Origin of the sequence: Rufibacter psychrotolerans, from assembly GCF_016924645.1 — a bacterium.
GTDB classification, from domain to species: Bacteria; Bacteroidota; Bacteroidia; order Cytophagales; family Hymenobacteraceae; genus Nibribacter; species Nibribacter psychrotolerans.
This window is the reverse complement of the sequence record NZ_JAFFJV010000022.1, coordinates 1-115,343: the sequence shown is the minus strand read 5'-3', so window position 1 is coordinate 115,343 and position 115,343 is coordinate 1. Positions and strand designations below refer to the sequence as shown.

Below are 115,343 nucleotides of genomic sequence, written 5' to 3'. Positions count from 1 at the left end.
TTTTCCACGGGCAGGACTGGGCCACTTTGCCCAGGGAAGAACTCAGGAAGCAGCGGAAAAACCTGCAGATGATCTTTCAGGACCCGTATGCCTCGCTCAACCCGCACCAGAAAATCGGCGAAGCCATTATGGAACCCATGCTGGTGCACCAGGTGTTACCTACCCAGCGGGAAAGGAAAAAACGCGCGTTGGAACTGCTGGAAACAGTAGGCCTCTTTCCCGACCAATTCGAACGCTATCCCCATGAATTTTCCGGCGGCCAGCAACAGCGGATCTGCATTGCCCGCGCCCTGGCCCTGGAACCCACGTGTATCATCTGTGACGAAATAGTTTCGTCACTGGACGTATCTGTGCAGGCACAGGTACTCAACCTGCTCAATCGCCTTAAACGCGAGTTCAACCTCACGCTGCTTTTCATTACCCATGACCTGGCGGTTGCCCGCTTCATGGCCGACCGCTTGCTGGTCATGGACCAAGGCCGGGTAGTGGAGGAAGGAACCGTGCAGCAAATTTTCTCCCATCCGCAACAGGCGTATACCAAAGCCCTGCTGCAGGCGGTGCCCGCCGCAGATATATCTGACATTTTAGCGGCGCAAGAGAAACGAAAAGCGTATAATGCAAGTATAGGCGAATAGGTATATTTGCGCGGCCTCCCAAAATTCCCGTTTTTACCCTTGTTTCATAGAAACAGGCCTGAAACAGGAGTAACCTCTTGCGGGAGGAGGCATAGATCAAAAAATTACAAAGGCGGCAAGGTAGCTGCCCTACTGTCTCTGCGGTAAACCCAGCCAGAGGCAGCTTATTTGAAAAGAATCAATGGAAAAAAACAGAAGAGGCCGGAAAACAGACAACAGTGCTGCGCCCCGGCCCGATAGTAGAAAAAAAGAAAAAGGCGGTCCGCGTCGCGACAAAGGCTTTTCCCGGCGTAACGGCGGAGGCGCCCGCAGCCAGGGGAACCAGGATGTAGGCGAGATCTCCTCGGCTATCTTGCTGAACATCTTCAGCCAGAGCCCAGACAAGGTATTTACGTACCGCCAGCTGCACCGCCGCCTGGGCGTAAACGACAAGGAAGGTCGCGAGGAAGTGTTGGCGCACCTGAAACGGATGCGCAAGAACGGCGAAATCATTCACCTGCAAAATGACTCTTACCTTTTAAATCCTGAGTTCAGAGGCAAACGCAGCGGCCATGACCGTGAAGAACGTGGTAGCCGCCGAGAAGGTGGCCGGGGAGGCGTGGTTTCCAGAAGAGGAGGACCTATCCTGACCGGGATTGTGGATCTGGCCAACGCCCGTCATGCCTACGTCATTAGTGATGAATCTGAGCAGGACGTGCGCGTTCCCGTGGAACGTCTTATGTTCGCCATGGACGGCGACACCGTGCGCGTGCAGCTACGCAAAAGCCGCCGGGCCAATGAGCGCCCTGAGGGAGAAGTAGTAGAAGTACTCAAGCGCGAGCGCGAAGAAGTAGTAGGCCGTCTGGAGATGTCCAAAGGCTTCGGGTTTGTGGTGCCAGATATGAAGCGCATGTACTTTGACGTGTTTGTGAATGAGCGCGGCCTAGCCGATGCCAAACACGGCGACAAAGTGCTGGTGAAAATCACCGAATGGCCCGAAGACCCGGAGAGAAGCCCAACCGGCGAGATCACCCGCGTATTTGGTCCGGCCGGAGAGCACAACGCCGAGATCCACGCCATCATGGCCGAGTTCGGGTTGCCGTTTGAGTTCCCTGAATCAGTGGAGCGCGAGGCGGAGGAAATCCCCGAAGGTATCACCCCAGAGGAAATTGCCAAACGCCGCGACTTCCGTGACGTGACTACGTTTACCATTGACCCCGCCGATGCCAAAGACTTTGACGATGCGCTGAGCGTTCGGCAACTGGAGAACGGCCACTGGGAGATTGGCGTGCACATTGCAGACGTAACGCATTACGTGCAGCCCAACACCAGACTGGAGAAAGAAGCGTACCGCCGGGCTACCTCGGTGTACCTGGTAGACCGTACCATTCCCATGCTGCCGGAGCGCCTGTCTAACGGCCTGTGCTCGTTACGGCCCGAGGAAGACAAACTCACGTTCTCGGTGGTGTTTGAGATTGACCACAACGCCAAAATCCATGATTACTGGATTGGCCGCACCGTCATCCACTCAGACCGTAGGTTTGCCTATGAAGAGGCCCAGCAGGTGATTGAGACCGGTGAGGGAGACTTCGTAACGGAGATTACCCTGCTGAATGACTTAGCCAAGAAGTTCAAAGCCAAACGCTTCAAGAACGGAGCGGTGAACTTTGAAACCATTGAGGTGAAGTTCAAACTGGATGAGAACGGCAAGCCGCTGCACCTGTACGTGAAAGAGCGGAAAGACGCGCACAAACTCATTGAGGAGTTCATGCTGCTGGCCAACAAATACGTGGCCGAGCATGTCTACAAACTGAAGAAAGGCAAAAACAAACTCACCATGGTGTACCGTACGCACGGCGCGCCAGACCCTGAGAAACTCATGAACTTCTCTGTGTTCGCGCGTAAGTTTGGCTACCAGGTGAATCTGGACGAAGGCGCCGATGTCTCCAAAGAACTGAACAAACTCGCTGACCAGACCGAGGGTAAACCAGAGCAGAGCGTGCTGCAGAACCTGGCCATCAGAACCATGGCCAAGGCCAAGTACAGCACCGAGCCGGAAGGACACTTCGGGTTGGCGTTCGCGCACTACTCGCACTTTACCTCACCCATTCGCCGTTATCCAGACATGATGGCCCACCGCCTCATTGACCAGTACAACCACGCCAATTATACCGCTGAGAAAGAAGAGTACGAAGAACGCTGCGAGCATTCCTCAGACATGGAGAAGCGCGCCGCCGATGCCGAGCGGGCTTCCATCAAGTTCAAGCAGGTAGAGTACATCAGTGGTTTCATTGGCCAGCAGTTCAAAGGCATTGTCTCTGGGTTGACCGAGTGGGGCATGTACGTGGAGATTGAAGAGAACAAGTGCGAAGGCATGGTTCGCCTGGCCGATCTGCAGGACGATTTCTACGAGCTGGATGCCGCTAACTACCGTCTCATTGGGCAGAACAACAAGCGCATTATCTCGTTCGGCGATGAGGTGATCGTGGAGGTGAAAGCCGCCAACGTGCTGGAGCGCACCATTGACTTAGCCCTGATTGATACCGTCAAAAAGTAAGATCAAACAGTAAATACGTAAAGCGTTTTTGGTCTCTTTCTTGCAAAGGGCACCAGAAACGCTTTTTAAATAAAATAAAAAAACGAAAAGCGCTTTCTTTATTTTGCTGTAGCTTTGGCAACAGGCAAAGAGGCCTTTAACTGTTCATTAAAAGGTATTTTTACCTATTCGCTTAAAATTCATAGCTGTGGATATCTCACATTTCTCGGAACGCATCAACCAAACCCTGTCCACATTAGAGTATGGGCAGAAGCCGGATGAGCTGTATGCGCCAATCCGTTATATGATGGAACTGGGCGGCAAAAGAGTGCGTCCGCTGCTTACCTTACTGGGGGCTTACCTCTTCCATGACGACGTGGAGAAGGCCCTTATGCCGGCCATTGGCGTAGAGGTTTTCCACAACTTCACGCTCATGCATGATGACATCATGGACAACGCGCCGTTGCGCCGGGGCAAGGAAACCGTGCACGAAAAATGGAATACCAGCACTGCTATTCTGAGCGGCGACGTAATGCTGGTGCGTGCCTATGAGTTCTTCCTGGGCATTGAACCCGCTAAACTCCCTACAGCGCTGCAACTGTTCAGTACCTGCGCCGCCGAGGTCTGCGAAGGCCAGCAGCTGGACATGAACTTTGAGAGCCGCAACAACGTGCAGATTGAAGAATACCTGCACATGATTAAACTGAAGACGGCGGTGCTGCTGGGCTTCAGCCTGGAGCTTGGGGCCCTGTTGAACAACGCCGCCCCCGAAGACGCTCGCCATCTGAAGGAGTTCGGGATCAACATGGGCATTGCGTTCCAGTTGCGCGATGATTTGCTGGACGTTTACGGCGACCAAGCCAAGTTTGGCAAACGCGTGGGTGGCGATATTGTCTCAGACAAGAAAACCTACCTGCTCCTCATGGCGTTGGAACGCTCTTCCAGCACGCAGCGCAAAGAACTGGAGAAATGGCAAGGTCCCGTGGAGAATGGCCAGGAACTGGAGAAAGTAAAGGCAGTAAAGGAGATCTACGATGAGCTGAACATCCAGAACCTCACCCAGAACCAGATCAACCATTACTTCCAGAAAGGCCTGCACCACCTGAATGAGGTAAACGCGCTCAACAGCAAAAAAGAACTGCTCCGGCAATTAGCTATACAGTTGATAGAGCGTGATAACTAGGCGCAGTTCACGGGCGACCACAGATATTCCCTTTGGCTGTTTCGGGCTTGTTTTACTCTAAACGGCCGGGAAACGCCTGAAGCGGTTTATCGTTCTTTCATGGTCAGTTGTCTTTAGCTGACGTGAGCAAGAACATGGTTTAGAATTACCTTCTGGTAAGTAAGCGGCACTCCTACAGCAGTGGACAGTTTTTACCAGATTTAACAATATTGAGGTCAAAATCGCCCAGGCTTTCGTAAGCTCTGGGACCACTTCCTTCCGAAACACAGCATGGTCATCAGCATTACAATCATCCTTATTGCCATCACAGTTTTAGTTTCTCTCTATGCCTGGCAAAACCAGAACCTCATGGAGAACTGGGTGCACCATCCGCAGTCGGTGGTGCGGGACAAGGAGTGGTGGCGGCTCTTAACCTCAGGGTTCCTGCACGCCGACTTCATGCACCTTTTCTTCAACATGTTCTCGTTCTACATCTTTGGCGGGGTGGTAGAGCAGCAGTTCATGGCCATCTATGGGTTTACCACGGGTGCGGTCATCTATGTGGCTCTTTACCTGGTGGCCATTGTGGTCTCTGACTTGCCCACCATGATCAAGCACAAGAACGATAGCCGGTACTATTCGTTGGGCGCTTCCGGAGGCGTGGCAGCCATCATCTTCGCCAGCATCTACTTCAATCCGCTCACCGAGCTGATCATTTTCCCCATCCCGATTCCCATCAAAGGATACATTTTTGGGGTGCTGTACCTGTTCTACTCCTATTACCTGAGCAAAAGAGGCAACGACGGCATTAACCACAGCGCGCACTTTTACGGGGCCGCCTTTGGGTTTGTGCTGAGCGTGATCCTGGTACCGGGCCAGGTGCAGAATTTCATCCAGTCTATCCTGGGTTAACAGATATTGTACTTCTTAAAGGAGTAGCCCATCATCTTACTCGGCTTAAATTACGTATACTCTTGTATCAGAGTAATTTTAAGAGAGGGGGAGAGTAAGATGATGTATAACTTTGTAAAGATAGCGCTGGTACTTTGCTTGTGTTGGGCCAGTCAGGGCCGCGTAGGGGCCCAGTCTTTCATGGCCGAAGCGCTTGCCAGCAGCAAGGTGGCCCGGTTAAGCCTGGCCGAGGGCATTGCCCAAAAAGACCGCCTGTTGTTAGATCTGGTTACCAAGGCGGGTCTGATGCCGGTGCTGTCCAGCGGCGAGGAGCTCACGTTCTTTGCCCCGTCAGCCCAGGCTTTGGCCTTGCACCAGAACGATTCACCAGACCAGTTAAGGAGCTTCCTGGAACAGCATATTGTCAAGGGCACCTTCACCAAAGAGGCCCTGCGCGATGGGGCCGACCTCAAGACCCTAAGCGGAACAAACCTGCGGATCTGCAAGAAGAAGGGAGCAGTACTTGTATCGGGGGTGCGGTTGAAGGAAACCGACCAGCTGTACGCCAACGGGGTATGGCACCGGTTGAACGGTGCTTTCCAGCCCGAAACCCCAACTTTATAGTTCCTCCTGACGTGAATGTGAAAAGGGCTGCCCACCAGAGGCAGCCCTTTTCATTTCATAGTATTTGCAAGACCTAGGTTTTTTAGGCCTGTTTCACGTAAAACAGACGTAAAACGTCATCGTTACCTTATGTTGGTTGCCTCTACCTTCCGCTCAATTGTAGATACCGCCGAGGCCCCAAAATACCCGATGGCCCCGTTGCTGATGTTGCCGGGCGCGTTGGCCGGTGGGGCATCAAACGGGCCGCCGGTGTAGTACTGCATGCGCGAGAGCACCCGGAAGAACTCATACCCGGGTCGGTCCAGCGAGAGCATTTCCACCTTCATCACGTCGCCTTCTTTCAGTTCAATGCCAATCTCGGGGTCGCCGTAGTTGCCGTCGTAGAGGTCATCGTTGATGGCTACAATTTCTTTGTCACGTTTGCCGTTCACGTAAATGTTGAACTTGTAAAGGTCGCCTTTGCCAGCGGGTTCCCGAAAGAAGAAAGTGCCGTAATAGCCTTCTTTTACTTGGGCATTGCCTTTCTTGAAGTGATATAACAAGGAGTCTATGGTGCTCACGGGTTTCAGGAAGCTGCTGGCGGTGTATTCCTGTCCGTTCAGCTGCACGTTGAGGTGGTACGTGTTGCCGCGTTTGCCTTGCAGTTGACTGGTTTGGTACAGGCCGTTGCCCTTGGCTTGCAGGATTTCCTCAAAACCCTCGCTGTCTTTGATACGCACCACGGCGTTTTCCAGCCCGGCGGCCGGACCTTGGTTCAGGTAGCCTTTTGTGGTGGAGATGCGCACGGTGTAAGGGCCCGGCTGATCGGTCACCAAGCCTTCTATGACCACTTTGGCAGCGTCTTCGGGTAAATCGTAGTCAATGACTTCCTCACAGCTGCTGAACAAAAGCAGAGAGGAAAGCAGGGAAAACAAATATTTTTTCATGATCTATTCTGGGTAATTCACTTAAAAGTTGAAGTTGTAAGTAATTGCCGGGATGATCCCGAACATGTAGGTTTTCACGGCCTCGGTTTTGCTGGCATCGTCTTCGTTCTCCCGGAAGGCGATAGAGAAAGCGTTCTTACGGTTGTAGGCATTGTAGAGCGAAAGACTCCAGCTGCTGTCATGCTTCTTGCCGGTAAGGCTTCTGGGGCGGTCATAGGTCACGGCCAGGTCCAGCCGGTGGTATGCGGGAAGGCGGAACCCATTGCGCGAGGAGTAGATAGGATAGGAGTGCCCCTCGTACTCGAAGCGGCCCACGGGCATGGTGGTGGCCCCGCCGGTGGCGTACGTCCAGTTAGCCCCGAAGCTCCAGCGCTGGTTCAGTTGGTAAGTAGTGACCACGTTCACCGAATGGCGACGATCATAGCGTACCGGATAAGCTTTGCCGCCGTTGATGCCGGGCACCGTACGATCGGTTTTAGACCAGGTGTAGCCAATCCAGCCGGTGAAATCGCCTTTCTGCTTGCGCAGCATAAACTCCGCGCCGTAAGAGGTGCCGGACCCGCGCAGTAGCACTGTGTCAATGCGGTTGTTCAGGAACACATCAGAGTTGTCTTTGTAGTCAATCTGGTTCTGCATCCACTTGTAATACATTTCTACTGATGCCTCAAACATGTTGTCCTGGAAGTTGCGGAAGTACCCGGCGGCCACCTGATCTGCGATCTGCGGTTTGGTGTAGTGGTTACTGGGCACCCACACGTCAAAAGGCAGCGAGGCGGTGGAGTTAGACAGCAAATGCAGGTACTGACGCATGCGGTTGTAGGAAGCTTTCACCGAGCTTTTCTCGTCTACCTGGTACTTGGCCGAGAAGCGCGGCTCAAAGCCCGTATAGTCTTTGATCACCTCCAGGGAACCGTAGTCTTTGCGCCCGATTTTGGTGAAACCATCCTCGGCATACTCATACACGGTGCCTTTGCCCACGTTCGCGAAATAGGAGAAGCGCAAACCGTACTCCATGGAAAGGCGCGGCGTAATCTCATATTGGTGGCTCAGGTACGCGGCGGCTTCAATAGCGTTTGAACCATCCAGCCTGATCTCGTTGAAGTAAGACTCGGGGCCTGGTTTCACTACACCCGGCTGGAACCGGTGGAACGTGCCTACCCACCCAAATTTGAACTGGTGCTGCGGATTCAGGTAGTAGGTGTAATCGTTTTTGAGGCTGTAGTCAATGATGTGCGAGGTCCAGGTGAACTCAGAGGATTTCTCTTTGGAGCCCAGCGAGTAGTCAAAGTCTGAGAAGATGAGCGTAGTGTTGGTGAACAGCTTGTCGTTGAAGAGGTGGTTCCAACGCAGGGTGGCCGTGGCGTTGCCCCAGTCAAACGCGCCCGAGTTGTTGCCTGCCACATCGCGCCCGAAGTACCCGCTCACGAACAGCCTATCCTTCGGGCCCAGTATGTAGTTGGCTTTCAGGTTCAGGTCATAGAAGTAAAGCTGATTGTCTTTGATGCCTTCGTCTGAGCTGAGCTTGAAGAACACATCGGCGTAGGTTCTGCGGCCCGAGAGGATAAACGAGCCCTTGTCTTTCACGATAGGCGCTTCCACGGTTAAACGGCTGCTGAGTGTCCCGATTCCGCCGGAGGCGGCAAAACGCTTGCTGTTACCTTCTTTCATCCGGATATCCAGCAAAGAGGATAACCTGCCGCCGTGCTCCGCCGGGATGCCGCCTTTGTAGAGCTGCACGTCTTTGATGGCATCGGCGTTGAAGACCGAGAAGAAACCCATGAGGTGGGAGGCGTTGTACACGGGAGCCTCGTCCAGCAAAATCAGGTTCTGGTCCACGCCGCCGCCGCGTACGTAGAAGCCGCTGGTGCCCTCGCCGGCGGTCTGCACGCCCGGCGTCATCTGGATGGCCTTGATCACGTCTACCTCGCCCATGAGCGCCGGCATTTTCTTGAGTTCGGCCACCTGCATCTTCATGGTGCTCATTTCCATGCTGCGCACGTTCTCGTCCTTTATATCGGTGCTGGTGACCACTACTTCCTGCAGGGTGGTCTGGTCGCTTCTAAGCTCAATATTTAGTTTCTGCGAAGAGGAAAGGTTTACGGTTTGGGTGTGCGTGGCAAAGCCCAGGTAGCTTACCGCTACCGTGTAGGTGCCCTGCGGGAGGGTGAGGGAAAAGAAGCCGTACTCGTTCGTGGCCGCGCCCACGCCGGAGAGTTCGCGCACGCCCACGGTGGCGCCAATAAGGCCCTCGCCGGAGGACTGGTCTTTCACGTAGCCGCTGAGCGTGAGTTTCTGTTGGGCATTACCAGAAAAGGGGAGAGCGAAGAGAAAGGTGCAGAAGAAAAGCAGGAGCAGTCTTCTGCGGGTGTTGTAAGAATGTGGTTGCATGATACTGGTTAAGCATGTATTCCTTTCTTGACCAGCAAGGCCCCACCTACCCCTATATAGGTTTAGATTAATATTGTGTTAAGCTGACCAAGCCGGTAAATCTGCCTATGAACTGGTACAGAGCCTGGATGAACTGCCTTCCTGTTTTGGAGGAGTTTTCAGGAAAACAGGGCTGAAACGGATTTCCGGAAAAAGAAGGTAGGGGAAGCAACCCTTTTCCCTGTCCTGCATCTTTAGGATGTACCGTAAACCAACTCCCATGAAAAAGCAGAACTTCTATTCAATGGTGGCTATTCTGGCCTTTTTAGTTTCGTTAACTTCTTTCCGGGCTGCAGAGAGTGCTTCTCGCCCAGACGAGCAAACCCGTAACGTGGGTCCTTTCAAGAAGATTGGCTTGGCCTATCCGGCCGATGTGGTCCTGCGCCAAGGCAATACCCACAGCGTGAAAGTGGAGGGCGACGCCGACCAGTTGGAGCAATTAATCACCGAGGTGGAGAATGACCGCTTGTCTATCAGGAGAAAAGACCGGGACAAGGAAATTAACTGGAACAACGGTAAAAAGCGGGTCACCATTTACATTACCGCCCCCACCATTGAGGGGCTGGCCGTGAGCGGCTCGGGCAAGATCAAAGGCGAGGGCACGTTCAAAGCTTCTTCCCTGGACTTGGCCGTGAGCGGCTCGGGTAGCATCCAGCTGAACGCCCGGGTAGACGAGGTTTCCAGCCGCATCTCGGGCTCGGGCAGCATTGAGCTGGAGGGCGAAGGCAAGCAAAGCACCGTGTCCATCAGCGGGTCTGGCTCGCTCAAGGGCTACAACTTCAAGACCAGCGCGTCGCAGGTGAGCATCAGCGGCTCGGGCACGTCTGAGGTAAACGCCACCACTAGCCTCAAAACCAGCATCAGCGGCAGCGGGCGGGTGTTCTATGAGGGCACGCCCAGCGTAGACAGCCGCGTGAGCGGAAGCGGCTCGGTGAAAAAACGCGGCTAGTACCAGCGCCGCGCTCCGCGCTGAACGGGCGGTTGTTTTCTGCCTGTTTTACAGAAATCATCTCTTAAACGCCGGCATCGCTTAGAAGTGCCGCTCTTCCCACATGCCCATTTAGCGCCGGTCTACTTGCGCTAAGTGGGCTTTTCTTTTTACCTTACCTGGCAGCAAGCACTCTTCAGCCGTGGTAACCAGCCCGTAGGGGAACCTTCGGGGTTTGTTGTCAGAAGAAGAGTGGCTCCAACCTTTAGCGTATGTCCCCCATGAAGTACCTTTTCTACTCCTCGTTGCTGGCCCTTGGGCTGGCTGGTACCGGCTGCATGCAGAAGTACCTGCCCACCGAAAACCGTTTGTCGCTCCTTCCAACGCCCTACCACGACAAAGAGGTGGAGGTGTATTTTCCGGGGGAGTACCCCCAGGACAGCTCATACGTGAAGGTGGCCATTCTGGAGCAGAGGGCCGAAGGCGCGGTGGCTTACGGTACCCTGGTAGAGGCGGTGAAAAAGAAAGCCAAACAGCAAGGCATGGACGCGGTGCTCTTGCTCAACAAGAACCAAAGCACCCGCCTGCAGAAGGAAGGCTTGCTGGCCGAGCTGATCGCCGAAACCATTGCCGGGAGAGAACTGGAGGATGAGTACACCTCCGTGACCACGCACGAACTGGCCGGGGTGGGCATCAAGTTCCGGAAAAACCTGCACTACCTGCCAGAGTATCTCCAGAAGAAACAGGTGTACGCGGTAGAGGGCGAGACCGAGGCCCTGCTGGCCTCCGTGGAGATAGACCACCAGGGCATTGCCCGCAAGGTAACGGCCGCCACGGCCACAGATGAGCAAACGTATGAGCGCTACGTGCACCAGTATGACCTTCAGCACCTCCTGCAGGAGACCGGCCCGCAGTGGCGCTACCGGCAGGTAGTGGGGCAGATCAGGAAAAGGAAACTGCGGGGCCCGGCCGGAGCGCCGCCTTTGAAAAAGGTGAAAATCCAGTACAATGAGCTGCTGTTGCCCCACAGGCTGGAACTCACCACCAGCCCAGACCCGCAACCCGAAACCATTGAGATCACCTACAATGAGCAGCGGCAGGTCATGAGCAAGGCCATCAGGAAAGACGGTCAGGTAGTGCTCAAAGAAGTAAACAGCTTTGGCCCGGGCGGCAAACTGCAGGCTACCCTCCACTACAAAGTGGAAGACGGCAAAGACCAGCCCTTTCTCAAAACCGTGTACCACTACTATCCGTCAGCGGCCCTGTAATTGGCTCAAGCGGCTGATTTGGGGCTGTTTCTCTAAAAATAGCCCCAAAATGGTACTGGCTTGCGCCTTGGCTACGCCGCTGCCTGGTTACTGCAACACCCGGGGCCGGTACAGCAGAAAGCCCACGTGCCCGAACACGCCCCAGCGGTTCTCGTCATTGTCATAGTGGATGAAGTGCAGCGCGGCGGGGCCGATGGGCAGTTGCAGGATAACGCCTGTGCTGGCCGTTACCCGGGGCCGGCCAAAGCCGCTGGCCCTGATGGCCTCCTGCAGCGGACCTTCTTTCAGCGGCCGGTGAATGACGTGGACAAACGCCTCGGTACGCCATTCAAACTTGGTCAGGAACGTGGTGGAGTACCGCAGGCCCGCCGCCCCGTACCGGGTTGCCCGGTATTCGTCCAGGAACAAGGTGCGGGAGTCTGGCAGCGGCGAGAACACGGGGGCGCTGGTCAGGGAGGAACGGTAGTTGGAGAACACTCCCTGGGTGCTCACCATGCCCTCCACAAAGTAGCCCCAGGTGCTTCGGTCTTTGTTGAACGGGAAATACTCCTCCAGGGTGCCCGAGATCTGCAGCCACTGGTGGTCCACGGTGCGGGCTTCGGGCCGCAGGGCCGTGGTGCCGGGCTTGTACGCCTCCTGGGCCTTCACTCCCCTAATGCCCATCACCGCCCGGCGGCCACGGGTAGAGTACATCTTGCGGTTAAGCGAGTTCCGCTCAAAGCGCAGGGCAAGCGTAAGCCCGGTCAGATCGGTTTCGTCCAGCTTGTCTTCTGAGGAAACGTTGCTGATGTTGGCGTACTCGTCTTCGTTGGAGAAATAGGAAAAGTCCAGCACCTCGCGGCTCCGGAAGTTATGGCTGAAACCCGTCTGCAGCCCCACTTTGAAGTCACGCTGCCGTACCTGGGTGCTGGCCGCGTCGCGGTTCAGGAAATCGTTCACGTCACGGTAGTTGAGCGAGCTGTACATGACCGAGGGTTCCACGTAAAACGGCAGTTTGGCCGGCACGTTCACCCTGAAACCAAACTGGCCCGCGGCGTAGAACCGCCCTATGTTGGCGTTGGCACCCACCGTGTACAGCAGCCGGTTCAGGTAGCGGTACTCCAGGCCCAGGTACAGGTTGTCTACCGGGCGGGTACTGAACACGGCGCCCACCTCGGCGGTGGCGTTGTTGCTTTGCTGCACGTCAATGCTGAGCTCGTACCCGCCCGCCAGGCTGTCATACCTAATGCGGGGATAGATTCCCTTGAAGAAATCATTGGCGGCCAGGCGGTAGTAGCCTTCCTCAATGCCGTCAATCTCGTACTGGTTGTCTTCGCTCCGCCGGAAGAAGTTGCGCACGTAGTTGTGCTGGTTTTCCTTAAGCCCGTGAATCCTGACGCTGGTGAACCGGGGCGGCGGGGCCTTTTTCTGGAACGCCTGCCTTCTTTGCTGCAAACTCACGGAGTCTACCTGGCGCGGGATGCGCTGCTTCATGAGCGTCAACTTCTCCTCGGCCGCCTTCTTGCCAATGTCAATCAACTCGCGCACGCGGTCAAACGCGGTGGTGCTGTAGCCCTCCAGGTCGGGTTGGATCAGGATGCCGTTGGGCCCCACGGCCAGCGTATCGGCCACGTCAAACCCCAGGAAAACCAGGGACGAACTCAGCAGTTCATCGTCTTTGTCATGGGGGTATTTCTTGAACGAGACATCGCCCACGTTCACGCCAATGATGATGTCTGGCCTGAACTCTGCGCGCATCACGTCGGTGGGGAAGTTGTTGAACAGGCCGCCGTCAAACAGGTAGCGGCCATCGGCCTGCCGGATGGGCCTGAACGCCAGCGGCACGGCCATGGAGTTACGCACGGCATCGGCCAGGGAGCCGCCGCGCTGCACAATCTGCTGGCGGGTGAAGACCTCGGCGGTAAGGCTGCGGTAAGGCACAAACAGCCTGTTGAAGTCGTACTTGGAGATGGCGCCGCCCGCCGCCAGGGTGGAGGCCAGGGCGTAATTGAGGTTCACGTCGCTCACCAGGCCACTGGTGGTTTGCACCTTGATGCTTCTTTGCGTGGAGATGGGCAGGCGCAGAGCCGCCGGCGAGGGGTCCAGGCTGAAGTAGTTGAAGGCGTGCTCTTCCAGGGGCCGGCCAGACACCCAGTACTGGAACTTGGGCGACAGCACCAAGTCTTCAATGTCCTGCGGCGAGTAACCGGCCGCGTACAGTGCCCCGATCACCGAGCCCATGCTGGTACCCACGATGTAGTCAATGGGAATGTTGTTCTGCTCCAGCACCTTGAGCACGCCCACGTGCGCCAGGCCCTTGGCTCCGCCGCCGCTGAGCACCAACCCCACTTTCTGGCCCCAGGCTAGCCCCGGCAGGAAAAACAGCAGGAACAGAAATACCCTTAAATAAGGTAAACGTTTAGACATATAAAATCCACTAGAAAGTAAGTCTGAAAGAATAGGCTTTGGGTCACTGCTCTGTTCTCCTTGTAAGCAGAAATGGGGGCGTTTCTGTTGGCCGAAGGAACCGCTGAGAAGGCACTTAATTCAAAGGCAAAGCCGCTTAGGAGCACTTACTTGTATAGGCCGCAAAAGGTTAGTACAAGGGGCCAAAACTGGTCTGGCTATTCTCCATCCTGCAAGGGCACTATCCAGGGAGAAGGGTGGTGGGGCAGCCACGGCACGGCGGCCAGGTTCACGGTGGAGTCTGCCAGCGGCTGAGTGGGGCGTCGGTTGAGGCTTACGTGGGTGTGGGCATAGACTTCTACCTCTTGGTGGCCCTGTTGGCGGTACTTACGGGCCAGAAACTGGCTGTATTGCCAGAGGAGGTCGGGGCGGGTGGCCACGGTGCGGGCCTGCTTGGGGGTAAGGTGGTTCTGCGGCACTTCCCAGTGCACCTGGCCATCGGCCACTACCTTGAACTGAGCGTACCCGCTCTTGGAGCGCAGCATCATGTGCCACGACATGCGGTGGCCTTCCTCGGTCCAGTTAGGGTTGCCCGGAAACCACCAATGCCGCAGCGGCAGGGCTATCTGCACCAGAAAATGCACCGCCAGCAGCGCAAACAGCATTCGTTGGCCGGTGGTTACCTCGCCTGGCGGTTGGAGGGAGGGCGCCAGGGCCGGTTTCCGGCGCAGGAACCGGCGGCGGATGGTTTCGGGCGGGAAGAAGAACACGCACAGCGCCAGGGCCAGGTACGGGAAGATGCCAATGTGAAAGACCGCCGAGTTGAAGGCGTGGAAGAAGATAGCTAGGACAAAGGCCCATTTTCTGGTACGGTGCCACAGCAGCAGCGGCACAATGAGCAGGTCAAAGAACAGGCCGCCAAACACCACCAGCTGCTGGAACCAGGCCTGCTGCAGAAGCCCGCCGATGAGAACGTAATGGCTTTTGTTGGCAAACCAGATGTTCACCGGAATGCCCGCCAGCCAATCTGAGTCCAGTTTGGCCAGGGCAGCGTAAGTGTACACAATGCCCATCTGGGCCACAAACACCAGCAGGCACCAGCGCGGGCAGGAAAGCAACCGCAACTCCGGCTTGCGTCTGGCATCCAGGGAGGCGTACGTGTGGGCCGGCACCAGCAGCATGAGAAAGCAGAGCACCAGCAGCAGGTAGTAGTGGTTGTTGTAGCTGGTTTTCTGCATGAGGTACGCACCCCACCACAGCACCGTAAAAAGAGCAATGCTTGCCCGGTAGAACAAACCAACCATCACCAACAAGCCCAGAAAGGCCATGGCCGCATAGTAATAGTACATGCCGTTGCCGGGCAGCGGCCTGAGCCACTCAAACCCGATGAACGGGAAAAAGACCGTGGGCTCCACCAGGTTCTGCTTTACCCAACCGGTTAGAATGGCGCCTGCCGTTTCCAGGAACAGGAGCAGCCCAAACAACCACCGGAAGACTATGAGCGGAGCATTGTCTACGGGCTGGCTGAGCCAGGTCAGGAGCCGGGGTCTGGAAGTTTGGGCGGTGGCAGTGAGCATAGTACTACTCTTACTGGGAAAGAGCGGTTGAACCTACACGTCTTACGGTTCTTACGCAAGCGGGGTGCGCTAAAACCGAAACAGCCCGGCTCATGAGGGGCCGGGCTGTTTTAAAGGAGTTTTCAGGAAAACAGGTCTTAAGCGGGACTTACCTGATAGGTCTGGGCACCACGGGCAAGCTCTCGTGCCCTTGGGCGTCTACCGCCTGCACCGCGAAGAAGTAGTTGTCTTTGGAGTAGGGCAGGGTAGTGGTGGTGCCTTCCACGTAAATTTTCTTTTCCCACATAGGCGAAGAAGTCTCGCGCATGAGCACGTAGTAGCCGGCGGGGCGTTCGCCTTTGGCGGGGGCCTCCCACTTCAGCTCGGTCTGGTTGGTGAGGTTGCTGGTGAGCACGCCCACGTTCTCAGGGGCGTGAGGCGCCAGCGCCAGGTTGGCCAGCGTAGCCAGGTTCATGGCGGTGTTCTTGCGCACGTATTCAAAGTCTACGTGCTCCGGGAAATCGCCGTAGGCAATGCCGTTTTCGGTGCGCACGTTCTGGTGCTGGTAGCGGTAGTTCTCGTTCATTTCACATACCCTGATGGCGGTGAAACCCGCTTGGCTGAAGGGGGTGTGGTCGCCGCCGCGCAGGAAACGATCGGTGCGGTAGTTCAGGACCACTTCCAGCTGAGGCACGTAGCGGGCGGTGATCTCTTTCATGTAGCGGGCCAGCTGCCGGCTACGGCTGTCGTTCTCGCCGCCAATGCTCTTGCGCAAGGCGGTCATCTCGGGGGTCTCAAACGCGGGCACGCCCTCAGAGAAAATGCGCACGCGGGTATTGTCTTTGAGGTTGGTCTCGTCTGAGAACGAGTTGCCAATCATGTCATTGTTGAGCATGGCCACCAGGTTCCAGTTCTCTTTTTTGGCGCGCTCGGCTAAGTGCCGGGCCCCATACAGGCCTTGCTCTTCGCCCTGCACGCACACAAAGATGATGGTGGCCGGAAAGGGCTGCTTGGCCATGACACGGGCCAGTTCTATGACGGCGGCGGTGCCGGAACCATCGTCATTGGCGCCGGGGGCTTTGCCTTTGGCGTCCATCACGTCGGTGTTGCGGGAGTCTATGTGGCCGCTCACAATAAACACGCGGTCATCGGTGGGGTCGGTGCCTTTGAGGGTGGCCATCACGTTGGCCATCTCCACGTCTTCCTTGATGCGGCGTCCGTCGGCCTTCACCAGGTATTTGTCCTGGGTTACGGTCATGCGGCCGTTAGAAAGGGCGGCGGCTTTCTCCAGCTCGGTCTGGGCCCAGTTGCGGGCGGCGCCAATGCCTTTCTTCTTGTCTTTGACGGTGCTGAGCGAGTGGCGGGTCTCAAAGCTTACCAAGCCGCGCACCAGGCGCTCCAACTCCTGGGCAGAAACCTGCTCGGTCATCGTCTTGATCACGGGGTCTTGCTTGAGGATGGCCTGGGCCCAGGTAAGCTGCGGTAGAAGTAAGATACCCAGGGCCGCGGCACCCGCCCGGGCAAATTGAGAAACAGAATGAAACATAAAGAGGTTGTTGGGTAGTTTGTGTAATCTGTCCTGTAATTTCCGTAATATTCCGCAGAAACCAACACGCGGAGGCTTAAAAACGGTTTTAGGCCCGTTTTCAGGAAACCAGGCAGAAAAAGAGCGCGGGAAGTGTTCTCCGTGGAACATCTTGCCCGAAGCAACGCGGGTTGCGGTTACTACGTTCAATCCAAATCCACCAATCCAGAATAACTATGAGCCAAAACATTTCCCCTGGCAAAGAATTCCTGAATAGTGTGCATTACTATTTTGACCAAGCGGCGCAGCACTCCAAGCTCCACCCGGGCATCCTGGAGCAGATCAAAGTGTGCAACAGCGTGTACAAGGTCAATTTCCCGGTAGAGGTAGACGGCAAGGTGCACGTTTTTGAGGGAATCAGGGCCCAGCACAGCCAGCACAAACTGCCCACCAAGGGCGGTATCCGGTACAGCATGCACGTTGACGAAGACGAGGTGGTGGCCCTGGCCAGCCTCATGACCTTTAAATGTGCCGTGGTGGACGTACCGTTTGGCGGGGCCAAGGGTGGGGTGAAAATCAATCCGCGTACCTCCTCGGTAGAGTTGCTGGAGAAAGTGACGCGCCGCTTTGCCACGGAACTGATCAAGAAAAACCTGATAGGCCCCGCTGTTGACGTGCCCGCGCCCGACTACGGCACCAGCAGCCGCGAAATGGCCTGGATTGCCGATACCTACCACACCTTCAAGTTTGGCGAAACCAACGCGCTGGGCAGCGTAACCGGCAAGCCGGTGGGCCAGGGCGGTATCCGGGGCCGCAACGAGGCCACAGGGCTGGGAATCTTCTACGGCCTGCGCGAGGCGTTTGAAGACACCGTGGTGCTCAAGCAACTGGGCGTAACCTCAGGGCTGGCCGGCAAGCGGGTCATCATCCAGGGCATCGGGAACGTGGGGTACCACGCGGGCGTGTTCCTGCAGCGCGAGGGCGCCATTATCACGGGCGTGGCCGAGCGTGAGGGCGGTATCTTCAACCCAGACGGTCTGGACATTGACAGCCTGTTCAACTACCGCAAGCAGACCGGCAGCTTTGAGGGGCACCCGGGCGGGGCCTTCATTGAGAACTCGGTGGAAATGCTGGAGTACGAGTGCGACGTTCTGCTGCCCGCCGCCCTGGAGAACCAGATCCACAGCGGCAACGCCGAGCGCATCAAAGCCAAGCTCATTGCCGAAGGGGCCAACGGACCAATCACGCAGGAAGCCGAGCGCATTCTGCACGCCCGCGGCGTGGTCATCTTGCCAGACCTGTACCTGAACGCCGGCGGGGTAACGGTATCTTACTTTGAGTGGCTGAAGAACCTGTCTAACGTGCGTTTCGGGCGCATGGGCAAGCGGGCCGAGGAAGCCAGCCTCAAGCGCCTGGTGAACACCATTGAGAAAACCACCGGCAAAAGCCTCTCGGCCGAGGAGAAGAAACTCATCATCCACGGGGCCGATGAGCGGGACCTGGTGTACTCGGGCCTGGAAGACACCATGATCACCGCCTACCAGGAAATGCGGGAGGTAACGCACCAGGTAAAAGCCATCACCGACCTGCGCACCGCCGGGTTCTACGCCGCCATTGAGAAGATTGGCGTGAGCTACCAGTCATTGGGTATCTTCCCGTGATGCAGGTGCATCTGTTGTAAATGGATAAGATTCCGTTTAGGAGCTGTTTTTGGGAAAACGGCTCCTAAACGGAATTTTTGTGTTTAGGGGTTTGTAGTTGCCTTGGCCTTTCTGATTGTCTATGGTTTCATGGGCTGTGGTGTTCCATCTCTTCTGGTAAGCGCTCACAGCCGCGAGACCCGTCTTTGCCCCTCGCACTGCCCTTGCGGCCCACGCTTGCAGTCTGCTCTTAGCTTCTGTTCCTCAGGGGCCACAAGCGAGGCGCTCGAGCCAAAGACTGGAATAGGTGCGAATAGCAAAGCCTATTGCTGGCTGGTGACGGAAGCTTTGCTGGTAGTAACGAAAGTTCTGCAGAAGTAGACCCACCCCTGCCCCTCCCGGGAGGGGAGTTTTGGTTCATGGCGGATGCTGGGGCAGGGTTGCTGTTCACATGGTTATTTAGCCGGCTGAAATTTTGCTGCATGAATGGATTGCCAATGCAGTTTTCTTACTCGTGCAGATAACTCCCCTCCCAGGAGGGGTAGGGGGTGGGTCTACTCCACCTGCCGCCGCAATACCGCCAACTTCAAAGACCTGCGGGCGTCCGAAGGACGCTGCGAGCGTCTGCGCCAATTCCCGTTAAACGGCCTTTTTCCCAAAATTAGCCTAAAACCAGAAGACCCGGCTGATTCTCAGACAGCGGTGCATTGGGTAACAACGTTTTACATGTAAGGGCTGTTTTTCCAAAAAGAGGCTGCAAACAGCAATTACGGGTAGAATGCGGGTGCTTTTAGAGGGCGTAGTGTAATTTACCCGATCTTTCGGCTACTAATACCCCAAACCTTTACCTATTACGGTGGAAAATCCGGCCTTACGTGCAGAATTTGTGAAGCTCATCGCCCAGGATCAGGCCCTGATCCATAAGGTGTGCAGCATGTACTGCCGGGACCCCGAGGAGCGGAAAGACTTGTTTCAGGAGATCGTGCTGCAACTCTGGAGGTCCTTTCCCTCGTTTAAGCACGAGTCTAAGGTAAGTACCTGGATGTACCGCGTGGCCCTGAACACGGCCGTCTCCAGCTTCCGGAAAGAAAGCCGCCGTCCCCACCACGGTTCTCTCTCAGACATGGATTTGCAGATCCCGGCCTCGCCGGACACCTCTGCCGAGTACGAGTTGAAAATCAAGTATCTCTATGCCGCTATTGACCAGCTCTCCCAGGTAGAGAAGGCGATTGTGATGCTGTACCTGGAAGACAAGTCCTATGAGGAGATGGCCGATATCATTGGTATCACCAAGTCTAACGTAGGCGTAAAGTTGAACCGCATCAAAGCGAAATTAGAGAAGTTGCTAACCCCGGTGTATGATGAAATTAGATAGCCTGAAGGATACCTGGAAAGCGTATGCCGCCCAAACAGCGGCGGCCAACCAGGTCACAGAGCACCAGATTGCGGGTTTTCTCAAAGCCCGTACCGAGAATGCGGTTACCAAACTCAAGCGGAACATCTACTTTGAGCTGGCGGTACAGGCGTCTACCGTGCTGCTGTTTGGGGCAGGGGCCATCTGGATAAAAGGAGATACCGCGTTCCAGGCGCTTTGCGTGGTGGTGATGATGGTCTGCCTGCCGTTTTTGGGCTATTTCTGGGCGCGCCTGTCCTATGTGAAATCCCTGAACGTGACCACTGAGAACCTGCGCGCCACCCTGCGCAACCTCATTGAGATGCTCACCGGCCTTACCAGACTCTATTTCTGGACCAACATGCTGCTGGCCCCCCTTGGCCTGGCTGTTGGCCAGTTGGCCTACCTGAAACTGGCCAAGGGCATCAATATCTCGCACCTGCCCTGGGACCAGATGTACCCGCGCCTGACCTTAGGTTTTGTCATAGGGGCCGTGCTGGGCTATCTCTTCCTGAAGTGGTACATCCGGAAGATGTTCGGCAATCATCTGAAGTCGCTCAAAGCGGCGTATTGTGAACTGGAGAGTCTGGAGGCAGCGGCATAATCTTCTTCTAAGTCTTTTGGGAAGTGGTTGAGATAGCCTTTGCTGGCGAAGTGCCTCGTGCCCATGGCTGGGGTGATGACAGCTGTTGCTGGATTGGCTATTGCTGGCGTAGCGGCGGTTTGTCTATGATCTTATAAGCTGGATTGTTGCATAGTTTGCTTGGTGCGCTCACGGCCGCGGGGCCCCGTCTTTGCCCTCGCACTGCCCTTGCGGCCCACCCTTGTAGTTTATGCTTAGCTTCTGTTCTTCAGGGGCCACAAGCGAGGCGCTCGAGCCAAAGACTGGAATCGGGATCTTCCGGCTGTGGACTTTCATAGCAGCGATATAGCTGCGATGCGGCTCCAGAACGTAAGACCTCACAGGTTTTCGAAACCTGTGAGGTCTTTCCGCTTCACCCACACCTTTGCCTACTCTCAACAACCCACTTTCTATGGCGCGGAAGTTTCTTCCGTGCCTTTCTACTCTAGAGGAGCAGGTTAGGCACAGGAGTAAATCCGCGCCATAGTTAGGCTCAACCCACAGCCTTGCACGCTCCAAAGACCTCGCAGTGTCTTCCAGACCTGCGAGTGCCTACCCGTAATTCCTGCAGCCTCCCATGGTTCAAGTCTGTGACTTGGACCTATTTTGAAGGCAGTTTGCAACTGCCGTGAGCCACAAGTTCCAAATTGGTTTCTCCGGTAATCTAAGCCATACACAGCGGGTAAAGCTACAAGGAGCTGGCACCCTCAACAATCCCAAAACTCCGCTTTCAACCAAGAACTACAAGTGAATGTGCTTGATAGACAGTAGGTAGTAAACTGGCTGGTTAACCTTTCTGCCACCAACTGCGCAGAAAAACATCCTGGAACCTGTAAGAATTTGGTCATTACGCAGACTAACTAGGTAAACAGCCATTCTTAACAAGCCTACCCTTATGATCAGACTACTACTTGCCCATCAATGGAAAGAAGCCACCCGTTCCAGCGTGTGGCAAAAGAACCTGGCGATAAACTTAGTGCTGGGTTTTTTCATGCTGATCATGCTGCTGTACGTGGTGCTGATTGGCTTTTTCATGAACGAGATAGTGCAGGCCGTTAAGCCCGAGGCCAACGTCGTGGACGTGGTGAACCGCAGTTTGCTCTATTACTTCCTGGTAGACCTGAGCCTGAGGTTCTTTATGCAGGAACTGCCCGTGCTGGGGGTACAGCCGTACCTGCATTTACCCATCGGCAAGGGCCGGCTGGTGCACTTTGTCCTCTGGAAATCCATTACCAGCCTGTTCAATTTCCTGCCGCTGCTGCTGTTTATTCCGTTTGCGCTCAGAATGCTGCCCGAGGTCTACGGAACGGGCGGCGCTTGGATGTGGGTAGCCGGCATGTTCCTGATCACGCTCATCAACAACTTCCTTACTCTGTATTTTAAGCGCCAGCTGGTAGAGAAACCCTTGGTTACCGTGGGCTTTCTGCTGGCGGTAGTGGGGCTGGCCACGCTAGATTACCTGGGGTACATCTCGGTGGGGACGGCCTCAGCGGTGTTCTTCAGGGCCTTGGGCAACAACCCAATATTGGTGCTGGTGCCGTTGGCCGCGCTGGTAGCGGTGTACCTGCTCAACTACCGTTTCTTAATGGCGCATACCTACCCAGAGGAAATGCGCGTGGGCAAGCCGGCCAAGGTAGGTGACTCCACCGAAATTGGGCTCCTGCAACGGTTTGGCGAAATGGGTACCCTCATTGGTCTGGAGGTAAAACTGATCCTGCGCCACAAGCGGCCCAAGTCTACCACCACCATGTCGGTGTTCTTTCTGGCGTACGGGTTCCTTTTCTACACCAACAAAGTCTACACCGATGGCTTTGCCATGCTCATCTTCCCGGGTATTTTCATGACAGGCTTTATGATGATGAGCTACGGGCAGTTTGTGCCGGGCTGGCAAAGCGCGCACTTTGATGCCCTGCTCACCAAGCGCCTGAGCCCCTACACGTTTTACATGGGCAAGTTCTGGATGTTTGTGGTGGCCTGTACCGCGGCTTACCTGGTAACGCTGCTCTACGGCTTCATGCCCGGCGTGGGTATCAAGATCATGGCCATCAACACGGCCTGTTTCCTGTACAACATAGGCGTGAACACGTTTGTGATCCTGTTCATGAGCACCTACAACAAGAAGCGCATAGACCTTAGCAAGAGCGCCTCGTTCAACTGGCAGGGCGTGGGGGCCTCCCAGTTCATCATGATGCTGCCCGCCCTCCTTATCCCCATCCTGGTGTACCTGCCGTTCGGGCTTATGGACAAGCCGTGGTGGGGCATCGCGGCCGTGGGCGTGTTAGGCATCCTGGGCTTTCTCTTCCATAGGCAGCTCATGGGCGTGGTGGTGCAGCGCTTCCAGCGCGAGAAGTACGCCATTGCCGCCGGTTTCCGCCAGGTCTAAGTACCGGTTTGTCCTAGAATTTACCTTCTAAAGAAAGAGTAACCCATTTAGCTAACCACACAAAAGTCTTGTGTCCTGATACTTGATACTTGTGTCTAAAAAATAAAAAACATGATAGAAGTACGCGACCTTCAAAAGAACTACAACGGCGTGACCGTGGTGAACATTCCCTCCCTAGTGGTGCAGAAAGGCGAAACCATTGGCTTGGTAGGAAACAACGGCGCCGGCAAAACCACGTTTTTCCGCATGATCCTGGACCTGATCCGCCCTAGCCAGGGGCAGGTGTTCAGCAAGGGCGAGAACGTACGCGCTACCGAAGACTGGAAGCGCTACACCGGCTCCCACCTGGACGAAGGCTTCCTGATCGATTTCCTCACGCCCGAGGAGTACTTCAATTTCATCGGGAAACTGAACGGCTTAACCCCCGGCGACGTGCAGGCGTTTATGGACCGTTTCCGTGATTTCTTCAACGGCGAGATCCTGGAGCAGCGCAAGTACATCAGGGATTTCTCCAAGGGGAACCAGAAGAAGGTGGGCGTGGCCGCCGCCGTGATGTCAGACCCCGAGCTGCTGATCCTGGATGAGCCGTTCGCCAACCTGGACCCCAGCTCGCAGATCAGGCTCAAGAACCTGCTGAAAGACCTCAAGCGCCAAGGCATGACCATGCTCATCTCCAGCCACGACCTCAGCCACGTCATAGAAGTGTGTGACCGCATTGTGCTGCTGGAAAAAGGCAAGGTGATGGAAGACATGAAGACCAACGAAACCACCCTCCAGCAGCTGGAAAGCTACTTTACGGTATAGTTGTCCACAAGGAATTGGGTGGATAAGCGTCTGCCGCGCGGTGGGTTATCCACAAGCTAGAAGTGCCTTGGAAGCCTGCTGTTTTTGAGCCATTTTCCAAAAGGAAGCTCAAAAACAGCAGGCTTTTTGGTGCGCCTTTGGGTGGCAAGAAATATATTCTGAATGATATATTTGCTGCTGATTCAAGGGTACCCGTACCAGTCAGTTTCAGGGCCGTTTTTAGGGAAAGGCCTTAAAAACGCTACCTGCCTGGGTGCGTATAGAAAAGCCACACAAGAACCAAATGGATTCACTGACCCATGCTGCCTTAGGCGCTTGCCTGGGGGAAATCATGCTTTCTAAAAAGTTAGGCAAGCGGGCCTTACTCTGGGGAGCCATGGCCCAGAACTTCCCCGACGTGGACACGGTGGCCGCGCTCTGGCTAACTCCTCATGAGAACCTGTTGGTGCACCGGGGCTTCACCCATTCCTTCCTGTTTGCTTTTCTGGGGGCGCTGGGGCTGGCCTGGGTCGCCCGGCGGTGGCACAAAGATAAACCAGTGCCCTGGCGGCAGTTCTTCCTTTTTTTCCTGCTACAACTGGGACTGCATGACCTGCTGGACACGTGCAACGCCTACACCACCGGCTTGCTGGAGCCTTTCTCAGCGGAGCGTTTCTCCGTTCACCTGCTGTACGTGGCAGATCCACTCTTTACCATGTGGCCCCTCCTTGCCTTTGTAGCTCTGCTACTGCTCAAAACCTCCCATACAAGCCGGGGGCGGTGGGCCGTAGCCGGTCTGGCTTTAGCGGGCGTTTACCTGGGTTACGCGGTTTACAACAAGGTGAGCGTACGGGCGCAGATAGCCGCTTCGCTGGCCACGCAGCAACTGCCCGCAGACAGGTTCTTCGTGACGCCTACGCCGTTTAACAGTTGGCTGTGGCTGGCCGTGGCCCAGGCAGATTCTGGGTATTACGTGGGGCACCGCTCGGTTTTCTGGCCCAATACCTCCCCAACCCAGTTCACCTTTTTCCCCAGAAACCAGCAGCTCCTGGCAGCGGCCACCAACCCGAAGGAAGAAATAGAGGACCTGAAGCAGTTCGCCGCCGGGTATTATACCGTAGAGCAATGGCAGGATACGCTGGTCTTCAGCATACCGCGGTTTGGGCAGATGCAGGGGTGGCAAAACCCCAGGGGCCGTTTCACCTTCCATTATTTCCTGCAACCGCCGGGCATAGACAACAAACTGGTCATGCAGCGCGGCCGGGCCAAGGGCTGGAGCTGGGAGGCGTTCAAGGCCATGTGGCGGTATATTTTCAATCCGCCGGAGGCAAAACGGCAGGAAACCGCCGGAGCTATTTACCGCCAGCGGCAAGAGCATGTAACCGAACTATAATCGAACAGAAATAGCGCGGGCGTCTTATTTGCATCAATAGGAAGCCCGGCAGAAAAGAGACACACGCGTGGCAGAGCTGCTCAAGAGCATAGACTGGCTGTTGATCTGGAACACCCTGTACCTGGTGGTGCTGGTAGCGGTGTGCCTGCGCATTATCTATGACACGGGCTCCACGTCTAAAACCCTGGCGTATCTGCTGCTGGCCATCTTTGTGCCCGTGGGCGGAATTATCATTTACTTCTCCTTCGGGATCAACTACAAGAAGCGCCGCATCTACACCAAGAAACTGGTAGAGGACGAGATTTTCCTGCAGCGGCTGGAAGAACGGGTGCACGCCTCCACAGAGGAGACCCTGGCCACCAGCAGCCCCACCGTGCAGAACTACCGCGAACTGATAAAGCTGTTGCTCAACGACGGCCTGAGCCCGCTCACCAGCGGCAACCGCGTGAAGCTGTTGCTGAATGGGGAGCAGAAGTTCCCCGAGGTGCTGCAGGCGCTCCAGTCGGCCCGGCACCACATCCACATAGAGTACTACATCATTGACAATGACCACATCGGCAACCAGATCAAGGAAGTCCTGATCCAAAAGGCGCGCGAAGGCGTGAAGGTGCGGCTGATCTATGATGATTACGGCAGCCGGTCCATCCGCCGGAAGTACGTGCAGGAGCTGCGCGCGGCGGGGGTAGAGGCCTGTCCGTTCCACAAGGTGTATTTCTGGCTCCTGGCCAACCGGCTCAACTACCGCAACCACCGCAAGATCATTATTGTAGATGCCCAGACGGCGTTTGTGGGCGGCATTAACGTAGCCGACCGCTACATCAATAAGCCCGAGGACCGCACCCGCCTGTACTGGCGCGACACCCACCTGCGCATTGACGGCCCCGGCATCTACTACCTGCAGTACATCTTCTTCTGCGACTGGAACTTCTCCTCTGGCCAGCAACTGCACCCGCACCGAGGGTACTTTCTGAGCAGGAAACGCTATGCAGAGAACTCCCTGGTGCAGATGGCCGCTAGCGGGCCGGACTCGCCCATGCCTACCATCCTGTTCTCGCTCTTGCAGGCCATCTACCTGGCGCAAAAGGAAGTGCTCATCACCACGCCGTACTTTATTCCCGGCGAGGGCATTTTGCAGGCGCTCACCGTGGCCGCGTTGGGGGGCGTAAAGGTGAAATTGCTGGTGCCGGGCATCTCAGACTCGGCGCTGGTGAACGCCGCGGCCTGGTCGTATTATGATGACATGCTCCACGCCGGGGTAGAGATTTACCTGTACCAGAAAGGCTTCATCCACTCTAAAACCGTGGTGATTGACGGCACCATTAGCATGGTGGGCACGGCCAACATGGACAACCGCAGCTTTGAGCTGAACTTTGAGGTAAATGCTGTGGTGTACGATGAGGCCATCTCGCAACAACTCCGCGACACCTTCTATCAGGACCTGGCACACGCCCAGAAGATTGACCCGGAAGCCTGGCGCAAGCGGCCGCACTTGAAACAGTTCTTCGAGAAGCTGGCGCGGCTGCTGTCTCCGTTGCTGTAACCAGCCTTTTGGGTGGGAGGGGGGCGTCGTTTAAGGGCTGTTTTCCAGAAAATGGGCCAGAAACCGGCTACAGCGCAAAGCCCAGGGTGCACCGTTGCCCCACCAGCGCCGAGATGTTCTGCCGAAGTTCCAGGTTGGTCTTGATGGCTTTGAATTCCTGCTCAGAGCGGGCCTTTATCTCCTTGCGCTGCAGGGCCTCCATGAAGCGGCGCACATCATCGGGCGTTTCCAGCAGCAGGCCGGGCACTTGGGTGGGTTTGTCGTCCTCGCCCTTGGCCACCATGGTGAAGTACGAGGTGTTGGTGTGCTTCACGTAACCAGACTTCACGTTCTCGGCAATCACCTTAATGCCAATCACCAGCGAGGTACGGCCCACGTAGTTCACTGAGGCCATCAAACTCACCAGCTCGCCCACTTCCACCGGCTGCAGAAAGTTCACGCCGTCTACCGTTACCGTCACGCAGTAATTGCCGGCGTGCTTGGCGGCGCAGGCGTACGCCACCTTGTCCATGAGCGAGAGCAGAATGCCCCCGTGGATCTTGCCCCCGAAGTTGGCGTAACTGGGAATCATGAGCTCAGTAAGCGTGGTGCGCGAGTACGAAACCGGGCGGAAGAAATCTGGTTCTGGAACGGGGTTTTGCATGGCCGTATTGGGGCTGTTTTCTGAAAAGTACGGCAAAAACGGAGACAATGCCTACCTGCAATAGACACATTCTGCAAGGCCTGTTGTTGAGAATACCCAATAGCTGAGGGTTGTGCTTCCTTAACGCCACAGGTTATCTCCAAGCGCAATTAGCAGCAGCATGAGCATTAGGTGCACAGACACTATTCCCCAAAGAGTTCTCTTGAACCAAGGCGTGTTTTGGGTGAAATCTATGAGAAAACCATAGATGGGATACTGTACAAAAGCCAGTACTATCATCAGTGTCGTAAGAGATTCCGCGCTCGGGAACAAGGTGCCTATCAAAGGCCAGGGGAACAAGAGAACAGCTGGGCCATACCAGCCATGACCTCCGCCCGCCGGGTAAACAGCAACCAGGAGCAGGAGAGGGGGAAGCAGTGCAAAGATCAGCGCCCACTTGTGCTGTAAGTACATGAGCAGAATTGCAGTTCCGGTTTATGGGAGGTAGCAGCGCTCCTTACAGGAACACCACATCGTCAATCACCTTCTCGCCCATCTCGGTGTTGATGAGCGTGATGACTTTGCTTTTGGCCATGTTGAGCTCGTGCTTGAGCGGGGCCGAGGTGAGGCGCACGAACAGTTTGCGGTTGCGCACGAACACTTCCTGGGTTTTGAGGGAAATGGCCTTGCCCATGATCTTCTCCCAGGAGCTCACCAGCTGTACCTCGCTCAGTTTCCCGTTGAGTTTATACGCCCGCAGCATGGCTTCAATGCTGTCTTTCAGGGAGATAGTATCGGCTTTGCGCATAAACGGACTTCTGGGATTCAACGGACGCAGGGACATACAGGTGGAGTTTTTTGGTGGTGCTACGGCGCTAAATTACTGCATTTGCGCACGCCCAACAGGGGTTTGGGCAGATGAATTTACCAACTCAGTTATCCCCAGGATTACCCCAGTTATGCACGTTCTGTTTACGGGCTGGTTCTCAAAAAGTAAGACGAAAACAGATAATTCCTTAACTCCGTAGCGGCATTGCCCTATAACGCCGTGCCCGAGGACCCAAAGAACGGCTGCCCAGGGCCAAGGCTTTCCAAGACCAAAGTTTCTGATATTTTCATGGGAGGGAGGCGGGTTGCCATTGGCCAGCGGCCCAGCAACGGCGTTACAGGGTAACGCCGCTACAGTTCTTCGTCCTCAATGGTGACGGCGGTGCCGGCGGCTATTCTGAACCGGCGGATGTTCTCTGAGAGGGGCTTGAGAATGGCGTCGGTGCGCTCCAGGTGGGTGTCGGTGAGGAAGATCTGCCCGAAGGTATTGTCGGCGACCAGTTGCATGAGGTGCTCAATGCGCTTCTGGTCCAGCCGGTCAAAGATATCGTCCAGGAGCAGGAGCGGTTTCTGGCCGTTTTTCTGGGAAAGTACCTCAAACTGGGCCAGCTTGAGCGCAATCACGTAGCTTTTCTGCTGCCCCTGCGAGCCGTAGTTTTTTACGCTGCGCTGGTCCATCAAGAACACAAAGTCGTCTTTGTGGGGCCCCACGGTGGTGCGCTGCAGCATAAGGTCTTTGCGCTGGCTCTGGTCCAGCAGGTAGGCGTAGTTCTGCTGCAGCAACTGGCTCTGGTACCCCAGCGAGACCACCTCAGAAGAGCCCGACAGGTGCCGGTAGTGCTGCTGAAACACCGGTTCAAACTGCTCCAGGAATGCGGCCCTTCTTATGCTCAGCTCGGTGCCCAGCGGCATCAGCTGCTCGTCCAGTATCTGCAGGTACTCTTTGTCTACGTAGTTCTTCTCATAGAACTGCTTCAGGAGCGAGTTGCGCTGCTTGAGCACGTAGGTGTACCTGATGAGCAAGTCCAGGTAGGAGTGGTCCAGCTGGGCCATGAGGCTGTCAAAGAACTTGCGGCGCTCCTCGCTGCCCTCCCTGATCAGATCCGTGTCGTACGGCGAGATCAAGACCACCGGAAACTTGCCCACGTGCTCGCTCACCCGCTCATAGGGCGTTTTGTTGAGGGTAATGATCTTCTTCTGCCCGGTCTTGAGGTAGCATTGCACGGCGCTCAGTTTGTCGCCGGTTTTAAACCGGCCGCGTACAATAAAGTAGTCTTCGCCCTCCTTAATGTTCTGCTGATCGGTGGCGGTGAAGGCGCTTTTGGTGAGCGAGAGGTAGTAGATGGCATCCAGCAGATTGGTCTTGCCGCTGCCGTTGTCGCCAATGAAACAGTTGATGTGCGAAGAAAAAGGCAAGGTGGCCTCCTCGTAATTCTTGAAGTGCAGTACGTGTAGATTTTCGAGGAGCATGAACTTGTTTCCAGATTTTTACTTAATTTCGCATGTTTAGAATACCTTACAGAACCAACTGCAGGCTTTCTTCCCCCGGAAAAGGCGCTCAGGGAAGTTCTGAATCTTTGACTTAACCCTTACGAACAAAACATACAGTATGGCGGAGACTAAAGCAGCGAAGACGAAAGATGCGAACAAGGCAAAGGTAAACGCTGCCCCAGCATTTTCAAAAGAGACCTACTTACGCTGGTATGAGATGATGCAACTCATACGCAAGTTTGAGGAAAAGACCGGTCAGTTGTATGGCCAGCAGAAAATCAAAGGCTTCTGCCACTTGTACATAGGACAGGAAGCCTGTGCGGCCGGTGCCGTTACCGCGCTTACCAAAGACGATAAATGGATCACCGCGTACCGTGACCACGCGCACCCCCTGGCGCTGGGAACCTCTCCTAATGCCGTGATGGCCGAGATGTTCGCCAAAGCGACCGGTTGCTCCAAAGGCAAGGGTGGTTCTATGCACATCTTTGACAAGGAAGTAAACTTTGTGGGTGGCCACGGGATTGTAGGTGGTCAGATTCCGCTGGGCGCTGGTCTGGCGTTTGCCGAGAAATACAACAAAACCGGCAACCTGTGCATCTGCTACATGGGTGACGGTGCCGTGCGCCAGGGTGCCCTGCACGAGGCCTTCAACATGGCCATGCTGTGGAAACTGCCCGTGATCTTTGTGATTGAGAACAACGGGTACGCCATGGGTACCTCTGTACAGCGTACCTCCAACGTAACCGAGCTGTATAAAATTGGCTTGAGCTATGACATGCCGTCTGAGCCGGTAAACGCCATGCGCTGCGAAGACGTGCACGAGGCCGTGGCCCGCGCCGCTGAGCGTGCCCGCGCCGGCGAAGGCCCAACCCTGCTGGAGTTCCGCACTTACCGGTTCAAAGGCCACTCTATGTCAGATCCCGCCAAGTACCGCACCAAAGAAGAGTTGGAGAATTACCGTAACCAGGATCCCATTGAGGGCGTGCGCTTCACCATTCTGGAGAACAACTTCGCCACTGAGCAGGACCTGGAGGAAATTGACAACAAGATCAAGGCGCGGGTGCAGGAAGCAGTGGAGTTCGCTGAGAAGTCTCCGTTCCCAGAGCCAGAGGAGTTGTACACCGATATCTACGTAGAGCCTAACTATCCGTACGTGATGGTCTAAAAAACCGGGTCTGAGGGAACCAGTGGTCATGTTTTAGGGTTCAGCGGACAAGGCTTTTTACAAGAGTAGCATCTAATCATATTTTATACTTACTGATGTCTAATAACACAATGAAGCGAGAGAGCGAATTCGAGCTAGTGGAGAATCCAGATGCGCTGGCCGAACGCCTTGTGCAGTCAGAGGAATTTGTGGTGCGCCATAAAAACTTGCTGATCGGTATCTTTGTGGCCATTGCCGCCGCAGTAGTGGGTGGGTTCCTGTACTACCAGAACCAGCAAACCAAGAACCAGGAAGCATTGGCCGCCATGTTCCAGGCGGAGTATTACCTAGAAGCTGACTCTCTGAACAAAGCCCTGAATGGTGATGGCCAGAACGCTGGTTTCAAAGCCGTGGCCGAAGAATACGGCAGCACCAAAGCCGGTAACCTGGCTAACTTCTACGCCGGGGTAGCCTCCTTGAAGCAAGGCAAATACCAGGAAGCCCTCAACTACCTGGAAGAGTTCAAGTCTGATGACCTGCTGCTACAGGCCCGCGCCTACAGCCTGCAAGGCGACGCCAACCTGGAACTGGGCAAAAGAGCTGAGGCCGCTGAGCTGTACAAGAAAGCCGCTGAGCACAAAGCCAATGACTTCTTCTCGCCGCAGTACCTCATGAAGGCCGCCGTAGCCTACGAAGCCGCCAACCAGTACACAGAGGCCATTGAAGTGTATGACCGCATCATCACCGACTACCCGCTGAGCCCAGAGGTAAACGACGCCAAGAAATACAAGGCGCGTGCCGAAGGATTAACCAAGAAATAACCCTCTCTAGAGTGGAATTGCACGGAGCGGCTGCTGAAATAAAATTCGGCAGCCGCTCCGTTTTTTTATGCATTTTTGCGTACAACGGTTTCCGGGCCGTTTTCAGGAAAACAGGCTGAAAACAGCACCGAGAGCAATCTCCTTAACCTCAAGAAAATGGCAAGTGCCTTAAAGAACCTCAGCGAGTATAATTCTGATAACCTCCCCGATATCTCTGGCAAGAAGTTTGGCCTGGTGGTAGCGGAGTGGAACAAAGCTATCACCGATACCCTCTGCAAGGGCGCTTATGAAACGCTACTGCAGCACGGCGCCAAACCAGAGAACATCTACCGCAACACCGTGCCCGGCAGCTTTGAACTGACCCTGGGGGCGCAGTACCTAGCCCAGAGCAACGAGATAGACGCCGTGATTGCGCTGGGCGTGGTCATCAAAGGCGAAACCAAGCATGATGACTATATCTGCCATGCCGTGGCGCAGGGGCTCACCCACGTAGGCCTTAAATACAACAAGCCCGTGATCTTTGGGCTGGTCACCACCAATGACGAGCAGCAGGCCTGGGACAGGGCCGGGGGCAAGCACGGCAACAAAGGGGTAGAGGCCGCCGCTACCGCCATCCAGATGTTGAGCTGGGTAAACTAGCCCGTAAGTGATACTCCCCACAAAACAAGAAGGCCATCTGCAACAACAGATGGCCTTCTTGTTTAAACGCAGGGCTGGTGAGCGCTAGAACTTAAGACCCAGGCTAATGCCTCCGCGGGCAATGAAGCCGCCCAAGCCAGCATCAGAAATCTGGTCTTCGTTCCCTACTTCTACTTTCACGCTGCCCCCGGTGTACTCAGGACCAACGAAGATATCAAAAGAGACCCTGTCTTTAAAAATCCATTGCCGGCCGGCTACCAAGCCTCCGCCAAAGTTGGTCATAGATCCTTTGTAACTGCTGTAACTATTGTAACCGTCAAAGTATTCCTCGTCTCCTTCAACGGTAAAGCGCATGAATGATAGGAAGGGAGCCACGTAGAAGCCATTAGGGGCAGGTGTTTCAGAAAGATAGAACCTGTACTCAGGCGTTACCCCATATCCAGAAAGCTCATCAAACTTGGTGAAGAAAACGCCCAGCTGGGCACTTCTGGAGTCATTGATAACGCGTTCATAATAGAAAGAGCCGGTAGCCAGAAGGGGTGTGACCAGGTTAAGTTTAACCAGGTTGTTCTGGGCCTGGGCAGGCTTGCTGAGGCACGCAAAGGCGGCCAGCAGGGCAACAAAGAAAAGTTTTTTCATAAAGGGGTTTAGGTTTAGTGCTGTGGTATGACAGCAAAGGCCGTCCATACCCCTATGCCCCTTTCATCAAAAAGTGAAACCTTTCTACGTGCTAAAACGCAATGCCCAGAGCTAAACCGGCCCTGGGGCTGAAGCCCCCAAAAGTGCCAAGGTCAAAGTTGTTTTCGCCACCGTCGCCTTTCACGGTAGCCGCATTGAAGCCCGGGCCGGCAAACACATCTGCCACAAAATGCTTGCCTATGATTAACTGATAACCCAGGAGCGCGCCGCCGCCAAAAGAGGTGAGCGCTCCTTGGGCCTGGGTGTCCTGTCGGGTAAGATCAAAGTCCTGGTAGCGGAGGTAACCAGCCCCGTACAGCCCCGAGGGAGCGTTGGCGGCAAAGAAGTAGCGCACTTCCGGTGTTACCCCAAACCCGTTAAATTGCGTATCTTTCACGCTTATACCCGTGGTAAAAAAGCCCAGTTGAGCGCTCATTTGCGGGGAAAAAGCCACCTCGCCAAAGAAAGAGCCTGTTTTCACAAGAGGGCTCAGAATGTTGGCCTTGAGAGTTACCTGCTGAGCTTTGGACACTTGCGGCAAGAACAGAATTACGCTGGCAAGCAGCACAAGAGATAGCTTCTTCATGGAGTTAGAAAGTAGATGCAGCAGCGCCTGTTCACAAATAATGCCAACTTTATTGCGCTGCACCGGTAAGAGCAATTGTATAGTAAAGGGGTTGAGAATTGTAAAATTCGCTTACCAATTTGATATTCTGCGTAGTTTAACTAAATATTAGCTGTATTTTTGCGCAAAAAATAAGCCGTAGGTGCTTTGTTAGACTGCAGAATGGCCTACTTTTATCGTATTTAGGTAAAATCAAGCTGGTTTTAACAGGCACTATTCTTGAATACTAACAAACTATTCCACAACCGTTTCGAACAAACAAAGCCATGAGTGAAGAAAAACAACGGTATTCCCAAGAGGAGTTGAACGAATTTCAGGAAATTATCATTGAAAAGTTAAACAACGCCCGCAAGGAGGTTGCCTTTATCAAAGAGACCCTGAGCCGCCGCAATGATTCCGGTACTGATAATACCGCCTCTACTTCCAAAGTACTGGAAGACGGAGCAGACACTGCGGAGAAAGAAAGCTTAAACCAGTTGGCCTCGCGGCAGCTGAAGTTTATTCAGCAGCTGGAGAACGCACTCATCCGCATCAAGAACGGAAGTTACGGGGTGTGCATTAAAACGGGCAAGTTGATCCCGAAGGAGCGTTTAAAGGCCGTGCCGCATACGCAGCACACCATTGAGGCTAAAATGAGCCGCAACGACTAAACCAGATACAATTTGAACCTGCTACTGAATCATCTTCAGGCGCTGATATTCTGCGCCACCTCGCCGGTGTCTATTGAAGACCTGCAGAAATGCCTTTCTGAGGCATTGGTCACCGAGGTGAGCGTAAGTGATGTATTGGAGGGAATTGAGCAGCTTAATGCTCAATTCTCTACCGATGCCTTCGCGTTTCAGATTTACGCCATTGGCGGTGGGTACCAGTTCCTGACCAAACCGGCTTACCAGGACTCGGTGAGCATCTTATTGAAACACAAGTCCAAGAAGAAGCTGTCGGCCTCAGCCTTGGAGACCTTGGCCATCATCGCGTACAAACAACCCATTACCCGCTCGCAGGTAGAGCAAATAAGAGGCGTAAGCTGTGACTACGCTATCCAGCGTCTGCTGGAGAAAGGCTTGCTGGAGATCAAAGGCAAAGCCAACACCATTGGCCGTCCGGTACTGTTTGGCACCAGCCAGAAATTCATGGACTACTTCGGCCTGAACCACCTCAAGGACCTTCCGCAACTCAGAGACCTGGCCCCGGAAGAGAACACCATTGGCGAGTCTGCCGCGCTCTAATTTTAGAACACATCTTTTTTATACAGTAGCGATACTGCAATTTTTCACAACAACATGGCTAGAAACGAAGATACGCCTCAAGAGGGCAACAACCGCCCCCGTGGTAACTCATGGGCGCAGGGCAAGAAAGTATTTGGCAGAGGCACCCGCTTTGACCGCCCAGAAGGCGGCGACAGAGAAGGGGGCTTCCGCAACAGAGACAGAAATTCAGACAATTCAGACAGACCTTACGGAAACCGCGACCGCGCCGATAGACCGCGACGCGATGACCGTGACGGCGATATAAACACCAACCGCGAGAACCGTGAACGGGCTCCCAGAAGAGAAAGCGACCGCAGAGGCGGCGATTTCCGTCCGGCCCGGGGCTTTGACCGTCCAGACCGCGGCAACAATGACCGCCCTGACTTCCGCCCCCATGGGGAGAACGACCGTTCTGACCGTCGCTCTAGCCGCGAAGGTGGCTTCAACCGCTCAGAAGGTCGTGGCAACCGCAACGGAGGCTTCTCTCAGGATAACTGGGAAAGCGGAAGCGGTGCTGCTCGCGGCGGAGAGAGAGGCGAACGCCGTTCCTTTGGGAACCGTGATGACCGTGGTGCTTCCAGAGGAGGTGACCGTCCGGCCTTTGGCGCAAACAGAGAAGACAGAGGTGCTCGCGGCGGAGATCGCCGGGAGGGAGGCTTCCGCAAGCCGGGTTTCTCTTCAGACCGCAATGAGCAGGGTGGTTTCAACCGCAACGATGACAGACGGGAAAGAGGCGCAGACCGTGAAGACCGGGGCTTCAGCCGGAACGGTGACCGCCGTGAGGACAGAGGCTTCAATCGGGCCAACGACCGCGAGAACCGCGCTCCGCGTGAAAACGGCCAGTTTTCCAGAAATGAGGGCGAAAACAACTTTGAGCGCCCAGCGCGCAGAGAAGGCGAAAGAAGCTTTGACCGTGCTCCACGTGAAAACCGGGGCCGCGACGAGCGTTCTTCTTTCCAGAGACGTGACGGCAAGTTTGACCGCAACAGCCGTCCGGAGCGTAATGACCGCGCAGACAGAGGCACCAGAGAGGGACGCTTTGGCCGCACCGATGAGGAAACGCAGGAAGCACCTGCGTACAACCTGAAACGCTACGAAGAGCGCAAGAAACGCAAGAACCCAGAGTACGGTACCGAAGACCTGCGCCTGAACCGCTACATCGCCAACGCCGGCATCTGCTCCCGCCGCGAGGCCGATGAACTCATTGCCGCCGGTGAAATCAAAGTGAACGGGCAGGTAGTCACTGAAATGGGCTATAAAGTGGGCCCTAACGACACCGTGCAATATGGCCGCAAAGTCCTGAACCGCGAGAAAACAGTATACGTGCTGTTGAACAAACCCAAAGATTTCCTCACGACCACCGAAGACCCGGAAGGCCGCAAAACCGTGATGGAACTGGTGAAGAACGCCTCTAAAGAGCGTTTGTTTCCAGTAGGCCGTCTGGACAGAAACACCACCGGTCTGCTGCTTTTCACCAACGACGGGGAACTGGCGCAGAAACTGACGCACCCTTCTAACAAAGTATCTAAGATCTACCAGGTAGAGTTGGATAAGCCAATCACGCAAGAGCACGTGAAGCAAATTCAGGCGGGCTTGGAACTGGAAGACGGCAAAGCCGAAGTAGATGACCTGGCGCTGCTGGGCGAAAGCAACAAGTTCCTGGGAATTGAGATCCACATTGGCCGTAACCGCATTGTGCGCCGGATTTTCGAACACCTGGGCTACGAAGTAGTGACCCTTGATCGCGTTCAGTATGCGGGTTTGACCAAAAAAGACCTGCCCAGAGGCAACTGGCGCTACCTGTCAGAAAAAGAAGTAGTGCGCTTGAAATACTTTATGTAATCTGTCGTTCCTAAGATGCTGAATCTGGCGATAGACAGGGGCAATACCCGTATCAAAGCCGGTCTCTTCAGAGACCGGCTTTTGGTGCAACAATACACCTGTACAGACTTCCCCGAACTAGGGGAAAAACTGGCGGGAGTGCCCCTGCAAAATGCCATCATGTCTTCGGTAAGCCTGGAGCCTGCGGAGCTGGTGCAGCACATTCCGGTTACGGGAAAGCACGTGCTGTTCAACGCCCAGACACCCACGCCGGTGCAGAACAACTACGGCACACCCCATACCTTGGGGGTAGACCGGTTGGCCGCCGCCGCAGGAGCGCAGTACCTGTTCCAGAACCGGAACTGCCTTATCATAGATGCCGGTACGTGTATCACCTATGATCTGCTGGAGGCCGACGGCACGTTTCAGGGCGGAAGCATTTCGCCCGGCGTGACCATGCGGTACCAGGCGGTGCATACGTTTACCGGTAAGCTGCCCCTGCTGGAGGGATATGCGTTACCGCCCCGGCCGGGTAAAACCACGGCTGAGGCTATTCAGGGCGGAATTCTCTACGGGGCCGTGGCAGAGGCAGAGGGCATGATTCAACATTATGAGCGTCAATACAAACCGCTAAAGGTCATAATGTGCGGCGGCGACGCCCCGTTTTTTGAAAGTACAGTAAAAGCACGCATCTTTGTCATTCCCGAATTGGTTTTAATCGGGTTAAACCGAATACTTGAGTATAATGTATAAACCTTTCCGCGCCCTGTTATTGATCTCTGGTTTAGCCATTGGGTCGCAGCAGGTACAGGCGCAACAGCTCTCCAACTCTCCTTATTCCCGCTTTGGCGTAGGTGATATTGTGCACGGCACCGGTTCTATCCGGAACGCCGGTATGGGACAGGCAGGAGTGGCTAGCCCTAACGGTGCACTCATCAACGACCAAAACCCGGCGCTGCTTTACTATAACAACCTGGTTACCTTTGAGGCCGCCGTGGCCACAGAGCTGAAACGGTTGTCTGACAGAAACACCTCGCAGGTAGACGGTACCGCTAACCTGGGCTATCTGTCGCTGTCAATTCCGCTCTCCCGCCGCTGGACTACGGCCATCGGGTTAAAGCCGTACAGCCGCGTCAACTACAACACCGTGGTGTCTACTTCCGTGGCCGGGGCCGAGAACACAGTGACCGCGCATACCCAGTACACCGGAACCGGCGGTCTTAATGAAGTTTTCTTTGGGCACGGCCTGCGCATTGCCAACGGCTTAACCGCGGGCGTCTCTGGTTCTTATCTCTTTGGCACCATTGACCGCCAGGGCTCCACCATTCTGGTAGACACCCAGGATGAGACCAGCGCCTTGCAGAAGACCTTGATCCACTCTACGTCCAGGTACTCTGGGCTTATGTTCAAGGGAGGGCTGCACTACCGCAAAAAGCTGGGTGAAAAGGCAAACCTTGGCGTGGGCGCCAGCTACACCGCCAAAGCAACTATTGACGCTGACCGGCAAGTGGCCCAGGAACGCCGCTACCTGGATGAATCGCTTATTTCCAGCCTGCTGTCTGACAGCCTGGAGGGGCATACCACGCTTCCGCAGATGATCCAGATGGGGTTGAGCTATGACAATAACCGCAACTGGTCGGTGGCCGCCGATTATTCCATCATCAAAGGTTCAGACTTTAGAGGCTTCAGCCTGGGCAAAGAGCAGGGCCGCCAGGAACTGGGCGATGGTTACCGCGTTGGGGTAGGCACAGAATTCACGCCCGATGCCGGGTCCGTAAGCTCCTACTTCAAACGGGTGGCCTACCGCTTTGGCGCCTACCTGGGCAACACGCAGATCAACGCGGTAGCGGCCGGGAGCAACGCCGTTGCCGGGCATGACCTGCAGGACCTGGGCCTTAGCTGGGGCTTCACCTTTCCCCTGGGAAGAGGCGTGCGTCCGCCAGATTACACGCAGGCCTTGCTGAACACCAGCTTCACGGTTGGGCAACTGAAAGGACAAGACACGGGCCTGAAGGAGCAGTACTTCCGGGTGAGCGTGGGGGTAACCTTCAACAACCGGTGGTTCATTAAGCGTAAGTTTGACTAACCACGTCTTTCCCTAACTTAGGATACACACTTAGACAGATACCAGGCTCAGAAATCTTGTAACGGTTTTTGGGTCTGGTATCTGAAGCGTTTTAAGGAATGAGTAATTTAATGCAGGTTCTGCTTAAAAGACGTTCATGGGCGAAACTTCCGGTTTGCCTGGCCTTCCTTTTGGGGGTGTTTGGCTGGGGCTGCCAGCAGGCCGATGAGAACATTAAGCCGGTAGAGTACAAGGGCCCCGCCTCAGAGACCTACAACCAGGTGACCATCTACAGTGACTCGGCTATGATGAAGCTGAAGCTGACGGCCCCGGTAGAGCAGCAGTTGCAAAACGGCGACGTGGTGTACCCCAAAGGCATGTACATCACCTTCTATGAGGAAAATAAGCCCACTACCATCATCACCGCCAAGTTCGGCAAGTATGACAAAGCCAAAGACCAGTACTTCGCCAGGAATGATGTGGTGGTGAAGAACATCGTGAAGAAGGAGCAACTCAACACTGAGGAGCTCTTCTGGGAGCGGCAAAAACAAACCATCTTCACAGATAAATTCGTGCGGATCACTAGCGTAGATGAGGTGGTGACCGGCGTGGGGCTCACGGCCAAGCAGGACTTCTCTGACTACACCCTCAAACAGTTTTCCGGCTCTTTTGTGTTAAAACAATGAATCTAAAGCAAACCATCTACATGGCCCTGGCCGTGGCCTTCCTGGTCATTGGGGTGCACCAGTCCATTGTAGCGGGCGTGGCAGAAAGTTATTGGATCTTCATGCTATCTGTTATCTTTCTCATGCTTTTCCGTATGAACAAGGCAAAGCCTTGACCTATCTTTTATTCCATGGACCTTGTCTCCTTGTACATAGCTGCTGCGGCAGGGCTGCTGTTGCTCGCGTTCTTTGGCGTGGCAGAGATTGCCCTTCGCCACCTTGGCAGGTCCTTCATCCGGCTCCAGGCCGATGAAACCCAACACTCCCTAACCAGCTTTCTGCTGCGCCGCGAGCGGCAAACGCTGCTTACCCTACAGGTGGGCACGGCAGTGGGCCTGCTCCTGCTGGGGGTTGGCGTGTTTGGCGTTTTGTCTTACTATGTACAGCCCCATGCTGGCCGGGAAATCGCCTATGGGCTGGCCGGGGTAGGAACCTTGCTGCTGCTGTGGCTCCTGTACGGCGTGCTGGGCGTCATGGGCAATCTGACCAGTCCGGTAAGGTTATTCAATGCCTTGGCGGCGCCCATCGCTTTTTTCCTGGTGCTGCTCTATCCCCTCACATTCCTGATGGGGGCCGTTTTGGGCCTGTTTCCTGAAAAAGACGCTGAAAACGAGACCGAGGTCACGGCCAATGCCCTGGCGTTTCAGCCGTTCTCGGTGAGACTGCATGCCCCTGAAGAAGCGGTGTTTACGCCCACCAGCGAGGTAGACAGCAAAATCTTCCACAATGCCCTGGAGTTCAAGACCGTGAAGGTGCGCGAGTGCATGGTACCCCGCACCGAGATTGACGCCATTGAGCTGGACGAAGGGGTGGAGGTGCTTCGGCAGGCCTTCATTGAAACCGGCCACTCCAAGATCCTCATCTACCAGGATTCGCTGGACCACATTCTGGGGTATTGCCACCAATTCTCGCTCTTCACCAATCCTTCCACCATTGAAGAGATTCTCACGCCCATGGAGGCCGTGCCCGGTAACATGCTGGCCCGTGAGCTCTTTGTGAAATTCATTACAGAACACCGCAGCATTGTGCTGGTCCTGGATGAGTTTGGCGGTACCTCGGGCCTGGTGACCCTGGAAGACATTATGGAAGAGATTCTGGGCGATATCAACGATGAGTACGATGAGGAAGACCTGCTGGAGCAAGCCCTGCCCGAGCCGGGTTCTTACCTGTTCAGCGCCCGCCAGGAAATAGACTACCTCAACGAGAAGTACAACCTGCACCTGCCCGAGGGAGACTATGAAACTTTAGGCGGCTTTATCTTGTCTGTACTGGAGGAAATACCCACGGCAGGCGATGTGGTGGTGGTGCCGCCCTTTGAAATCCGCATCCTTTCCATGGACGAGCACCGCATAAATACGGTACATCTTTCCGTAAGGTTGCCCCAAACAGAAGAATAACCTGCACGATAGACACTTATATTTTGATTTTATCACTTATTGCAATTATTTTGCATAACGCTTAAAATACGTCAAAAACTTAGATGGCATTAATTAACAAGATTCGGGAGAAGTCAGGCTTCGCCATTGGCGCCATAGCCATTGGCTTGCTCATTTTCATTGTGTTGGGAGACCTGCTGGGGCCTAATTCCCGGCTGTTCGGAGACAAGATGGTGGTAGGGGAAGTTGCAGGGCATGAAGTGTCTGTGCAGGAGTTTGAGGCCATGTTTGAAGAGGCCAGAAACAACTACGCCAGCCAGTACGGCCGCCAGCCTTCTGAGGCTGAGATGGCTTCTTTGCGTGAGCAGACCTGGAATCAGTTAGTGTTCAGATACGCTTTTGAGGAAGAATTTGAAAAAGTAGGTGTGGGCATTTCTGAGGAAGAGCAGGTAGACATGGTACAGGGCCGTAACGTGCACCCCGCCCTGAAGCAGATGTTCACCGACCCGCAAACCGGCCAGTTCAACGTGGAGCAGGTAAAGCAAACCCTGCGCAACCTGGGCAGCATGCCGCCAGAGCAACAGGCTGCCTGGCGTAAATATGAGCAGGACCTGGCCACCGACCGTCTGCGCAACAAGTACTACAACCTGTTCACGCTTTCTAACTACGTGACCACCGAGGAGGCCAAGCGGTTCAATGCCGAGCAAAACAGCCGTGCCAACCTGAAATACCTGTTTGTGCCGTACTTCAGCATTGCTGATTCTACCATCAAGATAACCGATGATCAGCTGAGCGAATACCTGAACAAGAACAAAAAGAAATACGAAGTAGAGGAAGGCCGCTCCATTGCGTACGTGACCGTACCGGTGACCGCCTCTAAAGAAGACAGCGCAGAGTACAGCCAGGAGACGGCTGAACTGGCGGCCCGTTTCGCGGCTACTGACAACGACTCCCTGTTTGTGCGAGCAGAGTCTGAAACCCCGTTCAACGGCGCCTATGTAGCCGCGAACGAACTGCCCGAGGAACTGAAGAACCAGACCCTGGAGAAAGGCAAGATGTACGGTCCGTTCAACCAGAATGGTTCTTTCAGCCTGTACAAGATAATGGACGTGAAAGACGGCGGCAAAGCCTCTGTACGGGCTAGCCACATCCTGATCAAGCCTGAGAGCGACACCCCAGAAGCCAAAGCTGCCGCTAAAGCCAAAGCCCAAGGCATCTTAAACCAAATCAAGGCAGGCGCTAACTTCGCGCAGCTGGCGCAGCAGCACGGCACCGACGGTACTGCCTCTGTGGGCGGTGACCTGGGCTGGTTCACCGAGGGCCGCATGGTTCCTTCGTTTGAGAAAGCGGTATTTGGGGCTAGTGGCCCAGGCCTGTTGCCAAACCTGGTAGAGACAGACTATGGTTACCACATTGTAAAGATTACCGAGCCTAAGACTACCAGAACCTACCAGATTGCGCAGGTAACCCGTGCCATGACCCCAAGCGACAATTCCCGCGAGTTTGCCTTCAGCAGAGCCGGTGAAATTGCCGCCAACAGCTCAGACCTGGAAGACTTCAAAGCCGCCGTGGGCAAGGAGAAAGGCCTAGCCATTGCCGAAGCCAAAAACATCAGCACCTCAGACCGGGCGGTGAACAACTTGCAGAACGCCCGTGAATTGGTGCGCTGGGCGTACTCAGAAGACACCAAGGTAGGCAGCGTATCGCCGGTGATCACCATGGATGACCAGTACGTAGTTGCTGTATTAACCGGCAAGCGGGAGAAAGGCACCGCCAAAATTGAAGACGTACGCGAAGAGTTAACCGCTGCCGTACGCAATGAACTGAAAGCGAAGAAGATCAAAGAAAAGTTAGGTGCTGCCTCTGGTACCTTGGAGCAAATTGCTGCTAAATACGGTCCAGACGCCATCGTTCGTCCGGCTGCCGATGTGACTTTGGGAGCAGCCAACGCTCCGGGCTTAGGCTATGAGCCAGTGGCCATTGGTAGAGCCTTCGGTCTGAAGCCAGGCCAGCGTACTGCCCCAGTAGAGGGTGAAGGTGGCGTAGTGGTAGTAGAGCTGACCAGCGTGACACCTGCCACTCCAATTGCTGATGTTACTTCAGTGAAGCAGCAGTTGCAAGGCCAGCGTGCCGGACGTGTACAAGGCGCTCTCTACGAGGCCGTGCGCAAGAACGCCAACATTGAAGACAACCGCGTTAGATTCTTTTAATCTAACCTAGTCCTAAGCATCAGAAGAGCCGCGCCCACCAGCGCGGCTCTTCTGTTTATAAGCCAGTTTGCTAAAAAGGTGCTGAAAGCCTGGGCACCAGCGGTCAAGCGTTTTTAGGTTGTTTTTAGAAAAAAGAGCCTAAAAATGGTATATTGAACAAAGGCAGAATACGTTAAGAGAGAATAGCGTAGCAGAGACCAACATGAAGAAGAGGTTATTGTTAATTTGGCTGCTGGCCGTGGGGAGCCTGGCCCTGGGGGTACCGGAAAGTCAGGCCCAGGGAACCGCCGAGCAGATGGCTTTGGCCAGGGAATACCTGCGGCAGAACGACTATGCCAAAGCCGAAGCGCTGTACAGCAAACTCATTGAGCATGACGTTCAGTTCGGGCTGGTGTACCCAGACTACCTGAAGACCCTGTTGGCCCTGCGCAACTACAAAGAAGCCGAGAAGCTGGTAAAACGGGCCCAGAAGAAATACCCGGGCGTACCCGCCTATGCGGTGGATGAGGGCCGGGTGCTGCAAGCCGCCGGCAATACCGCTGCCGCTGAAAAGGAGTGGGCGCAGGTGGTGCAGGCAACCACGCCAGAGAACGTGTACGGAGTGGCCAGTGCCTTCCAGCAAGCCGATATGCTGGACTACGCCGAGCAGGTGTACCTGCGGGCCCGCCAACTGAGCGGCACCGAGAAAACCTTTGCTGCCCAACTCTTACAACTGTATGCTTACCAGCGCAAGACAGACAAGCTGGTGGAGGAGGTGCTGCGGCAAGTGAAGAATGACGCCGTACCGCTGACGTACGCCCAGAATATGCTGCAGAACGCCCTGCGCGACGATGAATCCCTGGCCCTGCTGGAGCAGCGCCTCATGACCGCCGTACAGGTAGAGCCAGACGCCACCCCCGTGCAGGAACTCCTCATCTGGACCTTGCTGCAGCGCAAAGACTTTGGCCCGGCCCTGCTGCAAACCCGGGCGCTGGACCGCCGCACCCAGGGCGGGGGCGGGCGGGTGCTTTCCCTGGCCGACATCAGCCTGCGCAACAAAGACTACGCCACCGCCATTGAGGGCTACACCTACATCATGCAGCAGTACCGCACGGGCGAGTTGTACCCCATCGCCCGGCAGCGCATCATTCAGGCCCGGGAAGAGCAGGTGAAAAACACGTTCCCCATTGACCGGGAGAAGATCAAGCTGCTGGCGCAGGAGTACGAGAACCTCCTGCAGGAACTGGGCCGCCACGACCGTACCGCCGAAGTGATCAAAGAACTGGGCGAGCTGCAGGCCTTTTACCTGGATGCCCAGGAAGCGGCCATCAAGAACCTGCAGGAAGTGATTGACATGCCTCGGGCGCGGCCCAACGTAGTGGCAGAGGCCAAACTGGTGCTGGCCGATGTGTACCTGCTGCGCGGCGAGCCCTGGGAAAGCACCCTGCTGTATAGCCAGGTAGAGAAATCGCACAAAGAACAGCCGCTGGGCTATGAGGCCAAACTGCGCAACGCGCGCCTCAGCTACTACAAAGGCGATTTCGTGTTGGCCCAAAGCCACCTGGATATCCTGAAGCTGGCCACCAGCCGCGAGATCGCCAACGATGCCCTGGACCTGAGCCTGCTCATCATTGACAACACCGGCCTGGATACCTCGGCGGCGGCGCTCAAGGAGTACGCGGCCATTGATTTCCTGGTGTTCCAGCACAAATACCCCGAGGCCCTGGCAGCCTTGGACAAGCTGCTGACCAAATATCCCGGGCACAGCCTCACCGACGAAATCTATTTCCAGAAAGCCGAACTGCTCCAGCAGATGGGCCAGTTCACCGAGGCCGCCCAGAATTTGCAGCTGATCATTGACAACCCCAAGTACGACATCCTCTCAGACGATGCGCTGTTCCTCTTGGCCAAGCTGAACGAGGAAAACCTAAGCCAGCCCGTCAAGGCGCAGGAGTTGTTCAACCAACTGCTGGTGAAGCACCCCGGCAGCGTGTTCGTGGCCGAAGCCCGGAAAAGGCTCCGCAAACTACGCGGGGACAAGGTGTAACCCATTCGGGTAAGCTGCTGTTTTGGGGCCGTTTTAAGAGAAACAGTCCTGAAACAGCAGCTTGTTCAGGTGCAGGGTAAAGTTGAGCTTATTCCACCACAATGGCAGGATTTACCTGCCGAAGTGCTTCCAGGAAGGGCTCTTTGTCGGCTGGCGAGAGGTAAATCTCATCCCATTTGTTGTATTGGATAACCATGCCGCGCAAATCCAGCGCCGGCCTTATGCCAGACCACAGGTGATGGTTCAGCTTCACGGCTTTTATCTGTTGAATGGGAATGCTCCCGTGAATGGGTCCGCTCCTGAAATAAAGCACTCCTTCCGCAATGCGGTAAAAGGTAGCAAACCAGATCCAAGCCAACAGCCCACACACCAAAAAGGTGAACAGCCCCAAGCCCAGCTTGCCCAGGAGCGGCATAGGGCCTTGCACCTCCACCATCAGAATCCCCACCACCAAAACGATAGTACCCCAAATGGCCAGGGCACTCACCCAGCCTTTGGAAGAAGGAAATATAGTAACAGCCATACGCGTCATCAGGTCTTACTCAAGATAAGAGTTTCTTTTTGGCTTAGGAGCAAGAACTCAGGAAATCAGAAGGGCCATTATAAAAGCTAATCAGGACAAAAAAGGGAATATCATTTGTATTGGCACCGCAAAGCCATTGTGCCGGCCACACGGCAGTTACAAACTGCCGGCCATGGTAGGTCCAAGTCACAGACTTGAACCAAGGAAAATATTTAGTTAGAAGATTATCTATGGCGCGGATTTACTTCCGTGCCTTGCTGCTTTCTACAGGAGCATGTTAGTCACGGAAGTAAATCCGTGCCATAGAAAGAAAAGTTCTAGCACAATGATTAGCGATACCGCTGCTATGCAACGCACCAGCTGAAAGATCCCGATTCCAGTCTTTGGCTCGAGCGCCTCGCTTGTGGCCCCTGAAGAGCAGAAGCTGAGCACAGACTGCAAGGGTGGGCCGCAAGGGCAGTGCGAGGGGCAAAGACGGGGCCCCGCGGCCGTGAGCGCTTATCAGAAACTATGGAAAAAGTAGCCCATAAATCCATAGACAAACGGAACCCCGCCCGCATCAGCCAAATCATAAATCAACTACTTGGATATCAGCGATCCACCGCTACGCCAGCAAAGAACAACCTACAACGCCACAGCAGTTGCCAGTGCCCACTACCCACAGCAATCCATCGCGTAGGCAAAACCATAAATGCGTTTTAGCCCCACTTTACCCAAAACAGCCCTAAAACGCTAATCCCTGAAAAAGATAAACAGAATGGCCAGGAACAGGAAAAAAGACAAATACATGAGAATGTCTACCAAGCCATAATCTTTGTATTTGCGGTAAATCTCTTTTAATCTTTTCACAACAGCGGGGTTAAATAGCAGAACTGTTCTTTTAATTACCGGAAGAGACCCGTGGGAGTGCCCGGTTCTTTGCGCAGATTTCGTATTTTTGCAGGCTCACATCACAGACCAAGCCGCAGCAACAACCGATGCAGAAACGATGGGTAGTTAAGGAAGCGCCGGACGCCGCAAAAGTACAGAATATTGTCGATAGCCTGAACATTAGCCGTCCTTTGGCCGGTATTCTGTGCCAACGCGACATCTGTACCTTTGACGAGGCCAAGGCTTTTTTCCGGCCCTCGCTGCAGGACCTGCACGACCCCTTCCTGCTCAAGGACATGGACCGGGCCGTCAACCGGCTGGTAGAGGCGCTGCACCGGCAGGAACGCATTGTCATCTACGGCGATTATGACGTAGACGGCACCACCTCGGTGGCCCTGGTGTACAGCTTCCTGCAACCCTACTTCCAGGACCGCATTGAGTACTACATCCCAGACCGCTACGCCGAAGGCTACGGCGTTTCGTTCAAGGGCATTGACTGGGCCCAGGAGAATGGCTTCAGCCTGATTATCTCCCTGGACTGCGGCGTGAAATCCATTGACAAGATTGCGTACGCCAACCAGAAAGGCATTGACTTCATCATCTGCGATCACCACCTACCCGATGACGAGTTGCCCCAGGCCGTAGCCGTGCTGGACGCTAAGCGCCCCGATTGCCCGTACCCATACAAAGAGCTGTCGGGTTGCGGGGTAGGTTTCAAGTTCATGCAGGCGTTCTGTCAGCAGCAGGGCATAGACGAGGAACCCCTTTTCCAGTTGCTGGACCTGGTGGTGGTAAGCATCGCCGCCGACATTGTGCCCATCACGGGCGAAAACCGGATTCTGGCCTACCACGGGCTGCAGCGCATGAACAGCGGGGACCTGCTCCGCCCGGGTTTGCAAGCCCTCAAGGAACTGGCCGAGCTGCGCAGCGAACTGGACATCACGCAGATTGTCTTCGGGTTTGCGCCCCGCATCAACGCCGCCGGCCGCATGGGCGATGCCAAACGGTCGGTTGCCATGTTGCTGGCCAAAACCAAGGAAGAGGCAACGGAGATGGTGAAGAACATCAATGTCTCCAACTCAGAGCGCCGGGGGCATGACACCAGCATCACCAAGGAGGCCCTGCAGATGATTGAGGAAGACGATTTCCTGCGCAGCGCCCGCTCCACGGTCTTGTTCAAAGAAAACTGGCACAAAGGCGTGGTGGGCATTGTGGCTTCCCGCTGCATTGAGAAATACTACCGGCCCACCATCATCTTAACGGAGTCTAACGGCAAGGCCACCGGCTCGGCCCGCTCGGTGCACGGGTTTGACGTGCACCAAGCAATTTTAGCCTGTGCCGACCTGCTGGACCAATTTGGCGGGCACATGTACGCGGCGGGCCTTACCCTGCCCATAGAAAACGTGCCTGCGTTCAGGGAGCGGTTTGAGCAGATTGTGTCCAGCACCATCCAGGAAGAGCAGCTGGTGCCCATGGTGGAGATTGACATGCCGCTGGACTTCTACCAGATCAACCCTAAGTTCTTCAACATCCTCAAACAGATGGAGCCGTTCGGGCCGGGCAACATGGCCCCGGTGTTCATGAGCACCTGCGTGTATGACACCGGTTCGGCCCGGATTGTGGGCGATGCGCACCTGAAGCTGCGCCTCACCCAAGATGGCGATGTTTCCTTTGACGCTATCGCGTTCGGCATGGCCGAGTACTACCCGCGCATCCAGAAAGGAATTCCGTTTGACGTGTGCTACTGCATTGAAGAGAACGTTTTCCGGGGCAACGTAACGCTGCAGCTGCGCGTCAAAGACATCCGGTTTGCCCAGTAACCAACATTGATTTAAGGCTTAAAACCAGAACTCTGTTTTGGGGCTGTTTTCTGAAAAACACCTTCTTTTCAGGAACTAGGGTGCAATCAAACCCCAGGGCTGCTTAGTCTGGCCGCCTCGGTCCGGTTTCTTGCACAGGCTTTTGACCGCAGGAAAAAAGCCCTTGTTTTAGGGGCCAATGTATTTCTCTGCGCTAAAAGCTGTACCTTACAGACTGCTACATTCTTACAAACAACCTACTTCCATTTCTACCATGAACTCAAAATTTCTTCTGGTGGGGCTCCTGTTAGGGGCCGGCGCGCTGACGGCGCAGGCGCAGGCGCCCACCAAGAAAGTCCTGACCCATGAGGTGTACGACTCCTGGAAGAGCATTGAGGCAGACTCGCTCTCCCATGACGGGAAATACCTGCTGTATGCCGTAAACCCGCAGGAGGGCGACGGCGTTCTGCACCTCCGGGACCTGACCAAGAACACCAACCAGCTCTTCCCTAGGGGCTACCGCAGCGCCTTTACCGCCGACAGCCGCTTCGCCATCTTTCAGGTAAAGCCTGCGTTTGCCGCCACGCGGCAGGCTAAACTTAAAAAGAAGAAGCCCGAGGAAATGCCCAAAGACTCCCTGGCCATTCATGACTTGGGCAAGGGAACCACGCAGTACGTGGCGCGGGTGAAAGCCTACAAACTGCCCAAGAGCAACGGTGAATGGGTGGCCTACCACCTGGAGGCTCCGTTGGCTGCTAAGGCCGCCAAAGACACCACCAAAGCCAAAACCCCGGCTCCAGCCCCCAGTAAACCCGCGGGCCGAGGCGCCGGCACTTCTAAAAAGGATGAGGGAACTGCCTTGGTGGTGCGCCACTTGCCCTCTGGGCAGGAATACACGTTTGACCGCGTCACTGACTTCCTGTTCACCGAGAAAGGCAACATGCTGTTCTTTGTGAAAGCCGAGAAAGACTCCCTGCACAAAGCCGGGGTGTTTGCCTTTAACACGGCCTCGCGCAAGGCCATGCCCGTAGATACTGGCCGCGTGACGTACAAGAATCTGGCACCAGACAAGGCCGGCGAGCAACTGGCGTTTGTGGCCAGCAAAGACAGTACGGGCAAAGACCTGCGCTATTTCCAGCTGCTGCACTGGGCCGCCAAAGACAACAAAGCCAAAGTAGTGGCCGATACCGCTTACAAAGGCATGCCCGCGAAGTGGATGGTGAGTGAGCACGCGCAACTGGGCTTCTCAGACAAAGGCGACCGTCTGTTCTTCGGCACGTTCCCGCGTCCTACCCAGTACGAGAAAGACACCACCAAGCTGGACGAGGAGAAAGTAAGCCTGGACGTGTGGACCTACCGTGACCCCTTGATCCAGCCCATGCAGCTGAAGCAGCTGGAGCGCGAGCAGAAGCGGTCGTTTTTGGCCGTTTATGACTTAAAAGGCAAGAAAATGGTGCAGCTGGCTACGCCCGAAATCCCGGATGTGGCCCTGAACCCGGGCCGTACCGCTGATGTGGCGGTGGGCACCAGCAACGTCAATTACCTCATGAGCGTAGGCTATGACTCGCCCTCCAGACAGGATGCGTGGCTCATCAACCTGAAAGACGGCAGCCGCAAACTGGCCGTGAAAGACACCCGCGGCACGCCCCGGCTTTCGCCCGCCGGCAAGTTCCTGTACTGGTACGAGCCGCAGGACAGCTCCTGGAAAGCCATGTCCGTGAAGGCCAGCACACCAGTGAACCTCACCAAAAAGCTGAAAGTGGCCTTCTACGATGAGCAGAACGACATGCCCATGCTCCCAGACGATTACGGCCTCACCGGCTGGACCAAAGATGATGCCTATCTGCTGGTAAACGACCGTTACGACATCTGGCGCCTGGACCCCACCGGCAAAGCCCAGGCCGTGAACCTCACCGATGGCTATGGCCGCCAGAACAACCTGCAGTTCCGCTACCTGAGCCTGGACCCCAGCCAGCGCGTGGTGCCCCTGGAAGAAAAACTGCTGCTGCGCACCCTTGACCTGAAAACCAAAGACGCCGGCTTCTACACCGACCATGTGACCAAGGCCGGCGCTCCGCAGAGGGTGCTCATGCAGCCGTACAGCTTCAGCAGTGTGCGCAAAGCCAGAAACAGCGACCGCCTGACCTTTAGAAAAGCCAGCTTTCAGGAGTACTCAGACGTGTGGGTGACCAACACCAGCTTTAGCGCGCCGCAGAAGGTCAGCAATGCCAACCCGCAGCAAAGCGAGTACCTGTGGGGCAGCGTGGAACTGGTTGACTGGAAGTCAGACAACGGGGTTCCGCTGGAAGGCCTGCTGTTCAAACCAGAGAACTTTGACCCCAACAAGAAGTACCCCATGCTGGTCTACTTCTACGAGCGCAACGCCGAGACCCTGCACAACTACCGCACCCCAGCACCCAGTGCCTCTACCATCAACATTCCGTTGTTCGTGAGCCAGGGCTACCTGGTGTTTGTGCCCGACATTGTCTACAAAGACGGCTACCCCGGCGAGAGCGCCTACCACAGCATTATCCCGGGTGTGCAGCGCCTGGTGGCCAAGGGCTTCGTGGACGAGAAGAACATGGCCTTGCAGGGGCAAAGCTGGGGCGGCTACCAGGTGGCCTATCTGGTCACGCGCACCAACATGTTCAAGGCCGCCATGGCCGGGGCCCCGGTGACCAACATGACCAGCGCCTACGGCGGAATCAGGTGGGAGAGTGGCATGAGCCGCCAGTTCCAGTATGAGCGCACCCAGAGCCGCATTGGCGGTACCCTGTGGGAGAAGCCCATGCAGTACATTGAGAACTCGCCCCTGTTCTTCGCGCCCAAGATTGAAACCCCGCTCATGATGATGGCTAATGATAATGACGGAGCCGTTCCGTGGTACCAGGGCATTGAGATGTTCATGGCCCTGCGCCGCCTCAACAAACCGGTGTGGCTGCTGGTGTACAACGGCGAGGCGCACAACCTCATGCAACGCAAGAACCGCAAAGACCTTTCGGTGCGCATGTCGCAGTTCTTTGACCATTACCTGAAAGGGGCCCCGGAGCCGGTCTGGATGAAGAAAGGCGTGCCAACCCTGGTGAAAGGCAAGGAGTACGGCTTAGAACTGATTGAGCAACCTGCCACCGCTACCCCAACGCCGGGGCAGCAGCCTGCGGCAAACCCAACGGCCCAACCCTCAGCCAGCAAATAGCGGTTTTTCGCGCCGCTTTCCTGAAAACACCCCCAAAACGCCCGGCTTCTGGAAAGAGGTCGGGCGTTTTTGCGCTGTTAAGGGCAGCAACTTTCTATACAAGAGGTGGGTAGAAGCGGAACAACAAGAATCAGAACACCATGTCAGAAACTACCCCACAGGACAGAAACATAGGCGCCACGGTGGCCAGCAGTCTTAATCAGAACGCCTCCCTTCAGAACATATTTGGCAGTCCTATAGAAACTCAGGGCAAGACCATTATCCCGGTGGCGCAGGTGGCCATGGGGCTGGGCGGCGGCTACGGGCGGGGCAAGAAGCTAGCGGAGGAAACCGATAACGCCCAAGGCGAGGGAGCCGGGGCCGGCGGAGGGCTGTACACCATTCCCAGGGGAGTATTTGAGATCACGGCCAAAAGGACCCGGTTTGTTCCGATGTACTCGCCTGGTCATTTCCTGCTGGGCACTGCCGTAGGGCTGCTGCTGGGCTGGTGGTTGGCGAGGAGAAAGGAGTGAAAGGAAGTCTATGCCTGGTACTTCTGACGAGAAGGGACAAATCTTTCGGTTTTAGGCCTGTTTTGCGGAAATAAGCCCAGAAACAGGCTATTCGTTCTGCGCCATGGTGCCGGTAGACACGGGCAGGGCAGGCACGCAGAAGGTGTTCAGCGCCTGTACATCGCCGTAAAACCAGTTTACGTCTACCGGGGTGGCAATGCCGTCTACCACGCCTTTCTCTGAGTACTGCCAGAACGCCATTTTATCCTTGGTGTGCGTGGTGGGCTCGGCGTTCTGGTAGCGGGCAATCCAGAAAGGATACTCCGGGAAGTAGCCCCGCAGCTTGCTGTTGTAGTACATCTGGTGCGTGTAGAGAATGGGACGCACGCCATAGTGGGCCTCAATGGCGGTCAGCCACCGCCGGATGTCGCTGCGCAACTGGGCATCCGGAATGTCGGGCGCGAATGTCTCTATGTCCAGCACCGGGGCCAGGTCGCCGGGCTCTAGTGTAACGGCGCTTTTGAAATGCTCCAGCTGCTTCTCCACGTCTACCCAGGGCAAGTAAAAGTGGTACGCCCCGCGCTTCACGCCCTGCTGGCGGGCCTGCTCCCAGTTACGGTCAAAATACGGGTCTTTGTGAAAATCACCCTCGGTGGCCTTGATGAACGCGAAATGCACGTTTGAGTCTTTCACCTGCTCCCAGTTGACCTCTTTCTGGTAGCGCGATACATCAATCCCGTGCAGGAACGAAGGGCCCGAATTGGCACTCCCCAGCAGCAGGCAGCAACTCAGTACCACTGCCATTTTACCAACCCGGCCAATTGCTTTCTTTGCGTGTGCGAACATGAATAGACTACCTGAAGAAAAGAGTAGTAAAAGGTACGAGGAACCGGGCATTTCTGCAACAAATAGGGCTCTCTTACAGCAGTTTATTTGATAAATGCAACTAGGCAGGCAAACCTTCTAACCCAGGCACACGTAGGGCAAGCTCTTACGCGTTACCTTACCACATCTGAGGTTTATTCCTTAATTTTAGGCAATGATCTTACGTTCCGAACACCTATTCAAAAAATATAAGTCTCGCACGGTTGTCAACGATGTGAGTGTGGAAGTAAACCAAGGGGAGATTGTAGGGCTGCTGGGACCCAACGGGGCCGGTAAAACCACTTCTTTCTACATGATTGTGGGGCTGGTGAAACCCAACTCCGGGCGTATTTTCCTGGACCAGGAAGACATCACCGAGCTGCCCATGTACCGCCGCGCCAAGAAAGGCGTAGGGTACCTGGCCCAGGAGGCATCGGTGTTCCGCGACCTCACGGTAGAGGAGAACATCATGTCGGTGCTGGAGATGACCGATAAAACCAAGCAGGAACGCCGCGACAAGGTGGAGGAACTCCTGGAGGAATTCTCGCTCACGCACGTGCGCAAGAACAAAGGGGTAGTGCTCTCCGGGGGCGAGCGCCGTCGCACCGAGATTGCCCGCGCCCTGGCCGTAGACCCGTCGTTTGTGCTCCTGGACGAACCTTTTGCCGGGGTAGACCCCATTGCCGTGGAGGAGATCCAGACCATTGTGGCCAAACTGAAGACCAAGAACATCGGCATTCTCATTACCGACCACAACGTGAACGAGACCCTTTCCATCGTAGACCGCGCGTACCTGCTGTTTGAGGGCAAAATCCTGAAAGCCGGCACCGCCGAGGACCTGGCCGCCGATGAACAGGTACGCCGCGTGTACCTGGGCAAGCACTTTGAGCTGAAGCGGAAAGTCTAGAAAATTGCTGATTGTTGCTCTTAAATGGAACCCTTCTTTTATCATCCTGGAAGGATCTTGTGGGCCAACTAGAAAGGCTTTTTTTCAGCGCAATTACCGTTTGCAACCAAGATCCTTCCAGGTTGACAAACAGGGGAGGGGTGGTGTCCTGGCTTACATTGTTGGTTAGAAACTTAATTTCTGAAGAGCAGTACAAGCACATATTCCAGCGCTTACAGCGGTTGCCTCTCTTGATCAACAGCCTCATCAAAGTGACTACTGACAACCTGAAAATGTAAGCAGGTTCAAGACAACCAACAACCAACAACTAACAATCAGATAGTGGAGATAATCAATTCGCTGGTAACGTGGGTCATGAAGAAGAGGATTCATCAGATTGATCTCTTCCGGAAGTACCCGCATGATGTTCAAAACGAGTTGTTTACGAACCTCATCACTACCGCCCGCAACACCGAATGGGGCCAGAAATACGGCTATTCAGATAAGCTGAGCGTGCGCGAGTTTCAGGAGCGGGTGCCTGTCTGCGCCTATGAAGACCTGTACCCGTACATTGAGCGCGTCTTGCGCGGCGAGCAGAATGTGCTGTGGCCCAGCAAGGTAGAGTGGTTCGCCAAATCATCGGGCACCACCAACGCGCGCAGCAAATTTATTCCCGTTACCCCCGAGGCGCTGGAAGACTGTCACTACAAAGGCGGCAAAGACATGCTGTCTATCTACGTGAACAACTACCCAGACACCAAGGTCTTCACCGGCAAAGGACTCTCCATCGGCGGGAGCCATCACCCCAACGATTTCAACAGCAACACCCGCTGCGGCGACGTTTCGGCAGTGATCATGCAGAACCTGCCCATCTGGGCCGAAGCCATGCGCACGCCGCCGCTCAAAGTGGCGCTCATGGACAAGTGGGAGGAGAAGATTGAGAAGATGGTGGAGATTACCGTCAAAGAAAACGTGACCAGCCTCTCGGGCGTGCCTACCTGGACCTACGTGCTCCTGAACCGTATTCTGGAGACAACCGGGGCCAAAGACATTACAGAGGTGTGGCCTAACCTGGAGGTGTTCACCCACGGAGCCGTGGCCTTTGGGCCGTACCGGGAGTTGTTCAAGCAGTTGATTCCCTCAGAGAAGATGAACTACCTGGAGGTGTACAACGCCTCGGAAGGCTTCTTCGGGATACAGGACGAGCCCAGCCTCAAAGACGAGATGCTCCTGATGCTGGATTACGGCGTGTTCTACGAGTTTATTCCGGTAGACCAGATGGACGAGCCCAACCCCAAAGTACTCACCCTGGACCAGGTAGAACTGGGCAAGAACTACGCCCTAATCATCTCTACCAACGCTGGGCTGTGGCGCTACAAAATTGGCGATACCGTTAAGTTCACCTCGCTGGACCCCTACCGCATCAAAATATCAGGAAGAACCAAGCATTTCATCAATGCCTTCGGCGAGGAAGTGGTGGTAGAGAACGCAGAGACGGCCATTACCAAGGCCTGCGAAGCTACTGGTGCCACCATCACTAACTTCACCGCCGCGCCTATCTATTTTGAAGGCAAAAGCAAAGGCGGCCACCAGTGGGTGATTGAGTTCTCCCAGCCACCGTCCAGCCTGGAGCGCTTTACCGAGGTGCTGGACCAGACCCTGCGCAGCATTAACTCAGATTATGATGCCAAACGGCACAAGGATCTGGCCCTGCAGGCTCCTTTGATCACCGTGGCCCCGTCGGGCGCCTTCCTGAACTGGTTGCAGCACAAAGGCAAACTGGGCGGCCAGCACAAAGTACCCCGCCTGTCTAACAACCGCGAGTACCTGGAGGAGATTCTGGCGGTGAATCATCTGGGGTAAAAGTCACGCCACCCTTTGACTGTGTTCATTTGGCAACGTGTTCCTGATAGCCTAATCAGATTTCATTTCCTCAGGTAGGCAGATTCTCCCCTTGAGGGGAGTTAGAGGGGTGTTTATATGGAGCGCCTGCCTCTGCGTCTCCTCGGTCTGCCCCCTGACAGACCGAAACAGGTAGCTGCACTGTGGTTGGCCTGTCAGGGGACAGTCCAAGGAGGCGGGAGATTTTGGAGGTAAATCACCTGAAGCAGGTTGTCATGGAGTCATTTCCCTAAATGTACAGGCAGTGGGTAGAGACAGGGTACTGCTTTGTCTCTACCGTATCTGAACTGCATTTCAAGCGTGCTTTCCCAAAAACAGGCCTAAAACTCAAAACACCGCTTTTAGCGGTGTTTTGGTAAAACTGTATTAAAAAAGCCTTCTACTCCAGGAAGCTGCTCAGCAAACCGCCTTCTTTGTTGGCGTTTCCGCCGTGCGGCATCAAGGCCTGGATTAGTTTTTTGATAGGCATGGACTGAATCCAGACGCGGCCGGTGCCTCTGAGGGTGGCCAGGAACAGCCCCTCGCCGCCGAATACCATAGAGCGCAGGCCACCGGCCCGCTCAATGTCAAAATCAATTCCGTTCTCAAAGGCGACCACGCAGCCGGTGTCAATGCGCAGGGTCTCGTTGTGCAGGTGACGCTCAATGATGGTGCCGCCCGCGTGGATGAAGGCCAGGCCATCGCCGGTGAGGCGCTGCATGATAAAGCCCTCGCCCCCGAAGAAGCCGGCCCCCAGCCGTTGGTTGAAATGCAGGGCAATCTTGGTGCCCAAAGCCGCCGCCAGGAAACCGTCTTTCTGCACAATGAGTCCGTTGGGGAACTCCGCCAGATTGATGGGCATGATGGTGCCCGGGTAAGGTGCCGAGAAGCCTACTTTGGCTTTGCCGTACCCGCGGTGGGTGAAGTGCGTCATGAACAGAGACTCACCGGTGATCATGCGGCTCCCCGCTTGCATCAGCTTCCCGAAGAAGCCGGAGCTGGGGTTGGAGCCATCGCCCATTTTGGTTTCAAACTGAATGCCGTCTTCCATGAACACCATGGCGCCGGCCTCGGCGATCACGGTTTCCTGCGGGTCCAGTTCTACTTCCAGTACCTGAATGTCTGCGCCGTAAATGCGGTAGTCTACTTCGTGGGATCTCATATGGGAGGTTAGGTTTATTTTTTCTTGCCTCGGGGGGCCGACGGCTCCTCTCCCTTGCCGGGGAGGTCGTCGTCCTCGTCATCGTCTAAAGATGTCCCGCTCTTGAAGAAATCCTCCTCGTTCTCCTCCTCATCCACGGTTTCCTCAATGGGAAATTCCTCGTCTTCTTCCTGCGGCCGTTTCTTGCCCTGGTCGCCCACCAGTTTCTTGTCGGTGACGTTGCGGTCCAGGAAGGCGTTCAACTGGTCAATGTTGAAGTTAGAGGTAATATCGCCCAGGGGATTGATCTTGATCTCAAAGCCTTCCAGCTCGGGGTGTACCTTCGCTTTCTTTTCGGGCTTGTTTTCTTTTTTGTCTTTATCTGCCTTTTTCTTCGCCATGGTAGTAACCGTTGCACCAGGCCCAGCCAAGAAAGCGGCCCGGTTTGTTCTTTTTTACTACAAACGGGAAATGCGGCAGAAGGATAAACGAATTAAAAAGAAACCGCCGTCTTAAGCAAGCAACAAGGGCTTATTTAAAACGGCGGTTTTACTATGAAGTGCTGGAAAAGCGTTTCAGGGCTGTTTTGCCTAAATCAGCCTTGAAACGTGCTCTGTGGAAAGCGGAGCTTAGGCGGCGTACTGGGCCAGTCTGCTCAGGGCGGCGTCAATGCGCTGCTCGGTTTCCTCTCTGCCGATGATCTCAATGATAGCCATCAAGTCCGGACCGGCTTCTACACCGGTCAACGCAATACGCAAGGCTTGCATCACCTGACCTATTTTGAGGCCGTTTCTTTCCAGAACCTGTAAAAGCAGGGCTTTCACGGTATCGGCGTTGAAATCAGATAAAGAGCCCAGCTCGTTTCTGAATTGCTCAAACGCACCAGCGGCGGCGGCTGACCATTTCTTGGCGGCTACCTGCTCATTGTACTGCGTAGGGGCCACGAAGAAGTAAGAAGCTTCTTTCCAGAAATCCTGCGGGAAGGTCACGCGCTCTTTCATGAGGCTCACAATCTTCTCGGCGCGCTCTTCAGAGCAGGCAATGCCTTGCTCGGGCAGGGCGGCCAGCAGGTACTGGGCCAGCTCGGCGTCTGGTTTAGCGCGCAGGTACTGCTCATTGTACCAACGGGCTTTCTGGATATCGAAACGGGTACCGGACTTACCGATGCGCTCAATGCTGAAGGCCTCAATCAGTTCCTCCATGGTGAAGAGTTCCTGCTGCGTGCCCGGGTTCCAGCCCAGGAAAGCCAGGAAGTTGATGAAGGCCTCTGGTAAATAACCGCTTTCACGGTAGCCGCTGGAAACCTCCTGGGTCACCGGGTCTACCCAACGCAGCGGGAACACCGGGAAGCCCAGTTTATCGCCGTCGCGCTTGCTCAGTTTGCCGTTACCGTCTGGCTTCAGAAGCAAAGGCAAGTGCGCGAACTCCGGCATGGTGTCTTCCCAACCCAAATAGCGGTACAGGAGCACGTGCAGCGGCGCGCTAGGCAACCACTCCTCGCCTCTGATCACGTGGGTGATGCCCATGAGGTGGTCATCCACAATGTTGGCCAGGTGGTAGGTTGGCATGCCGTCTGATTTCATCAGAACTTTATCGTCCAGGGCAGAAGAGTGCACCATCACCCAACCACGGATCATGTCTTTCAGGCGTACTTCCTCCTTGCGGGGCACTTTCAGGCGGATGACGTAGGGTTCGCCGCTTTCCAGTCTGCGTTTCACCTCGTCCTCGGGCAGGGTGAGGGAGTTCTTCATGGTGGCGCGGGTGATGGCGTTGTATTGCGGGGTAGCTACTTTGGCGGCCTTGAGGCGGTCGCGCATGGCGTCCAGCTCCTCGGCGGTGTCAAAGGCATAATAGGCGTGGCCGGCTTCTACCAATTGCAGCGCGTACTGCATGTACATGGGCTTGCGCTCAGACTGGCGGTAAGGCGCATGGGGGCCGCCGTGCACCGGGCTTTCATCCAGCTGAATGCCGCACCAGGCCAGGCTGTCAAAGATGTATTGCTCTGCGCCGGGCACAAAGCGGGTTTGGTCAGTATCTTCAATGCGCAGCAACATTTTGCCGCCCATCTTCTTCGCGAACAGATAATTATACAGCGCCGTGCGCACCCCGCCAATGTGCAAAGGCCCGGTTGGGCTAGGGGCAAAGCGTACTCGTACTTCTCTTTCCATGGTATATAGGTATTTCAATAGCGGTGCAAAAGTACGGTATTTCAGGCCTTTCCTGAAATTTTACCCTTAAAACCTTGCCGCGCCGCCGGGTGCATTTCTAAACGCGGGGGCTTCCTCTGGTTTTGGGGCTGTTTTGCAGAAAGTAGCTGCTTTTCAGGGTGTTTGTAAACCTCTTGGGTGGTGTACGTATGAAGAGGAAAATTTAGCGAAGATGCTGCGAGAGAAGTTCAAAGAGGGCTGGGGTATCACAAAGGAGGTCTTCGGGGATTTCCTGGACAATAACTCTTTTCAGAAAGGGGCCGCCCTGGCTTACTACACCATCTTCGCGTTGCCGCCCATCCTCATCATCATCATCAATACCGCCGGGGCTATCTTTGGCCGCGAGGCTGTGCGGGGGCAGGTGTACAGCCAACTGCGCGAACTCCTGGGCCGCAAGGGTGCCTCAGACATTCAGGAGATGGTGGAGAACATCAACCACGCCGCCGACTTTACCTTTGCTACCGTGATTGGGGTGATTACCTTGCTCATTGGGGCCACCGGAGTGTTTGTGTCTCTGCAGGAGTCTCTGAACCAGATCTGGGGCGTGAAGCCCAAACCCCGCAATGAGTACCTCAAACTGCTCTGGGACCGGTTGCTGTCCTTCGCCATGATCCTAGCCATTGTGTTCCTGCTCTTGGTGAGTTTGGTGATCCATACCGCCGTGGTGGCCATCACCTCTTACCTGACCAACAGAATTGACGAGTCTATCCTGCAGCTCACGCAACTAGCCAATCTGGTAGGCTCTACCGGCGTGGTGATGTTCCTTTTCGCGCTCATCTACAAGTTCCTCCCCGATGCCAAGATCCGGTGGGGCGATGTATGGGTGGGCTCGCTGGTGACGGCGCTGCTGTTCACGCTGGGCAAGTCCATCATTGGGTTTTACTTGGGCAACAGCAATTTCGCCAGCATCTACGGGGCGGCCGGCTCAGTGATTGTGGTGCTCACGTGGGTGTTCTATACCTCGCAGATCGTGTTTCTGGGGGCGCAGTTTACCCTGGTGTACGCCCGCCGCTACGGCACCGATATCTATCCTTCAGACTACGCCGTGCGCGTGATCAACAAAGAGGTAGAGGTAGGCCATACCCCCGTGAACGAAGACGTGGGCCCTAACAAACCAGTGAATGAATAATGTGCTAATGAAGTAATGTGCTGATGTGCTAATAAGGGAATGTGCAAAGGTGGCAATGTGCTGATGCGCCAATTTTGGGATAAAGGGAAGGGGCTTTCATCCAATGTTCAAAGGCTTTTGGGGCCTGTTCATCAGAAAACACGTTTTAGGGCTACTTTCTCAAAACCAGCTTAAAAGCAGTGAACCGTAAGTAACTGCCCCATTAAAAATTGGCACATCAGCACATTGACACCTTTGCACATTAAAACTTCACCGCAATGCAGGAGATTTCCACGTTTACGTCTTTGGGCAGGCGGCTCACCTCCACGGTTTCGCGGGCCGGCGGGTTGCTGGTGAAATAGCTGCCGTAGGTCTCGTTAATGGCCCCGAAGTTGCCCAGGTCTTTCACGAAGATGCTGCATTTCACCACGTTGCTGAAGTCCATGCCAGCTTCCTGAAGGATGAATTGCAGGTTTTTCATAACCTGGTGTGTCTCGGTCTGGATGTCGCCTTGCACCAGTTGCCCGGATTCCTGGTCCAGCGCGATTTGGCCGGAAACATACAGGGTATTGCCGGCTAGTACCGCCTGGCTGTAAGGCCCAATGGGGGCGGGGGCAGATTTGCTTTCTATGATGTTGGTTGCCATAAAAGGAGTGGTTTATCAGTATCTTTACGGGCCTAAAGGTACAGAAATATGAATACATTGCTTTTGGCCACCCCCGAACAGGAAGAAGAGTACAGCCTGAAATTCCGGAACCGAGCCTTCCTGCACATACAAGACCCCGCCGAGCTGAAAGCCTGGCTCCCGCAAGCCGATATTGTGTTTGACTTGTTTCTGCACGAGCAACCCGAACGGGTAGAGCAGTATAACCAGCAAGGCAAAGGCGAAAAGCTTACGGTGTTTTTTGACGCCAACGGAGTAGACCTGGCGGGTTTGGCCGCCGCCTACGCCCCCCTGAACTTCCATCTGGTGGGACTGAAAGGCTCCCCCTTGTTCAACCGCGAAACCATAGAAGTCCGCATCCTGAGCGATGCTTCCAAACGCGCGGTAGACAAATCATTTGTATTCCTGGCTTCTCTGTACAAGCTGGTGTAAAGTTGTTTTAGGCCTGATTTCCCTATAAAGGCTCTAAAACGAGGAAAAGCAGCAAAAAAAAGTTTGAATGAACCTCTCTCTCGCTGGCGCGAGCGTCCCGCTCGTGTCCGCACGCATTGCGGAACATCCCTTTTTATCCTCCTGAAAGGATTTTCCAAGCTTCAACCTTGGTCTGTCCCCTGACAGACCAAACCAGTGCCGCCTACACTTCTAATGTCGTTGGTCTGTCAGGGGACAAACCAAGGGGAGGCATTCCCGAGAATATTTGATTCACACACTCCTTTCATCTTGGAAAGATCTTGTGGGCGTACTAGACAAGCACTGGAGAAACGACTTTGCCGTTTGCGCACAAGATCCTTTCAGGATGACAAAATAGAGAGAATGGGATTGCCATTCGGTATGCGTGCGGACACGAGCGGGACGCTCGCGCCAGCGAAAAGCAAAGGATAGTTCAAATCTGCTCGCAATCTAGCTGTGCAAGTTGGATAAACGGTAGGGCTTGTTTTAGGGGTGTTTTCCTCAAAGGGAGCCCTAAACAGAAAAGGGAGGCGCCAAAACGCTTCCCTCTTCTGTTTAGGGCTGGTATCGGCCAACCAAATCAGCTTTGGCGCATCACGCCAATTTTGGGTCCATCCCATTCAGGGAAGAGCACGTGTTCTTTCTGGATGTGGAGGTGTTTTCCGGCTACTTCGCTGAAAATGCTTCGGAAATCGGTGGTGACGGGAAGGTCGCGGCCATCTTCCAGGTTTTCCTTGGCTAAGACCGGAACGGTGCCGTGCACCAGGCCACCTTGTACGTTATTGCCCAGGATGAACATGCAGGAGGCCCGGCCGTGGTCGGTGCCGTGGCTGCCGTTCTGGTGCACGGTACGGCCGAACTCGGTCATGGTCATCACGTCTACCTCGTCCTGGTACGCGTCCAGATCGGTCCAGAAAGCGGTAATGCTTTGGCTGAGGTCGTTCACGTGGCGGGCGAAGGTGCCGTTGGCAGTGCCTTGGTTGTAGTGCGTGTCCCACCCCCCCGATTCGGCAAAGGCAATCTCCAGGCCCACGTCCATTTTAATGAGCTGCGCAATCTGCTTCAGGGCTTTGCCCAGGGAGCTGTTGGGGTACACGGCATTGTTGGCCGGCACGTACTTCTGGGAATCTATTTTCTGGAGCATTTTCACCGCCTCAAAGCTTTCCTTGCCGGCCTTGTTCAGCAGCGAGGAAGACGTCTGGTCATAAAGGTCCTCAAAGTTCTGGGAGGCTAACTTGGCGCCCTGCTGGTTGCCCCGCATCTGAATCCCGAAGTCCTGGATGCTGCTGATGGCAATGGCCGCGTGGTCGCCGTAGAAAGAACGGGGCAGGGAAGAGGTAAGGCTCACCGCCTGAAACGGAGTGGCGGCCTCATGGCCCAGCAGTCCCACGGCCCGGTTGAGCCAGCCGCTGGGCGTGCCCTTGTGAAAGGGCGTGCCGGCCTCCATGAAATCCTGGGCATCAAAGTGCGACCGGGTAGGGTTGGGGGAGCCCATGCCGTGCACAATGGCCAGCCTATTCTCCCGGAACAACGGCTCAAACGCCCGCATGGACGGGTGCAGTCCAAACCGACCATCCAGGTCTATGAGCGGATTACTGGCCGTCTGGGCCGCCGACATGAACAGACTGGGCCGGGCTTGTTTCAGGTACTCATCAGTGAACGGAGACACGGCCATGAGTCCGTCCATGGCGCCGCGCTGGAAGATGCACACCAGGACCTTGTTCTTCTTGTAGGGCCGCACCAGTTTGCTGCTGCGGGCGGCCTCTGCTAGAAAGTTGGGGATTCCTCCCAGGCTGGCCGCAAAGAGCGCCAAAGCCCCCGATTTCAAAAATCCTCTTCTGGTAGTCATGCTTGCTTGGCGTTAAAGAAGTTATCTGCGCTGGAACTCCGGTGACCCGATGATGATGCCCACCACCTGGGCGAGCATAGGCGCGTTGTCTTTGCCGGATGGTGCCGCCGTGGGCTTCGCGGCCGAAGCCGTGCGCTGGGGCTTGCTTGGTTTGGCGGGTTTTGCCTCCTGTTGCCCCATCATCATGGTCTCCTCCTCCGGTTCACTGGTTTCTGCCTGGGCTGGCTGCTGAACCTTGCTGGCGGCAACGCCTACCTTTTGGCTGAAGCCGGGATCGTAGAGCGTAGGGGTAAGCCGCCTAATGGTCTGCTCCAGGTCCCGCTCAGGGAGTAAGTGCTGGCTGTACGTGAGCAAGGCCGCCTCGGCGCTTTCGGGTTCCCGGTGCTGGTTGAGCGCCATCAGATCAAACGAAATGCCCTTTATCTTCTGGGCCGCTAGGGCCAACCCGAAGTTCATGCGGTTGAGCAGGGAGCCGGTGTTGATCCAGTAGGTGCCCCGGTCCGGGAAACCCGTGGGGGCCTGGTACCTGTACATCTGCTCACCCATCTTGGCAATCCAGTTATAGAGTTGGTACGGCTCCTGCACCTCGGCATTGAGGCTGCGCACCGAGCTGATGGCCAACTCAAACGGCGACTTGGTTTTTTCGCGCAGGGCTTCCTTGCTCCAGAACTCCGGCGCGGAGACCATGGTCACCAGCACCTGCTGAATGTCGCCCTCTTTTTCTTTGAAGGTTTTGGCCATCTTGTCAACCAGGGATTGGGGCGGCGTGTCATGCACAAACCTGGTGGCCAGTTTAGTGGAGATAAACCTGGCGGTGGAAGGATGCTGGGCCAGCAGCTTGATCAGGCGCAGGCCTTCCTCATAGCCTCCGCCCGCTGGAAAGGTAGTGCCCAGTACCACTTTCTCGCCCTGGTCATGGCGGTTGGCCGCAAACAGGAAGTCCCCGTCCAACACAAAGCCTTGGTACGCAAGCGCCCGGGCTCTGGCAGGTGAGGCGGGCTGAAACCTGGTCACTTTGTACTGGTCCAGCGTGGGATTGATGGTCCAGCCGGTTAAGATGCGGGCTGCCTGGGTCACGTCTTGCTGGGTGTACCCGCCGTCTACGCCCAGGGTGTGCAGCTCCATGATCTCACGGGCATAGTTCTCGTTCAGGCCCTGGTTTTTCCTGACATTTTTGATCTTCTCCACCACTTGCCTCCAAGTGGAGTCTTGTCCCTCCTGGGCATTCAGGGCCTGAAGCTGCCGTTTCTGGGCCTCTTTCTGGGCGGGCGTTAGTGCGGTAGGGGCGGCGGCGCTTTTGTAATTGTCAAGGTAGGCCAGCATAGCCGGCGATTTGGCGGTGGCCAGTAAAATAGCCTCGAACTTGCCCAGCACGTTGGGCCTGATCACATCGCGCTCGTAGGAAAGAATGTAGCGGGCGCAGTTGCGGTTGTATAGCGACACGTTGAAATGATTGAACCAAAAGCTGGTGAGTACTTCCTGCAACTGGTTCTGGGTGTAGGTTGCCCTCAGGATCTTTTGGTTGATGAGTTCTTTTGTCAACTGACCCTCGGCATGAAAGCCTTTTTCCTTCATGAAAGCACTTAGACGGGCTTTGTAGGCCAGCCTGCTTTCCTTGTCGGGAATGTTGTTTCTGGCTTCTTCTTTGGTAATGATTCCCTCATCAATGGCCAGCCTCAGGATTTGGCTGTTGGAGGCGTACGCGTGGGCTATCTGCTCATTGGTCATCTGCAGCGAGGCGAAGCCTGCAAGCTTCTGCTCCAATTCCTGGTCGGGCAGGGTAGTCTGAAGCTGCTGCATAAACCACTTTTCCAGCCCCATCTTTACTACTTCGTCTACCTGGCCCGGCCTGGCACCGAAGGTGAAACGGCTCAGCAAATGCGCTGCCGCCTGCCTTTCGGTGAGGCCCGCCTTTTTGTGGGGGAACTGGAGGGCTTTGGAAGCTGCCTTTTCCCTTTCCCCGGAAGAAGACAAGCAAATGCCCACCAGCAGAACCAACAACACAAAAAAGGAATGTCTGAGGGTGCTTTTCATAGGCTCCGTAGTTAAATGGCTGACAGATAGCGGGCGCGCGGTTTTATTCCTTGCGGTTATTTACAGCTATAGCTGCCTTGTTCTCAATAGAGTAAGTTTATCCGTTTTGGTTTAATTTACTTAAAAAAATAATTTTTGGTACTAAACAGCTCTGATCTCTTTGGTTTGGGCTTAACCAAGTGATAGGAAGCTGGGCAGGGAAAGTAACCTAGCTGACTGAGAAATCTGGCAAGTGTTTTAAAGCCGTTTTCATGAAAACAGGCCTAAAACAAAGAGGAAGTGCATAGAAAGCAGAGGCACACTTAGGTGATTAGATGCTGTAGGTGATTAGAAACAGCTACAAGTAATCAAGCTGTTTTTACAAAATAGATGCAAAAAGAAAAGGGAAGCCGTTGGGCCTCCCTTTTCTTTTTATCATGTAAGCAGCAACTTATTCTACCGTCACTGACTTTGCCAGGTTACGAGGCTGGTCTACGTTACAGCCGCGCATAACGGCAATGTGGTAGCTCAACAGCTGCAACGGAATCACCGAAAGAAGGGGCATTAACGCCTCATGGGTGCTGGGCACCTCAATCACGAACTCTGCCATCTGTGGGATAACAGTATCGCCTTCGGTTACCACCGCAATCACTCTGCCTTTACGGGCTCTTACCTCCTGCACGTTAGAGACAATTTTCTCATAAGAGCTGTCTTTGGTGGCAATAACCACCACCGGCATGTTCTCGTCAATCAGGGCAATAGGGCCATGCTTCATCTCGGCGGCCGGATATCCTTCTGCGTGGATGTAAGAGATCTCCTTCAGCTTGAGCGCTCCTTCCAACGCTACCGGGAAGTTGTATCCACGACCCAGGTAGATAAAGTTGCTGGCATCTTTGAAGATCTCAGAGATGGCCTGGATTTCCTTGTCCAGCTGAAGGGCCTGCTCTACTTTAGCCGGAATCTTTTCCATTTCCAGCATCAACTGACGCAGCGCCGACAGTTCCAGGGTGCCGCGCATCTCGGCCAGCATCATGGCAATCAGCGACAGCACGGTTACCTGGGCGGTGAACGCCTTGGTGCTGGCTACCCCAATCTCAGGACCCGCGTGGGTGTAGGCACCCGCATCAGTAGCCCGGGCAATAGAAGAACCTACCACGTTGCACACCCCAAAGATCATGGCGCCTTTTGACTTGGCCAGCTCCAGAGCAGCCAGCGTATCAGCGGTTTCGCCCGACTGCGAGATAGCAATCACGATATCGCCTTCGCGGATGATGGGGTTACGGTAACGGAACTCAGACGCGTACTCCACTTCCACCGGGATGCGGGCAAACTCCTCAATCATGTACTCGGCTACCAAGCCGGCGTGCCAGGAAGTACCGCAAGCCACAATGATGATGCGGTCTGCGTTCTTAAAGCGTGTAGCGTACTCTCTGATGCTGGACATGGTCAGCTGCGTGTTCTCGGCCACCAGACGGCCGCGCATGCTGTCCATGATGGAACGGGGCTGCTCAAAAATCTCTTTCAGCATGAAGTGCGGATAACCGCCTTTCTCAATGGCTTCCAACTCCAGCTCCAGCTTCTGGATGTACGGCGTCTGTACCACATCTTCCTTGGTACGAATGTCCAGCACACCATCTTTGATCACGGCAACCTCATAGTCGTTGACATACACCACTTCGTTGGTGTACTCAATGATAGGCGTGGCATCAGAGGCCAGGAAGTACTCGCCTTTGCCTACGCCAATCACCAGCGGGCTCCCTTTACGGGCAGCCACCAGTTGGGTAGGAGAGTCGTGAGAGATAACCACAATGGCATACGCGCCTACCACCTCATGCAAGGCCAGGCGTACCGCTTCCGCTAAGGAAACGTTGTTGTTCTTCTGGATGTCCTCAATCAGGTTCACGAACACCTCAGAGTCAGTGTCGCTGTGGAACTCGTAGCCCTTGTTCATCAAGTGCTTCTTCAAGGAAGCGTAGTTCTCAATGATACCATTGTGAATGATAGCAATCTTCTTGGAGCTTGAATAGTGCGGGTGTGCGTTCGCATCGTTCGGCTCACCGTGGGTAGCCCAACGGGTGTGGCCAATACCAATGGTGCTGCTGGTATCCTGGTCACCAATGTATGCCTCTAAGTCAGCAACCTTTCCTTTTTTCTTGAAAACGTTCAGGTTGCCGTTGTTTAATAAGGCAACTCCGGCGCTGTCATACCCCCGATACTCCAGGCGCTTTAATCCTTTTAAAATAATTGGGCAGGCTTCTCTCTGTCCCACGTACGCTACAATTCCACACATGGTGCCGTAATCTTCTGTTTAGCTAAAATATAGATAAGTGATACTATTGAGCGGTTGAATAGAATAACCGGAGCTTGATCCGGCGGTCAGCACCAAGGCTTTGGTTTGCCTCCAGGATGGCGCGATTTACCGTCTGAGCCATGTTGGTGGGGGTAGAAACATCATTGTTGATGCCTGAAGGCAAAAGGATAATTCCGTTGTTGGCCATTCTATTGTACAGCAGGTTCTGAAGGTAGCTGGTGATATTTACCACATACACGTACCCGCCGTTCTTGCCCCTATACTGCAACGTGGCCCGTTGGGTTGTGCCCTCGCCCACCAGGGAGTTGGGGATACCTTGGGTCATGGCCATTCTGTTGGAAGGCGTAGCCTCTACCACAGAGATAATAGGCGGCAGAAGGGTAGAATCTTTGCCTGCCATCACCGTAGACTGTACCACCGGGATAATCAACTCTGCTTTGTTGATAGCCAAGTGCTGGCTCGCGCCGGAAAGGGTCTTCCGGAAATTGGCCAGGTGCGGCATAGTTATCTTGGTGACCAGACCGGCGCCTGCCTGTAAGTAGGTTCTGTTGCCGGCTGCCGAGGAAGAAAGAGTGTTGCCGTTAGCCGTTAAAGAGGCCAATGGAGTTCCTGTTCTGTCTGCCTCTATCTGGTTGTAATACCGATCTGTTAGCACCAACCCGGTCACCTTGGCTATGTTCTTCTTAGACTTATAGTGCAAGGTCATGTTGGTGTAGGTAGACAAAGGCAAAAAGCCAATGATGCTGCTGGCGGCACCGTCTTCAGGGGTAAACGCCAGGCCTTTGAGGGCGGTGGCAAAGGTTGCAGGGCTAGACGTTTGGGCCAGGGTCTGTAGCACCTCAGTGGCATAATCCCCGGTGATCTTGATCTTGATCAGGACCGGAAGCGTGCGGGTGGTGTCACTGGGGCTCTTGTAGGTGGCGTCTGGTTGCGGTAAGAACGTGACAGAGCCAACGGGGGTATTGTTGTACGCCAGCTTGCGGGAGGTAAAATACGTGTCATCGTCCCGGAAGCCTTCGGTTAACCGATGCACGTTAATGGTCATTGGCTGGGCCGTGTTGCCAAAAGCATAGTCATAATCCAGGTTGATGATCAGGGAGTCGGCTCCTTTGGTAACATCAATAGAGTCTGGGTGCGCCGGGAAGGTCAAGGGGGCGAACTCTGCAAATGTTCTGGCGGTAACTTTTCCCAGGTCTCCCTCATCAATGGCACCTACCTGCACCCGGGTGGCACCCAGGGCAAAGATAGAGTCTTTCAGCAGCACGGTAGAGGCAGTAACGGTGGCCGTATCTGTGTAGCTGGTACCAATAAGGGTGCCGGGTTCCTGCAGTTCTAATCCAATGGCAGTGGGGTCTTCACAAGCGGAAAAAAAGAAAGAGGAAAGGAATAGTAGGGCTGCTGCTTTACTAATTCGCCAGTTCATTATACAAGTCAAAGTAAGAGTCTAAGGTGTTTTCGTCTGCGCTAATGGTGTTGATCTGCTTGGTGCTGTTGTACTCCTGGAACAGGGCGTTTAAGTTATCACTGAAATCTTCGTTAGACTTAATGACGGTGTCTGCGTACTGAAGCCCCATCTTGATGAATGCCCCAAAATCGCCTGAGCTAAGGTTGGCCAGCATTTCGTCCTCAATGTCCAGCATCTTGGCTTTCTCTAGCAGGTCGCCCTCAAACTTGTGGGTAAACTCGCTGTTGTACACCGAGAACACCGATTTAGAGGTCTTGAAAATAGGATCATTCTTGTAGGTGGTCTTCAGGTAAAGCGGGATCAGGCTCGTCATCCAGTCATTGCAGTGTACAATATCCGGGGCCCAGCCCAGTTTCTTCACCGTCTCCAGAACACCCTTGCAGAAGAAGATGGCGCGCTCATCATTGTCTGCGTAGAACTTATTGTCCTTGTCCACCAGAACGGACTTGCGGTGGAAATAGTCTTCGTTGTCAATAAAATACACCTGCAGCTTGGCGTTGGGGATAGAGGCTACCTTAATAATCAGGGGTTTCTCTTCCTCGCCCACGGCAATGTTAATGCCTGAAAGGCGTACAACCTCATGCAAACGGTTTTTGCGTTCGTTGATCAAGCCAAAACGAGGCACAAAAATACGAACTTCCATCCCACGCTCTTGCATCGCTTGTGGCAACATCCTCAGGAATTCCGCTACTTTTGTGGTTTGCAGAAAAGGATCAATCTCAGTGGCCGCGTATAAGATTCTCAATTTGGACATAGGTTGGAGTGATTAAAATTAAATTGGCAATACGTATTGCGAAGTGCAAAATTAAGCAATTATTAGCTGATTCTCAATTTATTTGAATAAAATCATACCTTTGGCTTCTTTTCCTGAACATCATTAATTCCGCAGCCGTTCATGTTGCAACTTTCTTCTTTATCTGATATCCGGCAGCACACGGGCTTGCTGCGCCAGCAGGGGCAACGGATTGGCTTTGTCCCCACCATGGGGGCCCTGCACGAAGGCCACCTTTCCCTGATCAGGGCCGCTAAACAGCAGAACGACGTGACCGTGTGCAGCGTATTTGTGAACCCGGCGCAATTCAATAATCCTGAAGATTTTCGCCTGTACCCCCGCCTGCTGGAGAAAGATGCCCAGCTCCTGGCGCAGGAGGGCTGTGACGTACTGTTTGCCCCCGCCGCCGAGGAAATGTACCGGCAGAAGCCCAAGCTGTCTTTTGACTTCGGGGACCTGGAGCGGGTAATGGAAGGGGCGCACCGGCCGGGGCACTTCAACGGAGTGGCCACGGTGGTGAGCAAGCTGTTCCACCTGGTGCAGCCGCACCAGGCCTTTTTCGGGCAAAAGGACCTGCAGCAGTTTGCCATCATACAACAGCTGGTGCTGGACCTGAGCTTTGACCTGGAGCTGGTTTGTTACCCCATCATCAGGGAGGAAGACGGGCTGGCCATGTCTTCCAGAAACCGCCGCCTTACGCCGGAGCAACGCGCCCTTGCCCCCCACCTGTACCAGGCCCTGCAACTCCTGCAAAAAAGCTTAAAGAACCACTCCGTGGAAGAGGCCAAGAAAGAGACAGAGGCGTTTTTGCGCCAAATTCCTGAAATCAGGCTGGAATACCTGGAGGTGGTGCACGCCCAAACGCTGCAGCCCTTGAGAGAGGTTTCGGGCAAGGTGCCGGTGGCCCTTTGCCTGGCGGCCTTCCTGGGGGAAGTAAGGCTCATTGACAACCTGCTGCTGTAAATAAATTTAAGTTTATCAGATTTTGCCTGGCCCGCAGGAACTTTTTGTCTCATAAATAATCTATAACTTTGCATGTTTTTAGATTGTTTTGATGCAGATTGAAGTTCTTAAATCCAAGATACATCGGGCTAAGGTAACGCAGGCCGAGTTGCATTATGTGGGGAGCATTACCATAGACGAAGATCTGTTGGATGCTGCCAACATGGTTCCCCATGAGAAGGTGACCATTGTGAACGTGAACAATGGTGAACGCTTTGAGACTTATATTATAAAAGGAGAAAGAGGCACCGGCACGGTTTGCCTCAACGGACCGGCCGCCCGCAAGGTGCAGGTAGGAGATGTGATCATTATCATCTCCTATGCCCTCATCAACTTTGCTGACGCCCGCGCCCACGAACCCACCGTTATTTTCCCAGACCAGCACAACCGGTTAGTATAGTTCTCTTTCAGGCATGAAGAAAGCTGTAAGCGTTTTCAAGTACGTACTGCTGTTGGCGGTTTCAGCTTTCTTAATGGGATACGCCCTGCGCAGCATCAACTTCGCGGCGGTGCGGGCCGAGCTGGCGCAGGCCAACTTCACCTGGATTGCCGTGACCCTGTTGCTCTCGGTGGCGGGGTACGTGAGCCGGGCCGTCCGGTGGCGCATGCAATTTGCGCCGCTAGGGTTTAAGCCCACCATCTGGCAGACCTACCACGCCATGATGGTAGGGTACCTGGCGAACGTGGTGCTGCCCCGGGCCGGTGAGGTGATCAGGTGTACTTTCTTAAAGCGCTCTGCCAATGTACCGGTGAACGTTTCGCTGGGCACCGTCATCACCGAGCGGGTGATTGACTTGCTCATGCTGCTGCTCTGCCTGGGCATAACCCTGCTGCTGGAGTTTGACCGGGTGTACGAGTTCTTCCTGAGCATCTTCTCTGAAAAATACCACAGCTTTGAGCAAAACCTGCAGACCCTGTACCTGTTGGGCGCCATTGCTGTCCTGGGCACGGGCTTTGTGGCCTGGTACCTCTACAAGAATATTTCCAAACTACGGCAGAACGCCTTCTTCCGGAAACTCAGTGACTTTGTGAGCGGGCTCTGGCACGGCATCTTCAGCGTGCTTAAGATGGAGCAGAAGGGCGCCTTCATCTTCCACACGGTTTTCATCTGGGTCACCTACTATCTCACCAGCTACCTGGCCTTCTTTGCCCTCCCGGGTACCGAGGGGTTAACCTGGCAAGCGGGCATGGCCATTTTAGTGGTGGGCGGCATAGGCATGTCGGCACCGGTGCAGGGCGGTATTGGCGTGTACCACATCCTGGTAAGGACCGCGCTGCTGCTGTACGCCGTGCCCCTGGACAAAGGCATGGCCTATGCGCTGATCACCCATACCACCGGGGCCATCTTGGTGGTGGCCATGGGAGCGGTAAGCCTGGTGGCCAGCTTTCTCCAAACCAGGCGCCAGGGCGAACCAGCCAAGAAATTCGCGTAGCCTGTTTCCGGGCCATTTCCGTGAAAACAGCCCCGAAATGGGCTGATGATTCCTGCTTGCTTACCGCTGAAAGATGCAAGAGCCTCCCAGATAAGAGGCTTTCTCCTTACCTTGTCCCTCCATCTACTCCTTTATATTCCTGATCTACTATATTTCTGATCTATGCAGACGCTTCCTTCCCAAGAAAAGATTGTAACCCTGCCGCAGCTTTTAGCCAAAGTAGCCGAATGGCGGGCCCAGGGCCAAAAAGTGGTGTTCACCAACGGGTGCTTTGACATTGTGCACGTGGGCCACGTAGACTACCTGGAGCGCGCCCGCCTGCTGGGCGACAGACTGGTGGTGGGCCTCAATACTGATCAATCTGTCAGTAGGTTAAAGGGCCCATCCCGGCCATTACAGGACGAAATGTCACGAACCAGGGTAATGGCATCCTTTTGGTTTACAGATGCGGTAGTGCTATTTGATCAGGAAACCCCCTATGAGCTAATCAAAGCGGTAGCGCCCGACGTATTAGTGAAAGGCGATGACTACTCCATTGAGACCATTGTGGGGCACGACATCGTTCTGGCAAAGGGGGGGGCGGTGAAAACCATTCCGCTGGTGAAGGGGTATTCTACTTCACAGGTGGTGGCCAAAGTCCTGAAAGGATAGCGCCAGGCAGAAGTTTAAAATAAAGGAAAGAACTATGGGAGGGATTTATTTAATAGTGATTGTCACCATGCTGGCCTCTATGTTGGTCAGTTGGACGCTGAAAAGCAAGTTTGAGAAATACTCTAAGATGGGCATCAGCTCTGGGCTAAGCGGACGGGAAGTAGCCGAGATGATGCTGGCCGACAACGGCATTACCGATGTGCGGGTCATCTCAACCCCCGGTAAACTCACCGACCACTACAACCCGGCCGATAAAACTGTGAACCTGAGTGAGTACGTGTACGAGGCCCGCAGTGCGGCCGCCGCCGCGGTAGCCGCGCACGAGTGCGGCCACGCCGTGCAGCACGCCAAGGCGTACGCGTTCCTCAAATTCCGTTCGGCCATGGTTCCAGCCTTGAGCGTGGCCAGCCGGTACATGCAATGGATTATCTTGATTGGTATCCTGATGATCCAGACCACCATCTTGCCGCTGGCCATTGGGGTGGCCTTGTTCGCCTTAACCACCCTCTTCAGCTTTATCACGCTGCCGGTGGAATTTGACGCCAGTAACCGGGCCCTGGCCTGGATGAGTAACCGGGGGGTGGTGACCACTCAGGAGCACGGCATGGCCAAAGATGCCCTCAAGTGGGCGGCCATGACGTACGTGGTGGCGGCCATTGGCTCCCTGGCAACGTTGCTCTACTACGCTTCCTTCTTATTTGGTAGAAGAGAGTAGTAACTTAGTTTTAGAAATTGGGTAAAAGAGGGCGGCACTACCGCCCTCTTTTTTTTAGGGCCGGTACAAAGGGGCTGCCTGCTAGAGCCTAGCATCTTTGCCAAACAAATGTTAGCTTTGGAGTGTCTTCTTTTAAGTGTGCTGCTTGCATACTAAAATACACCTAATTTTGTTTACAGAAAAATAACCCACCTAGTCACACGTAACATACTCTATGGACTTTAAATTAACGGAAGAACATTTAGCCGTGCAGGAGGCTGCCCGGGATTTTGCACAGAATGAATTGTTGCCAGGGGTCATTGAGCGCGATGAGCACCAGAAGTTTCCGGCGGAGCAGATCAGGAAGATGGGGGAGCTTGGCTTCATGGGCATGATGGTAGATCCCAAGTACGGCGGCGGCGGCATGGACACCGTTTCGTACGTGCTGGCCATGGAAGAAATCTCCAAGGTAGATGCCTCGGCCTCGGTGGTCATGTCGGTGAACAACTCTTTGGTTTGCTGGGGTTTGGAGAAATACGGCTCAGAAGAGCAGAAACAGAAATACCTGCCGCGCCTGGCTTCCGGCGAAATCATTGGGGCCTTCTGCCTGTCTGAGCCCGAGGCTGGGTCAGACGCTACCATGCAGCGCACCACCGCCGTAGACATGGGCGACCATTACCTGCTCAACGGCACCAAGAACTGGATCACCAACGGCAGCACGGCCTCGGTGTACCTGGTCATCGCCCAGACCAACCCAGAACTGCGGCACAAAGGCATCAACGCCCTTATTGTAGAGAAAGGCATGCCCGGCTTTGAAGTAGGACCCAAAGAAAATAAATTAGGAATTAGAGGGTCTGATACACACTCTCTTATGTTTACTGACGTTAAAGTACCAAAGGAGAACCGCATTGGCGAAGACGGGTTCGGGTTTAAGTTTGCCATGTCCACCCTCAACGGGGGCCGCATTGGCATTGCTTCCCAGGCTCTGGGCATTGCCTCTGGCGCCTATGAGTTGGCGTTGAAGTATTCTAAGGAGAGAAAGGCCTTTGGCGTGCCCATTGCACAACACCAGGCCATTCAGTTCAAACTGGCTGATATGGCCACCAACATAGACGCCGCCAGACTGCTTTGCCTGCAAGCCGCCGCCGACAAAGACGCCCACCGCGATTACTCCAAATCTGGGGCCATGGCCAAGCTTTTTGCGTCAAAAGTGGCCATGGAGACTACCGTGGAGGCTGTTCAGGTCCACGGCGGGTACGGCTTTGTGAAAGAATACCACGTAGAGCGCCTTATGCGCGATGCCAAAATCACGCAAATTTACGAGGGTACCTCTGAAATACAGAAAATAGTAATCTCAAGGGAGATACTGAAATAGAAAGGGGATATTCTAACGATTAAAGTTGATATTTAGGTATATAGTATTTCTGCATTTATAAATATAGTACTTAAATGTTTGATAAGTTAAAAGATAAGTACTACTTTTAAACCGACAGACAACTTAAAAAATCAACAAAAGTTAAAACCCTTAATTCAGTGTCCTTACATGGAAGATTACAATAAAATCATAGAGTCGCTGAAAGTGCGGTACATCAAGGCCAAAAACCTGGTGTTGCAGCAGCCACTCACTGTTCGTAACTATTATGATGTAGGAAACAACCTAATATTAGTACACAACGGTGTTGTTGCTTTCGGAGACGATAAACAAGTGGCCGAAGAAGGGCAATTGCTCTTTATCCCGGGCGGGCGTAGCACTAAACTCTACTATGGTGATACCGAAAGTAGGGTTATCTCCAATGATGACTACATCACCACCAAGGATAAGTTCTTCAAAAGCAACAATGACCTTGACCTGATTGGCGAAGCCGACGACAGCCACAGCTTCGTGAGCTTTGAAGCCAAGGTATTTGACTCTGTAAACTTCTTCACTTCCCTAGAGGTGCCGGCGTTTGTGATTACCAGCAACAAGCTGGCCACGCTGGTGATCAAGATTGTGGAAGAAAGCATGCAGGACCTGCCGGGCAAGGAGCGGATCATTAGCCTGTACACCGAGCAACTGGTAGTGGAGCTGATCCGCTACATTTTGAAGAACAGAATGTTTGTGGAGCAGCTGGCTACCAACAGCACGTACTTTAAGGACCCCCGCCTTATTGACCTGTTCAACTACATTAAAGAGAACCTGGGCGGTGACCTGTCTAACAAAGTGCTCAGCAACGTGGCCAACGTTTCTGAAGACTACGTGGGGCAGTACTTCAAGATGCTCACCGGCATTAACCCGCAGGACTACATTGAGTACCAGCGCATGGAGCGCGCCGTGTTCCTGCTGCGCACTACCAAGAAAAGCATCCGGGAGATTGGCAAAGACGTGGGCTACAAAGACACCGCGTATTTCTGCCGCCGCTTTAAGATGATGTTCGGGATTCCGGCCGGTAAAATGCGCCGCCGTGAGTCTTCCATGAACGTGTAATCACGTGAAACATACTGCAGAAAAGCCCGCTTTCGCGGGCTTTTCTGTTTTAGGGTCGTTTTGCTGAAAATAGACCCTAAATGAATCCTAAATGAATAAAGAGGGACTTGGCATGTTTGGATAAGGCAGGCCAGCGCTTTAGGTCTTGGGGAACAGCCACGCTGAAATGCTGCTGCCTTGCCATTGCCCACGGCGGAAAGACGAAGGCGCCCATAAGCCCACCGCATGCGATGTTAGGAATGCAGGTAGCTGTTGTTTTCTTTGAGGTAGCGCTTGCGGCGCAGCCAGGCCCGGGCCGTGGCCAGGTCGGCGAACACTTCGGCTTCAAACCACTGCACCTGGGCGTAGAACCCATCGGTGGAGGCTGCTTTAAGGGAGGCGGGGTTTACCACCAGGGCATAGTATTGTAAACCCGCCGCCGCGGCCTGTGGGGCCCATACGTTCAGGGCCCAATCCAGCGAGTGGCTCCAGCACCCTTCCGCGGAGCGGGTGTCAATCAGCAGGGCATTGTAGTCTGCTTCTTCCAGGGCCTCGGTGTAGGCCTGCATGCCCGCTTTCACGGCCACTTCCGTGAGGGACCCCTGCCAGTTGGCCTGAATCCATTGGTTCCTGTCATCTAAGGTGATGGTGAGAAACCTATTTCCCGAAGTATCCACAAGTTCTGCTCTCATCAATCAAAACGTTACGTACTACATGGGCACCGGGCGGCAGGTCCACCAGCCCTCAGAAGAGCGTCTGGTGGACCTGCCCCTTAGCCGTATTTTTGGTGGTGCAAGATTCAAGCCATACCTGGCTGTTTTTAGCGCATTTTCTGGAAAACGGCCCCAAAACACAGCCTATGGCCCTGAAGAAGGACACGCGAAAGGGTTGAACCCAACGGCCTCAGCCCCAGAAAACCGTTACAGGTAAAAGTCGCCGGCGGCCTCTGGCTGGTAGATCACCTCTTCCACGCGGTAGGTGAGCGTTCTTCCCGAGACGGTGCATTCCACTTCCTGGCCCACCTTTCTGCCCAGGATGGCGGTGCCCACCGGGGCCAGCACGGAGATCTTGCGGGTAGTGACGTCTGCGTCTTTAGGGTACACCAGCGTTAGCTCCAGCACGGTGCCGCTCTTCTTCTCCTTGAGCCTCACCAGTGAGTTCATGGTGATGACGTCTTCGGGCACTTCCTCAGAGGGAAGCTGGTGGGCGTGGCGCAGTTCCTGGCAAAGGCCGGCTACGGTGTTGGGGGAACCGGAAGAGCGCTGCTGCTGCACCAACTGGTGCAGGCGCTCATGATCTTTCTGGGTTAAATAAATAGAGTTCATAAACACGTAGGTTTTAGGTGACGATTGGTTTTCCAGGCCCTGGAGATGCCCCAACGGCAGCGTGGCGCTTCCGCCTTGAGCGGGGCTGGAAAAGGAGCGTGCCACCTGTGCCGGCGGCTGGGTACACAAAGGGTACGCAGGCTACCGGTACAGGTGGCACCAGAAGAAAAGGCCGGGAGTAGTCCCCGGCTTAGTTAATAAAGGCCTTGGGCGTAGCGAAAAAGTAAAGGCAATAGCCGTTCAGCACATCCCGCAAAGCGGCATGCTGTGACGCTGCTACCAAGCCCAGGAACGGCTTAAGGAGCACAAGGCGTATGTGGCTAAAAGGAAACACAACCAAAGCAGGTAAGTGACACTGGCTAAGATAGCCAGATGAAAGCGGAAACGCAAAAGAAGTGCAACATTACTGCTGCGGCAACGCCACGTTGAACCGCTGCTTCACCTCACTTACGTCGGCAATGAACTGCGGGGTTTTCTCAATGTGGTTGCCCACCACCAAAATGTCGGCGCCGGCTTTCCAGGCGGCTTCGGCCTTCTCGGTGGTGTTTACGCCGCCGCCTACCAAAATGGGCAAGGAAACGGCCTGGCGCACCGCCTGGATCATGGCGGGGCTCACCGGATACATGGCGCCGCTACCCCCGTCCAGGTAGATGTAGCGCAGGCCCAGCATTTCGCCGGCCAGGGCGGTGCAGGCGGCAATAGAGGGCTTGTCGTGCGGAATGGGCGTGGTGCCGCTCATGTAAGAGGCCGTGGTCTGCCGGCCAGAGTCTACCAGCATGTAGCCGGTGGGGTAGAGGGGCAGCCCGCTGTTCTTGAGCAGAGGGGCGGCGGCTACGTGCTGACCGATGAGAAAGTCTGGGTTGCGGCCCGAAATGAGCGACAGCAGCAGCATGCCATCGGCCTGGGCGTCTATGTACAGACCGCTGCTGGGGAACAGGATCACTGGAATGGTGCTGTTCTGCTTGATGTACGCCACAAACGAGGCCTGGTCTGGGTTGGAGATGAGGCTGCCGCCCATGAAAAAGAAATCCACCTCATGCCGGTGGCTGAGCGCCAGGATCTCCTGGCAGCGGGCAACGGTGAGGTGGTCGGGGTCCAGGAGAACTGCCAGCCGTTTGGGGCGGTTGGCAGCGTCTGGGGTACTCAAAGAAGGAAAAAGACTAGTACTGCGGCGGTTGGGCATCCGTGGTGGGGTCAGGCTGTAACTCGTATTCAACAGTGGTCTCCTCTACCAACGCGGGTTGGGCGGGAGTGGCCGGGGCTTGCAGGTGCTGCTCAATCAGTTTGGTCAGGTACACCATGAGCATGGCCGCCAACTGCTGCTCCAATATCTTAAATAAATCTGACTGAAAGAATGCCTTCAGCCCAGAAGTTTCCTCCTTGCCCTTGCGCCTGAGCGAGGGGCTCACCGTGCCGGTAGACGGGTGGTACACCGCCGGGTACGTGCGCTCAATGGCACTGTAGAGCGGCTCATCGTCCTCAACGTCTGGGATGGAGGAGATCCAGGCCCGGTCTTCGGCGCCCTTGAACCGGGCCGCGTTCTCTAGACGGTTACTTTTTTTTTTCTTGGGTTTGTCCCCGTTCCGGCTGCTGAGGGCCCGGCTCACAAAGTACACCCCGGCCAGCAGGCCACCGGCCAGCAGCAGGTTCTTCCCAATTTTCTGCGACTGGTCTTTCAGGTCAGAGACATCGCTGAGCAGCGCATTCTTATATTCTTCCTTTTGACGCTCCAGGAACTCGCGCGGGTCATCAAAAAGCGGGTTGTTTAGTTCGCTCATGGCAACAGGTATGGTTAGATCGTTTGGTTAGATTCATCTGTCTTGTAAATGGTGTTGCGGAAGGCTTTGTCGGCCATGCCCTGAAACACCTTCTTATCCAGGCCCACCAGCAAAATGATCAGCAAGATAAGGTAAAAAAGCGTGATAATCCCGAAGCCCCAGTAACGGCTGTCCAGCCACTCGTTCAGCAGCAGGGCCAGAAACACGTTGAGGAAGAGCAGCACCATCAACGCCACCAGCCCCAGCAGCACCCCGTGAATGGTGCTCACAAAAATGCCCTTGAGCTTGGTCTGCAGGTCAAGTTTGATGAGGTCAATGCGGGTGTCTACATACCCTATCAGGTTGGCGATGATGCTATCTGTTTTGCTTTTGTCTTCGGTTGCCATGGGTTTTTCTATTGATGGTGCGTAGTGGATATACGGAACATCGGCGGAAAATATTCCGGAAATTTAATTCTTCCCGTTTGCTTACGGAAAAGGGCTTCGCAGGGATAGCCCACCAAGGGAATGTTCTGGCCCGTTTTAGGGCCGATTTTCAGGAAATGCGCCAAAAACCCAGGAAAGAGGTGGCCACGCAGCTCCCAGTTGTCGTACTTTTGCGGACGGCACGCCTGCCAGTTTCCGCTTGAACAAGAACTACTACCATATCTTGGGGGTCTCCTCCGGTGCCACGGCCGCTGACATAAAAGTGGCCTACAAGCGCCTGGCCCTCAAGTTCCACCCCGACAAGAACCCCCACAACCCCCAGGCCGAGGAGCGCTTCAAGCAGGTGAACGAGGCCTACCAGGTGCTGTCTGACCCGCGCCGGCGGGCGGCCTTTGACCTGCAGCTGCAGTATGAGCAATACCGGCGGCAGGCGCAGGCCCACGCCGTGCCCCGCTACCACCATACCCGCCAGCCCGCCGGGTTCCAGGAGCGGCACTACCGCCAAAGGCCGCAGAAGCATACCCACATCACCAGGCGAGACGTGCAGATAGTGGCGGGCGTGCTGCTGGTGCTGTTGCTTCTGGTGCTGGGGCTTACCGTGGGCTGGAGCCGGATTGCCACCGGGCGCGCCTTGGTGCGGGCCCGCGAGGCCGAACGGGAGCACCGCTGGACCAAGGCGCACGAGGCCTACTCCACCGCCCTGGAGCACGCGCCAGACCTGAAGGAAGCCCGGGTGCGCCGGGGCGCCCTGCGGCTGAACCACCTCAAGAACCCCGGCGGCGCCATTGAAGATTACACGGTGGCGCTGCAGGAAGGTACCCAGCCGGCCGCCCCCCTGTACGCGGCACGCGGCAAATGCTACCTGCAAACCAGGCAGTACCCCCAAGCCCTGCAAGACCTGAGCAAAGCCCTCGTCCTGGACTCTACCCTGGCAACGGCGTACCTGGACCGCGGGCGGGTGCACCTGCAGATGGAAGAGAACTGGCCGGCGGCCGTGGCAGACCTGAGCAGGTTCCTGGCGCGGGCCGAGGGCGCGGCGCAAACCACCCAGGCGCTGCTCTACCGGGCCTTTGCCTATTACCGCCTGCAGCAGTGGCCGCAAGCCTGGCAAGACACCCAGCAGGCCCTTCGGCGCGCGCCCAACAACGCCCGGGGCTATTACCTGCAAGCCAAGATAAAGCAAGCCCAGGGCGACACCAGCCAAAGCTGCGCGCTGCTGGCCAAGGCCGCCGCGTTAGGCTTCGCCCTGGCCGCCGATGAGGCAAAATACCAGTGCGCCGGCAGATAAACCGTACCTGTTATATTGGCGGTGCCCCTGGCTGCGTTTAAGACCATGATGCAACTACCGCAGTGGGCGGCCTTGCGGAGGTAGGGAAGGCCAGCCGTAACCGCGCAAAAAAGCCCTTTCTGGTTGGCGGCAGTTTTTCTGAAAAGAAATAAAAAACGGTAACTTAAGCACTAAAGCCGGTTTCTCTGCGTAAGAGGGTACGAAACGGCAAAAGAAGAGATGGAAATGAAAGTGAAGGAGTTTAGCCAGTTGTCTTTGACAGAGCAGATCAAGTGTGTGCAAGACAGCGGGCGGTACCTGCATGCGCGCCTGAAAGGTTGGTGCCACATTAGCCTGTACTTTATGGGCACGTTTTACGCCGAGGTCTGGTTGTTGGAACACTGCGGCAGCATAGGCATGGTGCGTACGTTTACCTCGCAGGAGCAGTTAGACCCGTACCTGAAGACCACCTCCATGGAGAACCTTCTGAAAGAATTGCTTTAACGCCTATCCCAGCGGCTATGCCACAAATCTACTCCTAAAAACGGGCAGCATTTAAAACCACTTCCAGGCGCTACCCGAAGCGCCCGGCGGTAGTGTGCCCCACCCGGGCCGTTTTCCTTCTCGTTTCCTGGTCTTGTTCAGCGAGCCCGGCCGGTGGAAAGGCGTACGCCAACCAGAGCGCTGTCTGGTGCCAGGCTGCTTGTTCCTGACGTGGAAACCTCCCCAAAACTATTCCGGTCAGGGCCTTGTACAGAGCAAAACTAAACGTAAGTTAGAACCTGAAACAGCGGCGGGGCCGTCTTCCCGTTGCGCCGGCGAACCTAGTCGCCGGGCAGGAGAGAGGTAAGCCCCGAGTGCCGCCGGTTTCTGTTCGTCCAGCTCTCAGTACATGATCAGGAAAACTACCTATGCCGCGGCCAGAACCGTGGCGCCCGTGATAGAAAGCCATTTTGTGCAGCATCAGGCCGAGGCCCGGCAAGCCGGGGAGTTGCACCTGGCGCCCGCCCCCTCGGTGAAGATTGTGGAGGCCCTCATTGACACTGCTTTCTGGGCCAGCCTGCGCAAGGAAGAAGGACAATCGCCCCGCATTTCGCTGGCCTACCTGCCGCCCGAGCAAGCCGGCAACCCCCTGCTGTTTGCCCAGCGGCTGCCGCTCACGTCGCACAACCTCACCAAGCTGGCCCCCGGGGTTGAGCGCGCCGGCATTCACATTGGGGTGTGGGAAGAGCAGGGCGGCTTGTACATGTGGGGCACCACCCGTGAGCTGCAAAGCTTCTGTTTTGTGCTGGACGTTTCTGAGCCGGGCCTCCTGGTAGTGAAACACCGGCGGGCCCGCGGGTTTGGCAAGTTCGCCAACGTGGCGGTGCTCAAAGGCGATGTAATCAAAATCATTGACGAGAACAGCAGCAGCCTGCCCGACTGCCCCGCCGTGGTCACCTCCTTGCTGGGGTTCACGGCCGCCGCTGCCTGGAACGATTCTGTGAACGTGCTGGTGCAACTGGCGGTGTCTATGCGCGCCCACGGCCGGGGAGGCTCGCTGCTGGTGGTGCCCTCGGGCACCCAGCAATGGCAGGAGTCCATCCTGCAGCCGCTGCCCTACGCCGTGTCGCCGGCCTTTTCTGCCCTCACCCAGTTAATGCAGCAACAGAAAGAGAACCGAACCCAGAGCCTGTGGCAGGGCGCCCTGCGCCGCGAGATTGACGGCCTGGCCGGCCTTACCGCCATTGACGGCGCCACCATCATCACCGACCAGCACGAGCTGCTGGCGTTCGGGGCCAAGATCATCCGCTCAGACGGCAATGAGCTGGTGGAGCAGATTGTCGTCACGGAGCCCGTCATTGGCAATGAGCCCATTATTGTCCACCCCACCCAAAACGGCGGCACCCGCCACCTTTCGGCTGCTCAGTTCGTGCATGACCAACGCGACGCCCTCGCTCTGGTAGCCTCGCAGGACGGCCGCTTCACCATCTTCAGCTGGTCTCCCTGCGAGATGATGGTACACGCGCACCGGGTAGATTCTTTGTTGTTGTAATAGGTGTTTTTGGGGTGGTTTTGATGAAAGTAGGTTCAAACAATTCTGTTATCATGGCTTGTTCCATCTCTGATCTTAGTTCTCCTAATATATGAAGCATGGCCAAAGACCTTGGACCAGGGAAGAATTGTTATTGGCAATCAATCTGTATTGTAAGCTGCCCTTTGGGAAACTTCATCGGAATAACCCAGAAGTGATTCGGTTAGCCGAATTGATTGGTAGAACCAGCAATTCTGTCGCGTACAAGTTGGTTAACTTCGCAAGCTTAGACCCAAGTTTGCAGGAGAGGGGCATTAAAGGAGCGAAGAACACAAGCAAGTTAGACAGGGAGGTTTGGGAACAGTTCAATTACAACTGGAATGAGCTGCCATATGAGAGTGAGAAGCTACGGGCTGCAGTTGAACATTCCACGCTAGAGAAGATGCATCAGATAGAGGAAGCGGAACTTCCTGAAGAGGGAAAAGTGCGGGAACAGATCGTTAAAGTACGGGTAAACCAGTCAGTTTTCAGACGGACGGTGCTGGCGGCCTATAATTCTACCTGCTGTATTACGGGAATACAGTTGCCGGCCCTTTTAGTAGCGGGTCATATTAGACCATGGGGAATGGATGAGAAAAATCGGCTGAATCCAAGGAATGGGTTAGCTATCAACGCTTTGCATGACAAAGCCTTTGAGGCCGGTCTGCTCACAATTACGCCTGATTACCTTGTCAGAATATCCTCTACACTTAAGGCGAAAGAAGTTGCTCCTGCTACCGAAGATTATTTTCTGAGGTATGACAATGAGAAAATAATTTTGCCTTCCAGGTTCTTGCCAGACCAGAGCTTTCTTGAATATCACAATCGTGAAAGGTTTATCCCTTGAACATCTTCTCCCGGTGCCAGGCCAGATTCTCGGGTGCCGGATAGTGAATTGCCCCGAACGGTAAATTCAAGCGCTTTCCTTCCAACTTTTTCAGGGCATAGGCATTCGCCTCGTCTTCGGCGATGGCAGAGGAGACAACTACTTTCAGTTGAGGATCTACTGTAATAAGACCCCGGTCAAAGGCGCGGTGCAGGTTGGGGCACAAAGCTAAACCGTTGGTGACGCGGTCATCGTTGCTGCGGCTGAAAGGCACAATATGGCAAGCGTCTATCATGGAAAAACCATGCAGAGAGCTAAGGCGCATGCCGGTGATACAGCAAGTGAAGTTATAAACCTGCGGTACCAATTTCTTGAACAGGCCCCCTCTCACAAATACCTGTTCTTCGTCGGGGGCTGTTTGCTGAAGTGGCGTGTAGATAGCAGTGTCCTCGTTCAGGATATACTTCTCTAGACTATGAAGATAGCCTACGTGGCTCTTTGCTTGTTGGTGCTGGTGAACGCTGGCGGGGAAGTAGCGTTGCAGCAAAGCGGCTTTTAATAGGTTTCTGGTCTCTGGAGCCTGAAGCAATGCATAAAGGTCCTCGGCCAGGTAAGCGAAGTCCACCAGGCTGTTCAGCACGTTGAAACTTTTAACATGGGCGTTCAATTCCTTGCCAGGCAACGTCCTGACACACCAAAAACCTTCACTGGTTAGGTAGTAAAAAGGCAGGAAGAAGTCTGGGTTATGGCCGGTGGTCACTAGTAGCGCGAAGTTCTCTTTGAACATGCCTACCAGTTCTGGGGTGATGTAGATTTTATTATCCAGCACCTCGCCCTTCTCAAACAACGCTATAATGCTAAGCAGCAGGACAGGTTTATGTGGGGCTGGACCGTATTTGGTTCCACCTTGGCGCAGGCGGGTAAATTTCTGAAGGTAACGTTTTAAACCTTCCGGCGAAACGGGCATAACAGATTTTTTCTCGTCCTGAAAGTAGCCAATTTAGGCATATTCCACGCCGTCTGCTGGCAATTACCTCATCATTCTTGGCCTAATTTTCCAGAAACAGCCCTAAATCAGGAAGAGGCTTAGCTCTATTCTGATCATCTGCCTCAAAGGGTGCCAGCCAAGGAGGTAAAGCCAGTTCACCACAGTTTCGCGGTACGAGAAATTTCTTGCCGGGCTTGTAAAGGATTCAGCAAGAAAAGCTTACCTTATAGTAGCAAACGGCGGCGGGTTTTTGGGCTTGCAAATAGTACTTGGTTGGAACGGATCATTTCTTCACTTAAAGAAATAAGCTATGAATGCAACAGACACACTAGTGGCCCCCATGCCCGGAGCCGAGCACCGGGAGGTTGGCGGGGTGCAGCTGGACTTTGTAAAAGCGGGCGAAGCGCGGGTGAAAAGAGTCATTTACCGGCCGGGCTTTAAATGGTCCACCCACATGAAGCAGATTGTGGGAACCGACCTGTGCATGCACGCGCACCTGGGCTTCCTGGCCCAGGGACGCCTCCGGATTCAATATGCAGACGGTGTGACCCAGGACTTTGTAGCGCCGCAAGCGGTGGTCATTGAGCCCGGGCACGATGGCTGGGTAGTAGGCGAGGAGCCTGCTGTTCTAATTGAGTTTGACTTTGAGAAAGAGACCATTAACCGGCTAGGCATGGAGACCTTCCACCATCATCGGCTTCTGCCTAAAGCTGAATAACTGTTTGCCTGTTCCTTTCCTAAAACGATGCTTTTGGCTATAAAGCAGCAAAGTTTACTATAAGCAGAGCGTTTTCAGGCTTATTTTTATAAAACACCCCAAAAACAAAAATCCCGCTCCATTCCTGAAGCGGGATTTTCTTTTCTGCTGGTGGTGATGATTGGAATCGAACCAACGACACAAGGATTTTCAGTCCTTTGCTCTACCAACTGAGCTACATCACCAGCATCTTTTCGCAACCGTTCCGGAGGTGTTTCGCTACCGTTCTGGTGAAAAAGTATGCAAATGTAGGAAGCCTGATCGGATTTGCAAAACTTCCCGCAAAAAAATCTTTTATACCCTTTTCAGAATACTTTGCTAAATTCGTTCGTAATAGTAGCAGTTTCCACCGCTAAACTCCCTTTCTGTGATAAGTAATATCCTCTTTCTTATTGTAGCGGCGCTAGGTATCGGTCTGTTTGTGTGGCAGATACGTAAGATTGCCCGCAACATTAACATGGGGCGTGACAAGAAGATCTCTGGTGACGTTTCCAAGCGCATAAATACCCTGTTACTGGTGGCCTTTGGCCAGCAAAAAATGTTCAAGCGCCCCTTGCCGGCCGTGCTGCACCTGTTTGTGTACGTGGGCTTCCTGGTGATCAACGTGGAAGTGATAGAGATTCTCATTGACGGTATCTTTGGCACGCACCGGGTGCTGGGCTTCCTGGGGCCGGTGTATGACGCGCTCATGGCCATCAATGAGGTTTTGGGGCTGCTGGTGATTGTGGCCTGCGTGATTTTCCTGGCCCGGCGCTACGTGACCAAGGTGCCCCGCCTTACCCGGGGGGCCGAGATGCGGGCCTGGCCTCAGCTAGACGCCACCATCATCCTGGTCACCGAGATTGTGCTTATGCTGGCCTTGTTCGCGTTCAACATCGCAGATCAGAAACTGGCCCAGCTGCAGGGAACCGATCTGCCCGGGGTTTTCCCGGTAACCTCCGGCCTGGTGGACCTGTTCGGGAGCGACGCGCAGACCCTGCAGATCATTGCCACCGCAGGCTGGTGGGTGCACATTGTGGGCATTCTGGCCTTCATGAACTACCTGCCTAGTTCCAAGCACTTCCACATCATCATGTCGTTCCCCAACGTGTACTACTCCAAGCTGGAGCCGAAGGGCCAATTCAGCAACGTGGAGAGCATTACGCATGAAATCAAAGCCATGCTGGACCCCAGCTACGTGGTGCCGCCCGCGCCAGAGGGGGCCGATCCGCAGAAGTTCGGGGCCAAAGACGTGGAAGACCTCACCTGGAAACAGCTCATGGACTCCTACACCTGTACCGAGTGCGGCCGCTGCACCAGCGTGTGTCCGGCTAACATTACCGGTAAGCTGCTCTCGCCCCGCAAGATTGTGATGGACACCCGCGACCGCATGGAGGAGAAAGGCGAGTCGCCGTTGATCTTCGCGCCAGCGCACTACAAAGAAGAATCTGAGCGGGTAAAAGTAACCGAAGAACGCACCCTGCTGCGCGGCTACGTAACACCAGAGGAGCTGTGGGCCTGTACCACCTGCAACGCCTGCGTGGAGTCCTGTCCGGTGAACATCAACCAACTGTCTACCATCATGGACCTGCGCCGCTTCCTGGTGCTGGAAGAATCTGCGGCACCGGCGGCCTTGAACGCCATGTTCAACAACATTGAGAACAACGGGGCACCGTGGGCCTTCTCGCCAAGCGACCGCTTCAACTGGGCCGATGATTTGTTCATGGTTTCCAAAAACTAGCCCTGAAACAAACAAAGAGGCAGAGCTGAGAGACGAACTTTAACCCAGCCCTGCCCCTCCCAGGAGGGGAATTCGGGTAACGTAGAAGTCCAGTAGGTAAGATTGAACTTGTATTCAGTTGCTGATTGAATGCGGCTGATTAAATGCGGCTGATTAAATAAAGAACGATTGAATGAAAAACCAACCCTTGCCGATACTCCCCTCCCGGGAGGGGCAGGGGGTGGGTCTAGTGGCAGCCCGTGAAAAAGGCCCACCGAAACTCCTAACAACCATTAGCTATTGTGCGGCATGCCGAGTAAATTGGCACATGAGCACATTTCCTAATTAGCACATTACCCTGATGTCAGAGAAAAAACAGATACAAGTACCCGTAATGGCCGATCTGGCTGCCCGTGGCGAAACCCCCGAAGTGTTGTTCTGGGTAGGCTGCGCCGGTGCCTTTGACGACCGTTACAAAAACGTTACCCGCGCCTTTGTGCGTATTTTGGAGCACGTGGGCATTAAGTACGCCGTGTTGGGCATGGAGGAAACCTGCACCGGTGACCCTGCCAAACGCGCCGGAAACGAGTTCCTGTTCCAGATGCAGGCCATGACCAACATCGCCACGCTGGACGGGTACGGCATTAAAACCATTGTGACGGCCTGTCCGCACTGCTTCAATACCATCAAAAACGAATACCCCGCGCTGGGCGGAAACTACGAGGTGATCCATCACTCCACGTTTTTACAGAACCTCATCAACGAAGGCAAAGTGAAGATTGCCGGCGGCGGCGAGTTCAAAGGCAAGCGCATCACCTTCCATGACTCCTGCTACCTGGGGCGCGCCAACAACATCTACGAGGCACCCCGTGAAGTTCTAGCCGCTCTGGACGCTGATTTAGTGGAGATGAAACGCAGCCGTGCCAACGGCCTTTGCTGCGGTGCCGGCGGAGCCCAGATGTGGAAAGAGCCCGAGCCAGGCAACAAAGACATCAACGTGGAGCGCGCCGAGGAAGCTATCGGGACCGGAGCCACCATCATCGCCAGCGCGTGTCCGTTCTGCATGACCATGATGTCTGACGGCGTGAAAAGCCAGAACCAGGAAGACAAAGTAAAAGTCTTTGACATCGCCGAACTGATTGCCCAGGCCGAAGGCATCAATGCGTAGTGCGTAGCAAGTAGCACGATTCGTTTGTTGAGGCGGGCTGGTAAATGCCATAGTAAGTGATGGTTAGTGATAACACCATTGCCTCGGGCTAAGTAGCAATGCGTACCACGTTACAGGGTAACGTCGCTACAGAATCCCAGATATGTAGCCTCGTTACCCTGTAACGAGGTAGTACAGCAGGAGAAAAAGCGTTTCAGGTTTGTTTTATGGAAAATGGGCCCAAAGCACCAACGCGCGGTCTGGATACATGATACTTGTATCTAATTGTGTCTATTTTAAATTTCCGCCCTTGTTTGTGTTATCACCCACAAGCACGAGGCCGTGAGAAGTGGCAAGAAGTGATCGTTTCAAGGCTGATTTCAGGAAATCGGGCTTGAAACAAGAATTTATAAAAAGGGAGAACCGTGTTTCTTGATACGCGTGCCCCAAACACTAGCAGATTACCAGAATGTACGTTCCTTTTGAACAATTACCGCCGTATAGCCGCCTTTGGGTGTACCAGATCAACCGTCCGCTCACCCCAGAAGAGGAGGCGGAGATGAACCAGCGGCTGCAGGATTTCGTAACGGAGTGGAGCAGCCACGGCCGTGACCTGCAGGCATCTTTCAGCATCAAAGAACACCACTTTTTGTTTTTGGCTACCAATGAGCAGGTGGCCTCGGCCAGCGGGTGTTCCATAGATAAATCAGTAGCGTTTTTAAGACAATTAGAGCAGGAGTTTAACGTTCAATTATTTGATCGTACCAAGCTGGCGTTCAGGGAGCAAGACCAGGTACGGACGGTTCCTATGTCTGAGGTAAAGGCCTTGGTAACCGCCGGGGCACTCTCGCCTGATTCTCTTTATTTTGATACCTTAGTACCCACCGTGGGAGAGCTGCAGAACCAGTGGCCTAAACCCGCGAAAGATACATGGCTGGCTCGCTATTTTCAGAGCTAATAACGCGTAGGAAAGCACATGATGCGACATAAAACCCTTGTACTGGCTTTGTCTCTGGCAGCAGTGGCGTGCGGACCGTTCCGCAGCTCTGTCCAGAAAGGCAATAAAAACTTTGAGAAAGAAGAGTACCAGCTGGCCATTGAACACTACCAGGCTGCGTTGAACAAGGGTCGTACTGGAGCGGAGGTGAATTTCAAGTTGGCCGAGGCGTACCGTTTGTCTAACCGCATGCCGCAGGCCGAGCAGTACTACAAAGCCGCCCTGGATGCCCGTAAGAACGAGGAAACCATGTTCCGCTACGGCATGGCGCTCAAGGCCAACGGCAAATACGAGGAAGCCGCTACCCAGTTGCAGAGTTACCTGGCAGTAGCTTCTAACAAGACGTTCATCAGGCTGGCGCAGCGCGAAGTGGAGAACCTCAGGCAGGTAGCTTCTATTGCGAATACGCCAACGTATCGGGTTGTAAAACCGGTGCCGGGCACTAACTCGGCGGCGTCTGAGTTTTCGCCCATCGTGCTCAACAACGAGCTTATTTTCTCTTCTACCCGCGAAGAAACCAAATACAAAGGCAACGGCGAAGGCTTCCTGAACCTGTACGTGGTACCTATGGCTGATACCGGCAACACCACCGCCACGCAGGTACGGCCGTTTGCCGCAGCGTTGAACGCCCCTGAGGTGCATGATGCTTCCCCGGCGTTCACCAACGAGGGCCGCACCATGGTTTTTGCCCGCAGCAATACCGGCAAGAAAAGCGGAACCGCCAACGTAGACTTGTACATCTCACAATACAAAACCGGCGAGTGGTCTGAACCCCGTATCGCCAGCTTCAACGACCCAGTGGCTTGGGATGCCTCACCCGCATTCTCGCCCGATGGCCGTACGCTGTACTTCTCCTCTGATCGCCGCGGCGGACAGGGAGGCCGTGATATCTGGAAAACTACTTTGGATGCCGGCGGCCGTTTCTCCCGTCCGGTGAACCTGGGCCCTGAGATCAACACGCCGGGCAACGAATCCTTCCCGTACGTGGGACCGGACAGCACCTTGTATATCGCTTCAGACGGGCATCCCGGTCTGGGCGGATTGGATATCTTCCGCGTGAGCGGAGACTCTGTAATCAACATGGGCGCGCCTATCAACTCCATTGGTGATGACTTCTCCATCCTGATGACCGGGGAAGACCAGGGGCTTTTCGCGTCTAACCGCGGAGGTGGCCAGGGCGGCGATGACTTGTACTCGTTTGTGAAGCGCCAGCCTAAACTGGTGAACTTCTTCGTGGACGGCCGCGTGCTGGAGCGCAACGAGAAAGGCAATACCACGCCTATGCCCAATGCCCGTGTCACGCTGCAGAACGCGCAAGGCGTGAAGGTGGAAGAAGCCACCGCCGACGCCAAAGGAGCCTTCACGTTCCGGCTGGATTCGGCCAGCGTGTATTCCGTGATTGCGGAACGGCAGGGCTATTTCGCGGCCCGTCAGTCGGTCATCACGCAGGGCAAGACGCCGCCGCAGTCGCAGTTGACGCAACCGGTGACGGATATCAGGCTCACGGCTACGCTCACGCTCAGCAAGATTGTGCGGAACAAGGCCATTGTGGTAGAGAACATCTTCTATGACTACGACAAAGCCAACATCCGCCCAGATGCGGCGGTGGAGCTGGATAAATTGGTACAGACGCTGGTAGACAACCCAACGATCACCATCGAGCTGAGTTCCCACACCGATAGCCGCGGCGTGGACATCTACAACCAGGATCTGTCGCAGCGCCGGGCGCAGAGTGCCGTGGATTACATCATCTCCAAAGGCATAGACCCGAAACGCATTACGGCCCGCGGCTACGGCGAGTCAAGACCGGTCATCCGGAACGCCAAAACCGAGGCCCAGCACCAGCAGAACCGCCGCACCGAGTTTAAGGTGACCCGCATTGACGAGCCAGGCCAGTAGAACTAAAGCCAGCTAAACGCTAACCACCGCTGGCGCGAGCCTCCGGCTCGTGTCCGCACGCATGGCTGGCCCACTTTTTCCCGCACTCATCGTCTTACCGCGCTCCTTGTCGGGCTACTTTCCCTCCCATTTGTCATCCTGAAAGGATCTTGTGGGGGAACTAGAAAGGCGTTTACTCCAGCGCTACTGCCGTTTGCACCAGGATCTTTCCAGGAGCCAGAAAAGTAGTTGGTGGTCTCCCCAGAATAGAAGGCACGAGCTGCAAGCTCGCGCCAGCGATCTAGAAATACCAGAAGAAAAGCCTCTCAGAACCGGGAGGCTTTCTTATTTTTGCCCCGCAAAGGGCAGTTCCTCGGTTTGAGGCTGTTTTCTTGAAATCAGGCCCTAAACGGCTTTTACATTTATCCTTCCTGCCATGGAAAACCGGTATCTGCAGCGCGGTGTGTCCGCCTCCAAAGAAGATGTGCACAACGCCATCAAGAACATAGACAAAGGCTTGTTCCCCAAAGCGTTCTGCAAAATCATCCCAGATTTGCTGGTGGGCGACCCGGAGTACTGCAACATCATGCACGCCGATGGGGCCGGTACCAAGTCTGCCCTGGCCTACCTGTACTGGCGCGAAACCGGCGATATCTCCGTCTGGAAAGGCATTGCGCAGGACGCCATTGTCATGAACACCGATGATCTGCTGTGCGTGGGCGCGACGGAGAACATTCTGCTGTCTTCTACCATCGGGCGGAACAAGAACCTGGTGCCCGGCGAAGTGATTGCCGCCATCATCAACGGTACTGAGGAAGTCCTGCAGATGCTCCGCGACAACGGCATTGGCATCTACAGCACCGGCGGCGAGACCGCTGATGTAGGCGACCTGGTGCGCACCATCATTGTGGACAGCACCGTGACGGCCCGCATGAAGCGCGCTGATGTAATTTCTAACCACACCATCCGGCCCGGCGATGTGATTGTGGGCTTCGCGTCTTACGGGCAGGCGACGTACGAGAACGAGTACAACGGCGGTATGGGCAGCAACGGCCTCACCTCGGCCCGCCACGATGTGTTCGCCAATTACCTGGCGCAGGCGTACCCCGAGAGCTTTGACCCGGCCGTACCGTCTGATCTGGTGTACTCCGGTTCCTGTAAACTCACCGATGTAAACGAAGAAACCGGCCTGACGGTAGGCAAACTGGTGCTGTCGCCTACCAGAACCTACGCACCGCTGGTGCAGGCCATTTTAAAAGACTACCGCAGCCAACTACACGGCATGGTGCATTGCAGCGGCGGGGCGCAGACCAAAGTGCTGCACTTCACCCAGAACGTGCACATCATTAAAGATAACCTGTTGCCAGTGCCTCCGCTGTTCAGGCTTATTCAGGAGCAGAGCAATACCAGCTGGCAGGAGATGTACAAGGTCTTCAACATGGGCCACCGCCTGGAGCTGTACGTGCCGCAGGAAATTGCGCAGGATCTGATCAACATCAGCCAATCGTTCAACATTGACGCGCAGGTGATAGGCAGGGTAGAGGCCAGCGAGAAAAATGAGCTCACCATCCAGAGCCCGTACGGCCAGTTTTACTACGAAGGCTAAGCCGCCAAAATAAGTAACCAAAAAGGGATTCCTTTCTGTTTTAGAGCTGTTTCTCACAAAACGGCCTTGAAACGGAAAGGAATCTTTCTTTTAAATATAGGTTTGGCACAATATTGGAATTAGGTCCGTATATCACTTATCTAGTACCGTTATGAAACGAATCTACTTTCTCGGTTTTCTTTTGCTATTCTTCGCCCAGGCTTTGCAGGCGCAGATAGTTCCTGAAGCGGCCCTTCTGGTGGAAAGCCAGCGCGGCGAACTCTTTCAACTGGCCGTAGGAGGGCGTATCATTAATCCGGTGGCCTCTAACCGGGTAGCCGTGGATCATCTGCCCGCCGGCAGGCACCAGCTGAACATACGCGTGCTCATGCGCGGCCGCAGAACCCAGAACCTCAACGCCGAAGTGATCTTGTCTGCCAACTACGAGACGGTCTTTGTACTGGAGCCATCACGCAGAGGCTTTCCTTTGGTGTTGCGTAAAGTAGAGGAACTGCCTTTGTCCCGCCCTGTTCCGCCCTCAGATTCTTATGGCCGGGATGTGTGCCGTTCCGTGATGGAGCCGGAAGACGTGGACCGCGTGCTCCGGTTTATGAAAGAAGAAGGCTTTGACGATAGGCGGCTGGAAATTGCCAAAGGTGAGATCAAAGTAGCCGGAGGCATCATGACCGAGGATTTGTACCTGCTCTTGAAAGCCCTGACGTTTGAAGACCGCAAGGTGGCGTTGGCTAAATTCGCCTATGACTATGTCTGTGACCGAAACAAGTTCAGCCGCGTGTTCGATGCCTTTGACTTCTCTGGCAGCAAGCGCGAAATGCAGGATTTTCTCTATAGGCGATAGGGCCGCACGCAGATTTTGGGCTGCTTAGCCCAAAGTGGCTTAAAAACAGCATCGGCTCCGTTTGGGTAAACGGAGCCGATGCTGTTTTGGGGTTGCTTCTGTGAGTACTTCCGATTGGCGCAGGGGCCTGGCATTTGGCGCCTGGTCTTACCGAAGGCGGTCCATGGAGCGCACCAGGTCCTCGTCGCGCTTGATGAAGCGGTTGGCCAGCACGTTCAGGAACAGCCCCACGGCCGGTAGGTAAAACCCTGACAGGTACTCGCCCTGGGTGGTGGTTTTCACCAGGTCCTCGCCCACGTAAGACGAAAAGTAGAAGGCGCAGCCCATAAGAGCGGCCATTACCAGGGAGTTCAGCATGCCCAGTTTCATTTGGGTCAGGCGGCTCTTATACTGGAAAATCTCATACAGGGCAATCAGGCCGGCTACTCCCGCCAGGATGGCGATCACAATGGTGTTAGAGGAAGCGGCGCCCTCCACGGGGCCTAGTTTGTAGGCGTTCAGTACATACTCCTGGTTATCAGCGGGGTTGGTCTTGGCCCAGATGGGCACAAAGAACATGGTCACCATGGCTACTACAATCAGGAACAGGAAAACGCTCTGGACTCTTTGTATCATATAGATTTTACGTTTCGGTATTGGGCGCAAAACTACACAAAACTTGTCAATACGTGCTGTTCCCGGGGCAGGGCAGGGACCATAAAAAAAGCACGGCGTAGCAGCTTGAGAGAAAGCGGGTTAGCGGCCGCAGAGCAGGCCTGGGGCGCAATTGCCGGTTAGCCGGCCTAGGTATTCCCCCAAATGGGGGCTATTTTGGCATGAACGTTGTAATTCCAGGTCTTAACAAAACGCGTACAATCATGAAACGGTTACTCTTATTCAGTTTAGCAGGATTGCTGTTGTTGGGTGGCGAGGCAGCCCTTGCCCAGACCCCAACCGTTACCAGGGCAGGCATAGTAAAAGACAAGCAAGCCGCCAAGGCGGAGAAAAAACGCGCCAAAGCCCTGGCCAAAGTTGCCAGAACCGATGAGAATTACCAGCGGGCCCTGGCCCGGGCCAAGGAGAAGTACGAGCTGGACCAGAGCCGCTTGAAGCTGAAGTACAACCGCAAGCAGCACCAGCTCAGCGACAAGTACGCCAAGCGCGGCAACTCCCAGAGTGATTTCGTGCGCGAGCAGGCCGAACTGAAAGCCGACTACGAGCGCGAACAGCAAGCCCTGAAAGAACGGTTTGAGCGCGACCGTGACCAGCGGCAAGCCAAGTGGGAAGCGGCCCGTAGCGCATCGTCGCTGGTGATGCTGTAAGCCCCAGAGCTGCGCACACGCCATATCTAGAAGGAACGGCCCCTCACAGGGGCCGTTTTTTGTTGCTGTCCCCACGCCCAGCCCTGATTTCGGCCCGATTTCCGGCAAACGGGGCCAAAACGCCGCCGCTTACGTGTCCCGTACGCGTAGCCCAAGACTCCGCGCGCCATTTCGTATCTTTGCGCCCATGCGGTATTTTCTTGAAGTGACCTATGACGGAACCCGGTTCCATGGCTGGCAGGTACAACCCAATGCCCTCACGGTGCAGGCCGTGCTAGACGACTGCCTGCGCAAGGTGTTCAGGGTACCCCTGGTAGAGACCGTGGGCAGCGGCCGCACCGATACCGGCGTACACGCCACCCAGCAGTGGGTGCACGTAGACCTGCCGCAGGTACTGCCATCGCAGGAAATCCGGCATAGGCTCAACCGCATTCTGCCGCCAGACCTGGCCGTGGGCCAGGTGCTGCCCGTAGGTCCCCAGGCGCACACCCGCTTTGATGCCATCAGTCGTACGTATGAGTACCGCATCACGCTAGAGAAGAACCCCTTCCTGGTGGGGCATGCCTATTACCTTTCCAGAAAGCCAGACGAGGCCCAGATGAACGAGGCTGCGCAGGCCCTGTTGCAACTGGAAGACTTTACCACGTTCTCTAAGGTGAAAGGCGACACCAAACACTACCGCTGCACCATCACCGAGGCCCACTGGCGCCAGGAGGGCAGTTTGCTCATCTTCACCATCAAGGCCAATCGGTTTTTGCGCGGCATGGTGCGGCTGGTGGTGGGCACCTTGCTGGACGTGGGCAAGGGCAAGCTGACGGTGCCGCAGTTCCGGCAGGTGATAGAACAGCAAGACCGAAGCCTGGCCAGCGGGGCCGCTCCCGCGGAGGGTTTGTTCCTGCACCGCGTGGAATATCCAGAAGGGTATTTTGAGCAGCAGCAGGAGCTGTTCCACCAGTTCGCCATGGAGTCAAGCAGCGGCCCGGGCCGGCAGAACAATTAATTTCAGGGCTGTTTTTAGGGAAACGGCTGGTAAACGGGTCTTCTAAGGGGAGCAGATGGGCTTAAGCTGCAGAAAAAGCCAAGTTACTTTGCTTCAAAGGGCGGGCTTGTCAATATCCCGTGAGTGCGGGGTTTATTGCGTACTTTTGTGGCAGGAAGCGGAGTTTGGTTTTAGGCTTGTTTCCTGAAAAACAGGCCCGAAACCACGTAAGCCCGCGAAGTGCTGCACCTGCCGGGGCGTATTCTACGTTAGCAGTAGCAGCCATTCAAAACTAGAAAATCTATACATGAGTGAAATAGGAGGCAGCAAAACCGGGAGTGCATTTGACTGGGAAGTGCTGCGCAAGATATTCCGGTTTGTGAAACCGTACCAGAAGATTTTCTATCTGGTGACTTTTTTAACCGTGGCCTCGGCCGTTCTGGCTACCATTAGGCCGTTCCTCATCCAGGAAATGGTAGACAAACAGATCCTGCAGTACAACTGGCAGGGGGTGAACCGCATGTTCATGTGGCTCATTGTGCTGCTGGTGGCCCACACGGTGGTGTCTTACTTTCACACCTACTTTGCGGGCTGGCTGGGGCAGTACGTGGTGCGCGACATTAGGGTGAAGCTCTATGAGCACATCCTCAAACTCAGGCTCAAGTTCTATGACCGAACGCCCATTGGTACGCTGGTGACCCGCAACGTGAGCGACGTGGAAACGCTGTCTGACGTGTTCTCTGAAGGCCTGGCCGCCATGATTGGCGATGTGCTCCAGTTGATCTTCATCCTCATCTACATGTTCTGGATTGACTGGAAACTCACGCTGGTGAGCCTTTCCATGTTTCCGCTGCTCATCATCAGCACCTACATTTTCAAGGAGAAGGTGAAAGCCTCGTTCCAGGAGGTGCGCGGCGCGGTGGCCAAGCTGAACGCGTTTGTACAGGAGCACCTCACGGGCATGATGGTGGTGCAGATCTTCAACAATGAGGCCCGCGAGATGAAGAAATTCCAGGCCATCAACAAAGAGCACACCCGGGCCAACATTAAATCGGTGCTGTATTACTCGGTGTACTTTCCGGTAGCCGAGGTCATCGGCGCGGCCGGAACGGGTTTGCTGGTGTGGTACGGGGCCAAGGGCGTGATTCAGGACACGGTGACGCTGGGCTCGCTCATTGCCTTTATCATGTACATTGGCATGTTCTTTCGGCCCATCCGCCAGATTGCCGACCGCTTCAACACCCTGCAGCTGGGCGTGGTGAGCTCTGAGCGCATCATGCGCCTGCTGGAGAGCAAAGAGATGATCTCAGACTCGGGCACCCACGCGCCGGCCACCATCAAGGGCGGCGTGGCGTTTGAGAACGTGTGGTTTGCCTACAATGACGAAGACTGGGTCCTGAAGGGCATTTCGTTTCAGGTGCAGCCGGGCCAGACCGTAGCGTTGGTGGGGGCCACGGGCGCGGGCAAAACCTCCATCATCAACCTGCTGAGCCGCTTCTACGAGATCAACAAAGGCACCATTAAGGTAGACGGCCGCGACGTGAAGGAGTACGACCTGGAGGTGCTGCGCCGGCACATTGGCGTGGTGCTGCAGGACGTGTTCCTGTTCTCGGGCACCATCGCCGACAACATCAGTTTGGGCAACAAAGACATCACTGAGGCCCAGATGTGGGAGGCGGCCCGCCTGGTGGGCGCCGACCGCTTTATTGAGCGCCTGCCCGGCGGGCTGCACTACAACGTAATGGAACGCGGGGCCACGCTCTCGGTGGGCCAGCGGCAACTGATCTCGTTTGTGCGCGCCATGGTGTACGACCCCAAGATCATCATCCTGGACGAAGCCACCTCCAGCGTAGACTCCGAGACCGAGGAGCTGATTCAGTTTGCCATTTCGCAGCTCATGCAGGGCCGTACCTCCATTGTGATCGCCCACCGCCTCTCCACCATCCAGAAAGCCGACAACATTATTGTGTTGGACCGCGGCGAGATAAAGGAGAGCGGCACCCACGAGCAACTCCTGCAGACCGGCGGCTACTACGCCCAACTGCACGAAATGCAGTACAAGAACTTTGTGTAACAGCGCCCGTTTTAAGGCCGATTTAGTGAAAACAGCCGCAAAACCGGCGCAGGTTGGGCCGGCATCAGAGAAAAGCGCATTAGAGTAACCCCAATGACGAAGAAGTATTTAATCATTTTAGCGGTAGTAGCAGGGCTGGGCCTGGTGGCGTACACGTACATGGGCGGTTTCACAAACGTGAAAGTCACCCAGACCACCTCTACTCAACTGTTCATTGCCGGAAAGTACTATGAAGGCAAAACCGATGCCGAGGCTCTGGGCCAGGTGTACCAGGAAGTGGGCAAGGCCGTAGAGCAAAAGCAACTCACCGGCGACTTTGCCGGCATCTACTACAACAACCCCAGCCGCGACACTAAAACCATTAAAGCGTTTATTGGTGTGGCCGTGCAGGACACCACTTCCCTGCCCGCCGGGTTCAGCGTGCGGGTGGTGCCGGCCGGCCGGCCCGTGCTGCGGGGCGAGCTTGACGCCAGCATCACCATTGCCCCCAAGCGCATCTACGGTGCCCTTTTTGACTATGAAGAAGAGCACAACCTTAAACTGAAAGAGTTCTACGTGGAACGTTTCCCCGAGGACCAGCCCGCCACCATTGAAGTAGAGATAGCGCAGCCCCAGAAATAACTCCTGTTTTTGCGCCTGTTTTCCCGAAATCTGGGCTAAAAACGGCAGCGCCTGCGGCAGGTCTTTCTCCGCAGGCGCTGCCGTTTTAGCGGGAAGTGGACTGGCGAGGCTGGGAGCTGGCGGTTGCTTTGTTTGCTGCATTTTGGGCGGGCAGCGCGTACTCTACCTTTATTAATTGGTGCAGCTCATTGTGGCGGCCCCGTATCTCAAACTCCACCACCGCCGGCGTTTGGTTCCAGTGAAAACGCAGAACACCGAAGTTTAACTTGTCCTGCATCTGGCCCACCCGGGCTGAGTTGGGCTCGTGCACCAGGCCTCCCATCCAGTAGTGGGTGAGCCCGCTGCTGGTAAAGTCATAGATAGGGTAGGGCACGCCCGGCCATGAAATCTTGGAGAGCTCGGCAAAGTGGCGGTCTCCTGAGAGCAGAATCACGTTAGCGGCCTTGGTCCTGGCAATTAAGTTGAAAAGTCTTTCCCGGGCTTTGGGGAAATTGCCCCACCGCTCATACCCGTGCTCATTGGTAATGATCTGCAGGCCGCTCCCAATCAGGTGGAACTGGGCTTTGCTGGTCCGCAGTTCCCGTTCCAGCCAGCGCCATTGGGTTTCTCCCAGCAGGTCGCCTTTCAGGTTGGGCTGGTAGGTGGGCTCTTTGCCTTTAAGTGAATCGCGGTGGTAGCGTACGTCCAGCAGGAGCACTTTCACCTGTTGGCCGGGTGGCCCGTAGGTGTGGGCACTGTACACGCCCCGCTGCTTCCGGCGGGGGCTGTGGAGCGGCTCGTCCAGGAAATCCCAGAAGAGCTGCGCGCTCTGGGCCCGGTGCTTGTATTCCTTTCCGGCGTTGTTGCGGCCGTAATCATGGTCATCCCAGGTGCCAATGACCGGTACGGTTTGCCGCAGTTTCTGGTAGTCGGGGTGCTGGAGTTGCTTCTCGTATTTGGCCCTGAGCACCTGCATGTCATCGGTGTCGCCGTAAATGTTGTCGCCCAGCCAGATCCAGAGCTGGGGTTGGTGCTTGAGGATTTCGCGCCACAGGGGCTGGTCGCGGTCCTGCGAGTTGCAGGAGCCCAAGGCCACCACAGCCAGTGGGGTTTGGCTGCTGGCTACCGGCAAGGTCTCTAACCGCCGGTCTGTGTCAGCGGAGGAGCAGGAGAATAACCCGGCCAGCAGGAGAAGGAGCCATTTTCTAGAAGAGTGCATAGCAAGGGGTACGGCCCTGGACCGGCGCAGGATGCAGGGAGCGGAGCAGTGGAGGCCTGAATAAAAAAGAAGGACCAACCGGGGGTTGGTCCTTTCGTTTACGGGTGGCTTGCGCCGGTTATATAGCTAGCCCCTGCCGGGGTACAGTTTTGGGGTTACCGGGTGTTAATGATCCTAAAAGCCTCTGCCCTGGTAATTTCCTTTTCCAGCAGCAACGAGTTGTTCGCGTTCACAATCAAAAGCTGGAACTGGTTTTTCAGGTCATGATAGTAGATCAGCATGGTTAAGTCTTCATAACCACGTCTGAATATCTTCCTGGCATTCGTCTTAAAATTATGCAGTTCCAACTTAATCTTCCTCCATTTCTCTTTCATGACTCCATACCGCTATTGCTAAGGGCTTTTGAGTAGTTATACTAGAAAAAAGAGGGCGAAGTTACTGCATCAATACTAGAATTAAATTGTACTTTAAAGTTAGTGCTTAAGTTTGTTGTTTGTGTAAAGCATTGATTGTAATGTAATGACGATAGTTTGGTGAAAATGTTTTCTGTTGTAGATTATCTTTTCCTTGGATTTGAAAAATGGCAGGCCTGTAGGGCAGGAATGGTGGGCTTTAGAACACAACCAAAGGCCTTCGGCAATTCTGGTAAGCCGCTAAAAAGCCGGCAGACTTTCTAAATTTCAAAATGGGCGGTCGTTGATGAGGAATGGCAAAGGACACCAGACTTGCCACGCAGCACCTGTTCGGCCAGGGTTAGAGGCCAGGGGAAGTTGATAAGCAGAAAGGTTATCTGTACTGGGCGAGGCGGTTGATGTAATATTAGATGGGTGCTATATAGAGGAAAAGGCCCTGAAAACAGAAAAATCCCAAGCGCGGGAGAAGCGTGGCGCGGCTCCGGTGCCTGGGACCAACTGGTCAGGTTTGTTTGTTAGTTTTCTGAGAAGGTATAACCGCAGAAGTTATAGATCTCAGCTCTAGGGGCCACCGGTGGCAAGGTTTCTTGCAGCACCAAAGGGGGGTTATGGGTTGACACAAAACCCCATCTGTTGCGGTTGCAGTAGTGCAACTCTTCTGGCAATTGCAGTTTACGGTGTTGTTTCATCTTATACCTCCTTGTTAGTAAGATTGATTCACAGGGCGTTACCCCTATTTAACACACTACATTTTACAGCTGTATTCCGGCTGCCCAAACGCTTGCCCTGTACGGCCTGCTATCTACGCCTGGGTATTGAAAACGAACTGAAAACAAAGTCAGGATGATTGTTGCGGAAGCAGCCGGGCAACGCTGTTGTCGGCCGTTTCCTTGATGAACAGGAGCCAGCACGGTCCTCGGCCAAAGGGCACCTGTTGGCCAGAGAATTCCCTTGCCCGGCTGTTTTCCCTAGTACTGGCATTTTGGTAGGAGGGTTGCCCGCCCAAAACACTTTTTTACGGGGGAAAAGGCACCAGGTGCACCGCTGGCTCTCCCAAGCCAGGTAACTTTGTTTAGGGGATAGATTACTAAAATTGTGCCAAAAACGGGAGTTAGATATCCTTGGTCAGTTCCCTGATCTTGCTGCGCAGCTGGTCCAGATGGCTTTGCTGCTGCTTCTGCTTTTCAATTTCCTCCAGTTGGTGCAGCAGGGCCTGCATCTCGGCCAGGTACGCGGCGCGGTCTTTCTTGAGGCCCGCCGGCGGAACGTCACTGCCCTCCTTGCCCTCAGACTTAAAGACGTTTCCTTCCCCGTAAATCACCCAACGTGAGTTCAGGTCGGGTAATTGCTTCAGCAGGTCTACCAAATCATCCATGCAGTAATCTTCGCCCTGCAAGATGCAGCCTACCGTTTCAGGCGGCGTTTTGGTAAGCACACTCAGTTGGTACACATCCAACTCCTTAATGCGCATGTAGAAGTTTAGCCGGGCGCTGGTCTGCTGAAGGTTAATTGCCATATCTGATGCTGGTTAGAAGTACAGGTAAACGGGGGCTGTCGGGGTTTTTCAGGTACAAAGGATAAAGCGTACGCGTCTTGGTGTCTGTTCTTGTCTTCATACGCAAGATGGGCGCCTTGTGTTAAAGCCTGCCCAGTGAGCCCAAGCCCGAGCCAGCAGCCGTTTTGGGCCCATTTCCTAAAAAACAGGCCCAAAACGTATTTAGTATTGTTTTACTATATTTGTTTACCAAGTAGCCATGATTGTTCTTACTCCTGCTTTTTAACAAGGACTTTTGTATGAATACCCCCTATAAGCCATTAGATTTGATACTGCTGGTAGACGACGATGATACCACCAATTTTGTGAATAAGCGCTTGTTAACCAAGTTGGGGGTAGCCAAGGAGATCCTGGTCAAAAAGAACGGGGCCGAGGCCCTGGAATACCTGCAAGATTCTGCCAAAGAAGGGGTGGCCTACCCAGACCTTATCTTCCTGGACATAAAGATGCCCGTGATGGACGGCTTCCGGTTTCTGGACGAGTACCACAGCCAGAACCTGTCCCAGAACAACAGCATGATCATCCTGATGCTTACTTCCTCGGCCAGCTTCTATGACCTGGAGCGGTTAAAAGGCTATGATTCCGTGAAGAAACACTTCTCCAAAGCCCTCACCGAGGCAGACGTGCGGGAGATCATGGCCGAGTATTACCAGAAAAACTAATCTTTTGATAGCCCACAGGAAAGGCGCAGCTCCGGCTGCGCCTTTCCTGTTTAGAGAGCGTTGGGCTCCGGTTTAGAGGCAGGCACCCTCAACGGAACGGGGCCAGGTAAAGTGCATGGCAGTGCCCCTGCCCCGCGATTCTACCCACACCTTGCCCCTTTTCTCCTGAATGATCTTGCGCACAATGGCCAGCCCAATGCCGGTGCTGTCTGGGTGGTTCACGTCATTGGTGGTCTCAAACAGCTCAAAGATTTTCTCCTGGTCCTCGGCCCGAATGCCGGGGCCATCATCCTCCACCACAAACTCCCACCAATCTTCCTGCATGAAAACCCTTACCCAGATATTGCCGGTGGGCTGGTCGTGGTACTTGATGGCGTTGCTCAGCAGGTTACTGAACACCTGCTGCAGGTAAATTTCCTCGGCCTCCAGTACCGGCAGGTTGTTGGGTACGTGAATCTTGAACCCCGCCGGAATGCGTAAGGCGGTAATGGTATTGTACACCAGCTGGCCCACCGCCACCGGTTTTTTCTGGATCTGCTGCCGGCCCGTAAGAGAGTAGGCCAGCACATCCCTGATGAGGTGCTCCATGCGTTGCACCTGCAGCTGGATCATGGGCAGTACGGCTTGCGCCTCGTCTTTGCTGTCTTCGCCCACAAAATCAGAAACGGCCTCTACCAGGCCCTGGATGTTCTGCAGGGGCGCCTTTAAGTCATGCGTAACGGTATGGGCAAACTCATCCAGGGTCTTGTTGACCTTGGCCAGCTGGTGGTTCTGGGCTTCCCGTTCCTGCAGCAGGGCGTTGATTTCCTGGTTAGAGGTCTGCAGCTCCTGGTTCAGGTGCTGGATTTCCTGCAGTTGGTATTCTACCTCAATGGTGCGCACCCGCAGCTGCTCCATAAGCTCAATCAGCTGCATGTTCTGCCGCTTGATCTCGGCGTAAGGCGAAATCTCCGTCTCATGGGTAAAGTAGTCTGCCCAGCCCTGAATGACGGCCTTGTTAATGGGCGGGTGGTTGAACGGAAGGCGCTTCTGCAGCCGCACCCGCGTGCCTTTCTCAAAGTCACTCTCCAGCTGGAAGTGGTCCACCAGTTTGCGGGAGCTGTAAATGCCCTGGCCTTTGCCGCCGCTGGGCAGGTACTTGCGGTCCAGGAACTCATGCACGTTGGCAATGCCGCGGCCGCGGTCGGTGACGTAGGCCTCCAGGAGCAGGGCGCCCCGATGCTCAACCATGCTGTACCGGATGGTGCCTTCGCCCACGTGTTCCAGCACATTGCGGCAGATTTCTGAGACCGCCGTGGCAAACTTGGTCTGGGCCGCCACGGGCAGACCCGTGAACTCAGAGAGTTGCATGGCCCGTTTATAGGCCAGCACCACGTCTAGTTCGTTCTGTAGTTTAAGGGTGGTAATGGGCTGTTCCATGGAAGTGCGCTAGGCAGTGGCGCGTACCACCACCACAAGGGTGTCATCTACCGTGCGGGTGTTGTCTTTGTATAACACTGCTGCCATCAACGTAGGATCATGGCGGGTCAGTTCCGGGTACTTAGAGAAATCCCAGCGGCTTTTGAGCCCGTCTGAGTGCAGCACCATGAGGTGTCCCGGCCCCCAGCTCTGCTGCTGGTCATTGATGGTGCTGGGCATGGTCATGCCCAGGGTGCCGTTGTAGGAGAGCAGGTTTTTGACGCTGTCTGGCATGAACAACCGGCCACTGATGTTGCCTATGCCGCAGTACTGCAGCAAATGGGTGCCGGCGCTCCACCGGGTCACCACCCCCACGGCCCCGCGCGTTCTCTTAATGGCCGCGTGGATACTGCGCAGCATCTCTGAAGGGGCTACCTTTGGTTCCTTCTTAAACGCCTCAATGGCGCTCTGGGCCGCCTGGTGGGCGTGTTCGCCATGGCCCAGGCCGTCCAGCACCAGGAGGTAGGCGCCTTCCTGCGCCAGGCGCAGGGCCCAGGCATCACCGCTCAGGGCCTCGCCGGCTTTGGGCACCATCACCGCTCCCAGTTCAAATTTATGCAGGTGCCTGAACCTGGACGGGGGAGCCATGCCCTTGCGGTAGATGCGGGTAAGAATAATGGTGCCCAGCCCGCGTTGTGAGTAGATGTCAAAGAAATCTGATTGCCGCTTAATGGCCCCCAGTCCCTGGCCCATGCTGCCAAACGTAGACACGCCGTCTTCCAGCATGCGCTCGGGGTCGCGCATGCCGGGGCCGTTGTCCAGGCAGAGCAGTTCAAGGCCGCAGGTTTGGCCCCCTTCCAGGCAGATGGGTTTCACCAGGAACTCGGCCCCCTGAAAGCTGGTGTGCTTGTGCAGGTTGGTGGCCATCTCAGTGACCACAATGTTCACGCGGCCCGTGTCTGCCTCTGAGAAGCCATGGGCCTCGGCAATCCTGGCAATGTCCCGGCGGATGATGTTCTGAAAGCTTCTGTCTGGGAACAGGAACTGCTGGTGCGCGTTAACGTTAAAGTCCATTCTTCCACCGGATAATTGTGACCGTGGTGCCTTTGCCTGGCTCGCTCTTAATGTCAAACTCGTTTACGAGCCGTTTGGCGCCAGGTAGGCCCAAACCAAGGCTTTTGCCGGTAGAGAAGCCGTCTTTCATGGCCTGGTGCACGTCTTTGATGCCGGGCCCCTCGTCTATGAAAGTGAGGCGCACCCCCGGTATGCTGCTTCGGCTCACAATCTCCAGGAGGGTGACGCCGCCGCCCGCGTACCGCAGCATGTTCCGGACCAGCTCGCTGGCAGCGGTCATGAGTTTGGTCTGGTTCACCAAGCTCATGCCGGTTCTGGTGGCCAGCTCTTTGATGCGGTTGCGGAACAGGATCACGTCCTGCTCTTTCTCAATAGGGAACTTCTCCTTAGATAATACTATCATAGAGGCCTTCCTCATGGGTGTCTGGGTGGCCAATTTTATTGCGTAGTAATTCCATGCCTTGCTCTACGTCCAGGGCGGTATGCACGCCAGAAAGGGTAAGCCCCAGTTCTACCAGGGTAATGGCCACGGCCGGCTGCATGCCCACTACCACGGTGGCCGCGTCCATGATCTTGGACATAGAGGCAATATTGCCCAGAATGCGGCCCATAAACGAGTCCACGATGCTCACGGCCGAGATGTCAATGAGCACTCCCTTGGCTTCGGTTTTGCTCACCATGTTGATGAGGTCGCTTTCCAGGGTAAGGGCCAGCCGGTCATACAGGTCTACCTGAATGGTGACCAGCAGAAAAGGGCCCATTTTTAAGATTGGTATTCTTTCCATGGCAGCGCGGTTAAAAGCCCAGGTTCTGCTTAGGCGCGCGCGATACCTGAATGTTCAGCATAGAGAACGCCATTTTAAGGGCACTGGCCAGGGTGGCTTTGGTGTAGATATTGGTAAGGTCAATGCCCAGGTGCACAATGGTCTGGGCAATCTCTGCCCTGATGCCGCTGATGATGCACTCGGCACCCATGAGGCGGGCGGCGCTCACGGTCTTGATGAGGTGCTGAGCCACTAGGGAGTCAACGGTGGGCACACCCGAAATGTCCAGAATGGCGATGCGGCTGCTGGTGGCCACAATCTCCTGCAAGAGGGCCTCCATGACCACCTGGGTACGCGCGCTGTCCAGGGTGCCAATGATGGGCAGGGCCAGAATGCCCTCCCACACCCTGATCACGGGCGTGGAGATCTCGCTGATCTCACTGGTTTGGCGCAGGATCACTTCCTCGCGGCCTTTGATATAGGTTTCCATGGTCACCATGCCCAGGCTGTCCATGATGCGGTTCATGGAAAGGAGCTCCTGGTACAGCAGGGCCGGGTTGCCGCGCAGCTGCTCTTCCAGTTCCTGGCTCAGCACCTGCTTCAGGCTCAGGATGTAGGTGCTGGTTTCACGGGGAGAGAAGCCTTGGCGGGCGCGGGTGATGGAGATGTCGCTGAGGATGTCATGGATGGGCTCATACCCCGCCGACTCTGTGTCCTCGGCCTCCGGCGTGTTGAAGGCATTGAGCAACGCCGACAAGAACTCCTCAGACTGTTGCTGCAGTTCGGCTACGCTCATCAGATCGTCGCGCAGGGCAGCGTCTTTCACCTGGTTGCCCATCCAGGTCTCCAGGATTTGCTTTTTCTTTCCTTTCAGGTAAGCAGCAGTGTCTTTGTTCATAAAGGGAAGGTTATCTGTTTAAGACCGAGCCCGCACTTTTTGCCCCGTTTTCTGGAAAACCGCCTTAAAACGGGAAAGGGAGGGTGCCGTAAAAGTAACAAATAAAGCGTCTAAACGGGCACGCCGGGGAATAGTTTGCAGCTGGCCGCCCTCCAAAGGGAAGCGCATAAAAAATCCCCGCCGGGTAGCCGGCGGGGAAATGGGGTAAACGGGATGGGCAGGAAGCGCCGCCTGGTTCCTGGTTTTGGGGCCGTTTTAGCCAAAACAGGGCTAAAACAGGAACCGGCCAAGGGGCTACTCCGTCTTAAGGGCCCGCACCGGATTGGAGAAGGCGGCTTTCAGGGCTTGCACGCTTACGGTAGTCAGGGCAATGAGCAGCGTGAGGGCGCCCGCCGCCAGAAACACCCAGGAGCCAATGTCTATGCGGTAGGTGAAATCTTGCAGCCATTTGCTCATGGAGTAATAGGAGATGGGCGCGGCAATGAGAAACGCAATCAGGACCAGGGCGGCGAAGTCTTTGGAGAACAAACCCACAATGCTGGCCGAGGAGGCTCCCAGTACCTTGCGCACGCCTACTTCCTTGGTGCGCTGCGCCACCATGAAAGACACCAGCCCGTACAGGCCCAGGCACCCAATGATGATGGCAATGACAGAGAAGATCTTGAACAAGTGGGCTTGGCGCTCTTCTCCCTCATAGAAGCGGGCAATGGTGTCATCCAGGAAATCATAGTAAAACACATTGTCTGGGTACGCGGTAGACCACACCCGCTGCAGGTGCGCCAGGGCAGCCTTGGCCTCGCTCTGCTCAATCTTTACATTATAAGTAAAATAGAAGCTGGTGGCAGTAGACATGACTACCGGCTGAATCTCCTCGCGCAAAGACGCCAGGTGGAAGTTCTTCACCACGCCCACAATCTTGCCGGTGCTCTGCCCGCCGTTTACCTGCAACTGCTTGCCAAGCGCCTCCTCGGGGTTTTTTACGCCCACGTGCCGCAGGAAGGTCTCATTGACCATAAACTCCCGGATGGTGTCGCTTTTCTGGTACACCCGGCCGGCCAGCAGCGGAATGTTGAAGGTTTTGAGGTAGTGTTCATCGCCAATCTTGAGGTTCACGCTGTAGTTGCGCTCCACGGAGAAGTCATCGTACTTGAAAGACGTGTTCAGGCCGATGTTGGAGGAGGGCGGCGACAGGGCGAACGTAGAGGCGTGTACCGCAGAGTGGGCCTCCAGCTGCGGGCGCAGGGCCATCAGGTCTTTTGCCTTTCCCGAGGGAACCGGAATTACCACAACGGCCTCTTTGTCAAACCCCAGGGAGGCCGACCGGAAGTACTCCATCTGGTGGTGCACAATAATGGTGCAGATAATGAGTATCTGGCAGATGGTGAACTGCAACACCACCAGGGCGCGCCGAAGCGGAATGCCGGCTGCCCGGGCAGTGGTGGCCTTGCTCTTCAACGCCGAGATGGGCTGAAAACCCGAGAGCACCAGGGCGGGGTAAAAGCCGGCAAACAGCGTTACCACCACCAGCACCACCAGCAGGAACAAGGCTACCTGGGCATCGCGCGCAATGGAGAACTGAATCTCCAGCTCCAGCAACTGGTTCAGGTACGGCAGCAGCAGTTCGGCAAACATGACTGAGAGCACCAGGGCCACCAGCGTGATCAGGCCGGTTTCGCTCAGGTACTGCAGCATCAGTTGCCCCTTGCTGGCACCCAGCACCTTGCGCATGCCCACTTCCTTGGCCCGGCGCAGGGCCTGGGCCGTGGCCAGGTTCACAAAGTTGATGGAAGCCACCAGCACCAGGAATAAGCCAATGAGGCCCAAGGCCCAGAGCGTGGTTTTATCAACGGTGCGGCCGTTGAAGTTGCTGTAGCGCTCATCAAAGTGCACCTCAGAGAGCGGCTGAAACGTGTAGCGGTATTTTTCTCCCGGCGCGCGGTCGCGCAGTTTAGAGGCAATCTCGTTGAGCCGGTCCTCGGCCTGTGTTTTGGAGGCGCCCGGGGCCAGCGCGAAGTAGATCTGCTGGTTGCTGTAGGTGCTGTTCCAGCTGTCATCGGTGACAAAGGAGTTCACCGTTTTGGAAGACTCGTAGTCTACCAGCATGAGGTAAGGCAGGTCTGAGTTGGCCGGGGCGTCTGGAATCACGCCGGTCACCCTCAGGTTCACCACGTTGTTCATCCGGATCACCCGGCCCACCGGGTTTTCCCCCGGGAAGTACTTCTCGGCGATGCTCTGCGTGAGCAGCACGGTGTTCACGTCTTTAATGGCCTGCCTGGCGTTTACGCCATTGGTTTCAAAGTCAAACAAGTCAAAGAACTCGGGTTCCACAAACAAGATGGGCCTTTCTTCCCTGAACTTTCTGGGAGGCTCCCGGTCATTGGTGGAGAGCACCGTGAACGTGCCTCCTTCTTCATTGAACACGTGCGTGGCAGGGGTAAGCTCTGGCAAAGAGGCCCTGATGGTGGCCAGCATGGGGAACGGTGTGCCCGCAGAGTTCTCTGGCCCGTTGGCGGTAACCCTGTCCACGTTGATGCGGTAGGTGCGGTCTGCCTTGCTATGGAACCTGTCATAGCTCAGCTCATGCCTGATCACCAGAAACAGGAGCAGGCTGCACGTGATGCCCAGCGCCAGCCCTATCACGTTGAGCGAGGTGTAGCCCAGGTTACGCCGCAGGGTACGCAGCGCCACCACGATGTAGTTTTTCAGCATGGCGGTAAGGAGTTACAGGATGGCCAGTTCTTTCACGTTCTCAGAGATGATCTGCCCGTCAAACAGGTTCACAATGCGGTGGGCGTAATCGGCATCGGTGGGGGAGTGGGTTACCATCACAATGGTGGTGCCTTGCTCATTGAGAGTGCTCAGGAGCTGCATCACTTCCTGGCCGTGCGCTGAGTCCAGGTTACCGGTAGGCTCATCGGCTAAGAGCAGTTTAGGCTTGGAAACCACCGCCCGGGCAATGGCCACCCGTTGCTGCTGCCCGCCCGAGAGCTGCTGCGGGAAGTGGTTGCGGCGGTGCGCGATCTGCATCTGCTCCAGCACTTGCTCCACGCGCTGTTTGCGCTCGGCGTTGCCCACCTTGAGGTAAATCAAAGGCAGTTCCACGTTTTCATAGACCGTCAGTTCGTCAATGAGGTTGAAGCTCTGGAACACAAACCCCAGGTGCTCTTTGCGCAGGTTGGCCCGCTGCCGCTCACTGAATTTGGAGATTTCTTTGTCCAGAAAATAGAACTCGCCGCTGGTAGGATTGTCCAGAAGCCCAATGATGTTCAGCAACGTGGACTTGCCGCAGCCCGACGGCCCCATAATGGCCAGAAACTCGCCTTGTTTCACGTGGAGATTCACATTCACCAACGCCGTGGTTTCCACTTCGTCGGTGGTATATTTTTTCTGGAGGTTAACGGTCTTTAACATATGGTTGATTGTTAATTGCTGTTTGTTGATTGTTTATTTACTCTTGCAGATCCGTCCCCCTTTGAAGGGGGTAGGGGGATGATTACTCTTGCCGATCAAGCATTCCCGAGAATAATCTTTTTATCTTCTATGTACTACTGCTTTCTGGTTGTTCCACCGCCTTGTCATCCCCCTACCCCCTTCAAAGGGGGACGGAATGCGAGTGTTCTTCAACTCAGAACTAGCACAGCTACTTCAGCTCCAGCCTGTCCTTGTCGTTGAAGGAATCATAGGAAGAGACAATCACCCGTTCGCCGGGCTTCAGTCCATCCAGCACTTCGTAGTATTCGGGGTTCTGGCGGCCCAGGCGGATGCTGCGTTTCGTGGCTACTTTTCCGGATTCGTCCAGAACGTAGGCCCAGGCGCCGCCGGTGCTTTGGTAGAAACCGCCTCTGGGCAGCAATACCGCCGGGGCCGGATCTGACAACTGCAGGCGAATCTGCAAGGTCTGGCCTCTTCTGATGCCCTCGGGCACTTTGCCAATGAACTTCATGTCTACCGGAAACCTTCCGTTGGTCACCTCTGAATACACCAGTGAAATCTCTAGCGGGTAGGTCTGGCCGTTGTAGGTGAAATTGCCCTGTTGCCCGGCAAACACGCGGCTCACGTAGTGCTGGTCCAGCTCGGCTTTCACTTTGAAGCCGCTCAGGTCATCTATCTGCCCGATCACCTGACCGGGCTGCACCGGCGTACCCAATTCCACCTGAATAGAAGAAAGCTGGCCGGAAATAGGGGCTTTGATGTACAGGTTCTTGAGGTTGTCTTCCATCATCTGCAGGTTGCGACTGGTGCGGGCAATGGTGGTTTCCAGTTGCGCAATCTGCTGCCGGGCGTTGTTTTCCTCAAACTTCTGCGATTCCAGCTCAATGGCGCGCTCGGCTTTCAGGCGCTCGTATTCCCTTCTGAACCCGAAGAACTCCTGCTGCGAAACCGCTTTGGCTTCATACAAACTGATGTTGCGCTCATAAATATCTTTGGCGGCGTCTACCTGCGCGTCTAAAGTGGCCAGGCGGCGGCGCAGGTTGAATTTGTTCTGCTGCAAACTCAGTTTGGAGTTTTGCAGGTTGTTGATGAGGTCGTTCATGAGCGTTTCCTGGTTCATGAAATCCAGCACCAGGCGGTTGTTGGACAGCTTCAGGATCAGATCGCCCTGCTTCACTGGTTTGCCGCCTTCCAGGTACTTCTCATCTACCGTACCGCCTTCCACCGCCGGAATCATAATGGTCTTGATGGGGTGTACCGTGCCATCTACCGGAATGAACTCCTGAAAAGAACCCTGGCTCACCGAGGCGATGGTGGTCTTCTGGGTCTCCACGTTCAGCTTGGAGCTGTTATCGGCAAAGCCGATGAAGTACGTGACCAACCCAAGCAGGGCTACCGCCGCAACGTAGCCGGCTATCTTCTGGGGAGTCCAACGCTTCTTTTCTATGATACGGTCCATGGGAATACAATCAGCTTTGCGGTACCTATGCCAATAGCTATGCCACTTTTGTAAATGGCTGTAAATCAATGTTATTTGGTTTTGGGAAAACAAGGAGGTGTCCGTTGGCGCACACTTCTTGTTCATGCCCGTACAGGGGAGGGCTTGTGAAAAGGCCTCCTGTTTTCAGGGCCTTTTTAGGAAAACTGCTCTAAAAGTAGCTATCGGCAGGGAGAAAGGAGCGTTGTCCTTTAAAGATTAGGTGGTAATTAGGTGAAACTTTTACCCACATATATGTGTATATACATTAAATGTACATACATTTGTGTATCAATTCACAAATGAAGAATCTAAACCAGAACTTAAACTATAAACTAAATACCATGGCAACTACTAAATGGGCAGTAGACCCAATGCACTCAGAGGTTCAATTTAAGGTAAAACACCTGATGATCACCACGGTGACCGGTTATTTCCAGTCTTTCAACGTGGAGGCCGAAACCGCTGATGAGCAGTTTACCAGTGCCGAGCGCGTGGTGTTCACCGCCGATGTCAACTCCATCAACACCAACAACGAGCAGCGCGACACGCACCTGAAATCTGCTGATTTCTTTGATGCCGAACAACACAATGAGATCCGTTTTGTGGGCACCAACTACAAGGCAGCAGGCGATGACCAGTACAAACTGCACGGCGACCTGACCATCAAAGGTACTACCAAGCCCGTGACCGTGAACGTAGAGTTCGGGGGCATTGTGGTAGACCCTTACGGACAGACCAAAGCCGGTTTTACCGTAACTGGTAAAATTAGCCGCAAAGAGTTTGGCCTGACCTGGAATGCCGTGACCGAAGCTGGTAGCGTAGTGGTAAGCGACGAGATCAAGCTGCAGGCCGAGATCCAGTTGGTGAAACAAGCCTAAGCTGCTGCTTTGGGCAAAAGTTGTTTTTAAAGGCTTTTGCCCAAAGCAGGCAATAAACAGATTTAGACTAACTTGATTCTCTTAAAGTAAGAACCGTAAACATCTCCAAAAACTAGTATGCAATTCGAACGCTATAACCCCGCCGAAAGAGGCCTGAAAGATTTGGGCTGGTTAAAGAGCAATTTCGTCTTCAGCTTCTCGGGGCATTACAATCCCGTGCGGGCCGGGTTCGGGTTGCTGCGGGTTTTCAACGATGACTATGTGGAGCCCGGCAACGGGTTCGGCATCCATCCGCACGCCAACATGGAGATCATCTCGGTGATGCTGGCGGGCTCCATGAACCACATAGATTCTTTGGGCTACAAAGAGGTGGTGCACAAAGACTGGGTGCAGATCATGAGCGCGGGCAGCGGCCTTCGGCACGAGGAGCACAACGTGGGCGAGGACGAGGTCAACTTCCTGCAAATCTGGATTGAGCCCAAGCTACAGAACATTACGCCCCGTTACCAGCGCCGCTACTTCCCCGAGGAGAAGCGCGTGAACCAACTCACCACCATCGTGAGCAACGAGGAAGGCCCGGCCCACTGCTGGATCAACCAGAACGCGAAGCTTTCCTTGGGCTACTTTGAGCAGGGGCAGTCGCTCTCGTATAGCTTCAAACCGCTGAACAAGGCCGTGTTCGTGTTCAACATCAGCGGTACGCTACAGGTCAATGACCAGGCGCTCCAGCAGCGCGAAGCCATTGGTATTTGGGACACAGATCAACTCTACTTCACCTTTGAAACCGATAGTCGCTTCCTGTTGATTGAGGTGCCTATCAATCACTAATAAAACCATGGAAAATAAAATCTTAGGTCTGCACCACATCACGGCCATCGCCGATCAGGCCAAAAAGAATCTTGATTTCTATACCGATGTGCTGGGCTTGCGTCTGCTCAAGAAGACCGTCAACTTTGATGATCCCGGTACTTACCACTTATACTACGGCGACGAAAAAGGCAGCGCCGGTACCATCCTCACGTTCTTCCCTTACGAGGGTGCCCGCCGTGGCAGCGCCGGAACCGGCATGGCTACCAACATCGCCTACTCCGTGCCCGAAGGCAGCTTCGATTTCTGGATCGACCGCTTTGAAAAGCACAACGTCATCTACAACAAGCCTTCTGAGAAATTTGGGGAAAAATACCTGACCTTCCTGGACCCGGACGGTCTGAAACTGGAGTTGGTGGTGCCTAAAAACCAGGACAGCCGCACGCCATGGACAACTGGAGCCGTGAACGCCGAAGTAGCCACCAGAGGTTTCCACGGCGTGACGTTGACCTTGAAAGACATCCGCCAGACCGCTACGGTCTTGACTCAGCTTTTGGATTACAAGGAGGTGGAGCAAAGCGGCAACCGCTACCGGTTCATCAACGAGAACGTAGACGCGGCCAATGTCATTGACCTGGTGCAACTGCCCAACGAAGCCCGCGGTATTGGCGGGGCCGGTACCAACCACCACATCGCATTCCGGGTGCAGGACGAAGACGTTCTCATGCACTTCCAGAAGAAAATCAGCGCCAGCGGCCTCAACATTACGAACAAAATTGACCGCAATTACTTCTACTCGCTGTATTTCCGGGAGCCGGGCGGGGTGTTGTTTGAGATCGCCACTGATAATCCGGGTTTCGGGATTGACGAGCCGTGGGATCAGTTGGGCCAAAGCCTGCTGTTGCCGCCGCAGTACGAGCCACGCCGTGCCGATATTGAGGCTGTTTTACCAAAACTAGACTAAAAACAGCTCTATAAAAGCGGTCACAATCCGTGGCTAGTCCAAGCCATTCAGGCCAATAAAGTTTAAACTTGATTTTCAAGCTATGTATACCCACGAGCAAAAAATCATCACCCGCGGCAAGCCCCTAACTGAAACCGGTAAGGCGCTCATCATGATTCATGGCCGCGGGGCTACTGCCGGCAGCATCTTGTCGTTGGCCGAGTACCTGCCCGTAGAAGATTTTACCTTGTTCGCTCCGCAGGCCACCAACCAGAGCTGGTATCCTTACAGCTTCATGGCTCCGTCCAGCCAGAACCAACCCGCGCTGGAGTCTGCCCTGGAGTTGATTGATAGTACCGTGCAGAGCATCCTGAAACAAGGAGTCAGCAGTGAGAATATTTATCTGCTGGGCTTTTCGCAGGGCGCGTGTCTGACCTCTGAGTACGCCACACGCCATGCCAGGCACTACGGCGGCTTGTTGCTTTTCACCGGCGGTTTGGTGGGCCAGCAGCTGGAAACCGCCAATTACCAGGGCGATTTTGCCGGTACTCCGGTCTTAATCACCACCGGTGACCCAGACCCGCACGTGCCGGTGAGCCGGGTAGAAGAAACCGTAGCTATTATGGAAGAACAGGGTGCCGTGGTTACGAAGAAAATCTACAAAGGCCGGCCGCACACCATTTTGCAGGAAGAGATAGAATTGGCCCAAAGGATCTTGAAGAAGTAGTCTGTAAGGTAGCACAGTGTGCTAGGCTGTGTCTGAAAATGCTCCCGGAGCTTTTTCATCCTGTTTTCCTCGGCTGATCTCTGCCTCCATTGCCTATTGTAGGTCGGCGTTTTGGGGCTACTTTCCCAAAAGCAGCGCCAAAACGGTACTGCCCCGCCATTTTTCAGACACAGCCTAGCTGATGCCAAATGCAGCAGCCTGGTTAGAGGCTATACTCTAAAAAGTAGCTCAGAAACGGGGGAGTGCATCTTCCTTCTTATAGAGGCTTCAAGCATGAAGGAAATCAGGAGTGGGAGGATGTACAATTATAATTGGTGATGTATATATAAAGAGTGCTGTATATAAAGGTAGGTGCAGATTTACGCTGAAAGTAAGGTTGTGTACCGAGTTTGTTTATGTAGTCTGCTTCATGAAAATCTTTGTTTAGTCAGGAACTTCGGGGCATCGGGTTTGGTTCTTGCCTAGGCGCCGGCCGGGAAGTTACCCTCCGTGACCGGGTCAAAGCGGGTTCAACAGGAAAAATCTTCTCCCGCCCCTTGCGGTCCCGGAATAGTTCGCTACCTTTGCAGCCCCTTCGGGAAAGGAGGTTGTTCCGCCGAATGGGCGGAGAAAAAATAAGAAAAAAGTGCTTGCAAAGTGAAAGGAGCTTCTTACCTTTGCAGCCCTTCCGAAGAGAAGGTTGTTCCGCCGGCTGGGCGGAAGAAAAAAATGAAAAAGCGTTGCAAAGCGGGAAGTTCTGCTTACCTTTGCAGCCCCTTCCGAAAGGAGGGTTTCCCTGCCGGTTGGGCAGGGGAAAGCTTGAAAAAAAATCCTGAGAGTTGCTTGCCAAGAGAGGAAATGTTCTTACCTTTGCAGCCCCTTCCGAAGAGGAGGTTCTCTTGCCGAATGGGCGGAAGAAAAAAATAAAAGAAAGTGTTGCAAAGCGGAA

100 protein-coding genes and 1 tRNA gene (1 of these 101 running past the window's edge) are annotated in these 115,343 nt (G+C 55.0%); 61 read left to right on the top strand and 40 right to left on the bottom strand.

Annotation, left to right across the window (positions count from 1 at the left end):
- The 5 genes from JT718_RS18625 to JT718_RS18605 form a co-directional block, all read left to right on the top strand.
- A protein-coding gene (locus JT718_RS18625) for an ABC transporter ATP-binding protein (RefSeq protein WP_205504304.1) crosses the window boundary here: on the top strand, positions 1-635 show its 3' portion. Its footprint begins 1,189 nt before the window's first position; only the last 635 of its 1,824 coding nucleotides appear in the window; the start codon falls outside the window, past its left edge; it ends in the stop codon at positions 633-635.
- A gap of 181 nt (positions 636-816) precedes the next feature.
- Positions 817-3,171 carry a ribonuclease R gene (gene rnr, locus JT718_RS18620; RefSeq protein WP_205504303.1) on the top strand — a complete coding sequence of 785 codons (2,355 nt, stop codon included), beginning with the start codon at positions 817-819 and terminating at the stop codon, positions 3,169-3,171.
- A 187-nt stretch (positions 3,172-3,358) separates the two neighbouring features.
- Positions 3,359-4,333: a polyprenyl synthetase family protein gene (locus tag JT718_RS18615; RefSeq protein ID WP_205504302.1), complete on the top strand. Its 975-nt coding sequence runs from the start codon at positions 3,359-3,361 to the stop codon at positions 4,331-4,333.
- A 270-nt stretch (positions 4,334-4,603) separates the two neighbouring features.
- Entirely contained in the window at positions 4,604-5,224 is a 621-nt protein-coding gene (locus JT718_RS18610; protein WP_240337167.1) for a rhomboid family intramembrane serine protease, read from the top strand.
- A 180-nt stretch (positions 5,225-5,404) separates the two neighbouring features.
- Positions 5,405-5,827 carry a fasciclin domain-containing protein gene (locus tag JT718_RS18605; protein WP_205504301.1) on the top strand — a complete coding sequence of 141 codons (423 nt, stop codon included), beginning with the start codon at positions 5,405-5,407 and terminating at the stop codon, positions 5,825-5,827.
- 122 nt (positions 5,828-5,949) lie between these two features.
- Here JT718_RS18605 and JT718_RS18600 read toward each other — a convergent pair whose 3' ends face one another.
- Entirely contained in the window at positions 5,950-6,753 is an 804-nt protein-coding gene (locus JT718_RS18600) for a DUF4249 domain-containing protein (RefSeq protein WP_205504300.1), read from the bottom strand.
- A gap of 21 nt (positions 6,754-6,774) precedes the next feature.
- Positions 6,775-9,141, bottom strand: a complete 2,367-nt coding sequence (locus tag JT718_RS18595; RefSeq protein ID WP_205504299.1) for a TonB-dependent receptor — start codon at positions 9,139-9,141, stop codon at positions 6,775-6,777.
- Positions 9,142-9,400: 259 nt separating this feature from the next.
- Here JT718_RS18595 and JT718_RS18590 point away from each other — a divergent pair, with 259 nt between their 5' ends.
- Together JT718_RS18590 and JT718_RS18585 are read left to right on the top strand one after the other, a co-directional pair.
- Positions 9,401-10,129: a head GIN domain-containing protein gene (locus JT718_RS18590; RefSeq protein ID WP_205504298.1), complete on the top strand. Its 729-nt coding sequence runs from the start codon at positions 9,401-9,403 to the stop codon at positions 10,127-10,129.
- A 260-nt stretch (positions 10,130-10,389) separates the two neighbouring features.
- Positions 10,390-11,376: a hypothetical protein gene (locus tag JT718_RS18585; protein WP_205504297.1), complete on the top strand. Its 987-nt coding sequence runs from the start codon at positions 10,390-10,392 to the stop codon at positions 11,374-11,376.
- An 87-nt stretch (positions 11,377-11,463) separates the two neighbouring features.
- On the opposite strand, the gene JT718_RS18580 is transcribed toward JT718_RS18585, so the two are convergent.
- From JT718_RS18580 to JT718_RS18570, 3 genes are all read right to left on the bottom strand, one after another.
- The gene (locus tag JT718_RS18580) at positions 11,464-13,782 is read right to left on the bottom strand and encodes a patatin-like phospholipase family protein (protein ID WP_205504296.1); all 2,319 of its coding nucleotides are present in this window, start codon (positions 13,780-13,782) and stop codon (positions 11,464-11,466) included.
- A 197-nt stretch (positions 13,783-13,979) separates the two neighbouring features.
- Positions 13,980-15,338: an HTTM domain-containing protein gene (locus JT718_RS18575; RefSeq protein WP_205504295.1), complete on the bottom strand. Its 1,359-nt coding sequence runs from the start codon at positions 15,336-15,338 to the stop codon at positions 13,980-13,982.
- A 148-nt stretch (positions 15,339-15,486) separates the two neighbouring features.
- Entirely contained in the window at positions 15,487-16,863 is a 1,377-nt protein-coding gene (locus tag JT718_RS18570; RefSeq protein WP_205504294.1) for a M28 family metallopeptidase, read from the bottom strand.
- Positions 16,864-17,078: 215 nt separating this feature from the next.
- Here JT718_RS18570 and JT718_RS18565 point away from each other — a divergent pair, with 215 nt between their 5' ends.
- From JT718_RS18565 to cls, 7 genes are all read left to right on the top strand, one after another.
- Positions 17,079-18,503, top strand: coding sequence for a Glu/Leu/Phe/Val family dehydrogenase (locus JT718_RS18565; RefSeq protein ID WP_205504293.1), 1,425 nt, complete (start codon positions 17,079-17,081; stop codon positions 18,501-18,503).
- Positions 18,504-19,368: 865 nt separating this feature from the next.
- Positions 19,369-19,857 (top strand): RNA polymerase sigma factor, encoded by a 489-nt coding sequence (locus JT718_RS18560; protein ID WP_317195528.1) that lies wholly within the window; start codon positions 19,369-19,371, stop codon positions 19,855-19,857.
- On the top strand, positions 19,841-20,479 hold the full coding sequence (locus JT718_RS18555) for a DUF8845 family protein (RefSeq protein ID WP_205504291.1): 639 nt from the start codon (positions 19,841-19,843) through the stop codon (positions 20,477-20,479). Before JT718_RS18560 ends, JT718_RS18555 begins: the two co-directional genes overlap by 17 nt.
- 913 nt (positions 20,480-21,392) lie before the next feature.
- The gene (locus JT718_RS18550; RefSeq protein ID WP_205504290.1) at positions 21,393-22,880 is read left to right on the top strand and encodes a DUF5687 family protein; all 1,488 of its coding nucleotides are present in this window, start codon (positions 21,393-21,395) and stop codon (positions 22,878-22,880) included.
- Between the two features lie 111 nt (positions 22,881-22,991).
- Positions 22,992-23,684, top strand: coding sequence for an ABC transporter ATP-binding protein (locus JT718_RS18545; RefSeq protein ID WP_205504289.1), 693 nt, complete (start codon positions 22,992-22,994; stop codon positions 23,682-23,684).
- A 283-nt stretch (positions 23,685-23,967) separates the two neighbouring features.
- Complete coding sequence (locus JT718_RS18540; RefSeq protein WP_205504288.1) at positions 23,968-25,056, top strand: metal-dependent hydrolase; 1,089 nt, start codon at positions 23,968-23,970, stop codon at positions 25,054-25,056.
- A gap of 67 nt (positions 25,057-25,123) precedes the next feature.
- Positions 25,124-26,596 carry a cardiolipin synthase gene (gene cls / locus JT718_RS18535; RefSeq protein WP_317195527.1) on the top strand — a complete coding sequence of 491 codons (1,473 nt, stop codon included), beginning with the start codon at positions 25,124-25,126 and terminating at the stop codon, positions 26,594-26,596.
- Positions 26,597-26,663: 67 nt separating this feature from the next.
- Here cls and JT718_RS18530 read toward each other — a convergent pair whose 3' ends face one another.
- The 3 genes from JT718_RS18530 to recF all read right to left on the bottom strand — a co-directional run bounded on the left by JT718_RS18530 (position 26,664) and on the right by recF (position 29,516).
- Positions 26,664-27,239, bottom strand: coding sequence for an acyl-CoA thioesterase (locus JT718_RS18530; RefSeq protein WP_205504287.1), 576 nt, complete (start codon positions 27,237-27,239; stop codon positions 26,664-26,666).
- Between the two features lie 496 nt (positions 27,240-27,735).
- A complete protein-coding gene (locus tag JT718_RS18525) occupies positions 27,736-28,062 on the bottom strand; it encodes a DciA family protein (protein WP_205504286.1) in 327 nt (108 codons plus the stop codon).
- A 335-nt stretch (positions 28,063-28,397) separates the two neighbouring features.
- Entirely contained in the window at positions 28,398-29,516 is a 1,119-nt protein-coding gene (gene recF, locus JT718_RS18520; RefSeq protein ID WP_205504285.1) for a DNA replication/repair protein RecF, read from the bottom strand.
- Between the two features lie 139 nt (positions 29,517-29,655).
- Between recF and pdhA the strand changes: the two genes are divergently transcribed.
- The 3 genes from pdhA to ribH all read left to right on the top strand — a co-directional run bounded on the left by pdhA (position 29,656) and on the right by ribH (position 32,141).
- Positions 29,656-30,702 (top strand): pyruvate dehydrogenase (acetyl-transferring) E1 component subunit alpha, encoded by a 1,047-nt coding sequence (pdhA, locus tag JT718_RS18515; protein ID WP_205504284.1) that lies wholly within the window; start codon positions 29,656-29,658, stop codon positions 30,700-30,702.
- Positions 30,703-30,812: 110 nt separating this feature from the next.
- Positions 30,813-31,502 carry a tetratricopeptide repeat protein gene (locus JT718_RS18510; protein ID WP_240337166.1) on the top strand — a complete coding sequence of 230 codons (690 nt, stop codon included), beginning with the start codon at positions 30,813-30,815 and terminating at the stop codon, positions 31,500-31,502.
- Between the two features lie 156 nt (positions 31,503-31,658).
- Positions 31,659-32,141: a 6,7-dimethyl-8-ribityllumazine synthase gene (gene ribH / locus JT718_RS18505; RefSeq protein WP_205504282.1), complete on the top strand. Its 483-nt coding sequence runs from the start codon at positions 31,659-31,661 to the stop codon at positions 32,139-32,141.
- A gap of 84 nt (positions 32,142-32,225) precedes the next feature.
- Here the strand turns inward: ribH and JT718_RS18500 are convergent, their stop codons facing one another.
- A complete protein-coding gene (locus JT718_RS18500) occupies positions 32,226-32,780 on the bottom strand; it encodes a DUF3575 domain-containing protein (protein WP_205504281.1) in 555 nt (184 codons plus the stop codon).
- Between the two features lie 91 nt (positions 32,781-32,871).
- Positions 32,872-33,405, bottom strand: a complete 534-nt coding sequence (locus JT718_RS18495; RefSeq protein ID WP_205504280.1) for a DUF3575 domain-containing protein — start codon at positions 33,403-33,405, stop codon at positions 32,872-32,874.
- A 305-nt stretch (positions 33,406-33,710) separates the two neighbouring features.
- On the opposite strand from JT718_RS18495, the gene JT718_RS18490 reads away from it, so the two are divergent.
- From JT718_RS18490 to JT718_RS18445, 10 genes are all read left to right on the top strand, one after another.
- A complete protein-coding gene (locus JT718_RS18490) occupies positions 33,711-34,094 on the top strand; it encodes a TraR/DksA family transcriptional regulator (RefSeq protein ID WP_205504279.1) in 384 nt (127 codons plus the stop codon).
- A 12-nt stretch (positions 34,095-34,106) separates the two neighbouring features.
- Positions 34,107-34,670, top strand: a complete 564-nt coding sequence (gene scpB, locus JT718_RS18485) for an SMC-Scp complex subunit ScpB (protein WP_205504278.1) — start codon at positions 34,107-34,109, stop codon at positions 34,668-34,670.
- A 54-nt stretch (positions 34,671-34,724) separates the two neighbouring features.
- Positions 34,725-36,533: a pseudouridine synthase gene (locus JT718_RS18480; RefSeq protein ID WP_205504277.1), complete on the top strand. Its 1,809-nt coding sequence runs from the start codon at positions 34,725-34,727 to the stop codon at positions 36,531-36,533.
- A 15-nt stretch (positions 36,534-36,548) separates the two neighbouring features.
- Entirely contained in the window at positions 36,549-37,265 is a 717-nt protein-coding gene (locus tag JT718_RS18475; RefSeq protein WP_205504276.1) for a type III pantothenate kinase, read from the top strand.
- A complete protein-coding gene (gene bamG / locus JT718_RS18470) occupies positions 37,258-38,598 on the top strand; it encodes a BamG family beta-barrel-assembly machinery protein (protein ID WP_205504275.1) in 1,341 nt (446 codons plus the stop codon). The genes JT718_RS18475 and bamG overlap by 8 nt, the downstream gene beginning before the upstream one ends.
- A 98-nt stretch (positions 38,599-38,696) precedes the next feature.
- Positions 38,697-39,263: an LPS export ABC transporter periplasmic protein LptC gene (lptC, locus tag JT718_RS18465; protein ID WP_205504274.1), complete on the top strand. Its 567-nt coding sequence runs from the start codon at positions 38,697-38,699 to the stop codon at positions 39,261-39,263.
- Positions 39,260-39,418, top strand: coding sequence for a hypothetical protein (locus tag JT718_RS18460; RefSeq protein WP_205504273.1), 159 nt, complete (start codon positions 39,260-39,262; stop codon positions 39,416-39,418). The genes lptC and JT718_RS18460 overlap by 4 nt, the downstream gene beginning before the upstream one ends.
- 15 nt (positions 39,419-39,433) lie before the next feature.
- Positions 39,434-40,699, top strand: a complete 1,266-nt coding sequence (locus JT718_RS18455; RefSeq protein WP_205504272.1) for a hemolysin family protein — start codon at positions 39,434-39,436, stop codon at positions 40,697-40,699.
- An 83-nt stretch (positions 40,700-40,782) separates the two neighbouring features.
- Positions 40,783-42,888 carry a peptidylprolyl isomerase gene (locus tag JT718_RS18450; protein WP_205504271.1) on the top strand — a complete coding sequence of 702 codons (2,106 nt, stop codon included), beginning with the start codon at positions 40,783-40,785 and terminating at the stop codon, positions 42,886-42,888.
- A gap of 202 nt (positions 42,889-43,090) precedes the next feature.
- The gene (locus JT718_RS18445) at positions 43,091-44,914 is read left to right on the top strand and encodes a tetratricopeptide repeat protein (protein WP_205504270.1); all 1,824 of its coding nucleotides are present in this window, start codon (positions 43,091-43,093) and stop codon (positions 44,912-44,914) included.
- Positions 44,915-45,002: 88 nt separating this feature from the next.
- Here JT718_RS18445 and JT718_RS18440 read toward each other — a convergent pair whose 3' ends face one another.
- Positions 45,003-45,437: a PH domain-containing protein gene (locus JT718_RS18440; protein WP_205504269.1), complete on the bottom strand. Its 435-nt coding sequence runs from the start codon at positions 45,435-45,437 to the stop codon at positions 45,003-45,005.
- 977 nt (positions 45,438-46,414) lie between these two features.
- On the opposite strand from JT718_RS18440, the gene recJ reads away from it, so the two are divergent.
- From recJ to JT718_RS18425, 3 genes are all read left to right on the top strand, one after another.
- On the top strand, positions 46,415-48,127 hold the full coding sequence (gene recJ / locus JT718_RS18435) for a single-stranded-DNA-specific exonuclease RecJ (protein ID WP_205504268.1): 1,713 nt from the start codon (positions 46,415-46,417) through the stop codon (positions 48,125-48,127).
- 253 nt (positions 48,128-48,380) lie between these two features.
- The gene (locus JT718_RS18430) at positions 48,381-51,302 is read left to right on the top strand and encodes an alpha/beta hydrolase family protein (protein WP_205504267.1); all 2,922 of its coding nucleotides are present in this window, start codon (positions 48,381-48,383) and stop codon (positions 51,300-51,302) included.
- Positions 51,303-51,442: 140 nt separating this feature from the next.
- Positions 51,443-51,814 (top strand): spore germination protein GerW family protein, encoded by a 372-nt coding sequence (locus tag JT718_RS18425; RefSeq protein WP_205504266.1) that lies wholly within the window; start codon positions 51,443-51,445, stop codon positions 51,812-51,814.
- Between the two features lie 87 nt (positions 51,815-51,901).
- On the opposite strand, the gene JT718_RS18420 is transcribed toward JT718_RS18425, so the two are convergent.
- On the bottom strand, positions 51,902-52,597 hold the full coding sequence (locus JT718_RS18420; protein WP_205504265.1) for a glycoside hydrolase family 25 protein: 696 nt from the start codon (positions 52,595-52,597) through the stop codon (positions 51,902-51,904).
- Between the two features lie 235 nt (positions 52,598-52,832).
- Between JT718_RS18420 and lptB the strand changes: the two genes are divergently transcribed.
- Both lptB and JT718_RS18410 read left to right on the top strand, forming a co-directional pair.
- Positions 52,833-53,564, top strand: coding sequence for an LPS export ABC transporter ATP-binding protein (gene lptB, locus JT718_RS18415; RefSeq protein ID WP_205504264.1), 732 nt, complete (start codon positions 52,833-52,835; stop codon positions 53,562-53,564).
- 321 nt (positions 53,565-53,885) lie between these two features.
- The gene (locus JT718_RS18410; RefSeq protein WP_510184904.1) at positions 53,886-55,406 is read left to right on the top strand and encodes a GH3 auxin-responsive promoter family protein; all 1,521 of its coding nucleotides are present in this window, start codon (positions 53,886-53,888) and stop codon (positions 55,404-55,406) included.
- 418 nt (positions 55,407-55,824) lie between these two features.
- Here JT718_RS18410 and JT718_RS18405 read toward each other — a convergent pair whose 3' ends face one another.
- The 3 genes from JT718_RS18405 to gltX form a co-directional block, all read right to left on the bottom strand.
- Entirely contained in the window at positions 55,825-56,586 is a 762-nt protein-coding gene (locus JT718_RS18405; protein ID WP_205504263.1) for a TIGR00266 family protein, read from the bottom strand.
- Positions 56,587-56,600: 14 nt separating this feature from the next.
- Positions 56,601-56,966 carry a hypothetical protein gene (locus JT718_RS18400; protein WP_205504262.1) on the bottom strand — a complete coding sequence of 122 codons (366 nt, stop codon included), beginning with the start codon at positions 56,964-56,966 and terminating at the stop codon, positions 56,601-56,603.
- Between the two features lie 228 nt (positions 56,967-57,194).
- A complete protein-coding gene (gltX, locus tag JT718_RS18395) occupies positions 57,195-58,733 on the bottom strand; it encodes a glutamate--tRNA ligase (RefSeq protein ID WP_205504261.1) in 1,539 nt (512 codons plus the stop codon).
- Between the two features lie 211 nt (positions 58,734-58,944).
- Here gltX and JT718_RS18390 point away from each other — a divergent pair, with 211 nt between their 5' ends.
- On the top strand, positions 58,945-59,901 hold the full coding sequence (locus tag JT718_RS18390) for a YihY/virulence factor BrkB family protein (protein ID WP_205504260.1): 957 nt from the start codon (positions 58,945-58,947) through the stop codon (positions 59,899-59,901).
- 241 nt (positions 59,902-60,142) lie between these two features.
- On the opposite strand, the gene JT718_RS18385 is transcribed toward JT718_RS18390, so the two are convergent.
- On the bottom strand, positions 60,143-60,526 hold the full coding sequence (locus tag JT718_RS18385; protein ID WP_205504259.1) for a RidA family protein: 384 nt from the start codon (positions 60,524-60,526) through the stop codon (positions 60,143-60,145).
- A gap of 48 nt (positions 60,527-60,574) precedes the next feature.
- Between JT718_RS18385 and JT718_RS18380 the strand changes: the two genes are divergently transcribed.
- Positions 60,575-60,976: a hypothetical protein gene (locus JT718_RS18380; RefSeq protein ID WP_205504258.1), complete on the top strand. Its 402-nt coding sequence runs from the start codon at positions 60,575-60,577 to the stop codon at positions 60,974-60,976.
- 598 nt (positions 60,977-61,574) lie between these two features.
- Here the strand turns inward: JT718_RS18380 and JT718_RS18375 are convergent.
- From JT718_RS18375 to JT718_RS18355, 5 genes are all read right to left on the bottom strand, one after another.
- Entirely contained in the window at positions 61,575-62,843 is a 1,269-nt protein-coding gene (locus tag JT718_RS18375; RefSeq protein WP_205504257.1) for a DUF1501 domain-containing protein, read from the bottom strand.
- A gap of 21 nt (positions 62,844-62,864) precedes the next feature.
- Entirely contained in the window at positions 62,865-64,877 is a 2,013-nt protein-coding gene (locus JT718_RS18370; RefSeq protein WP_205504256.1) for a DUF1800 domain-containing protein, read from the bottom strand.
- A 430-nt stretch (positions 64,878-65,307) separates the two neighbouring features.
- Positions 65,308-67,146, bottom strand: coding sequence for a glutamine--fructose-6-phosphate transaminase (isomerizing) (glmS, locus tag JT718_RS18365; protein ID WP_205504255.1), 1,839 nt, complete (start codon positions 67,144-67,146; stop codon positions 65,308-65,310).
- Positions 67,147-67,189: 43 nt separating this feature from the next.
- Positions 67,190-68,590 (bottom strand): DUF4270 family protein, encoded by a 1,401-nt coding sequence (locus JT718_RS18360; RefSeq protein WP_205504254.1) that lies wholly within the window; start codon positions 68,588-68,590, stop codon positions 67,190-67,192.
- On the bottom strand, positions 68,574-69,386 hold the full coding sequence (locus JT718_RS18355; protein WP_205504253.1) for a glycogen/starch synthase: 813 nt from the start codon (positions 69,384-69,386) through the stop codon (positions 68,574-68,576). Before JT718_RS18355 ends, JT718_RS18360 begins: the two co-directional genes overlap by 17 nt.
- A gap of 141 nt (positions 69,387-69,527) precedes the next feature.
- Between JT718_RS18355 and panC the strand changes: the two genes are divergently transcribed.
- The 7 genes from panC to JT718_RS18320 all read left to right on the top strand — a co-directional run bounded on the left by panC (position 69,528) and on the right by JT718_RS18320 (position 75,648).
- Positions 69,528-70,367 (top strand): pantoate--beta-alanine ligase, encoded by an 840-nt coding sequence (gene panC / locus JT718_RS18350; RefSeq protein WP_205504252.1) that lies wholly within the window; start codon positions 69,528-69,530, stop codon positions 70,365-70,367.
- A gap of 91 nt (positions 70,368-70,458) precedes the next feature.
- On the top strand, positions 70,459-70,806 hold the full coding sequence (gene panD / locus JT718_RS18345) for an aspartate 1-decarboxylase (RefSeq protein ID WP_205504251.1): 348 nt from the start codon (positions 70,459-70,461) through the stop codon (positions 70,804-70,806).
- A gap of 13 nt (positions 70,807-70,819) precedes the next feature.
- Entirely contained in the window at positions 70,820-71,839 is a 1,020-nt protein-coding gene (locus tag JT718_RS18340; RefSeq protein ID WP_205504250.1) for a lysylphosphatidylglycerol synthase transmembrane domain-containing protein, read from the top strand.
- Between the two features lie 162 nt (positions 71,840-72,001).
- Positions 72,002-72,490: a D-glycero-beta-D-manno-heptose 1-phosphate adenylyltransferase gene (rfaE2, locus tag JT718_RS18335; RefSeq protein WP_205504249.1), complete on the top strand. Its 489-nt coding sequence runs from the start codon at positions 72,002-72,004 to the stop codon at positions 72,488-72,490.
- 34 nt (positions 72,491-72,524) lie between these two features.
- Positions 72,525-73,205, top strand: coding sequence for a zinc metallopeptidase (locus tag JT718_RS18330; protein WP_205504248.1), 681 nt, complete (start codon positions 72,525-72,527; stop codon positions 73,203-73,205).
- A 214-nt stretch (positions 73,206-73,419) separates the two neighbouring features.
- Positions 73,420-74,559 (top strand): acyl-CoA dehydrogenase, encoded by a 1,140-nt coding sequence (locus JT718_RS18325; RefSeq protein ID WP_205504247.1) that lies wholly within the window; start codon positions 73,420-73,422, stop codon positions 74,557-74,559.
- A 168-nt stretch (positions 74,560-74,727) separates the two neighbouring features.
- Positions 74,728-75,648 (top strand): AraC family transcriptional regulator, encoded by a 921-nt coding sequence (locus JT718_RS18320; protein ID WP_205504246.1) that lies wholly within the window; start codon positions 74,728-74,730, stop codon positions 75,646-75,648.
- Between the two features lie 233 nt (positions 75,649-75,881).
- Here JT718_RS18320 and JT718_RS18315 read toward each other — a convergent pair whose 3' ends face one another.
- From JT718_RS18315 to JT718_RS18295, 5 genes are all read right to left on the bottom strand, one after another.
- On the bottom strand, positions 75,882-76,319 hold the full coding sequence (locus JT718_RS18315; protein ID WP_205504245.1) for an STAS/SEC14 domain-containing protein: 438 nt from the start codon (positions 76,317-76,319) through the stop codon (positions 75,882-75,884).
- Positions 76,320-76,547: 228 nt separating this feature from the next.
- Positions 76,548-76,952, bottom strand: coding sequence for a nucleoside diphosphate kinase regulator (gene rnk / locus JT718_RS18310; RefSeq protein ID WP_205504244.1), 405 nt, complete (start codon positions 76,950-76,952; stop codon positions 76,548-76,550).
- 403 nt (positions 76,953-77,355) lie between these two features.
- Positions 77,356-78,099, bottom strand: a complete 744-nt coding sequence (locus tag JT718_RS18305) for a geranylgeranylglyceryl/heptaprenylglyceryl phosphate synthase (RefSeq protein ID WP_240337165.1) — start codon at positions 78,097-78,099, stop codon at positions 77,356-77,358.
- A gap of 13 nt (positions 78,100-78,112) precedes the next feature.
- Positions 78,113-78,730, bottom strand: coding sequence for a hypothetical protein (locus JT718_RS18300; protein WP_205504242.1), 618 nt, complete (start codon positions 78,728-78,730; stop codon positions 78,113-78,115).
- A gap of 14 nt (positions 78,731-78,744) precedes the next feature.
- Positions 78,745-79,116 (bottom strand): phage holin family protein, encoded by a 372-nt coding sequence (locus tag JT718_RS18295; RefSeq protein WP_205504241.1) that lies wholly within the window; start codon positions 79,114-79,116, stop codon positions 78,745-78,747.
- Positions 79,117-79,354: 238 nt separating this feature from the next.
- Between JT718_RS18295 and JT718_RS20770 the strand changes: the two genes are divergently transcribed.
- The 4 genes from JT718_RS20770 to JT718_RS18275 all read left to right on the top strand — a co-directional run bounded on the left by JT718_RS20770 (position 79,355) and on the right by JT718_RS18275 (position 83,322).
- Positions 79,355-80,443 carry a J domain-containing protein gene (locus JT718_RS20770; RefSeq protein ID WP_205504240.1) on the top strand — a complete coding sequence of 363 codons (1,089 nt, stop codon included), beginning with the start codon at positions 79,355-79,357 and terminating at the stop codon, positions 80,441-80,443.
- Positions 80,444-80,662: 219 nt separating this feature from the next.
- Complete coding sequence (locus tag JT718_RS18285; protein ID WP_205504239.1) at positions 80,663-80,926, top strand: hypothetical protein; 264 nt, start codon at positions 80,663-80,665, stop codon at positions 80,924-80,926.
- Positions 80,927-81,314: 388 nt separating this feature from the next.
- Positions 81,315-82,457 carry a putative sensor domain DACNV-containing protein gene (locus JT718_RS18280; protein ID WP_205504238.1) on the top strand — a complete coding sequence of 381 codons (1,143 nt, stop codon included), beginning with the start codon at positions 81,315-81,317 and terminating at the stop codon, positions 82,455-82,457.
- A 91-nt stretch (positions 82,458-82,548) separates the two neighbouring features.
- Positions 82,549-83,322 (top strand): HNH endonuclease, encoded by a 774-nt coding sequence (locus JT718_RS18275; RefSeq protein WP_205504237.1) that lies wholly within the window; start codon positions 82,549-82,551, stop codon positions 83,320-83,322.
- Here the strand turns inward: JT718_RS18275 and JT718_RS18270 are convergent.
- Complete coding sequence (locus tag JT718_RS18270) at positions 83,312-84,268, bottom strand: HNH endonuclease (RefSeq protein ID WP_205504236.1); 957 nt, start codon at positions 84,266-84,268, stop codon at positions 83,312-83,314. The two genes, JT718_RS18275 and JT718_RS18270, sit on opposite strands and share 11 nt — an antisense overlap.
- A gap of 331 nt (positions 84,269-84,599) precedes the next feature.
- Here JT718_RS18270 and JT718_RS18265 point away from each other — a divergent pair, with 331 nt between their 5' ends.
- Positions 84,600-85,007, top strand: coding sequence for a cupin domain-containing protein (locus tag JT718_RS18265; protein ID WP_205504235.1), 408 nt, complete (start codon positions 84,600-84,602; stop codon positions 85,005-85,007).
- A 148-nt stretch (positions 85,008-85,155) separates the two neighbouring features.
- Here JT718_RS18265 and JT718_RS18260 read toward each other — a convergent pair.
- A tRNA-Phe gene (locus tag JT718_RS18260) sits at positions 85,156-85,231 on the bottom strand.
- Between the two features lie 182 nt (positions 85,232-85,413).
- On the opposite strand from JT718_RS18260, the gene JT718_RS18255 reads away from it, so the two are divergent.
- The 6 genes from JT718_RS18255 to JT718_RS18230 all read left to right on the top strand — a co-directional run bounded on the left by JT718_RS18255 (position 85,414) and on the right by JT718_RS18230 (position 93,211).
- On the top strand, positions 85,414-86,766 hold the full coding sequence (locus JT718_RS18255; protein ID WP_205504234.1) for a 4Fe-4S dicluster domain-containing protein: 1,353 nt from the start codon (positions 85,414-85,416) through the stop codon (positions 86,764-86,766).
- A gap of 373 nt (positions 86,767-87,139) precedes the next feature.
- Entirely contained in the window at positions 87,140-87,913 is a 774-nt protein-coding gene (locus JT718_RS18250) for a (Fe-S)-binding protein (RefSeq protein WP_205504308.1), read from the top strand.
- 448 nt (positions 87,914-88,361) lie between these two features.
- Complete coding sequence (locus tag JT718_RS18245) at positions 88,362-88,850, top strand: hypothetical protein (RefSeq protein ID WP_205504233.1); 489 nt, start codon at positions 88,362-88,364, stop codon at positions 88,848-88,850.
- A gap of 18 nt (positions 88,851-88,868) precedes the next feature.
- Positions 88,869-90,788, top strand: a complete 1,920-nt coding sequence (locus tag JT718_RS18240) for a CHU_0125 family OmpA-like outer membrane integrity protein (RefSeq protein ID WP_205504232.1) — start codon at positions 88,869-88,871, stop codon at positions 90,786-90,788.
- A gap of 415 nt (positions 90,789-91,203) precedes the next feature.
- Entirely contained in the window at positions 91,204-92,373 is a 1,170-nt protein-coding gene (locus tag JT718_RS18235; RefSeq protein ID WP_205504231.1) for an AIR synthase related protein, read from the top strand.
- Positions 92,374-92,524: 151 nt separating this feature from the next.
- Positions 92,525-93,211 carry a proline and serine-rich protein 1 family protein gene (locus tag JT718_RS18230; protein ID WP_205504230.1) on the top strand — a complete coding sequence of 229 codons (687 nt, stop codon included), beginning with the start codon at positions 92,525-92,527 and terminating at the stop codon, positions 93,209-93,211.
- A 147-nt stretch (positions 93,212-93,358) separates the two neighbouring features.
- On the opposite strand, the gene JT718_RS18225 is transcribed toward JT718_RS18230, so the two are convergent.
- A complete protein-coding gene (locus JT718_RS18225) occupies positions 93,359-93,826 on the bottom strand; it encodes a DUF4293 domain-containing protein (RefSeq protein ID WP_205504229.1) in 468 nt (155 codons plus the stop codon).
- A gap of 242 nt (positions 93,827-94,068) precedes the next feature.
- On the opposite strand from JT718_RS18225, the gene JT718_RS18220 reads away from it, so the two are divergent.
- From JT718_RS18220 to JT718_RS18205, 4 genes are all read left to right on the top strand, one after another.
- A complete protein-coding gene (locus tag JT718_RS18220; protein ID WP_205504228.1) occupies positions 94,069-94,512 on the top strand; it encodes a hypothetical protein in 444 nt (147 codons plus the stop codon).
- 187 nt (positions 94,513-94,699) lie between these two features.
- Entirely contained in the window at positions 94,700-95,512 is an 813-nt protein-coding gene (gene truA, locus JT718_RS18215) for a tRNA pseudouridine(38-40) synthase TruA (protein ID WP_205504227.1), read from the top strand.
- A 286-nt stretch (positions 95,513-95,798) separates the two neighbouring features.
- Entirely contained in the window at positions 95,799-97,565 is a 1,767-nt protein-coding gene (locus JT718_RS18210) for an ABC transporter ATP-binding protein (RefSeq protein WP_205504226.1), read from the top strand.
- Between the two features lie 93 nt (positions 97,566-97,658).
- The gene (locus JT718_RS18205) at positions 97,659-98,186 is read left to right on the top strand and encodes a GyrI-like domain-containing protein (protein ID WP_205504225.1); all 528 of its coding nucleotides are present in this window, start codon (positions 97,659-97,661) and stop codon (positions 98,184-98,186) included.
- An 85-nt stretch (positions 98,187-98,271) separates the two neighbouring features.
- Here the strand turns inward: JT718_RS18205 and JT718_RS18200 are convergent, their stop codons facing one another.
- From JT718_RS18200 to JT718_RS18190, 3 genes are all read right to left on the bottom strand, one after another.
- Positions 98,272-99,384 carry an alkaline phosphatase D family protein gene (locus tag JT718_RS18200; RefSeq protein ID WP_205504224.1) on the bottom strand — a complete coding sequence of 371 codons (1,113 nt, stop codon included), beginning with the start codon at positions 99,382-99,384 and terminating at the stop codon, positions 98,272-98,274.
- A 155-nt stretch (positions 99,385-99,539) separates the two neighbouring features.
- Positions 99,540-99,665: a hypothetical protein gene (locus JT718_RS20675; RefSeq protein WP_262897365.1), complete on the bottom strand. Its 126-nt coding sequence runs from the start codon at positions 99,663-99,665 to the stop codon at positions 99,540-99,542.
- Positions 99,666-100,908: 1,243 nt separating this feature from the next.
- Positions 100,909-101,313 carry a hypothetical protein gene (locus tag JT718_RS18190; RefSeq protein WP_205504222.1) on the bottom strand — a complete coding sequence of 135 codons (405 nt, stop codon included), beginning with the start codon at positions 101,311-101,313 and terminating at the stop codon, positions 100,909-100,911.
- 278 nt (positions 101,314-101,591) lie between these two features.
- Between JT718_RS18190 and JT718_RS18185 the strand changes: the two genes are divergently transcribed.
- Complete coding sequence (locus tag JT718_RS18185) at positions 101,592-102,014, top strand: response regulator (RefSeq protein WP_205504221.1); 423 nt, start codon at positions 101,592-101,594, stop codon at positions 102,012-102,014.
- Positions 102,015-102,086: 72 nt separating this feature from the next.
- On the opposite strand, the gene JT718_RS18180 is transcribed toward JT718_RS18185, so the two are convergent.
- From JT718_RS18180 to JT718_RS18145, 8 genes are all read right to left on the bottom strand, one after another.
- Positions 102,087-103,433, bottom strand: coding sequence for a sensor histidine kinase (locus JT718_RS18180; RefSeq protein WP_205504220.1), 1,347 nt, complete (start codon positions 103,431-103,433; stop codon positions 102,087-102,089).
- A gap of 9 nt (positions 103,434-103,442) precedes the next feature.
- Entirely contained in the window at positions 103,443-104,486 is a 1,044-nt protein-coding gene (locus tag JT718_RS18175; RefSeq protein ID WP_205504219.1) for a SpoIIE family protein phosphatase, read from the bottom strand.
- Positions 104,476-104,889: an anti-sigma regulatory factor gene (locus JT718_RS18170; protein WP_205504218.1), complete on the bottom strand. Its 414-nt coding sequence runs from the start codon at positions 104,887-104,889 to the stop codon at positions 104,476-104,478. The genes JT718_RS18175 and JT718_RS18170 overlap by 11 nt, the downstream gene beginning before the upstream one ends.
- Positions 104,873-105,271, bottom strand: coding sequence for an STAS domain-containing protein (locus tag JT718_RS18165; RefSeq protein WP_205504217.1), 399 nt, complete (start codon positions 105,269-105,271; stop codon positions 104,873-104,875). The genes JT718_RS18170 and JT718_RS18165 overlap by 17 nt, the downstream gene beginning before the upstream one ends.
- Before the next feature lie 10 nt (positions 105,272-105,281).
- A complete protein-coding gene (locus JT718_RS18160; protein ID WP_205504216.1) occupies positions 105,282-106,148 on the bottom strand; it encodes an STAS domain-containing protein in 867 nt (288 codons plus the stop codon).
- 294 nt (positions 106,149-106,442) lie between these two features.
- Positions 106,443-108,857 (bottom strand): ABC transporter permease, encoded by a 2,415-nt coding sequence (locus JT718_RS18155; RefSeq protein ID WP_205504215.1) that lies wholly within the window; start codon positions 108,855-108,857, stop codon positions 106,443-106,445.
- Between the two features lie 12 nt (positions 108,858-108,869).
- Positions 108,870-109,559, bottom strand: a complete 690-nt coding sequence (locus tag JT718_RS18150; RefSeq protein ID WP_205504214.1) for an ABC transporter ATP-binding protein — start codon at positions 109,557-109,559, stop codon at positions 108,870-108,872.
- Positions 109,560-109,788: 229 nt separating this feature from the next.
- Positions 109,789-111,039, bottom strand: coding sequence for an efflux RND transporter periplasmic adaptor subunit (locus tag JT718_RS18145; protein WP_205504213.1), 1,251 nt, complete (start codon positions 111,037-111,039; stop codon positions 109,789-109,791).
- A 362-nt stretch (positions 111,040-111,401) separates the two neighbouring features.
- Here JT718_RS18145 and JT718_RS18140 point away from each other — a divergent pair, with 362 nt between their 5' ends.
- The 4 genes from JT718_RS18140 to JT718_RS18125 all read left to right on the top strand — a co-directional run bounded on the left by JT718_RS18140 (position 111,402) and on the right by JT718_RS18125 (position 114,415).
- Positions 111,402-111,938 carry a YceI family protein gene (locus JT718_RS18140; protein ID WP_205504212.1) on the top strand — a complete coding sequence of 179 codons (537 nt, stop codon included), beginning with the start codon at positions 111,402-111,404 and terminating at the stop codon, positions 111,936-111,938.
- A gap of 117 nt (positions 111,939-112,055) precedes the next feature.
- Positions 112,056-112,766, top strand: a complete 711-nt coding sequence (locus JT718_RS18135) for a pirin family protein (RefSeq protein WP_205504211.1) — start codon at positions 112,056-112,058, stop codon at positions 112,764-112,766.
- A gap of 7 nt (positions 112,767-112,773) precedes the next feature.
- Positions 112,774-113,709 carry a ring-cleaving dioxygenase gene (locus tag JT718_RS18130; RefSeq protein WP_205504210.1) on the top strand — a complete coding sequence of 312 codons (936 nt, stop codon included), beginning with the start codon at positions 112,774-112,776 and terminating at the stop codon, positions 113,707-113,709.
- A gap of 82 nt (positions 113,710-113,791) precedes the next feature.
- The gene (locus tag JT718_RS18125; protein WP_205504209.1) at positions 113,792-114,415 is read left to right on the top strand and encodes an alpha/beta hydrolase; all 624 of its coding nucleotides are present in this window, start codon (positions 113,792-113,794) and stop codon (positions 114,413-114,415) included.
- Positions 114,416-115,343 lie beyond the last annotated feature (928 nt).

Coding starts and splice junctions, on each gene's coding strand:
- JT718_RS18600 (WP_205504300.1), bottom strand. CDS start 6,753: ATGAAAAAATATTTGTTTTCCCTGCTTTCCTCTCTGCTTTTGTTCAGC.
- bamG (WP_205504275.1), top strand. CDS start 37,258: ATGTATAAACCTTTCCGCGCCCTGTTATTGATCTCTGGTTTAGCCATT.
- JT718_RS18430 (WP_205504267.1), top strand. CDS start 48,381: ATGAACTCAAAATTTCTTCTGGTGGGGCTCCTGTTAGGGGCCGGCGCG.
- JT718_RS18360 (WP_205504254.1), bottom strand. CDS start 68,590: ATGAACTGGCGAATTAGTAAAGCAGCAGCCCTACTATTCCTTTCCTCT.
- JT718_RS18235 (WP_205504231.1), top strand. CDS start 91,204: ATGGAAAACCGGTATCTGCAGCGCGGTGTGTCCGCCTCCAAAGAAGAT.
- JT718_RS18420 (WP_205504265.1), bottom strand. CDS start 52,597: ATGGCAGTGGTACTGAGTTGCTGCCTGCTGCTGGGGAGTGCCAATTCG.
- recJ (WP_205504268.1), top strand. CDS start 46,415: ATGCAGAAACGATGGGTAGTTAAGGAAGCGCCGGACGCCGCAAAAGTA.
- JT718_RS18230 (WP_205504230.1), top strand. CDS start 92,525: ATGAAACGAATCTACTTTCTCGGTTTTCTTTTGCTATTCTTCGCCCAG.
- glmS (WP_205504255.1), bottom strand. CDS start 67,146: ATGTGTGGAATTGTAGCGTACGTGGGACAGAGAGAAGCCTGCCCAATT.
- JT718_RS18160 (WP_205504216.1), bottom strand. CDS start 106,148: ATGAACAAAGACACTGCTGCTTACCTGAAAGGAAAGAAAAAGCAAATC.
- JT718_RS18565 (WP_205504293.1), top strand. CDS start 17,079: ATGAGCCAAAACATTTCCCCTGGCAAAGAATTCCTGAATAGTGTGCAT.
- lptB (WP_205504264.1), top strand. CDS start 52,833: ATGATCTTACGTTCCGAACACCTATTCAAAAAATATAAGTCTCGCACG.
- recF (WP_205504285.1), bottom strand. CDS start 29,516: ATGCTCCTCGAAAATCTACACGTACTGCACTTCAAGAATTACGAGGAG.
- JT718_RS18315 (WP_205504245.1), bottom strand. CDS start 76,319: ATGAGAGCAGAACTTGTGGATACTTCGGGAAATAGGTTTCTCACCATC.
- JT718_RS18550 (WP_205504290.1), top strand. CDS start 21,393: ATGATCAGACTACTACTTGCCCATCAATGGAAAGAAGCCACCCGTTCC.
- JT718_RS18270 (WP_205504236.1), bottom strand. CDS start 84,268: ATGCCCGTTTCGCCGGAAGGTTTAAAACGTTACCTTCAGAAATTTACC.
- JT718_RS18445 (WP_205504270.1), top strand. CDS start 43,091: ATGAAGAAGAGGTTATTGTTAATTTGGCTGCTGGCCGTGGGGAGCCTG.
- JT718_RS18545 (WP_205504289.1), top strand. CDS start 22,992: ATGATAGAAGTACGCGACCTTCAAAAGAACTACAACGGCGTGACCGTG.
- JT718_RS18370 (WP_205504256.1), bottom strand. CDS start 64,877: ATGAAAAGCACCCTCAGACATTCCTTTTTTGTGTTGTTGGTTCTGCTG.
- JT718_RS18495 (WP_205504280.1), bottom strand. CDS start 33,405: ATGAAGAAGCTATCTCTTGTGCTGCTTGCCAGCGTAATTCTGTTCTTG.
- panD (WP_205504251.1), top strand. CDS start 70,459: ATGCAGATTGAAGTTCTTAAATCCAAGATACATCGGGCTAAGGTAACG.
- JT718_RS18275 (WP_205504237.1), top strand. CDS start 82,549: ATGAAGCATGGCCAAAGACCTTGGACCAGGGAAGAATTGTTATTGGCA.
- JT718_RS18440 (WP_205504269.1), bottom strand. CDS start 45,437: ATGGCTGTTACTATATTTCCTTCTTCCAAAGGCTGGGTGAGTGCCCTG.
- truA (WP_205504227.1), top strand. CDS start 94,700: ATGCGGTATTTTCTTGAAGTGACCTATGACGGAACCCGGTTCCATGGC.
- JT718_RS18575 (WP_205504295.1), bottom strand. CDS start 15,338: ATGCTCACTGCCACCGCCCAAACTTCCAGACCCCGGCTCCTGACCTGG.
- JT718_RS18540 (WP_205504288.1), top strand. CDS start 23,968: ATGGATTCACTGACCCATGCTGCCTTAGGCGCTTGCCTGGGGGAAATC.
- JT718_RS18180 (WP_205504220.1), bottom strand. CDS start 103,433: ATGGAACAGCCCATTACCACCCTTAAACTACAGAACGAACTAGACGTG.
- JT718_RS18450 (WP_205504271.1), top strand. CDS start 40,783: ATGGCATTAATTAACAAGATTCGGGAGAAGTCAGGCTTCGCCATTGGC.
- JT718_RS18605 (WP_205504301.1), top strand. CDS start 5,405: ATGGCCGAAGCGCTTGCCAGCAGCAAGGTGGCCCGGTTAAGCCTGGCC.
- JT718_RS18330 (WP_205504248.1), top strand. CDS start 72,525: ATGGGAGGGATTTATTTAATAGTGATTGTCACCATGCTGGCCTCTATG.
- JT718_RS18480 (WP_205504277.1), top strand. CDS start 34,725: ATGGCTAGAAACGAAGATACGCCTCAAGAGGGCAACAACCGCCCCCGT.
- JT718_RS18320 (WP_205504246.1), top strand. CDS start 74,728: ATGGAAGATTACAATAAAATCATAGAGTCGCTGAAAGTGCGGTACATC.
- JT718_RS18590 (WP_205504298.1), top strand. CDS start 9,401: ATGAAAAAGCAGAACTTCTATTCAATGGTGGCTATTCTGGCCTTTTTA.
- gltX (WP_205504261.1), bottom strand. CDS start 58,733: ATGGAAAGAGAAGTACGAGTACGCTTTGCCCCTAGCCCAACCGGGCCT.
- JT718_RS18375 (WP_205504257.1), bottom strand. CDS start 62,843: ATGACTACCAGAAGAGGATTTTTGAAATCGGGGGCTTTGGCGCTCTTT.
- JT718_RS18325 (WP_205504247.1), top strand. CDS start 73,420: ATGGACTTTAAATTAACGGAAGAACATTTAGCCGTGCAGGAGGCTGCC.
- JT718_RS18340 (WP_205504250.1), top strand. CDS start 70,820: ATGAAGAAAGCTGTAAGCGTTTTCAAGTACGTACTGCTGTTGGCGGTT.
- ribH (WP_205504282.1), top strand. CDS start 31,659: ATGGCAAGTGCCTTAAAGAACCTCAGCGAGTATAATTCTGATAACCTC.
- JT718_RS18585 (WP_205504297.1), top strand. CDS start 10,390: ATGAAGTACCTTTTCTACTCCTCGTTGCTGGCCCTTGGGCTGGCTGGT.
- JT718_RS18300 (WP_205504242.1), bottom strand. CDS start 78,730: ATGAGCGAACTAAACAACCCGCTTTTTGATGACCCGCGCGAGTTCCTG.
- JT718_RS18390 (WP_205504260.1), top strand. CDS start 58,945: ATGCTGCGAGAGAAGTTCAAAGAGGGCTGGGGTATCACAAAGGAGGTC.
- JT718_RS18380 (WP_205504258.1), top strand. CDS start 60,575: ATGAATACATTGCTTTTGGCCACCCCCGAACAGGAAGAAGAGTACAGC.
- JT718_RS18220 (WP_205504228.1), top strand. CDS start 94,069: ATGAAACGGTTACTCTTATTCAGTTTAGCAGGATTGCTGTTGTTGGGT.
- JT718_RS18245 (WP_205504233.1), top strand. CDS start 88,362: ATGTACGTTCCTTTTGAACAATTACCGCCGTATAGCCGCCTTTGGGTG.
- JT718_RS18175 (WP_205504219.1), bottom strand. CDS start 104,486: ATGGACTTTAACGTTAACGCGCACCAGCAGTTCCTGTTCCCAGACAGA.
- JT718_RS18205 (WP_205504225.1), top strand. CDS start 97,659: ATGACGAAGAAGTATTTAATCATTTTAGCGGTAGTAGCAGGGCTGGGC.
- JT718_RS18455 (WP_205504272.1), top strand. CDS start 39,434: ATGGACCTTGTCTCCTTGTACATAGCTGCTGCGGCAGGGCTGCTGTTG.
- JT718_RS18460 (WP_205504273.1), top strand. CDS start 39,260: ATGAATCTAAAGCAAACCATCTACATGGCCCTGGCCGTGGCCTTCCTG.
- JT718_RS18145 (WP_205504213.1), bottom strand. CDS start 111,039: ATGGACCGTATCATAGAAAAGAAGCGTTGGACTCCCCAGAAGATAGCC.
- JT718_RS18570 (WP_205504294.1), bottom strand. CDS start 16,863: ATGTTTCATTCTGTTTCTCAATTTGCCCGGGCGGGTGCCGCGGCCCTG.
- JT718_RS18510 (WP_240337166.1), top strand. CDS start 30,813: ATGAAGCGAGAGAGCGAATTCGAGCTAGTGGAGAATCCAGATGCGCTG.
- JT718_RS18285 (WP_205504239.1), top strand. CDS start 80,663: ATGGAAATGAAAGTGAAGGAGTTTAGCCAGTTGTCTTTGACAGAGCAG.
- JT718_RS18580 (WP_205504296.1), bottom strand. CDS start 13,782: ATGTCTAAACGTTTACCTTATTTAAGGGTATTTCTGTTCCTGCTGTTT.
- JT718_RS18265 (WP_205504235.1), top strand. CDS start 84,600: ATGAATGCAACAGACACACTAGTGGCCCCCATGCCCGGAGCCGAGCAC.
- JT718_RS18355 (WP_205504253.1), bottom strand. CDS start 69,386: ATGTCCAAATTGAGAATCTTATACGCGGCCACTGAGATTGATCCTTTT.
- JT718_RS18225 (WP_205504229.1), bottom strand. CDS start 93,826: ATGATACAAAGAGTCCAGAGCGTTTTCCTGTTCCTGATTGTAGTAGCC.
- lptC (WP_205504274.1), top strand. CDS start 38,697: ATGAGTAATTTAATGCAGGTTCTGCTTAAAAGACGTTCATGGGCGAAA.
- JT718_RS18165 (WP_205504217.1), bottom strand. CDS start 105,271: ATGGAAAGAATACCAATCTTAAAAATGGGCCCTTTTCTGCTGGTCACC.
- JT718_RS18400 (WP_205504262.1), bottom strand. CDS start 56,966: ATGGCGAAGAAAAAGGCAGATAAAGACAAAAAAGAAAACAAGCCCGAA.
- JT718_RS18280 (WP_205504238.1), top strand. CDS start 81,315: ATGATCAGGAAAACTACCTATGCCGCGGCCAGAACCGTGGCGCCCGTG.
- panC (WP_205504252.1), top strand. CDS start 69,528: ATGTTGCAACTTTCTTCTTTATCTGATATCCGGCAGCACACGGGCTTG.
- JT718_RS18475 (WP_205504276.1), top strand. CDS start 36,549: ATGCTGAATCTGGCGATAGACAGGGGCAATACCCGTATCAAAGCCGGT.
- JT718_RS18250 (WP_205504308.1), top strand. CDS start 87,140: ATGGCCGATCTGGCTGCCCGTGGCGAAACCCCCGAAGTGTTGTTCTGG.
- JT718_RS18155 (WP_205504215.1), bottom strand. CDS start 108,857: ATGCTGAAAAACTACATCGTGGTGGCGCTGCGTACCCTGCGGCGTAAC.
- JT718_RS18500 (WP_205504281.1), bottom strand. CDS start 32,780: ATGAAAAAACTTTTCTTTGTTGCCCTGCTGGCCGCCTTTGCGTGCCTC.
- JT718_RS18140 (WP_205504212.1), top strand. CDS start 111,402: ATGGCAACTACTAAATGGGCAGTAGACCCAATGCACTCAGAGGTTCAA.
- JT718_RS18150 (WP_205504214.1), bottom strand. CDS start 109,559: ATGTTAAAGACCGTTAACCTCCAGAAAAAATATACCACCGACGAAGTG.
- JT718_RS20675 (WP_262897365.1), bottom strand. CDS start 99,665: ATGCTGATCTACTATCATGACCTGAAAAACCAGTTCCAGCTTTTGATT.
- JT718_RS18125 (WP_205504209.1), top strand. CDS start 113,792: ATGTATACCCACGAGCAAAAAATCATCACCCGCGGCAAGCCCCTAACT.
- JT718_RS18610 (WP_240337167.1), top strand. CDS start 4,604: ATGGTCATCAGCATTACAATCATCCTTATTGCCATCACAGTTTTAGTT.
- rfaE2 (WP_205504249.1), top strand. CDS start 72,002: ATGCAGACGCTTCCTTCCCAAGAAAAGATTGTAACCCTGCCGCAGCTT.
- JT718_RS18200 (WP_205504224.1), bottom strand. CDS start 99,384: ATGCACTCTTCTAGAAAATGGCTCCTTCTCCTGCTGGCCGGGTTATTC.
- JT718_RS18555 (WP_205504291.1), top strand. CDS start 19,841: ATGATGAAATTAGATAGCCTGAAGGATACCTGGAAAGCGTATGCCGCC.
- rnk (WP_205504244.1), bottom strand. CDS start 76,952: ATGAACTCTATTTATTTAACCCAGAAAGATCATGAGCGCCTGCACCAG.
- JT718_RS18130 (WP_205504210.1), top strand. CDS start 112,774: ATGGAAAATAAAATCTTAGGTCTGCACCACATCACGGCCATCGCCGAT.
- JT718_RS18405 (WP_205504263.1), bottom strand. CDS start 56,586: ATGAGATCCCACGAAGTAGACTACCGCATTTACGGCGCAGACATTCAG.
- JT718_RS18490 (WP_205504279.1), top strand. CDS start 33,711: ATGAGTGAAGAAAAACAACGGTATTCCCAAGAGGAGTTGAACGAATTT.
- JT718_RS18525 (WP_205504286.1), bottom strand. CDS start 28,062: ATGTCCCTGCGTCCGTTGAATCCCAGAAGTCCGTTTATGCGCAAAGCC.
- JT718_RS18530 (WP_205504287.1), bottom strand. CDS start 27,239: ATGCAAAACCCCGTTCCAGAACCAGATTTCTTCCGCCCGGTTTCGTAC.
- JT718_RS18425 (WP_205504266.1), top strand. CDS start 51,443: ATGTCAGAAACTACCCCACAGGACAGAAACATAGGCGCCACGGTGGCC.
- JT718_RS18170 (WP_205504218.1), bottom strand. CDS start 104,889: ATGATAGTATTATCTAAGGAGAAGTTCCCTATTGAGAAAGAGCAGGAC.
- JT718_RS18190 (WP_205504222.1), bottom strand. CDS start 101,313: ATGGCAATTAACCTTCAGCAGACCAGCGCCCGGCTAAACTTCTACATG.
- JT718_RS18135 (WP_205504211.1), top strand. CDS start 112,056: ATGCAATTCGAACGCTATAACCCCGCCGAAAGAGGCCTGAAAGATTTG.
- JT718_RS18210 (WP_205504226.1), top strand. CDS start 95,799: ATGAGTGAAATAGGAGGCAGCAAAACCGGGAGTGCATTTGACTGGGAA.
- rnr (WP_205504303.1), top strand. CDS start 817: ATGGAAAAAAACAGAAGAGGCCGGAAAACAGACAACAGTGCTGCGCCC.
- JT718_RS18595 (WP_205504299.1), bottom strand. CDS start 9,141: ATGCAACCACATTCTTACAACACCCGCAGAAGACTGCTCCTGCTTTTC.
- JT718_RS18240 (WP_205504232.1), top strand. CDS start 88,869: ATGATGCGACATAAAACCCTTGTACTGGCTTTGTCTCTGGCAGCAGTG.
- JT718_RS18185 (WP_205504221.1), top strand. CDS start 101,592: ATGAATACCCCCTATAAGCCATTAGATTTGATACTGCTGGTAGACGAC.
- JT718_RS18385 (WP_205504259.1), bottom strand. CDS start 60,526: ATGGCAACCAACATCATAGAAAGCAAATCTGCCCCCGCCCCCATTGGG.
- JT718_RS18295 (WP_205504241.1), bottom strand. CDS start 79,116: ATGGCAACCGAAGACAAAAGCAAAACAGATAGCATCATCGCCAACCTG.
- pdhA (WP_205504284.1), top strand. CDS start 29,656: ATGGCGGAGACTAAAGCAGCGAAGACGAAAGATGCGAACAAGGCAAAG.